This is a genomic window from Nocardioides marinquilinus (assembly GCF_039543705.1).
GTDB classification, from domain to species: Bacteria; Actinomycetota; Actinomycetes; order Propionibacteriales; family Nocardioidaceae; genus Nocardioides; species Nocardioides marinquilinus.
Genome location: NZ_BAABKG010000004.1, coordinates 278,797 through 394,139, shown reverse-complemented (window position 1 = coordinate 394,139; position 115,343 = coordinate 278,797). Strand labels below are relative to the sequence as shown.

The following is a 115,343-nucleotide window of genomic DNA, read 5'->3' as shown; positions in this document are numbered from 1 at the left end:
GCAGAACGGGCACTGCCCCTCGGAGTCGTCCTCGGGCTTGTTCTCGCCGCGGATGTAGGCCATGCGGTGCGGCGTCCACAGGCGCTCGAGGCCGTCGCCGTCGCCCACGCCGTCCTGGTGCAGCGTCTCGTCGTCCATCAGGCGCCCGTCACTCCGCCGCCGGGAGCAGCTCGACGATGGGGCGGTCGGGGTCGAGGTGCAGGCCGATCCGGCGGGCGTGCCCGTCGAGCAGGCTCCACACCGAGTGGGCGAGCAGCTCGCTGACCCGGTCGGCGTCGGGACGACGCGGCTCGAGCGAGACCCAGCGGCGCACGGCGCCGAAGACCGCTCCGACGAGGCCGTGCGCGAGCGGGTCGACCAGCGCCCGCTCGTCGTCGTCGAGGTCGGCACCGAGCACCACGATGACCGTCTGCAGCAGCTCGGCGAGCGCGGCGGCGATCTGGTCGGCGCCCTGCTCGGCCGGTCCGCTGACCTCGTGGACGGCGAAGGCGTGCAGCGCGCGGTGCTCGACGACCCAGTCGACGTAGGTCGAGACGATGCGGCGGATGATCTCGTTGACGGTGCCGTCGAGGTTGACCGCCGGCAGCAGCGTGGCGGTGAGCCCGTCGAGCACGTGGGCGCGGATGGCGCGGTCGAGGTCGGCGCGGTCGTCGAAGTGGCGGTAGACCGCGGTGCGGTTGAGGCCGGCCTGCTCGGCGATCTGCTGGACGTGGAACTCCTCGCCCGGCGGGCCCGCCTCGATGACGGCGGTGGCGGCGTCGAGGATGCGCAGCCGGCGCTCGGCGTTGTGCTGGGTCCAGCGCGACTGACGCCCGTCCTGCCTCTGCGCCACGTCGCCCCCTCGGCTCCCCGGATGTCAGCGCCGTGCGAGCAGGCGCCTCACGGCAGGGTAGCCGCGCCGCGGCCGCGGGGGCGCGGCGGCACGGGCCAGGCGGCGCTGCTCGTCGGGGTCGACGACCTTCGCCCGGGGCCGGCCGCGGGCCTGGCCGCGGCGCCGCTCCTCGCCGTCGAGAGCGCGCCAGCCGGCCAGCCCGACGGCGCCCGGCGGCAGGTCGGCCGGCTCGGTCGGGTCGGGCAGGCCGTCGTCCAGGTCGTCGAGCAGGCTTTCGACGGTCTGCTGAGCGCAGGCCTTGTTGGTGCCGATGAACCCGCTCGGGCCGCGCTTGGCCCAGCCGGCGACGTACAGCCCCGGCCGCACCCGGCCGCCGTCGTTGGTGACGGTGCCGGTGACGGGGTCGTGGGGCAGCCCGGGCACGGGCCGACCGTGGTAGCCGATGGCGCGGACGACGAGCCCGGCCTCGATCGTCTCGCGGACGCCGTCGCGCTCGACCTCGACGCCGCTCACCGTCGTGTCACCGACGATGCGGACGGGCGTGGTGCGGAACCGCAGCACGATCGTGCGGGCGCCGGGGCTCGGTGGCCGGTGGGCGAGGGTGGCGACGTAGGCGGGGAGTCCGTCGGGCAGCGGGTCGCCGCCGGTGTCGAGGCGCACGGTGAGGCGGCCGGCGTCCACGAGCGCGGTGAGTCCGACCAGCTCGGGCAGGGTGAACGCGGCGTCGGCCGGCCCGCGTCGGCCGAGGACGACGACCTCGCGCACCCGGCTGCGGGCGAGCGCCGCCCACGGCAGCGCGGCGACGTCGGTGCGCTCGAGGTCGGCGGGGTCGAGGGCGAGCATGCGGGCGACGTCGAGGGCGACGTTGCCGTTGCCGACCACCACGGCCCGCTCGTGGTGCAGCGGCACGGGGAGCCCCTGCCGCTCGGGGTGGCCGTTGTACCAGGCGACGAGGTCGGTGGCGGCGAGCGAGCCGGGCAGGTCCTCCCCCTCGACGCCGAGCCGCCGGTCGGCGCTCGCTCCCCCGGCGTGGACGACGGCGTGGTAGCGGCGCGCGAGGTCGGCGTGGGTGACGTCGCGGCCGACGTCGACGCCGAGCGCGTAGCGGAAGCCCGGCTGCTCCTCGATGGCGCGGAACAGCGTCTCGACGCGCTTGGTGTGCGGGTGGTCGGGCGCCACGCCGTGCCGCACGAGCCCGTACGGCGTCAGCAGCCGGTCGTAGACGTCGACGCTCATGCCGGGGTGGCGCAGCAGCTCGTCGGCGGCGTAGAGCCCGGCCGGCCCGGCCCCGACGACGGCGACCCGCACCGGCCCGGGCCGCGTGAGTCGGCGCTGCGGGGCGACCGGGGCGAGCGGCGTCCGGTCGTGGTGAGGGAAGCAGTCGTAGTAGTCGGCGTTCAGTGCGACGAACGGGCGCTCGTCGGGCGTCAGCGTGGCGGCCGGCTTGATGGCGTCGACCGGGCACGCCGTCGCGCAGGCGCCGCACCCCACGCAGGCACGCGGGTCGACGTACAGCATCTCGGCGGTCGCGAACCCCTCCTCGCCCGGCGCGGGGTGGATGCAGTTGACCGGGCACGCGACCACGCACGAGGCGTCGGCGCAGCACGACTGCGTGACGACGTAGGCCATGCGACGTCCCCGCCGGCTAGGCGGCCGCGCGCTCCGAGGCCGACGCCGGGGCCGGCTCGCCCCGGAACCGCGAGGGCCGCCCACCGATGCCGAGCACCCGCCACACGTGCCGCGAGACCGGGCCGACGATGCCGGTGCGCTCGGCGAGCATGCGGACGTCGCCGAACAGGTCGCGCAGGAAGCGCTGCGACTCGGGGGTGTCCCAGTAGAGGTCCTTGACCACCGAGCGCGGCAGGCCCATGTCGCGCTGCGCCTGCTTGCTGGGCACGAGGATCTCGTCGCACAGCCAGCGCATCACGACCGGCACGATCACCGAGAGCAGTGCTCGCTCGCCGCGGCTCAGGCGCGGCGCCTGGTGTTCGAGGTACTGGTGGGCGAAGCCGATGTGGCGCGCCTCCTCGGCGACATGGATCTGCATGATGCGTCGCAGCAGCGGGTGCTGCGGGCGGTCGGGGTCGTCACCGCCGCGCAGGATCGTCTTCTGCACGTGGTCGATCGGCTCCTCGCCGGCCAGCACGCCGTAGAAGAAGCCGTACGGCGCCACCCGCGCCGCGAGCGGCAGCACCGGGCTGAGCATGCGGAACAGCCGCGAGCCGCCCGGGACGTCGAGCCCGGTGCGGTTCACGAACTCCTGGAACATCTGCGTGTGGTGGGTCTCCTCGGTCGCCTCGTGGGTGGCGTAGCGGAACTCCGGCGACCCGTTGGGCAGCCCCATCGCGTAGTTCATCAGCCCCGCAATCAGCACCTGCTCGAACTGCAGGCCGACCTTGGTGACGTTGGTCTGCCGGTAGAGGCCGACGCGGATCTGCTCCCGCTTCGGCAGCCCGCGGTACCAGGGATGACGGCCGAGCACGTCGGCCTCGGGCAGGATCCACCGCTCGTCGTCCGGGTCGACGGCGTAGGCCGGGTCGTCCCAGTCGATGTCGAGGAAGGCGTCGAAGTGCTGCTCCACCGAGGCCTCGCTGAGCGTGCGCAGTCGGTCCTCGTAGCTCAGGTCCGTCGTCGTCATGCCACGACGTTAGTGCGACACCACGTCTGAGGTAAAGGGTGTCTGTGACGTTACGTCTCAGTAACTTCGCGAATGCCACGAGTACCCGGCCCCACGGACCCTGAGCTTGTCGAAGGGACGCCGCACGCGAGGCCTCGCCGCTCCTCGGCCATCGTGGGATGACGATGGTCGAGGTGCGAGGCCGGCCACGGCCGAGCCTCGAGACCCGGTGGGCATCACGCGTACCCGGCCACACGGACCCTGAGCTTGTCGAAGGGACGCCGCACGCGAGGCCTCGTCGCTCCTCGGCCATCGTGGGATGACGATGGTCGAGGTGCGAGGCCGGCCACGGCCGAGCCTCGAGACCTCCGAGCTCTCAGGCCAACCGCGGCGGGAAGCCGCCCGTCGCGATCGGACCCCACCGGGTCGGCGTGATGCGCAGCAGCGACTTGCCCTGGTCGCGCATCGCCTGCCGGTATTCGTCCCAGTCGGGGTGCTCGCCGGCGACGGCGCGGAAGTAGTCGACCAGCGGCTCGACCGAGTCGGGCGGGTCGATGACCTCGCACGTGCCGTCGACCTGCACCCACGCGTCGTCCCAGTCGTCGCTGAGCACGAGCAGGCTGACCCGCTCGTCGCGGCGCGCGTTGTTGGTCTTCGCGCGCTCGGGGTAGGTCGAGATGACGAACCGGCCCTCGTCGTCCACTCCCCCGGTGACCGGGCTGACCTGCGGGCTGCCGTCCCTGCGGTGCGTGATGAGCACGTAGTGGTGGCGCTCGCGGGCGAAGGCGAGGACGTCCTGGAGGTCGACCGTGTCGGCGGTGGCGATCTTGCGCGGCATGGGTCGAGCCCACCACGGCCCCGAGGCCGGGCGGCTCACCCAGAACGCGGCTGGACCGGCGTCCTCAGACCTGCTCGCGCGAGGCCACCGCGGCGGCCACCCGCTCGATGGCCTCGTCGACCGGGACGCCGTTGTCCTGGCGGCCGTCGCGGTAGCGGAAGGAGACCGCGCCCGCCTCGACGTCCTGGTCGCCGACGATCACCATGAACGGCACCTTCTGCAGCTGCGCGTTGCGGATCTTCTTCTGCATGCGGTCGTCGGAGTCGTCGACGTCGACGCGGAGCCCGGCCGCCTTCATCTGCTTGGCGACGGCGTAGAGGTGGTCGAGGTGGCGCTCGGCCACCGGGATGCCCTGCACCTGCACCGGCGCCAGCCACGGCGGGAACGCGCCGGCGTAGTGCTCGACCAGGACGCCGATGAAGCGCTCGATCGAGCCGAACTTGGCCGAGTGGATCATCACCGGCTCCTGGCGCGAGCCGTCGTCGGCGACGTACTCGAGGCCGAACCGCTCGGCCGAGGGCTGGTTGAAGTCGTACTGGATGGTCGACATCTGCCAGGTGCGGCCGATCGCGTCGCGTGCCTGCACGGAGATCTTCGGGCCGTAGTACGCCGCCCCGCCCGGGTCGGGCACCAGCTCGAGGCCCGAGTCGACGGCGACCTGCTCGAGCACGCCGGTGGCCATCGCCCAGTCGTCGTCGGAGCCGATGAACTTGTCGGGCTTGGAGTCGTCGCGGGTCGACAGCTCGAGGTAGAAGTCGTCGAGCCCGAAGTCGCGGAACAGGCCCAGGCAGAAGTCGAGGAGGTGCTTGATCTCGGCGGGCGCCTGCTCGGGGGTGACGTAGGAGTGCGAGTCGTCCTGGGCGAAGCCACGCACCCGGGTCAGCCCGTGCACCACGCCGGACTTCTCGTGGCGGTAGACCGACCCGAACTCGAACAGCCGCAGCGGCAGCTCGCGGTAGGAGCGCTGCCGGCTGCGGAAGATCAGGTTGTGCATCGGACAGTTCATCGCCTTGAGGCGGTAGTCCATGCCGTCGACGTCGAGCGCGGGGAACATGCCCTCGCCGTAGTAGGGCAGGTGCCCGGAGGTGTGGAAGAGCCCCTCCTTGGCGATGTGGGGGGTGCCGACGTACTCGAAGCCCTCCTCGATGTGGCGCTGGCGGACGTAGTCCTCCATCACCCTCTTGATGACGCCGCCCCGCGGGTGGAAGACGGGCAGGCCGGAGCCGATCTCGTCGGGGAAGGAGTAGAGGTCGAGGTCGCGGCCGAGCTTGCGGTGGTCGCGCCGCTCGGCCTCCTCGATGCGGTGCAGGTGCTCCTCGAGCGCCTCCTTGGTCTCCCAGGCGGTGCCGTAGATGCGCTGCAGCTGCTTGTTCTTCTCGTCGCCGCGCCAGTAGGCCGCGGCGGTGCGCATCAGCTTGAAGGCCGGGATGCGCTTGGTGGTGGGCAGGTGCGGGCCGCGGCACAGGTCGCTCCACGCCACCTCGCCGTCGCGGCGGATGTTGTCGTAGATGGTCAGCTCGGCGTCGGCCGAACTACCGACCTCGACCGAGGCGCCCTCGGCGGCGTCCGCGCTGTTGCCGGAGCCCTTCAGGCCGATCAGCTCGAGCTTGTAGGGCTCGTCCTTGAGCTCGTCGATCGCCTCGGCGTCGGTGGTGACGCGGCGGCTGAAGCGCTGACCCTCCTTGATGATCTTGCGCATCCGGGTCTCGATCTTCGCGAGGTCGTCGGGCACGAACGGGGTCTCGACGTCGAAGTCGTAGTAGAAGCCGTTCTCGACCGGCGGGCCGATGCCGAGGCGCGCGTCGGGGAAGAGGTCCTGCACCGCCTGCGCCATCACGTGGGCGGCCGAGTGCCGCAGGATGTCGCGCCCGTCGGCGCTGTCGATGGCCACCGACTCGACCTCGTCGCCGTCGGCCACCTCGTGGGCGAGGTCGCGCAGGACGCCACCCACGCGCGCCGCGATCACCTCGGTGTCGTCGGCGAACAGCTCCCACGCCTTGGTGCCGGTCGTGATCGTCCGCTCCTCACGCTGACCTGCGTGGCTGCGGACGACCTTGATCTCGGACACGATGGACCCTTCGGCTGGTGGATCGGACCGGCCGATCGTATCGACCGCCCCCGACGCCCGGCGCCCCCATTGCCGCCCGCCCACCGGCGCGGATTGAAACGTAACCAGTCGCCGGGGGCGTCGTTGGGACGGGTGCGAGCACGCGCCGTGCTGTGGGGGCACGCGCGCGGCACGGCCCGACCCCGGTCGCGACCGTGCTCTCCCTCGTACGGCGGCCCGCCCGCGTCTGCTCTCCTTGACGCGCGGCGGGCCGTTGTCACGCCTGCGGACTCAGGCGGACTCACGGGTCGCCCCGGCCGCTAAACCCCTAAGACCGGCGAGCCGCTGCCAGCACGCGGCTTCCGACCGCGATGCGGAGATCGCTCGGCGCCTGTCGGAATTGGCCGGCTCGCAGGCGGGGGCACCCGTAGTCCGAGTGCGGCTACATGGAGGAGGGTTTCGTTGTGCAGCTTGCCTGCCCAACGAAGGTCACGAAGGTTTTTGCCTCACAAACGGCTGTGCAGGAATGCGGGGTTGCTCTGGGCGTCGTCGTCGCGGCAGCCTCGGCCAGGCGCCATCGCTGATCGGGCAGGTCGGTGACCTCGATGAAGTACCGATCGCCGCCGCGCGTGTGGCGTCAGACGTGCTTCACGATCCCGACACGACACGACAGCACCTAGCTTTGAGAATCCGGGGAGCCAGTTCGAGCTGTATTACGATCTCCAATTCCGGGGTGTCGCTGGCCTGCAGGCTAGGCCCGAAACGGTGCCTGACACGCGGAAATGTCCTCTAACGCCTTCAGCGTCAGGCGCCGCTCTTCGTTGCGGTTCGCACTCAGCGCACCCTACGGCGCGATGCGGATCGAGCCGAGCTCAGCCTTGGCTCGGCTCCGCTCTCTCGCGAGTGTCGCGGCACGCCCCTAGCATGGTCCGGGGGCGACACGAGGGAGCGGGATGCCTGACCACGACTACACGATGACGATCAGCCTCAATGTGCTGAACCATCTCGGGCTCAACCTGTACAGCAATGTGCCAGCCGTCCTGAGCGAGGTTGTCGCGAACAGCTACGACGCGGATGCCGAGCGAGTTGAAATCACCGTTGACCCCGGCGCGGGAACGGTCACGATCATCGACGACGGCCATGGCATGACCCGCACCGAGGTCAACGATAGGTTCCTGAACGTCGGCTACGAACGTCGCGTGGACGGTGCTGCGATCACACCAAAGCACCAACGTGCGGTCATGGGACGTAAGGGCATCGGAAAGCTGTCCCTCTTTTCGATCGCCAACACAGTCGAGGTGTACACGGCGCGCGACGGCGAGCTCAGCGCGCTTGCAATGTCCGTTCCGAAGATCCGAGAGGTCTTGGACGCTCAGAAGAAGGGCACGAGCAAGGAGCCCTATCACCCCACCCCGCTAGCCACAGATTCGATCGACTTCGAGCAAGGCACGAAGATCGTCCTGCGCGATCTCAAGAAAGGCATCGCTAACGCAGCCGCGGCGCTGCGGACCAGACTCGCTCGCCGATTTCGATTCTTGGCTCGGACAAGAAGTTCCAGCTCTTCATAGGGGGCAAGGAGGTCACCGTCGAAGACCGCAACTACTTCGGGAAGCTTCAGTACGTGTGGGTGTACGACGATGCTGCTGGCGCTACCCGCGTGACGGACCGGTGCACGAAGGCTGAGTTCACCGAGGTCCGAGGGATCCAGACACCGACCACTGACGATGACGTCGGGCCCGATGGCGAGCCACTGAGCATCACGATATCTGGGTGGATCGGCACTGCCCGAACTGCGGGCGCGCTCAAGGACAGCGATACGCGAGACAATCTCAACAAGCTCAGCTTGATTGTTCGGGGCAAGGTCGCGCACGAGGACCTCCTTGAGGAGTTCAACGAGAACGGAATCTATGCCTCGTACCTCATCGGCGAGATCCGCGCCGACGATCTCGATGTCGATGATTTGGATGACATCGCCACCAGCAGCCGTCAACACATCGTCGAAGACGACCCCCGATTCGTCCTCCTCAAGACCTGGCTTCGAGCCGAGATCACCCGAATTGGCAACCAGTGGACAGACCTTCGCAACAAGGAAGGCACGAGCGCCGCACTCGACAACCCTCTGATCAAGGAGTGGTTCTCCACCCTCAGCGGCGACACTAGGAAGAAGGCTGTCTCCCTCTTCGGCAAGATCAACCAGTTGACCATCGACAAGGAGCCGGAGCGACGTGCGCTCTTCGCCCAGGCCGTAGTCGGGTTCGAGACACTGCGATACCGCGACAACCTAGACGCGCTTGAGGCGCTAAAACCTGGCGACATTGCGGCTGCGACCTCCCTCTTCCGTGACGTGACGGACATCCAGGCAGCGCTCTATCACCAAATCGTCCAGCAGCGAATCGAGGTCATCGAGAAGCTGTTGGCGCATTTCGACGACAACGCGTTGGAGAAAGTCCTTCAAGACCATCTCTTCGAGAACCTGTGGCTTCTCGATCCTGGTTGGGAGCGCGCAACCGATCGCAAAAAGGAGGAACGCATCGCGTCCTCCTTTGCCGACATTGATGCGACGCTCAAGCAGGAGGAGCGCGATGCCCGCATGGACATTCGCTACAAGCGCACCGGCGGGATGAACGTGATCGTCGAGCTCAAACGACGAAGCGTTCAGGTCGCCGACTACCAGATCATGGAGCAGGTCCAGAAGTACAAGGACGTTGTACAGAGGCACCTCGACTCAATCGGAAGCCCGGAGGCGCTCGAAGTTGTCGTCGTAGTCGGGCGGGAGCTCAAGGGTTGGGACACCTCTCAGAACAAGACTCAATCGATCCAATCACTAGCTCAAAAGAGCATCCGCGTCGTCCAGTACGACAAGCTTCTCGCGGACGCGCAAGCTGGCTACCGCGAGTATCTGGATGCCCAGCATGATCTTGGTCGAATCCAGCGACTCCTCATGGAGCTCGCAGACGAGGTCGACACTGACAACGATGTGGGGACGGATGGACCGGCCGCCTAATGCATGAATCCCCTCCCCCGATGGGCCGCCTCTGCCATCCTGGGGCTTGTGGCTGACCTGGCTGAGGAGTTGTGCAAGCGGGAAGCCCTCATGCATGCGCTAGCCACGGAGTTCGCTCAAAGCGCTGTGTTGACCAGCAAATGGCTCGGACGCGTGGACTTCGGCTTTGGTCCCGAGCGCGTCAAGGACGTGGGCAAAGGAATCTGGAACCCGTCGTCGTACGCCGGCACGCTCACGATCGTGAGCGATCCCGACAGCGAGTACGACGACGGCGACCACGGCGATTCGCTCTACAGATACTCATACGAGAAGCGGCCGCCCGGGCAGGATCCGCGTGGGGGGTCGAATATCAAGCTCCGCGAGGCCATGCGACTTGGACTCCCGATCGTCATGCTCCGCAAGATCGCCGACGGTCGGTTCGTCCCCGTGATGCCGGTCTACGTCGTGAAGGAGGAGCCTGAGCATCGGCGGTTCGTGCTGGCGCTCGACGAGAGCCTTCGGTTCCTCCCGGATCCGGCTCATCTCACCGAGGACCAGCGCCGATATGTGGAGCGCGTCGTCCGTCAGCGCATGCACCAGCCGGAGTTCCGATCTCGCGTTCTCGGCGCATACCAGCTTAAGTGCGCTGTCTGCGACCTCAAGAAGACGCCGCTCCTCGATGCCGCGCACATCTCGGCGGACATCGCAACGGATGGACTGCCAGTCGTCAGCAACGGACTGGCACTCTGCAAGATCCACCATGCCGCGTACGACGAGTACATCCTGGGAATTTCACCCGACTACGTTGTGCATATCAAGGACGACGTGCTCACCGAGGTCGACGGTCCGATGTTTGAAGTACGGCCTGCAGCAGATGGATCGCCGACCACTCTGGGTTCCCCGGCGGGCAGCTCAGCAGCCGGACAAGGATCGCCTCGCCCAGCGCTTTGAGGCTTTCAGGAGCGCTGGGTGAGCGGTTGGCTTCTTCGTGCTGTAACAGCCTCGATCACTCGTTCGGCAACGTCCGCTGGCGGCTCGTGTTCCCAAGCTCTGAGAATCAGCCAGCCGTTCGCCTTGAGCCGCTCATCCGTATCGCGGTCGCGCTCACGATTGCGCCGAACCTTCTCAGCCCAGAACGTCTCGTTCGATCGGGAGACGGTGTGATGTTCGGGGCAGCCATGCCAGAAACACCCATCGACGAAAACAGCGATCCTCTGCCGCGGAAAGACCAGGTCGGCTCGACGGTTGAGGGAGCCGAGCGGCTTGTGGTCGACCCGGTAGCGGAGACCAGCGGCATGGACGAGGCGTCGGACGGCAATCTCGGGCTTGGTGTCGCGCCTCCGGTTGCCTTGCATCGAGCGACGTACGCCGGGCGTCGACGCCCAGCTGCCTGTCACCGCAGGCCGCCCTTCAGTCGACTTGTTCGGGCGCTGGAGCGCGGGACATCCCGAATCATGTCGTCAGGCGCACGAGCATCCAGAGGCCGTCCGCCAACTGCATCTCGAAGCGATCCCACTCTCGGTCTGCCTTCAATCTCGGACAATCTGTTGATGGCGTAATACGGCTGCCCGTCGCGGGCGAGCGCCTCGCTGTCGGGGGGCGAGTGAGCACGGAACCTGCCCATCGGCGCGTTATTCATCCTGCGACCAGTTCGACGTGGGCCTTGAGCGCAGCGCGGAAGTCGCCGCGGACTCGCAGCGTGCTTGCCTGCAGCCGCGTGAAGAAGCCGTTCGACGCTTCATACGACAACGGTACGCCGCCATGCTGATCAAGAAGGGCACCCAACGACGGGCCTCGGGAGACAGCGATGGGGCGCTCGCTCAGTGCCCACGCTTCACGAGAGCCGTCGATCGAAGCGGCTGCAGTGGGCCATCTCCCACCGGCGACGAGACGACGCCGGCTGACCTCGGCCGGTTCGCGAGGCGTGACGAGACAGGTGCCAATCCACTGCGCGACGGGGACTGAGACGGCGTTTCCGACCATCTTCCATCGAGCACCGTCCTTCGCACCGACGTTCGTCCATCCGGCGTGGAAGCCCTGGAGGCGTTCACCCGAGCGAATGCTCGGACGTGCAATTGCTTGACCTACCTCTTCCCCGACCCGCCACACAGCAGGGGGCGAGGCAATCCCGAGCTTCGACCCCCCCTTCAACGTCGGCGTGACGCCATCGCCCCAGCCGAGCCCCCGGTTGCCCTCGGTCCAGTAGAAGCCATAGGCCGAGTGACTGGCGCGTTGGCGCGGCGAACCGACCTCGTCGGCGAACAGCACACCCCTGGGGTCTTCAGATCTCGAAGCGATAAGGAAGACACGGCGCCGGCGTTGTCGAAGGCCGAAGTTCTGTGAGTCGACGGTTCGGTACGCCCAGTTCCACCCCCGCTTCTCGAACCAGTCGGCGATGAACGTCATCGCCGACCCGCCCGAGAGGTTCAACATGTTCGGGACGTTCTCAAGCACCACCCAGGTCGGCGAAGCACCTTCGATGAGCCGGAATGCCTCTCGCACGAGACCAGACTCGGACCCGTCGATCCCGGCGGTTCGGCCAACCTGGCTCAGGTCGGTGCAGGGAAAGCCAGCGGCGACGACGTCGACCTTCGGAATCGATCGAAGCTCGCAGATGTCGCCGACAACCTCGGTGTCGAAACGCTTCTTCAGGACAGCCGAGGCCGGCTCCCAGTACTCGCACAGCAAATCGGTAACGATGCCGGCACGCTGCAGGCCGAGTTCGAAGCCGCCGATGCCGGCGAAAAGACCCACTGAACGCATGCTCAAACCCCCTCGACACCAGCGTCGTCAGTAGTCAACGAGCGCGCCGTGGTCATACAGCGTCTCCATCTGCCGGACAAGGCTCTCAGCGACCTCCACGTCGTGGCTGAGCAGTCCGCATTCAAGGTTGAGTTTGGCTGCGGCGTTGGAGAAGTTGGCGCTGGTCACGAGCGCGGCGATGCGGTCTACCACGACGAGCTTCGCATGCTGAAGAGGAATATACTTCCCCACCGACTCGGGCGCGTACGCCCATACCCTCGCCCCGGCAAGCGACTTGGGAACCACTCCGCCGTTCTTCTCCTGCATACCGCGGTCGACGATGACGGTGACGGTGATCCCGCGATCGATGGCGTGCGCCAACGCCTGGACGTAGTCCGATCCGGCGCCGGCCGAATAGGTCGCCGCGTACACGGTCGCGGTCGCTCTGTTGATCAGTTCAGCGACGGCGAGCGTAGTTCGACCACCCAGTCCCGGCAAGGTCGGGGCGGTCCACACAGGCTCAGGGCCCGGTCTCCGGGGAACGGAGGCGATCCCGTCGAGGACAGCGGCGGCTAGTGCGGCACCCCCGGCCTCCTCGACCAGGGCCACGAGCAGCGACTTGACCTCGCCTCGGTTGACCTCGAAGGCACGTTGAGCCGCGAGGTGCGGGAGGCCTTGCTGGCGGAGGGCGGCTGCGATGGCTCCAGCCTCGGCGGGCGCCAGCAACTCGCCCAACCGGGCGACGGGCGACATGGATCAGGCTCCGAGGATCGGCCGCAGCAGCGCGGGTGTCGCGATGTCTAGATCGACCAGGAGGTCGAGGAGCATGCGCCGGTCGAGGAACCGGTTCGTCCGCTCGCAGCTGGTCTCACTGACGAACAGACAGAAGTGGCATGCCGCGCCGTGTAGGAAGTCCTCCTTGCCTCGGGGGCGGCGGTGGGAGCAGACCGGGTCACTGGAGCATCGCGCTCCCCGCCGGACGGCATCGTGAACGAGGGGTTCAAGCCGCTCCGGCCTCGACAAGTCGACCAGTCCGCCCAGGGTTCCTTCACTGTCGGACGCGGTTGTTGTGATGAGCAGCCCCGCCGCAGGTGGCCGCTCGCCGTCCTCGCGCCATGCATAGATGCGCTCGGTGAGACTGGCCGAGCCGTAGCCACTCGACATAGCCGCCTCGCGGATGAGCAGGTGGGACAGAGTGTGGAGGGCCCAGTACCGCGGCGCGGGGAATCGGCTGTCAGGATCGATGCTGTCTGCCGTCTTGCTGGTCCGTCGCTTGAAGTTGAGCTCGTGGGCACGCCGGTAGGTCTCCCAGACGTCGCGCTCGAGGATGCTCGCCTCCCAGGCGGCGACTGCCTCCTCGTGGAATTGCAGGAAGAACCCCTCCCCACGGTCCTCGGTGGCTGGGACCCATGTCGGTCGGCCGTCGCGGCTCAGGGGCGCGACGCGGCTCTTGCTGTCGTCGATGCGGTCGAGTGCGTCGATGCGAGTGAAGCCGAGGAACGCATTGACCTTCTTGAGCTTCTCGACCGCAACGACCTCCCGCACGATCGGCTTCAGGGTCGCAGGGGTATTCCGGCGGACGGCGCGGAAGTCCGCTGCACCCGAGTGCTTCGTGTACTTCTCCTCATCGGTGAGTACCAGCCATTCGGGAATCAAGATGTCGGTCGGGTCAGTGCTCGCCGCGGCCGTCGGAGGCGGGGCACCAGCGCCCTTGAGCGCCTGAATCGCTTCCCACAGGACGTCGTCGGTGGCGTTCCCGAACAGGTCGCTCTGCGTGACGCTGCCAGCCCATCCGCGAAATCCAGCGAGCGCGTCCCTCCCGGTTGCCGCGGCGAGGACCTCGGGCGGCAGCGATTGGAGAACTGGGAGCAGATCGGCCACGGTGGCCACCTCCTCGCGAGGAAGCGCGAGAAGACCGACCGTGGAGGCGAACCACTGGTTGGCCGCACCAAGCATCATCAGCTTGCCCGGCTGGTCGCACTGGTAGAACGCGTCGAGATGTGGATGCCGGCCGCGACACCGAGGCAACTTGTCGGCTGCCTTCGGCCCAGTGGCCTCCAGCATGCCGCGCCGCGCATCGCAAGACAGACAGATGATCTGAACATCCGGGCCGAGGTTGCTCTTCCACTCCCGCATCCGGAGTTGCGGGACCTTGGCGTTCGGGCAGGAGCCACCACGGTGGACCCAGGCGGCGTACGGGAACTCGTCGAGGTGCCCGTTGATGCAAGCGATCAGGTAGCGCGCGGGCACTGCGGCCTGATCACGTCCCTTCCTTGTCTTCGACTTGCCTGTGCCGGGGCTCCAGCCCTTGCAGTCCTTATGGACGAACGTCGCCTGGTCGGGTCGGTACCTGAGAACGTTCTTGAACTCGAAGATCGGGTGGCTCACCGGAGCGAGCAGGTTGCACCCGGTGCAGCGAAGCCACTGCGGGAAGATGCGCGCCGGGATCCCGAGGTCGATCGTCTCGACACCGAACCCGCCCGGCGCTTCGGGCGCCCAGGGCGCCTTGCGCAGCTGGGTGACCTGGTCGCCGAGGTATGCCTGGACCAGATCGAGGAGTCGAGGCTCGACGATGACGTCCGCGCCGCCGGCTCGGCGGTCGTAATAGCGCTGCCAGGCGTCCAGGCCATGTGGCATCACGGACAGGTGGGGCAGATCGACAGTGGCTCCGACGCCCGAGGTGTAGAGCAGCGCCGACGGCCGGACGGAACCGACCTTGCTGCGGTTCTTGGTGACATTGGCCTCGATGTCGGCGATGGGATCAAATTCGGCGAGACCGATCGTCACGGGCGCGAGACCCTGATCGGCGGCGCCGGCGTCAAGAGATGTCTCGCTCATGCGTCATCTCCCGTCGGGAAGTCCCAGTCTGGAGCTGTGGCCGGCGCTTTGAACGCGAGATTGGCTGGGGCGGGGCTGACCAGGAGGTTGAACTCCGGCTGCACCTCGCGCATGGAGTTGGCTACGACGAACACGTGATCGGCCGGTGTCGGCAAGGTCGTCTCGGGGCTGATCAGAAGCGGCCACTCGACATGGCCCTTCCGCGGACGCTCGTAGACGAGCGCGCCGCCGTACTCCTTGGCCTTGTCGTACCACCGGTCAACGCGTTGGAGCAGCTTCTGGCGCATCCGCTCAAGCGTCTGGGAATCAGGTGCCGCGGGGGCTGCGCGTGCGATCAACCTGTCGATGAGCTTCTGGGCTGCGGGAAGCTTGCTGAGGACCTCACCGGCACCATCCGCCGGCGACAGTGACGCGGGCAGTCCTTCGTCCGCAACCCGTATCGCGCTGACCAGCATGCCCATCAATCCGCGCTCCATGGCGGTGTCTGAGAACGGCGTGACGCTCAAGGCTTCGACCTGGGCGTAGAACGTCTCGTGGTAGTGCCGGAACGACTCGAAGTGGGACATGTCGCGAGGGCGCGACCAGTTCGCCAACGACACCACGAGGCCAGGTTTGCAGGCATCGCGGCCGACGCGAGAGGACGCCTGGATGTATTCGGCAGTGTTCTTCGGTTGGCCCACGACCAGCATCAGGCCAAGCCGTGGAACGTCGACCCCGACCTGGAGCATCGACGTCGCGAGTACGACGTCGTAGGGGCGCGGCAGGGACTTCGGTGGTGCCTGCTTGGCCTCGATCGCCACTTGGTATGCCTTTCCGTAGGCCGCCTTCCCCCGGGTGGTCCAGCGCTCGCCGAAGGGCACCGCGAGTTGGTCGAGCGTCCTGGCGATCTCCTCCGCCGAGATCCGGGCAGTGAGCTCACCGATCGACAGCCGGGTCCAGTCGGTTGTACGGCGGGGGAACGGCTCGGTGTTGCCGGCGACGCGGGTCGTCACATCGTCGTCGAGGTAGCGCCGCATGCCTGCCAGCTCACGGGTCGCGGAGAAGTAGCCGACCGTCGTCATGTACGGATCCGCGGCGTCGCCGTGTTCATCGAGAAGCTTCTGGCCAGCGAGGAGAAGCACCTCGGACATACGGATCTCGGCCAGCGTCAGACGGATGCCGTGGGCACAGACACCGAGATACTTGCGCCCCGGATCCTCCTCCGACACCTCCTTCTCCTTGGAGAAGAACGTGTCGCGCACGTCGAGCACCTGGGGCGGGAACACCGCTACCCCACGTCCATAGAGCGCGGTGACCTGGTTGAGGGCGTTCCGCACTGTCGCCGTGGATGCAACCACAAGGGCGCGGACAGTCGTACCGCCTTGCTCGTAGGAGGAGAGCACGTCCACGGCGTTCTCGAAGACGCCGACAGCCGTCCCGAGCGCACCCGTGATCAAGTGCAGCTCGTCCTGGATGATCAGGTCCGGCGGCCGCAGGCGGCCGACCTTCGCGACGTTGGCTCGGGGGTAGGTCTTGCCGCCCTCGCTCTTCTGGTTGTGGGACTTGCCGGTGCAGCTTCCTCGTGAGTCGGGGTGCCGGTACCCGTGGCGGGGGCAACGTTCAGAGACGTAGCCGAAGAGGCTGGCTGCTTCACCCTCACGGGCGAGGCGGGCGAACTTGTCGACGGTCGCGAGGAGGAACGTGGGCGGGTTGCGGTAGAGCTCGTCGTCGACGGTCGTGATCGGCAGTGGCCCGGCGTCACCGTCGAGCGAGAACGGGCAGTGACCCTTGCGGTCACCACAGCGAACCTCGATCCGCTCGGTGGCTCCGACGGTGTGCAGGTCGCGCTTCGGGTCGATCTTGGAGCCGCACCATGGACAGCGCTGAAGTTGGAGCACCGTCAGCCCGTGCGTCTTGCCGGTGTCTTGTCGAGCGTTCTCGACCTGCTGCTTCGCGTCGGTGTAGCGCTTGGGGCTGACCGCTGAGCCCACCCACAGGCCGATGCTGAACGGGCGCTCGCCCCAAGTGGTGGGATCGGCCTGACGCATCAGCTCCGCTGCGCAGACGAGCGCGGCGGCGCGTTGGAACTGTTGGGAGGTGAGAAGCCGGAGCGTGTAGCGCATGAGGACCGCGACGCCGTCGCCACCGTCCAGTGGTCCGTCGTCGGTCTCGATGACGCCCTGGAGGCGGCGGATCGCGAAGGTGAAGGCCGCCAGCCCGAGGTATGCCTCGGTCTTGCCGCCACCAGTGGGGAAGAACAGCAGCTCGACGTTGGCGGCAGGACCGCTGCGGAAGCCGTCGGTCGGATCGCTGAGCGCTGGCGTTTGGAGCAGGATGAACGCGAGCTGGAACGGCCGCCACGACGCTGCGGCGTCGCCAGCCTTCTCCACTTCGGCGACGGCGTCCTCGATCGACAAGGTCGCTCGCTCCGAGCGCTTGGCGGCGACCTGGGAACGCATTCGCTGGTCTCGCATCGTGCGATTCATGAAGCGGAACGCCTCGAGCGCTTGGGAGTTCGTCTTGAGGAGCTTGAGGCCGGACTCGAGCCGGGTGACGACCAGCCGCGCTTCGGCGATCGCCTCATCAGCGATCTCGGTCAGGTGGCTGGGCAAATGCTCAGCGAGCGCAGACTGTTTGTCGAGCCATTCACGGTAGCCGTCGACGAGCGGGATGAACGCGTCATCTACGCCTGCCGGATCAAGATCCATGAGCACCCGCATAGCCGTCTCGGCCTTCCCAGCACTGCCCGCAACGGTCTGCGGAACGTCTGCTGTCGGCAGCCACGTCGTCTCGACAGAGGTGGCACGCCGCAGGGACTCACCGTCGGCATCGAATCCTTCGCTCCAGGTCACCGATGTGGTGCGGCCGATGGCGAACTCAAGGCGATGCCGGTACTGCAGGTCGAGGCGCTGACGCTCCGGGTCGAGCTCGTCGTAGCCGTCGGCAAGGACGTCGCGGGTCGGCAGGAACACCGCTTCGCCGCTGTTGGCTTCGACCCTCAACTTGGTCTGGAGGAGCCAGTCTCCCGGCGGCGCGTCCATCGCCGTGACCCGGTCGTTTGAAAGCGCTAGTTCGACGATCGTGCGATCCACGCGTGGGTAGAGCTCGACGCGCACCGTGACGTCTGAATCCAAGGTGATCGGCGGGAGGACGACGTGCTCCGCGTGGTCGCGTACATCGATCTCAACGGTGCGCTCGAAGGGGATCCGTCGGGAGAACTGGATCTTGCGACCATCCTCGTTCTCCTGACGGAACGACTCATACCGCCCCCACGAGGCAGTCACACTGAGGACTCCGCATTCGCGCGGAACCTGGAATCGGAGCCCCATCGATGATGGGTGCGTCAGCGCGCCCTTCGCGCCCTCATCTCGGTCCTCGTCCTCTTCGGCCGGGTCCTCATCCGTCGGCACCGGGACGCCCGACTGGCCGTTGGTGATGGGATCGAGATCGCTGACAGCGAGTCCGGTCTCGGCAGGATCTGCGCCCTCGTCGCCAACGACCCGGACCTCAAGCGTGGGGTCAACTGTGACCGGCGCCAACGCGCCAACCATGTACGCCGCCCGTGGCGTCCCCTTGATCTCCTCCTCCGAGCCATTGCGTGGACCAAGAAGTTCCTGCTCGATCAGCGCCACGAGGTCGGCGCGGACGGGGGTTGATGCGCTGACGGTCATGCGAAGAGTGTGTCCTGTTCCCGCGAGGGTCCCTGGTCAGGGACCTCCTGTCCCTCTTCACGTGCGCGCTCGTGATTCAACTCAAGCAGACGGTCGAGGATCTCGACGCGAGCCGCCGGTGAAACCGTCCACCGCTCCATCTCGCGGTAGGTATGGAAGCCATGGTCGAGCTCGACATCCTCCCAGCCGTACGCCTGCATGACCGCCTCATCGAGCTCGACGTGGAGGGTTCGCATACGCGCGATTTCGTGCTCGGCGACGTGCGGATCGTTGATCAGGTTGTAGATGGCCGTCAGTCCAACGCCACGACGCAACAACGCCTTGGCTCGCAGTTCATGCAACGACGACCCAACGACGGAAAGGCTATCTATGTCTGCCGGAAAGGCAAAGGTTTCAAGGACGTCCGACGGCGTGTACCGAATGGTCGCACCGAGAGTTGAGGAGTAGGTCATTACCCACACCTGGTGAACTGAAGAGCTTAGAAGCGCGAAAACGCCGCGGGAGGAGGTTGGAAACACAACACATGAATCGGCGATTACCTGTCGCGACGACACAATCGTCGGCAAGAAGATCTTACTGACGCGAGGCATGACAACTGCCTCATCGACATGAGCGAGCTCGCGATAAAGAGCGGGCCGCTTGTCTGCGTACTGCCAGTAGCGGTCCGGGAGCGGACGCCGCAAGACAAAGGAGCCGTCTGGCTTAGTCCGCTGTCGCTCCGGCCTAACCGCCTTCTCGATAATATCGAAGACGCCGAACTGGCGCGCCTTTTCGACGGGCCAATCGTGAAAGTTGATGACCCAGCGCGAAGCGGAGGAGTCCGGACGCGTCACCAGATCGTCAGCACCAAGGTACGGCTGCACGACGACCGCATCGCCAGCCCCTGTCGACAGCGCCTTCGCTGCGTCTTCAGCGCTCAGAATGAATCCCTTTCCCAAAACGTACGACCCGACAAACGCACGCCCGGCGCTACTTGCCAGCGCAAGAGGATCTCCCGATACTCTGCGCGCCGGTTCGAGAAGGCTAGAGATCGCTGGCACGACTTCGCCATCAAGCCAGCGCCCGACGGAACCACCTATTGGGCCGTTGAACATCCAAAGGCCGGCATAAATCAAGGTGGCCGATGATGAGGGCCACGGCGCACTCCTAATCGCACGCGCGAGCGTGAAACCATTTCGAAGCAACACGTCAAGGCCAGCTTCGCGGGTGTCGCCCTGGGCCACCGTATTCGTGCAGATGAGCCCGACTGCCGCCCGGTCCCGTAGAAGAACGGCAGCTCGCCGTAGAAAGTGAGAGACCAAGTCGGCTCCGCCAGGCGCACCCGGGCTGGTGGCGGTCGTTAGCCAGTCACGCAGATTCGCGCCAAGCGCTCCGCCCAGCTTCTTCCCGCCGAGAAATGGAGGATTGCCAACTACAGCATCAAAGCCGCCGTGTTCGACGATGACATCCGGGGCCTCAATGACCCAGTGGATCGGCTCCCACCGCTCGTAATCAGTCTCGACGGTCGGTCTCAGCCCCACCTGAAGCCGCTCCAACAGTTTCGTCGCGTTGCCGTCACTCCCAGCAGCCGGAAACGCCTCTTGCAACTGCCATGACAGCGTCTTGAACGCATCGTCAAGCTGCCGGCCGGGCTTCCCTCCCAGCGGGAGGCCAGCAGCGATGATGCCGTCAGCAATCAGCCGCAGCTCAGCCGTCACCCCATGGAGCTGCGCCAAGAGTCGCGACTTGGCTCGCGAGGACCGCATCGGGTCGCGCTCCTCGACTGGGCTCGCCAGTTCGTGCCGGAGCTGAGTCGCCGAGGCGATCCGGGCATCGATGTCCACCAGGAGCTGCTGTTGCATGCGTGATGGCTTGGGATACAAGTGGAGGTATCGGAGTTGCTCAAGCGAGGTCAGCCCGAGTAATGAGTTCCCGCAGAAGACCTTGTCGTCCACGAACGAGAACGGCTTGGTCTTGTCCATCGAGACCAACCAGAGCGACAGCTTGCACATCTCGACCGCCATCGGGTTGATGTCAGCGCCGTAGAGACAGCGGGCAATCACCTCTCTCATCGCGCGGCGGCGGAGTTCCTCGGCGTCACCCGAAGCAGGCTCATCCAGCATGCCTTCAGCGATCCAGGCCTCGACGAGACGTTCTGAGAGATATCGGCCTGCCGCTACGAGGAACGCGCCGGACCCGGCTGCGATGTCGGCGACTTTGAGGTCGAGGATGGCCGCGGCGGACTTGAGCCGCCACTCCTTCTCGTCGTTGGTCTGCAGCGGTCCCGGCTCGTAGACGAGAGGCTGAAGGGCGTGGAGGACGACCTCCTCGGCCAGTGACCGAGGCGTGTAGTGGGCGCCTGCGTTCTTGCGCGAGGGCGTCTCGACCACAACGAGGCCGCCGACGGGGAACACCAGCGGGATGTTGCGCAGGTCGCGGCGGATCAGATTGCCCCAGCTCACCAAGGTGTCCAGCAGTTCGGTGCCTCCGTCGGCCACTGGCGTCAGTAGCCGCACGAGCTCACCGCGCTCCTCGCCGTTCGGCTCCTTCTCGACGAGCTTGGCCAATGCTGCGGCGGTCTTGCCGGTTGCGGCTGGCTGGTGCTCCTTGACCCAGACGGTCAGCGCGGTAGTGAACTTCTTGGAGTCGCCACCGTGCTCGTCGTAGAGGTCGTTGATGGTGCGGAGCGGAATCTCCGGCTCTGCACCGTCCTTGCCGACGAGTCCGAGGATGATGTCGTCGGTCACCTCGGCACAGGAGTAGCCGAGGAGGCCCTCGTAGATGTAGCCGATCTGCTCGACGTCGATCTCGCGGAAGGAGATCCGGCGTCGTTCACCCTTGGCGACGACGGTCTGGACCGACTCGAGCACGTGAAGCATGACGCGGTCGGAGACCTTAAGGCGGAGTCCGCGGGCGTCAGTGGCGTGGAGCCATGGAAAGCGGTCCGGGTCCAGGAGCGATCCGCCGTAGGCAGGCATGCGCATCTCGTCGTAGTTGACTCCCCCGTGCAGCGCTTTGCTGACGGCAAGGAGTCGGTGCCACGCATCGAACGTCTCGTCGAGGTGCTCCTCTCCCCCTGCTGCCTGGGCGCGGAGGCCGTCGAGAAGGTCTCTGATGGCGTACGAGTCCCAATAGAGCTGCTCGGTCGGGAGCATGTCGCGTTCCTCGGCGAAGAGCAGGAACACGATCCGCATCATCACCGTGACGGCGGCTTGATAGATGTCGTCGGGCTTCTCGGTGAGCGGATCGGGGTCACCGGCCTTAGCCGCCTCCAGCCGAGCCTCGGAGAAAGCCTGGACCAGCAGTTCTACGGAGCGGCGGACCTGGGTTCCCAGAGCCTCGGTGATCTCCTCCGCCTCGAGCTCGCTCCGCTTGAAGAGTCGGGTCAGACGCTGTTCGGCGTCGGAGGCGCGGAAGCGACGCTGGTCGATCAAGGTGAAGAAGGCGTCGCGCAGCAGGGGCTCCTCGGCCCACGTCAGCGCGTTCACCATGCCCGAACCCGTCGGCTTGCCTTCCTTCGCCCAGACCAACGCCCACCACTGGCCATCGGTGACGATGCCGACCTCGACCGCTGCCTTGCGCAGCAACATCGCGAGACGGTCGATGTCGTTGGCCGCCCATCCGTCGAGGCCGGCGTCGCGCAGCCCGGACGTCGGCTCGCAGATCAGGAGTAGCGCCACGGGGTTGCCGTCCCTGCCCTGGAGCGCGCCAGTCGCTGTCACCGTGATCTGTTCGCCCGGCGATCGAACCGTCACATCCGAGTCGGTGCGCAAGCCGTCCCACTCGGCGATGTCGTCGAGGACCACGTCGATCCAGGCCCGGCGTACCGCGTCATAGGTGCTCTTCGACTCGGGAGTCTTGGGTTGCTCGACGTACCGGTCGAAGGCTCGCTGCCACTGGGCGTAGGCCTGCTTGAACGTGACCAAGCGGTCGTCGGTGTCGCCAAGGCGATCCACCCCGTTCGGCCACATGTCCTTGAGCACGGGATAGGCGAGGAACGGCCCGTCGACGTCGACCTGGGCGAGCCAGTCACTGTGGACATCGGAGCTCTTGCTCGTGCGCTTCCTCATCGAATCGCCAATCCGTTCACCAAGTCGCGCGGTGCGAGGGCGAAGATCACTGCTGCGGGGAACTCCCAGGGACGGACGTCGTCGTAGCGGGCCTCGACGCCAGCGAGCTCGCGCTCCCGCTCCTCGTCCAGCGCGTCGATGCGGCGCCGGATCTCTCGAAGGTCGCGTTCACTCTGGCGACGCTCGTCGTCGAAGAGGCCGAGCTGGGGGTCGCCTTCGAGCGCTTCCGCCTCCCGGAGCGCGTCACGCAGGGTCTGCTCGAACCTGTCGAAGATCTCGTCCACTCGGGACCGATCTGCTTCCTTGCGTTCGGCGAGGTGGCCTTCGACCTCCCTCCGGCGCCGCTGGGCGCGGTCCTCGACCGCGTGTTGGACACGGGCACGGAGTCCATGGTCTCCAGCGGTGTTCCAGGCGGCCGCGATCTGCGCCGCGATCTGCGCCGGAACAGTCTCGAGATCTGCGTAGTCGAGTGCCGACTCCAAGAGCTCCTCCGCACGCTGTTCGCCCACCGCTTGCCGGCGGGCGAGCCGGGTACCTGCTAGGAACACCTCCTCATGGAGACGCAGGCCGGCGCGACCGACCAGAACGAGTCGAGTCACCGCGACGGCGTACGACTCCTCAAGCCCAGGGACGACCGTGGCGCTAACCCGCTCCAAAGAGCGGTCACCGCCCCACAGCGCTGAGCGGAGCCTTCGAGTTGCACGCTGGAGAAGCGGCGATCCGAGGTGCATGTAGACGACGTTCGGATCCTGGGTCAGCGCCTTGGGATCGAACGCGATCGGCCGTGGCTTGTTCTGATCGAGCCGTGTGTAAAGGCCCCGCGTGACCTGCTCCCAGGAGTTGTCGAGGTTCGGCAGCTGGAACACGGGCACGTCGGTGTCTTCGGAACCGACCAATTCGAGAGGTGGGAGGTGGTTGAGCTCAAACGCAGTCTCGACAACGCGCTGCAGGTTCTCAGGACGAAGGTGGAGCCGCTCACGACTGTCGGCGAGGTTCTGCTCCAGGCGGGCCAACTCGGCGTTGAGCACCTTCTCGCCGCTCATCATGCCGGCGATCGGGTCCTTCTCCGCCTTCGCGCGGCGGCTCTTGATCACGTCGCTGCCGAACTGGCGCTGCAGATCGGGGGCGATGATCTCGTTCGCCGAGCCCAGGTCTCGCATGATCTGGTCGATCTTGAGCGCGACTCGCGCGAGCAGATCCACGTCCTTGCTGAGGGCCGTGTCCCCTCCGATGACCGGCGCGAAGTGGCGAATGTCAGGGGCTTCGGTCTGCCCATACCGGTCTACGCGGCCGATCCGCTGCTCGAGGCGGTTCGGGTTGAACGGAATGTCGAAGTTGATGAGTCGGTGGCAGTGGTTCTGGAGGTCGATCCCCTCTCCTGCCGCGTCGGTCGCCAGCAGGATCCGGACGGGGGTCTTGGCCGGGCTCTCGTTGAATCGAGCGCGGATGAGTTCACGGGTCTCAGCATCTGTGCTGCCTTCGATGATCTCGATGCGCTCGTCTTCGAAGCCCTGTTGGCGGAGGATGTCACGGATCCAGCGGAGAGTGTCGACGTACTCCGTGAAGACCACCAGGCGCTCGTTGTTCCAGTCGCCATGCGAACGAAGGGTGCCCTCGATGTAGGAGAGCAATGCTTCGAGCCGGGAGTCGGGTCGGCCTTCGAAGCGGTGACCCCAGTCGCTGAGCCAGTCGAGGTCCTCGACGTCGGCGTCCGTGAGCGGCGGCAACGAGCTCCTTGCTTCGCGGAGGGCCTCTAGCTCAGGCTGGTCGGTCTTACCCTCCTCAAGCTCGTCCGCGTCCGGGCCAAAGATCTCGTCGTAATCGAGGTCGAAGTCGACGTCCAGCCCTCTGGTCCGGGTGTCGCGGTAGACGTCGACGGTCCGGGCGAACGCCACCGGTGACGAGAAGAAGCGCTTCTTCAACAGCAGCGTCGCCATGTCGCGGGCCGACCTGCTCCCGCCGCCTTCCGCGACCGCCTTGTCGCGCCGCTGGGTGAAGGCGAGCAGTCGGTCATAGGCCGTCGACTCATCGGCGGTCGGGGTGTAGGGCAGCTGGCTGACCTTGCGGTCGACGAAGCCCTTCGCCTCCTTAAGGTCTCGTTTGAGGCGGCGGACTGCGACCTCTTCAAGGGCAGCCGGGTCGATCTTGTTGCCACGGACGAAGCGCTGCGGATCGATCATCTCAAGCAGCGCCGTGAAGGACTCCGTGTAACCGTTGTGCGGCGTAGCGCTGAGGAAGAGGCGGTGTTCGGAGCGCTCGGCGATCTCGCGAATGGCCCGGGTGCGCTGCGAGTCGACCGCATAGCCACGACGCTCTTGTCCCACCTTGTCAGTGCGCACGGGACTGCTCGGGGCAACGTGGTGTGCCTCGTCGACGACGAGGATGTCGAAGGCGAATCGGTGGATGCTGCCGGCGAACGCGTCGCGCAGCTGGCGCTGGGCACGCTGTCCCGGCAGCCAGGCCATCGAGACGATGATCCGTGGGAAGAGAGTGAACGGGTTCGCGTGTACTCCGTGGGATCGGCGTACATCCTTCATCGTGTCCGAGTTGACGACGGTGAAGTCGAGGCCGAACTTCTCCTGCATCTCGTCCTGCCATTTGAAGACCAGACCTGCCGGGCAGATCACGATCACTGTGCGTGCCCGGTGACGCAGGAGGAGCTCCTGAGTCACCAGGCCCGCCTCGATGGTCTTGCCCAGACCGACGTCGTCGGCCAGCAAGAGATTCGCACGAGGGCTGGCCAGGGCTCGCTTGAGCGGCGTGAGCTGGTACGGCTCGACGTTGGCGCCGCTGCGGAAAGGGGCTTGGACGGTGCCGTCGTCAGCGCTGGTGATCGCACCCCAGCGCAAGGCGTCGACGAAGGCTGCGAGTCGGTTCGGGTCGTCGAACTTGTCGGGGTCGATAACCTCGGGGAGCCCACGATGCGCTAGCGCACTCCTTCCTTGCTCGAGTTCCCATACGACTCGCAACTCGTGCCCGAGGCGGTCCTCCTGCACGGACTGGAGGGTGACAGCGTGCTGAAGCTGCGTGGCGGCGTCGTCAGCGGTGCTCCTACCGAGGCCCTGCTGCTGCACGTCGACAACCGCCCAGTTGGCTCCGCGCACGGTCACGATCTGTCCGACCTCGGGCACGGCGGCGGCGCGCGGAACCACAACTTCTGTCACATCCGTAGACCTTAGTGACGACCCCCGACGGATATGGCCGTTTGGGCGAGACGCGCACGCCGACAGGACACAATGTTGGTGGCGCCCGTCGACGCGCGCAGGGAGATTCATCGTCTGGCTGATTGCCCGGCGTCGGCGAAACATCGACCGTACGCTCGCGGGCTGAAGACCGTCGTCCTCGATGCCAACGAGCTGTCGCGAGACTTTATGTGCAGAGGTCTGAAGTACCAGCTCCTGGAGCACATGTTCCACGCGACTTGGTTGACCGTTTACGTGCCCGCTGTTGTTCTCGAGGAACTGGTTGCAAACCACCAGCGGGCCGTCGAGCGGAGTGACGGCGAGATCACTCAGATCGCCAAGGTGAGGCGACGTCTCGGTCTAACCCCCATTGCAACGGTGGCGGACCAGTTCGACTACCGGGCATACATAACCGAGCGCTGGGATGAGCGGCTCGCCTTCAACGTCCTCCCGTGGCCAACGGTCCCCCATGAAGAACTTGTGGAGCGGGCCGTGATGCATCTGCCGCCTTTCAACTCGAAGGGCAGCGGATAGCGGGACGCGCTCATCTGGTCGGACGTACTGGCGCTCGCCGCGGAGGGACTCGACATCGCGTTCGTATCATCCGACAGAGTGTTCGGCGATGCAGGAGGCAAACTTGCTGACGTCCTCCAGGAGGACGTGAACCGAGTCGGTGGCAGGGTCGAGTTGATTCGCGACTTTGGAGCGTGGCTCCTTGAGCAGCTTCCGTGGGAGGCTGAGAGCTTGCCCGCGGCCGTCAAGATCAGTCGGGATGCCGAGTTCTACGACTTCTACCTGAAGTCCGACTTCCAGTCGGAACTTGTCCCAGAACTGGCCGACCTCGGTTTCGACACGGCTCCCTATTCGGTAACCATCGAAGACGTGGAGTGGAACGGCCACTTCGGTCCGTGAGCGAGGCAGCTGTCCCGCCCGACCTGACCTTGGTCGAGTACGACATCGGCCAGTCGGTGCGTTTCACAGCGGTGTTCGACCGTGAGGTCGGGGGAGAAGACGACTGGGAGGGGTCGCGTCTCGAAGTCGGCGGCGGATGGCAAGTGACCGGTTCCATCCCAATGGTTGTCCGGTCGGCCGTTCTCTTCGGCGGAGAGTTCGGACTCAGCATCGACGAGGTGGCATGGCGACGAGCTGATGGCCGCGGCCCAGGCCGTGAAATCTATCGACCCGAGCTTGACTCTGCGCAGTTGGCTCTAGACCTCGCGTGATGACGTTCTTTCAGGTCCATTGCAGAGCTCCGAGAGACGGCGGTTAGATGCGCACATGGCGGATGAAGACCTTCGACGGGCGTAGAACACTAGGCCACGGTGTGCATGAGTCGCCGCCGCGGGTACGCGTACTGCGAGCAGAACAATCATGGCACCGCCTTGCGCTGACGGGTCACCTTCGTGACAACCGAAGACGGGCCTACCGCCAACCAACTGCGCAGACGGGTGGGCAATACTGGTTTCGAACCAGTGATCTCTACGGTGTGAATCCCCGAGTGAGTGTCGCCACACCTTCGCGCCGGCGGGCTCACGCTACGACGTGCACCCGCTGGGTGCGGCGGTACGAGCAGACTGGCGGCTCGCATGCGCAACCCGAACCCCACGTCGGACCTCAAAACGCCCGCTACTTGCGCTTGAGCGCAACCAAGAGTGGCTCCAGTTGCAGGAGGCCGCTGAGGACATCGTTGACAGTCCGCTGCGAGATGCCCGGATCAGGTGGCGTCTGCACCCGCTTCGCTGACGTGTGAGCAACCAAGCCGCGTAGAGCTCCGAACGTGTCCATGTCACCCAGCCAAACAGGATCAAGGTCTCCGTCGCTCACGCCGATGGGCAAGAGCAGCCTGAGGAGGTTCTTCTGCCTGATGCCGTGGTTGTCCCGTGTGACGTAGTCACCATGTTTCTTGATGACATTCTTCACGGTTGCGTCGAGTGTGTCGTTGGGGCTTTGCTTTGCGAGCGACGCCGGCGGCGCGAGTTGCTTGTCGTTGTACATCATCAGCGTCGTCACACACCGACTGAGGCGCTGGTGGTCGATCCACCGGTCCCGAGCCGCTGTCAGGACCCCGGCGACCATGTCTTCGACGTAGTTTTCGATCTCAGCGTGAACGAGCAGCACGAATCCTCGAACGTAGTCGTATTCCTCAGCCGAGTATCGGGCCTTCGGCGACGGGAGGAACCGTGCAGCCAGTTGGCTCGTACGGCGATCGAGATGGTTGTACCTAGCTGTAGGCAATCCGACCGTCCACGCCTCGACTTGGAATAGGAACCGCCGGAGCGGAGCCAAGTAGGAGTGAGAGGCTCGCTCCCCAGATTGAGAGCCGATCGTAGATCGAATCCGTGCTCTTGGTCGTTGTGGTCACAGATTCACGGAACTCCAGGTTCTCACAAGCGGCCTTGAACGCCTCGATCACCTCGGCGGACTTGTCCAGCATCCCGGCACGAATGTCGGCGTCGCAGGCATAGAACATCAGCGCATCAAAAACTGCCCGGTTGAACGGTCGCTCGTACTGGTTGAGGTTCCACCTTCGGAAGGCATCCCTTCCGAAGATGGAAGTGACGGCCCGGACGCCCTCAAGGCATTGCTGGGCCTCAGCCTCGACCCGGGATGGATCCTTCGCCATCTCCACATTCAACGACTTACACGTGAAATCGAAGAGGTCCTTCAGATTGCCTGTGTACTCTGGCAGGAAGCGCGTGAACGCGAAGAACCGAACGAGTAGTTCAACGTCCCGCATACGAAAGTCTGGGCGACCGTCCCGACGCATGAGCGAGGCGAAGTCGGTGTTCTCGGCGGTGTAGTCATTCACGAACGCCACGAACTTGCCCGGATGCAGCGCCTGCCTGAGTTCTTGAGGGCTCAGCGGGACGTTGGCAGTGTTCAGCCGCAGGAACACCAGGTAGAGGAACTCCTCGCGCTTCCAGTTCCGTACCACCATCGTCCGGATGGTTTGGGTGTCGAGCGCAAGACGTTCTGCCTCCGGCAGCGCTTCGTACGAAAAGCGGTTGAGGTCTTTTCGAAGGTCAAGCCCACTGAGTTTGAAGTCGCCGCGTGCGAACTGCTCGATGCTGAGAAGGCGCTGTTTCCCGTCCAGCACCAAGAACTCTCCGCGGCGTCCCTTTCGCTCCGCGAGGACTACCTGCGGAACGGGTAGTCCGACGATCAGCGACTCAATGAACCGGCTCTTCTTTCGGCGATCCCAGGCATCTCGGCGCTGGAAGATGGGATCAAGCTCCAGGTTTCCGCGCAGGATCTGACTGAGCAGAGTCTCCGTCGTCCAGTCGGTAGATACCACCATGGCGTCGAAGGTCTCTTCGCCCGAGAGATCTCCAAGATCGTCCTCGGTCTCCGCGAAGAGCTCATCCTCCTCGTTCGACTCTCGGACGTCCTCGTCGGGTTGTTTAGTCATCTCGTCCTTTGCCGTCACCACTACTTCGATCTGGATGGCCTCCACAGTAGCCATCTGCGTCTCGCTCGCGATAGGAGTGGAAGAGGCCGAGGGCCGCAAACCAAGGCAACACGAGCGCGGCCACCGCAGGCTGCTGGTGGTCACTAGAACCTCCTCTTGAAGCCGTGCCGGCGCTTGATGGCCTCCAGGGCTTCCACCGCGCGCCGACCCGCGTCTTCCATGGCCTTGGTGTATCGACGAGTTGTCGCGAACCGTATGTGACCCACTAGCTCCATTACCGCCGGCAGATCCGCGCCCCCGGCCAAGAGCCAGCTGATGTGGCTCGCCCTGAGCGCGTGGAACTTCAGGTACGGGAGGCCTGCACGCTCAATGCCGCGGCGCCACACTTGCTCGCGGAAGTAAGTCCGTGAGATCGGCAGGCCTCCCGGCCATGCTGCCTTACGGAGGACCGTCCAGCGGTCAGGCAATACCTGGTTCGGCTGCTTGCCGAACGTCGGTCGCTCCACTTGGCACATGCCTCCGGCCTTGTTGGGCATCGACAAGAGCAGGTCGTCGGCAGTCAAACCTCGCGTGGCAATCACATGAGATACACATGCGCGCGCGTCGTCACTGAGCGAGACCATCTTGAGGTTCGCCCGCGGCCCCTCCTTGGGATAGTCCTTGAAGAGGTACGGCGTGCCGTTAGCGGTTTGCGAGATTGGGAGTTCCAGAAGGACCCTATTCACCGTGGCCACCTGGTAGTTCAGCGAAAGGTCCGAGACCTTAAGGCCGGTCAGATCGCCCCACCTCAAACCGGTCTCGACGTCCAGACGAACAACGGGCAGCTACCACGGGTCGAGCGCATCAAGAAGGGGGCCCACCTCTTCCAGGCTGTAGATCTTGACCGGCTTCGTCACCCGGCGCGGGATCTCAACTCCATGGCACGGGTTCACCTTGATCAAACCGTCGCGGAGGGCACTTGCGGCCCCGCGAGGCTGCGAGGATCGTTTGGAGGTCATGAAGCGCCCCTCAATTGTCGTGGCCGACAGCCCGTCGGCACGCATCCGCGCCACCCAGCCCTGAACGTGTGAGGTGCGAATCTGCCGCAGCTCCAGCCGACCAAAGCGCGCCCGGATGCCGCGCTTGGGAGCGTTCCAGTGAGCTCTGTAGGTGTTGCGAGTCGTAAGTTCTCCGCCTCGATTCGCGAGCCAGAAGCCCTCGAAGCACTCAGCGACCGTCATGCGTCCAGGCAGTGGGTCAAACCAGGATCCCTCTCGGACCTTGGCCTCTTCGTCACGCGCCGCGATCAGCGCGCCACGCTTCGTTGGGCAAGTCGCCGTCTTGCGACGCTGGACGCTGCCGTCCTCGGCCGTGACGTAGTAGGTGCCGCGGTAGCCGCGGCCGTCCTTCTTAGAACCAGCCATTGGGACTGTCCTCTTCTGTGTGAAGCAGGACAGAGGCATCGGTTTCCGCTCGTGCACAGATTGCGCGAACGGGGTCCCCAATGGACCCCAAATAGCCCCCACGGCCTTGAATGGCCGGGAGTTGGTCGAGCGGATACTGCCTCTGACCTGCGGTTTTGTGTGGGCGATACTGGGTTCGAACCAGTGACCTCTTCGGTGTGAACGAAGCGCGCTACCACTGCGCCAATCGCCCGTGCGGTCGCTGACTGTAGCCCATCTGCGGGGGCCTCTGAGAAATCCGCGGCGGCAGTGCAACCGAACCACTCCCGAGGGCGTCCTAGGAGGTAGGGGGCTGCTGTCCCCACGGCTCTCGGACAGGGGTTCCAGACATGACGCAACCGCCGCGTGCTCCCGCGGTCAGCGCCGACATCGCGCTCCACTGCGACGACCAGCAGGGTCGACCGATGGCGTTCATCGCCACGTTCTCCTACGACCCGCACGACCCGTTCGCCGTCGTCGTCACCTTCCACGTGCCGGCGGGCGACATCCCGTGGACGATCGCCCGCTCGCTGCTCACGCAGGGGCTGGCCGAGCCGTGCGGGGAGGGTGACGTCCGGTTGCGGCCGGCGGTCGACGAGGACGGGCGGGCCGTCGTCCGCATGGACTTCCACTCCCCCGAGGGGCGGCTGCGGGCCGGCGTCCGCACCGGCGAGCTGCTCTCGTTCCTGCGGCGCACGTGGCTGGCCGTCGCGCCGGGTGAGGAGTCGATCGACCTCGACTCCCTCGTCGCCGCGCTGCGCTAGCTGCCGGCTACTGCCCGAGCAGCTCGGGCTCCCGCGCGCGCCAGGTGGCAGCCGCGGCCCGGGTCACCTCGCCGACCGCGAGCTCGCGGTCGCCCCACCGCGTCACCGGCTGGACGTCACGGGTGGTGGAGACCAGGAAGACCTCGTCGGCCTGCTCGGCCACCTCGATCGGCTCGTCGACCTCGCGCCCGCCGTGCCAGTCGAGCAGCAGGGCGCGGGTGACGCCGGCGAGGCAGCCGCTGGCGAGCGTGGGGGTGCGCAGCTCGCCGTCGACGACGTAGAAGACGTTGGTGCCGGTGCCCTCGCAGAGGTGGCCGGCCAGGTTGGCGAAGACCGCCTCCCCCGCGCCCTGCCGCTGCGCCTCGGCGAGCGCGACGACGTTCTCGGCGTACGACGTCGTCTTCAACCCCGCGAGCGCACCGTGCTCGTTGCGCCGCCACGGCACGGTCACCACGGCGGCGGTCTCGGGCTGTGCGCCCATCGGGGCGGCGACCACGACGACGGTCGGCGGGTGGTCGCCCCGCCCGGAGCCCAGCGGTGCCGGCCCGCCGGTGACGGTGATGCGGATGCGGCCGAGCGGGAGGTCCTGACCCGCGAGGACGGCGTCCACCCCGGCCCGGACGACGGCGTCGTCCACGACCGGCAGGCCCAGGCCGGCGGCCGAGCGGGCGAGCCGCTCGAGGTGCAGCGTGAGCGCGAACGGCTGTCCGTCGACGACCTTGATCGCCTCGAAGACGCCGTCGCCGACGGTGAGGCCGTGGTCGACGACGGACACCGCCGGGCCGGTCGGGTCGTCGAGCAGTGTTCCGTCGATCCAGGCGCGCATGCGCGACACGATGGCACGCGAGGCACCGCTGCGGCGCGCCGAGGCATACCCGGTTTGGCGGCCCCGAGGGCATCGGTTAGTGTTCACACGCGCACCAAGCAGAACGGCCCCGGCCGCTCACGCAACCGTGCCGCAGGCGGACATAGCTCAGTTGGTAGAGCGCAACCTTGCCAAGGTTGAGGTCGCGAGTTCGAGTCTCGTTGTCCGCTCGGAGAGGTCAGTGTCCCGGCCTCCAGCCTGGAACCATGGTGGGTTGGCCGAGAGGCGAGGCAACGGACTGCAAATCCGTCTACACGGGTTCAAATCCCGTACCCACCTCCACGCACAGCTCCACAGCACCACCCCGGGCGATTGGCGCAGCGGTAGCGCGCTTCCTTGACACGGAAGAGGTCACTGGTTCAAACCCAGTATCGCCCACCAGTCACCGAGGCCCCCGATCTGCAGCCGCAGGCCGGGGGCCTTCGTCGTCCCCGCCCCCGGTGCGGTGCCCAGCACGATTCCGGACGCCGCGCAGGCGGTTGGCGACAGACCCGTCCCCAGGGGTGAACGGGCGGCGAAACGCGACCTGGTCCCCCGGCTCGCGACCTACGGTCCGCGGCGTGAACAAGATCCCCGCCGCGATCGCGGCCGCCGTCCTGACCCTGTCCACCACCGCCGTCGCCGTGGCCGTCGCCTCCCCCAGCGAGGCGGGCGGGCTCGGCTACTCCAACTGCGACGCGCTGCACCGCGACTACAAGCACGGCGTCGCCAAGAGCAGGGCAGCCGCGGCCAAGCAGGTGCGCGACGGCTACGGCCGCCCGGCCTTCGGCAAGCGCGCCAAGCGTGTCTACGCCGTCAACCACCGCAGCCTGGACCGCGACGGCGACGGGACCGCCTGCGAGGCCTGAGCCTCGGCACGACGACGCCCCCGCCGTCCGCGAGCGCGGTCGACGGGGGCGTCGGCGTGCCTGTCGGGTCAGCCGTGCACCCGGTCGGGCTGGTCGGGGACGACGCCGCCGCGCCGGCGGACCGGGCCGAAGCTGCCGTCCCGCTGCTCGGCGCCCTCGGTGGAGCACGGGTAGCGCCCGTCGAGCTTCGGCAGCGGGTCGATGAACATCGGGGTCACCAGCCACTTGCCGTCGGCGCCGTAGCGGCCGCGGAAGAACGCCCGGCACATGATCTCGTTGCTGTTGCGGTTGAGCACGATGTGCGCGCGGGTGGCGTCACGCACCATGACCACGTCGGTCGAGGCGTCGCCGCCGGCGATCACCGGCCGCAGCCGCTTCGGGGCGAGGCGCAGCGCAGCCTTGCCCTGGATGCCGAGGATCTCCTGGTTCACCCAGCAGCGCTTGCCCTGCACGTACGGCATGATCCGCTGGTTGCCGTCGCGGTAGCCGCCGCAGCCGAGCAGGTCCGGCGTCACGCGGCCGTTGCGCAGCACGGTGCGGATGCCGATGGTGTGGCGCGCGGGGACGCCGGCGCCGGGCGACCACACCTTGGCCCACAGGTCGGGCGAGGCGCTGACGACCCACGGCGTGATGCCGGCAGCCTTCAGCGTGCGGATCAGGTCGCGCTGCGGCTGGTAGTAGCGCACCCACCGGATCTGGCGCGTGCTGCCCACCCGCCACGTCGCGCCCTTCGGCGACGACAGCGCGACGCGCCGGGCGTCGCGTGCGATGCGCTTGACCTGCTTCGGCGTGCGACCGGCCATCAGCTGCGCCATCCAGATGTAGCCGGCGTTGAGGTGGCGGTGGTCGTAGCGGCCCGCGAAGCCGGGCTTGCCGTCGGTCGTGGTCTGCTCCAGGCGCATCGAGAGGATCTCGTCGGCGCACCGGATCGCCTGGGGCGTGCGGCGTCCGGTGGGCAGCCGCTCCCCCGCCGGCGCGAGCGGACCGCAGGCCCGGCGCAGCGCCTTCGCGGCGGCCGGGGTGAGCCAGCGGTTGGTCGTCGTCCAGTCCTTGCGGCGGGGCTGCAGCACGAGGCCCTGGCGGATCAGCCAGAACGTCGTCTGGTCGCTGATGTCGTTCTTGATCATCGTGTTGTCCCAGTCGAAGACCGCGACCGGGTTGCCCTTCACCGGGCCCGAGCAGCGGCCGACGTCGTCGATGACGCGCTGCAGCCGCTCGCCGACGTCGCCGTACCACCGGTCGGCGAGCTCGAGCTGCGGACAGGCCCGGGCCGGCTCGGCCGCCGCCGGTGGCGGGGCCGCCGGCGGGGACGCCGCTCGCGACGCCGCGAGCGGCGCGAGCAGGGTGACGGCGAGTGCCGCGACGGTGGCGGCGCTCAGCGTGCGGAGCAACGGACGACGACGTCGGATCTGGTGCACCCGTCGCACGCTACGACCCCGCGACACCCGCAGGAACCCCCCGCGGGCGCCGGCTCGCCCAGGCAGAGACGAGGGAGCCGGGGTGCAGCGAGGCGGTCAGCCGGCGCGGCAGCGGCGCCGCGGCGAGGACGGCGCGACGCTCGGCCTGGGCGGCGTCCCAGAAGGCCTGCTGGGCGTGGTCGGCGGTCGGGTCCGGCGCGAACACCGCGACGTCGGCGGCGCGCGCGAGCTCCAGGCCGGTGCCGAGCCGACGGGCCTGGGCGAGCCGACCGAGGTGCTCGGGCACGGGCCGGCCGCTGTCGCGGGCGGCGTCCACGACCTCCTGCCACGCGTGCACGTAGACCATCGGCCAGCCCGCGCGGCGGCGCCGGCGACGTCGCATCAGCTTGACCAGCGGCACCAGCACCACGCCGAGCAGCAGGACGCCGGCGAGCGCGAGCCCCGTGGTGCGGAGCGCGCTGCCGAGCCCGGGCTCGTCGGCCGCGTCGGGGGTGGCGGCCGGGTCGGGCAGCCGCGGGTCGCGTTGGTCGCGCAGCCAGTCGTCGGGCGGCGTCGCCGGCGGGTCCTCCTGCGCCGGCTGCTCCGGTCCGATCGAGCGCGAGCCGAGGTAGCTCGGCTGCCGGATGATCCGCCAGGTGCCGTCGTCGACCTGCACCTCGACCCACGACTCGACATCGGTCTCGGCGACGCGGCCGCGACGGTCGGGGTAGGCACCGACGACCAGGCGCGCCGGGACGTCGAGCCGTGAGGCGGCCAGCGCGACCAGGGCGGTGTACTGGTGCGGCGTGCCCACGACCCGACGCGCCCCCAGGAAGTCGCGACCGAGGTCGTCGGTGGTCTGGGGCGAGGCGCCGTCGAGGCGCACCAGCCCGTTGGTGCGCAAGTAGCGCATGAACGTGACCAGGCGCTGCATCGGGTCGGTGCGCAGCCGCTCGAACGGGCGCAGGTAGCGGTCGAGCGCGCGACCGGCCGGCTGCCGCTGGTCGCCGTCGATCTCGGCCGCGCGGGTCGAGGGGCTCCATCGGGTCTCGGGCAGCACCGCGGTCAGCGTGTAGCGGTCGCGCGGGTCGACGCCGTCGACGACGAGGGCCGTGCCGGTCGACTGGTTGTAGCGCACCTGATCGATCAGGGTGCGCCCGCCGGTGTAGTCGAGCTCGAGGCTCGTCAGCTCGCCCACGGTGGGCAGCCAGTCACTGCGGTAGCCCGGCCGGATCCGCACCTCGACCGTGACCTCGTCGCCGTCGGTGAGCGGCGTGATGCTGCCACCGACGCGCTGGAAGGTGCCTTCGGCGGCGTCGCCAGGCGAGCGCTCGGCGGCGACCCACGCCGTGCCGTCGTACTGGTCGAGGGCCGCGAAGCGCACCGGCGTGCCACGTGGGACGCCGGTCGCCCGCAGCAGCTCGCGGCGTCCGGCACCGTGCAGCGACCAGGGGTCGGAGACGTCGGCGGTGTCGACGCGCTCGGCGGCCCGCCCTCGCAGCACGACGCGGTCGGTCGCGTCGGCCACCGGCAGGACGCTGGTGACGACCGTGGACACGACCCCGATCGTCAGCGCCGCCACCACCAGCTGCGCGAACGGCGAGCGGTCGCCCGGCCGGCGCGCGACGACCCGCTCCTGGCGCACCGCGGCCCACCACAGGCACAGCACCGCGACGACCCCGGCCCGCAGCAGGAGCGAGCCCGGCGCCGAGCTGCCCACGAAGATGGCCGCCGCGAGCCCCACCAGCACCGGGACGGCCGGCACGAACGGACGCCGCGTGCCCAGGGCGAGCCAGGCCGCCGTCCCGCCGGCGAGGTAGCCGATCGCGAACGGCACCAGCATCACGGTGCCGTCGGCCACCACCGGCGGCAGCGTGCTGACGAGGTCGAGCGGCGCCGTCGGCGTCTCGCCGAGCACCCGACCCGTCGTCGAGGTCGACGGCACGACGTAGTCGCCGGGGTCCTTCAGCGCGACGAGCGCCCCGACGGGGGCGTAGAGCAGGATCATCGCCACCGCGTAGAACCAGCCGCCGTGCTCGACCCGGGCGAGCCACGCCGCCAGCACCACCGCGAGGACGACGGGCGCGAGCCCCACCACCAGGTAGCCGCGTGAGGCGAAGGTGACGTCGAGGACGCTCAAGACGACGCCTGTGGTCACCAGCACCATCACGGCGTCGAGCAGCGCCCCGCGCGCGGTGGTCATCGGCGTCCCATCGCGAGCAGTCCGGGCAGCTGGGCGAGGCCCGCGGCGACCACCTCGCGCTCGGCGCGGACCTCGCTCGACCGGGCCGCCGCGGAGGGATCGGCCACGACGCTCATGCGCGAGACGTCGCGGTGGAAGGACGACGCGGCGCCACGCAGCTCGGACGGCGCCCGCCCGGACCCGGTCACCTGCACCACCAGCCCGGTCGCCGCGACCGCGGTGGCCGCCGCGGCCGCGACCGCGCGGTAGTCACCGGCCTGGCGGGTGAACGCGCAGGTGCGGTCGAGGACGGCGTCGGCCACCCGCCCGGTCACCACCTCGTCGCCACAGCGCAGGTAGACCTCGAGGTCGTCACGGGTGGCGCGCAGCGCCAGCGAGGCCGCGATGGAGACGGCCAGCTCGAACTCGGCGCTGCCGCGGTAGGACGCCGGCTCGTGGTCGACCAGCACGGTCACGTGCCCGCGTCGCGTGGTGTGGTACTGACGCACCTGCAGCCGCGACGTCTTCGCCGACGACCGCCAGTGCACGTGGCGCAGGTCGTCGCCGGGGGCGTACTCGCGCAGGGCGTGGAAGGCGAGATCGCTCATGGACAGCTGCTCGCTGGCGCTGCCCTCGAGGTCGTTGCTGAGGCCGGTGGCGAACCCCGGCACGTCGCGCGTGCGCGGTCGCACCAGCACGGTCTGCCCGGTCGAGACCTCGACGCCGCGACGCGTGAGCCTGACCGGGTCGGCCCGCACGTAGCGGACCGGGCCGGCGCGGTAGACGCCCCGCGGCCTGGCGGGCAGCTCGACGGCGCGGGTCAGGGTCGCGAAGGGTGCCAGGAAGGGCACCGCGACCACCGCGGACGTCGCACCGTAGGGCACCTCGAAGCGTGCCCCGAGCAGCGGCAGCGCGCCCGCGTGCACCTCGAGCTCGGCCGTCGGGACGCCGCCGCCGTCCTGCACGCGCCGGGGGCCCACCTGCAGCTCGGCCCGCGGCTGGCCCGGCAGGCACACCCACACGACGCCGAGCACGACGAGCGTGACGGCCACGGTGCCGAAGACCACGAACTCCTGCCAGGCGAGCCACAGCCCGAGGGAGAGCACGAGAGCGCCGCACGGCAGCACGGCCCGACCCAGCGGGGTCAGCACACCGACCGCGGCCCGGCCTCCGATCCGTCGACGCTCGCCGCCGACGGCGGGACCGACGTCGTCAGGCACGACGGCGCGGCGCCGCCACCCGCCCGAGCAGCGAGTCGACCACCTCGGTCACCGATGCGCCACCGAAGAGCGCCTCGGGCTGCAGCAGCAGCCGGTGGCAGAGCACCTCGTGCGCCACGGTCTCGACGTCCTCGGGCACGACGTGCCCGCGGCCCTCGGCGAGCGCCCAGGTGCGGGCGGACCGCACCCAGGCAAGGCAGCCGCGCGAGGAGATGCCGAGCCGGACGTCGTCGGCCTCGCGGGAGGCCTCGGCCACCATGCGCACGTAGGTGACGATGGCGCGGTCGACGTGCACCAGGTCGGCCAGGGACCGCATGCGCAGCACGTCGGCGGTGCCGGCCACCGGGGTGAGGCCGGCCGCCCGGTCGCGGATGCGCGATGCCAGCAGCAGCTCTTCGGTGGCCTCGGGCCCGGGGTGGCCGACGCTGGTGCGCATCAGGAACCGGTCGAGCTGGGCCTCGGGCAGCTGGTAGGTGCCGGCCTGCTCGATCGGGTTCTGGGTTGCGATCACGACGAACGGCTCGCCCAGGTCGTGGGTCTCACCGTCGACGGTGACGTGCCCCTCCTCCATCGCCTCCAGGAGCGCGGCCTGGGTCTTGGGCGAGGCACGGTTGATCTCGTCGGCCAGCAGCACGCTGTGGAAGACCGGTCCGGGGTGGAACCGGAACTCGCCGCGCCCCTGGTCGTAGACCGTCACCCCGGTGACGTCGGACGGGAGCAGGTCGGGCGTGAACTGGATGCGGGCGAAGCTGCAGTCGAGCGACTTCGCCATCGACCGGGCGAGCATCGTCTTGCCGGTGCCGGGCAGGTCCTCGAGCAGCAGGTGACCGCCGGTCACCAGGCACGACAGCGACATCCGGACGACGTGGCGCTTGCCGAGCAACGCCTGCTCGACGTTCGCGACGACCCGCTCGAAGGTGGAGGCGAACCACGCGACGTCGTCGGCTCCGAGGGCGTCCGGCGTCATGGGAACGGCGGCGGTGCTGATGTCGTCGGGCCTCGTCCTAGACCGAGACGCCGGTGCGCTCGTCGTCCTCGCTGGGCTGCTGCTCCTCGCGGCGGGCGAGCAGCGAGAGCGCGACGCCGACGAGCAGCAGCGGGATGCCGACCACGTAGCCGATGATCGGCACCGTCTTGCGCACGAGGTTGAGCTTGGAGACGTTCGACTTCGCCTCGTCGACCGACTCGGTGACCTCCTCATCCGTGAACGCGATGTCGACGGAGATGAAGGGGTTGCCGTCGGAGTCGACCCGCTCCTGCTGGTCGGTCTGGTTGACGATCGAGCCGGTGAGCGGCTCGATCCAGATCTCCTTGCGGTCGGTGTAGGTGCCGTCGATGTCCTCGGTGAGCTGGACCGGCGCGTCGTCGACGGCGACGGTGTAGACGTAGACGTCGAGCCCCTGGAGGGTCTCGGTGCGGTCGTAGTCGGCCTGCACGGCCTGGCCCATCACGCTGTCCCAGTACTGGTAGGACTTCTTCTCGGCCTCGAACGGCCACTTGTTGATGAGGCCGGTCTTCTGCTCGGCCCCGGCCGGTGCGACGTCGGGGTCGTTGACGGCCTCGCCCGTGGTGCGGTCGCTGGCAAAGGCGTCGCTCCCCGCGGTGATGAGCCGGTCGTCGGGGTCGTTCGCCTCGACGCAGCCGTCGACCTCGCCGACGTCCTTGACCAGGCAGGAGAACGTCTCCCACACCACGACGTCGTCGGTCGACTTCGCCGAGTCGACCCGGGTGTAGCTGTAGGCCTTGACGGGGGTCTCCTCGCCGCCGACCACCGCCGTGCCGGCGAGCCTGGTGGTGCTGTCGGTGTCCAACGGCACCTTCAGCAGGGCGGACGACGCCCACACCTGGGCGAGAACCGCCGTCACCAGCAGAAACATGCCGACCACCAACGCGGCCAGGCTCAGCTTCGATCGCACGAGCGCCCCTCCCAAGGATCCCTCAAGTCCGACGCACCCTAGCAACGTCGGAGCCGGTTCGTGGTCGCCGTCACACACGATCACCAAGGCGCGTCGTGGGCGCACCTCGGGCGAGGCCCGGCGGCGGCCGACGGGTCGCCACTACAGTCGCCGCCATGGCTGCGGAGACCAGGGGCGAGGACGCCGACCCGCGCGCCCGTGTCGACGCTGCGACGACGGGCGACGGCGACCGGCCCGGGACCCGCAGCCGGCTGACGGGGCTCGACGGCCTCCGGGGCGTCGCGATCCTGCTCGTGGTGGTCTCGCACGGCTGGCTGCTGTGGCCGACCGAGACCATCGACGGCAACGACGGCCTGCGCATCCTGTTCCGCAACGGCAACTTCGCCGTCACGGTCTTCCTCTTCGCCGCCGGGTTCCTCACCTACCGCTCGCTGGCGGCCCACGGCCTGGCGCGGGCGCGCATCGGCCGGACGACGGTCAGGCGGGTGCTGCGGGTCGCCCCGATCACGCTCGTCGTGCTGCCCGCCGTCCTGCTCGTCGGCGCCTTCGACGGCGACGACACCTTCAGCAGCCGCACCAACGCCGAATCGGTGTGGCACGTGGTGACCTACACCTGGAACTGGTTCCTGCAGGACGACCTCGCCGCGGCCCGGTGGGACCTCGGGCACCTCTGGTACCTCTCGGTCGACATGCAGGCGTTCCTGTTCTGCGCCGTCGTCATCTACCTGCTGCGGCGTCGTCCGGGCTGGCTCGCCGTCACCCTGACCGGGCTGCTGCTGCTCTTCACCTGGTGGCGCGTGCACGTCTCGGGCATCGAGCCCGAGCTGCTCGTGCTGCTGCGCACGACGGCGCGCATCGATGCCTTCGTCGCCGGCGTCCTCACCGCGCTCGTCGTCGCCCACCTGGCCCGCACCGAGCTGCGCCCCCGCAGCCTGACGATCGTCGCGACGACTGCCCTCGCGGCGGCGCCGCTCCTCGCCTGGTACTGCTCGCACGACCAGCGCTTCCTGCACTGGGGCGTCACCCTGTTCGAGATCGACCTCGCGCTGCTGGTCGGCGCGCTCGCGCTGGGGGCCCGCAGCCCGCGGGTCCTGACCGCTGCCCCCCTGGTCTTCCTGGGTCGCAACTCGCTGCCGATCTACGTGTGGCACTACCCCGTCTTCGCCGCCGTCGCGCGCAACGTGCCGGAGTGGGGGTGGGTGCCCCGGGCCCTGCTCGGCTTCGCGCTCACCGCGGTGGCGTGCGCCGCCAGCCACTACCTCGTCGAGCGGCGCGTCGGCCGGATGCTCGACCACCCCCGGTGGCGGCGGGAGGAGTCACCCGCTGCCGGCGACACCGGCGACACCGGCGACGCGCGCGCGACTCAGCCGGCGCAGATCTCGAAGTAGTCCCCGGAGTCGAAGCCGACCTCGAGCGTGACCACCTGCGCGGTGGTGGCGATCGAGAGCGTGTCGCCGGGGTCGACGTCCCAGGTCTGCGGGTCGCCGCGCACGCCGAGGTCGTCGCGCACCAGCGTGGTGGTCACGGTGCCGGCCCGGCTGGTCACGGTGATCGCCGCGCCCTGGTAGCTGGTGACCCGCAACGACGGCGTCCCGGACGTCGCGAGGTAGCGGCCGCAGCCGGGGCCCTGCTCGAGCGGGGTCGTGAAGGACAGCGACTCCAGGCGGGACGGCAGCATGGACGCCGGGTCGAGCGGCGGCTCAATGTCGGGGTCCTCGGCGAGCGGCTCGTCGCTGACCCGGACGAAGAAGCGCGACTCGGCCGCGATGCGGTCGGCCTGGTCGACCTCGTAGGCCGGGATCTCGGACTGCGCCTCCGGCTCGGTGAGGCGGGCGAGGTCGAAGCCGCTGAAGTACTCGCCGCGGGTGGCGTCATTGATGGGGACCTCGCCGGTGGAGACCGCCGCGAGGGTGCCACGCAGCAGGGTCTGGCCGAGGTCGCCGGCGTCGCCGACGAGCCGAGCGGTCGTGCGCTGGTCGACGGCGGCATTGACCAGCACGCCGAGCGCGAGCGCGGCCGCGCCGACCGCCAGGATGCGCCGGGAGGCGTCCGGCACGCGCGGGGAGACGGCGTCGATCACCACCTGCACGGCCAGGGCGGCGGCCGGCACGAGCAGCACCAGCACGACGTAGCGGTAGCGGCTCGTCAGCACCTGCGCGTCACCGAACGGCACCTGCGCCACCGAGCTGAGGACGGCGTGCACCGCGGCCGCGAGCAGCCCCGCCAGCCCGAGGGCGGCCAACCGGGGGGCTCGGGCGGCGCCGACCAGCGCACCCACCACGGCACCCACGAGCAGCGTCGCCCCCAGGTTCGGCGCCAGGACGACGTCGCCGAAGGGCTGCGCGAGCAGGGTGGCGGCCGCCTCGGGCACCTCCAGCCACTCCGCGCCGCGGATGTAGAGCCGGTCGCCGCCGCGCCCGGCGAGGAGGTACCAGGTCACGAAGCTCACGGCGGGCAGCGCGACGGTGGCGAGCATCGTCCGCCAGCCCCGCGCCAGGGCGAAGCAGCCCACCCACACCGCGGCCACCACGCCTCCGATGGAGAGCATCACCGCGACCAGCAGCACGAGGTTGCCGACCAGGACGCTCCTGGCGGAGAAGTCACCGCCGATCAGCACGTGCAGGGTGACGAGGCCCAGGGCGAGCGCCGCGGTGAGCGCCACGGGCGCCTCGACGAGGAAGGCCTCCGAGCCCGAGCCGTAGGTGAGCACCAGCAGCGCCGCCACCAGGGCGGTCCAGCGGTTCAGGCCGAGCCGCACCAGGATGGCGTAGAGCAGCACCACGACCGCGAGGTGCACCAGCACCGTCAGCGCGAGGTAGGGCAGGTAGGTGCGCAGCCCGAAGAGCTCGAACATCACGCGGTAGACCGCGATCAGCACGGGCTGCCAGTGGCCGGCGTGCGGCTCGTTGAGGCCCTCCGTGCCGCCGGGCAGTCCGCCGCGCTCGGTGAAGTAGTGGATGACGTCGCCGCTGAACCAGCCGCGGCTGCCGACCACCAGCGCGATGACGCCCTGGACCAGGACGCCGACGCCGAGCACGACCTCGGGCCACGCCGGACGGCGCCGCCACGACGACCGGAACCGGTCGACCGCAGGCCAGGTGCGGGCGGTCACCGCCTCTTTCCGCGGAGCCGGGCCAGGCGGGTCAGGGCCCGCTGGGCGACGTCCGTGTCACCGACCCGCCGGCGCAGCCGGTCGTAGCCGGCCACCAGCCAGCGGTCGGCGGTGATCGCGGCGCGCTTGAAGCCCTTCTCGTCGGGCCGGGCGCGGTAGTTCGTCGCACGACGCACCGGTGCGTCCTCGCGGGTGAAGTAGTACATCGCCAGCGACCGGCGGGCCTGGTCGGGCGGGCAGGTCAGGCCCTCGGGATGGCCGTGGAAGCTGTCGACCGTCGTGGTGAAGATCAGCATGCGGTTGCCGCGGGGCGTCACCGTGGCCTGGCAGGCCTGCATGTCCTTGTCCCACAGCTGCAGCTGGCCACCCCACTCCTCCGGCCACTCCTCGTTCAGGTACAGCAGGATGTTGACCCGCCGCGCCCAGTCCTGGTGGGTGTGGTGGGTGGTGAAGTCGGCGTGGATGTTGAGGTGGCCGTCGCGCAGCGTCTGGTGCAGGCCGCCGCCGTCCATGGTGAAGTCGGCGATCAGGTCGTCGATGCCGGTGAGGCGCTGCAGGAAGTCGACGAACTCCGGCGTGCAGAACGCCTCGGCCAGCGAGCGGATGCTCGGCGCCCAGGTATCGGGCTGGGTGTTGGCGTACTTGGTCTCGTTGACGTGCAGGTAGCCGCGCCAGAACTCGTCGCGGATCGCCGGGAAGTCACGCACCGCGGCGGCGAAGGCCTCGGAGGTCAGCACGTCGTCGAGGACGATGTGCGGGAAGGGCTCTGCGCTGCGGTAGCTCGCGGCCTTGCCGTCGAGATCGTCGAGCAGCGAAGCCATGTCGACCAGCTCCAGCACCTGCGTCATGGCGCGCATCATGCCACCCGACGACGGCGCGTCCGGGCGCCTGCCCCGATTGCCCCCGGGCGGGTCGGTGGACCGGGTTATGCTCCCCCGGATCTGGAGGCCGTGGCCGACCGCGAGGGCGGCGCGGCCTCAGGCATGCCAGGGAGGGAGCACCTGATGACCGCGCCGACGCACGCCCGTGGGTCGCTGACCGACCAACCCCGTGTGGGGGTCCTGGTCGTGGCCTACAACGCGTCGGCGACGCTGGCCCGCACGCTCGCCCGCATCCCCGCGGGGTTCGCCGAGACCGTCGACCACGTGCTCGTCTGCGACGACGCCAGCGCCGACGACACCTACGCCGTGGGCATGCGCTTCCGCGACACCTCGCCCTTCCCGGTCACCGTGGTGCGCCACGAGCGCAACCTGGGCTACGGCGGCAACCAGAAGGCCGGCTACCGCTGGGCGCTCGAGCACGGCCTGGACGCCGTCGTGCTGCTCCACGGCGACGGCCAGTACGCCCCTGAGCACATCGAGGACCTCGTCGCTCCGCTGCTCCGCGGCGAGGCGGACGCGGTCTTCGGGTCGCGGATGATGCACCGCGGCGCCGCCCGTGCCGGCGGCATGCCGATGTACAAGCTGGTCGGCAACCGCATCCTCACCCGGTTCCAGAACGCGCTGACCGGCCAGCAGCTCACCGAGTGGCACTCCGGCTACCGCGCCTACCGCACCGATGCCCTCGCCGACCTCGACCTCGAGTCGTACTCGAACGGGTTCGACTTCGACACCGAGATCATCCTGGGGCTGATCCGCGCCGACAAGCGGATCCTCGAGGTGCCGATCCCCACCTACTACGGCGACGAGATCTGTTACGTCGACGGCCTGCGCTACGCCCGCGACGTCTCCCTGGACGTCGCGAAGCACTGGGCCAACGAGCGCGGCTTCGGGGGCGGCGTCGCGTCGTCCGAGAGCGACCTGTACGAGTTCAAGGCGACCGGGTCGCACGGCGTCCTGCTCGACTGGCTGCGTGGCCGCGAGCCGCTGCGTGTGCTCGACGCGGGCTGCTTCGACGGTCGCTTCGCCGACCTGGTGCGCCGCCTGGGCCACCACGTCACCGGCCTGGACCGCATGAAGCACGACGGCGTGGCCGACCGGGTCGACACCTTCGTCGAGGCCGACCTGAACCAGCCGCTGCCCGCCTCGCTCGAGCGTGAGTACGACGTGATCGTCGCCGGCGACATCCTCGAGCACGTGATGGAGCCGCAAGAGCTGCTGAGCGGCCTGGTCGCGCGGCTCGCGCCCGGCGGCGAGGTGCTGGTCTCGGTGCCGAACTTCGGCCACTGGTACCCGCGGGGCCGGATCGCGGTCGGCAAGTTCGACTACGACCAGCGCGGTCCACTCGACCGCGGCCACATCCGCTTCTTCACCCGCACCACCATCGAGCGGCTCTTCGACGACTGCGGGTTGCGCATCGTCGAGTCGACCGTGGTGGGCACCCCCTTCGACTCGCTGCTCGGCGGGGCCGAGAACGGCCGCGACGGCAGCCCCGCCGCGCAACGGCTCGGCAAGGTGGACGACGCGCTGGTGCGCTGGTGGCCGCGGATGTTCGGCTACCAGTTCCTCTACCGACTGGTCACCACGTGACACCACCCCACCATCGGCGCCGGGTGATCATCAGCACCGCCGCCGGGCTGGGGACCGGTGGTCTCGCCTTCGCCGTCATCCTGCTCGGCTTCGGCCGCGACCTCGGCCGGACCGCGCTCGCCTCGGGCTTCTACTCCGGCGTCTACGACCTGCAGGGCCGCGCCCTCCTGGACGGCAGCATCGCGGTGCCCGACGGCAGCATGGGCATCGAGGGCTTCGTCCGCGGCGACCAGACCTTCATGTACTTCCCGCCGTTCCCGGCGGTGCTGCGGCTGCCGGTGCTGATGACGACGAACGAGTTCGACGGCCGGCTCACGCTGGTCTCGATGGCGATCGCCTACGTCGTCTTCGCGGTGATGCTGACCAAGCTCGCCTGGCTGGCCCTCGCCCGGGTCACCGAGAGCGACGAGGTGACCCGTACCGGCGCCACCCTGGTCGGGATCTTCCTCGCCGCGGCCTCGGGCGGCACGTTCCTGACCTACGACGCGGCGCTGCCGTGGGTCTACCACGAGGTCTACCTGTGGGCGGTCGCCTCCGCCGTCGGCGCGCTGTACTGGCTCACCCGCGTCGTCATCGAGCCCAGCTGGTACGCCGCCCGCTGGCTCGGCTTCTTCGCCCTCGTCGCGGTCGGCACCCGCGCCACGGAGGGCTGGGCCCTGTGCCTCACCGTGATCGGCGTCGCCCTCTGGATGCGGTTCCGACCGAGCACCGCAGGCCACCGGACGGCGTGGTGGGGCGTGCTCACCGCGGGCGCCGTCCCGCTCGCCGCCTCGATCGCGCTCAACGTCTACAAGTTCGGGCACCCGCTGCTGTTCCCGCTGCAGGACCAGGTCTGGACCCAGCTGAACGACCACCGCCAGGCCGCGCTCGACGCCAACGGCGGCGGCCTCACCGGACCACAGTTCTTCACGACCTCGTTCATGGCCTACCTGCGGCCGGACGGCATCCGGTTCGTCGACTACTTCCCGTTCATCACCCTCCCGGCCGAGCCGGCCCAGGCCTACAACGGCGCTTTCGTCGACCAGGCCTACCGCACCGGCAGCGCGACGGCGTTCATGCCGCTGCTGATGCTGCTCACGATCGTGACCGTGCTGGTGCTCCTCGGCCGGTGGGCCCCCGTGGGCGCGCGGGCCTTCCGCGCCCCGATGCTCGCCGGCATCCTCATCACCGGCGGCGTCATGGGTTACGGCTACTACGCCACCCGGTACACCACGGAGTTCGTGCCCGCGCTCGTGCTCGGCGGCGCGGTCGGCACGGCCCTCGTCGTCCGACTGGTCGGCCGGTGGCGGCCCGGGCGGGTGCCCGCCGTCGCCCTCGCCGCGGTGCTGACGGTCTTCGCCGTGCTCGCCCAGCTCGCCATCGGCACCGCCTCGCTCGCCACCGCCGCGCGAGGGACGACGCTCCGCGACTACCTGGCCTGGCAGCAGCGCGTCTCGCCTGACGCCCAGGCCGACCTGGTCGGCACCGTCACCGGCCTCCCCGAGGGCGGTCGCACCGACGACCTCGCCATCCGCGGTGACTGCGACGCGTGGTACCTCAACACCGGTGACGCCTACGAGCCGTGGCTGACCGTGCAGTCGCGCGACGTGGCCGTGCGGGTCAGGGCTGACGGCACCCTCCGCGCCGGACGGATGCTGTTGTTCGAGGTGCCGCAGACCCAGCAGCGGGTGCTGCTCGAGGTCGACGACGACGAGCAGCTCCGCGTGGTGCTGCGCGACCCCGACGGCGAGGCGGGCGGCGCCTGGGTCTCCCTGCCGCCGGAGGGCTACCTGCAGGTGACGCTGCGCAACCTGACCGAGCTCGGCGCCTGGCAGGTCACCGGCAGCGCGGGCGGCTTCGTCGGCTACGTCAGCTCGACCTACATCGACGACGACTGGATCAGCCACCCCACCGACCTCGTCGACGGCACCTCGGACGACGCCGCCGAGCGGCTCGGCGTCCGTCTCGAGGACGTCGCGACGCTCGACCTCCCGCTGTGCCGCAGCCTGCTCGAGCGTTCCGGCGTCGCGGCCGGCGGCTGACGTGCGGATCGCCTTCCTCACCTGGCGCGACACGACGCACCCCGACGGCGGCGGATCGGAGGTCTACGTCGAGTCGGTGGCCGCCGAGCTGGCGCGGCGCGGGCACCGGGTCGACGTCGTGTGCGCCCGCCACGGAACGGCGCCACGGCGCGAGCAGCGCGACGGCATGACGATCCACCGCACCGGCGGCCGGCTCACCGTCTACCCACGCGCCCTGGGCTGGCTCCTGCGACGCCGCCGCTCCGTCGACGTCGTGGTCGACGTCGTCAACGGCCTGCCCTTCGCCGCTCCCCTGGTGCGCCGACGCGGCGTGGTGGCGCTGGTGCACCACCTGCACGAGCAGCAGTGGCACATCATCTACCCCGGACTCGGTGGCCGGGCGGGCTGGTTCGTCGAGAGCCGGGTGACGCCGCGGCTGTACCGGCAGTGCCGGTTCGTGGCCGTCTCGGCCGCCACCGCCCGCGACCTGGTGTCGCTCGGCGTCGCAGGAGCGAGCATCGCGGTCGCCCGCAACGGCCTCGTCGTCACGCCCGATGCCCGCCCCGCCGTCACGAGTCCTGCGGCGCCCTCGGCGGCACCGCGGCTGTGCGTGCTGGCCCGCCTCGTGCCGCACAAGCGCATCGACATGGCCCTCGAGGTGCTCGCCCGCCTCGCCGACGAGCGGCCCGACCTCGGGCTCGACCTGGTCGGTGAGGGCTGGTGGCGCGAGCCGCTCGAGGACGCCGCCGCCCGGCTCGGCGTCGCCGGTCGCGTCACCTTCCACGGTCACGTCGACGCGGCGGAGCGTGACCGGCTGCTGGCGCAGGCGTGGCTGACGCTCGTCCCCTCGGTGAAGGAGGGGTGGTGCCTGGCCATCACCGAGGCCGGCGCCCAGGGCACCCCGAGCATCGCCTTCGACGACGCCGGCGGCGTCACGGAGTCCATCGACGACGGCGTGACCGGCCTCCTCGTGCCCGGGCCGTCGGGCGTCGACGGCCTCACGGCGGCGACACGTCGGCTGCTCGACGACGGCCGGCTGCGGGACCGGATGGGCGAGGCGGCGCGCGTCAAGGCTCACGGACTCACGTGGGGCGCGACGACCGACGTCGTCGAGGGCGTGCTGAACGAGGCGGCGTCAGAGCGCAGCCGGGGCTAGTTGCCGTACTGCTCGATGCTGCTCTGCGAGACCGGGTTGGTGTCGGGGGCCTTGGTCTGCGACCAGATCAGACCGAACATCACCACGACGGCGAGCACAGCGCCGACGAGCGGTGCCAGCAGCACCGTCACGCTCTTCACCACAACGACCTCCTCGATTCGAGCCCGACCCTACACCGGACGACGCCCGGCCGAGACCCGTCGGGCCCTCGCGTCTGACGCACCTGCGGTGCGGCGCCGCCGGGCCACCGCGAGGCAGCCGAGGGCGATGACGCCGAACCCGAGGTGCGCACCGACGACGGCCGCCCGGCGCGCCCCTCCGACCGGCGGCACCGGTCTCGGGTCGGGCACCGCGTAGACCGCCACGTGCGGCCCCTCGAAGATCAGGGACAGCCCGGCGACGTCGACCTCGTCGGCACCGGGCGCGTCGCGGTAGACCACCACGCGACCGACTCCGAGCCCACCGAGCCGCTCGGGGCCAGCGCCGCCCGACAGCGCCGCGTCGACGCGCGAGGCGACGGCGCTCTCGCCCTCGACCGCCGTCGAGCCCACCACGAGGTCGTCGTCGGTCACGACCCGGGCGCTGCTCCACCGCGTCATCGGGTCGGAGGCCGTGAGCCCGTTGCCCCAGCCGACCGAGCGGTAGGAGCGCCACGGCAGCGTCACGACGAGCTCGTCGTCCGGCGTCCCGTCGACCACGGTGACGGCCTCGCGCAGGTCGGCGGGCACGACGACCGGTTCGACCGTCGGCCAGGTGACCGTCGTGGCGTCGGGCAGCAGCACGACCGGCGCCGCCAGCAACGGCAGCAGGGCCGCCCGCCTGACGTCGGCGTCGCGGTCCGCGAGCCAGGCCTCCACGCGGGCCACGGCGCCGCCCAGCGCCACGGCCACGAGCAGGACGGCGGGCGCGAGCAGCTTCTGCCCGTCGCGCAGCAGCCCGGCACCGGGCACCGTCTCGACGGCCCACCGCAGCACCTCCTGCCCGGGACCGACCGCGCTCAGCAGCGCGAGGGCCGCGCCGGCCGCGGCCACGACCGTCGGTCGCACCAGGTCGCGCGACCAGGCGCGGTGCAGCCGCGGCCAGCCCACCGCCACGACCATCACGACGATCACCGCGGCTGCCACGGCCACCCACGTGGTGCGGGTGGCGGGCTCGGCGGCGGCGTCCCAGATGCCGCCGAGGCCGAGCAGCGCCACCACCGGCCCGCTCGCGGCCTCGGTATCGGGCGCGAAGGCGGCCACACCGGCGGGGTCGGAGACACCGGCGCCGCTCAGCAGGGCCGCCACGACCCACGGCGCCTGCAGCAGCACGCCGACCAGGCCGACCACCGTCGCCGGGCGGGAGCGGCGCGCGCCGCAGGCGAGGAGGGTGGCGAGGGCCAGCAGCCCCCCGGTCGGCGTCAACGAGGCGAGCGCCGTCCAGGCCAGGGCCGCCGCCCCGTCACGCGCGGCACCGTCACGACGGTGCCGGGTGGCCGCCACGGCGATCCACGGCAGGCAGCCGTAGGCGAGCAGCAGGGCCCACTGCCCCAGCGCGAGCCGCTCGACGACGAAGGGGTTCCACACCGCCATCGCGCTCGCGGCCAGGCGCGGGGCCGTGCCCCAACCGGCGAGGACGCGGAGCACGCCCCAGCCCGCCAGGGCGACGGAGAGAGGCAGCACGAGCCGCGCCAGCACCTCGCCGTCGACGAGCAGGGTCAGCAGGCTCACCACGGCGTCGAGCGGCACGGCGCGCGGCGAGCCGTCGGTCAGGCCCAACACCGCGTCGCTGAACGGCTGCCGCGGCACGAAGACGAGGTCCCGGGCCAGCGGGATCCCACCCGAGACCAACAGTGGAGCGAGCAGGACGACGGCCAGCAGCAACGGCCACGCCGCCCAGGCCGCCCAGGCCGACCGCGCCGCCGCCCGGCCCCAGGCGCTGCGCTCAGCCACGGCGCACACCCTATGCTGGCCGCCCGCGACCTGGACCGAGATGACAAGCATTCCGACCCCCTTCGACGCCGTGTGGCCGACGGTCGACGCCATTCCAGGCTGGCTGACGCACGAGCAGGCGGGCGTGCTGCACGACGCGGCCCTGGCGGCCGGCCCCGGTGCGCGGGTGGTCGAGATCGGCAGCCACCTCGGGCGTTCCACCGTCACCCTGGCCACCGCATTGCCCGAGGGCGCCGTGCTCACCGCCGTCGACCCGTTCGGCCCCGACTGGCGGTACGGGCTCGAGGACACCGAGGCGCGGTGTCGCGAGCACCTCGCCTCCGCCGGGGTCGCCCACCGGGTCGACCTGCGGGTCGCCACCGGGCGTGAGGTGCTGGCCGGCTGGCACGAGCCCGTCGCGGTCGTCTACGTCGACGGCAAGCACGACTACCTCTCCGTCGTCGCCGACCTGCGGTGGGAGCGGCACCTGGTGCCGCTCGGTCGGCTGCTGGTGCACGACGCCTACTCCTCGCTCGGCGTGACCCTCGGCCTGCTGCGCGTGCTGCTGACCACCTCGAGGCTGCGCTACGTCGGCCGGACGGGCTCGCTGGCCGTCCTCGAGCACGCCCGCCCCACCCTGCGCGATCGCGCGCGCGCCGTCGTGCCTCTGCCGTGGTTCCTGCGCAACCTGGTGGTCAAGGTGCTGCTGCGTCTCCGCTTGGCGGCCCTGGCCCGGCGCCTGGGCCACGACGGTCCCGACGACCCGTTCTGAGGGCCGCGGCGCGCGGGCCGGCGGGTGCGGTCCCTCCGCCGGCGGCCCTCGAGCCCCGTGCCACACTCCCCTGCGTGCCAGACCAGAACCCCGCCACGCCCACCGGGCGGGCGGGGGCTCCGGCGTCCCGGGTGCGCGACGATCCGCGCGGCGGGGCGGCGATCGCGGTGGCGATCGGCGTCATGAACATCGCCACCTACGGCTTCCAGATCGTGGCGGCGCGGGCGCTCGGACCCCAGCAGTACGGCGCGCTGGCCGCCGTGATGAACCTGCTGCTGGTCATCAGCGTGGCCTCGCTCGCGCTGCAGGCCACCGCCGCGCGGCGCATCGCTGCCGCGCCGGGCGACGTGGCCGCCGTCGAGGACGGCGTCCGCCGGGTCACGTGGCGCGCCGCCCTCGGCCTGGGGGCGGTGCTGGTGCTCGCCGCGCCGCTCGTCAACGAGCTGCTGCGGCTCGAGAGCGTCGGCACGGCCGTGCTGGTCGGCCTGATCGCGGTGCCGCTGACCGTCATGGGCGGGCTGGCCGGCACGCTGCAGGGCGAGCGGCGGTGGACGTCGCTGGCGCTGCTCTACGTCGCGGCCGGCGTCCCGCGGCTTGCGGTCGGCTCGGCCCTCATCCTCTGGCGACCCGAGGAGCTGACCGCGGTGGTCGGCGTCCTCGTCGGCGCGCTGGCCCCGGTCGCCGTCGGCGTCTACGCGCTGCGTCACCGCCTCGGTGGCGACCACGCCCCGAGCGACACCGACCACGGCACCCGGTCGTTGGTGCGCGAGTCGCTGCGCAACAGCCAGGCGCTGCTGGCGTTCTTCGCCGTCACCAACATCGACGTGATCATCGCCCGCAACCTGCTCGACGACCACGACTCCGGGCTCTACGCGGGCGGGCTGATCCTCACCAAGGCAGTGCTGTTCCTCCCGCAGTTCGTCGTGGTGCTCGCGTTCCCGTCGATGTCGACCGGCGCTGACCGCCAGCGCGCCCTGCGGCTCAGCCTGGTGCTGGTCGCCGCGCTGGGGGCGGTCGGCGTGCTGGCGGCCTACCTGCTCAGTGACGTCGCGCTGATCTTCGTCGGCGGCGACGACTACGCCGAGGTGCGTGGTGAGCTGTGGCTCTTCGCCATCCTCGGCACGCTGCTCTCGATGATCCAGCTGCTGGTCTACGCCCTGCTGGCCAGAGAGGGCGGTCGCGCGGTGCTGCTGCTGTGGCTGGCGCTCGCGGCGCTGCCGGTGTTGGCGGCCACCCTGGTCGGCTCGGTGGAGGGACTGCTGACCGTGGTGCTCGCCGTCAACGCGGTGCTCTTCGTGGCGCTGCTCGGCGTCGTGCTGCTGCGGGGCGGCCACGCGGCCCACGCGGCCGCCGACGACGACTGAGACGACTGAGGCGCGCCGGCCCGGCGGGGCACCCGGCTCGACGTCGCCCGGTGGCGCCCGGCGGCAGGACGCCGCGACCACGCCAGGCACGGTCGCTCGACCAGCACCCACGTGGCCGCGCCCAGCGCGACGCTGACGGCCAGCACCACCGCCACCCAGGCCAGGACGCCGGCGAGACCGGTGCGCCACGGGGCGTGCGGCACCAGCAGCACGATGACGGGCACGTGCCACAGGTAGACGCCGTACGACCAGCGGCCGATGGCGGTGAGCCACCGGGCGGTGAGCACGCGGTCGACCGGCCCGCCCGCAGGACCGAGCACCGCGGCGACCAGCAGCACCACCGCGATCAGCAGCGCGCAGGCGAAGACGAGCTGTCGCTGCAGCGGGTCGGCCTGGCCGAACCGGTCGGGCCCGGCGAGCGACGACGTGCTCAGCGTCGCCGCGACCACGAGCACGAGCGCCACCGGCCACGGCCGCACCAGCAGCGCCCGGACGCCGGCCAGCCGCACCAGCCCGTCCCGCTCTGCGTCGGCGAGGTGGGCGAGCAGGGCACCCGCCCCGAAGCAGACCGCGAACGCGGGCAGCCACTGCGCCTCGACGGCGCGCGGCGAGGCGTCGGAGGACACCAGGTGCCAGCGCCACGCCACCGAGACCACGACCGAGGAGGCCAGGACGGCGGCGACCAGCCACACCGCCCGCCGCGGCTCGTGGCCCCGGGCGGCGAGGGCCAGGCCGATCCCGAGCACCGGCAGCACGACGTACCAGGCGAGCTCGACCGCGAGGGTCCAGGTCTGCTGGTAGCCGACCGGGGCACCGTCGGGGTGCAGCCCGGTGGTGAGCGTCAGCGCGCGCAGCCACGACCCGCCGTCCGCGGGCCGCGCCGGCGGGTGCAGGACGACGAGCACGGCCAGCACGACGAGGTAGGCCGGCCACAGCCGCAGCACCCGCCGCCGGGCGAAGACGCGCACGGACGGCCGGACGGCCCGACCGATCGCCCACCGCGTCCAGGGGCGGGCGAGCAGGTAGCCCGACAGCACGAACATCAGCATCGTGCCGAGCAGGTGGACGCCCAGACCAGGCCGGTCGGTGCGACCCACGGCGTGGATGAGCACGACGCTCAGCGCGGCGACGCCCCGCAGCCCGTCGACGGCGGCCACCCGGCCGCGTTGCTGACCCGGGACGGCCGCATGGGCGCGCCACGTCGTCCCCCCGGCGTCCACGAGGAGGATGCAACCAGGTATCGGGCGGGTGGTGGGGCCGAACCGCCCAGACGGGTCGGCGTCACGCGCGCCGCTCGCTCGACGACCATCGACGACGGCGCGACGACGGCGCACGCTCGCAAGCCCGACCCCACGTGTGCGCCCCGACCACAGCAGCTCCCGACCCCGCGGCGCACGGAGCGCAGGTGCGGCCCACCGGCGGCAGCCCGTGACGATGACACGAGGGGGTGACACTCAACGAGCACCCGATCACCACGCCACGGCGCCGGGAGCCTGGCCGTTGACCTCCCGGCGTCTCGACACGCGGGTCGCGACCCCACGGTTCCTGAGCCTGTCGAGGGGCGGTCGCGCCGCTCGCTCGACGACCATCGACGACGGCGGGGGCGGCGAGGGCGACTTGGGCGAGGCCTCCCGACCACACGTGGGCGCCCCGACCACGGCAGCACTCGGCCACACGGCGCACGGAGCGGAGGGCCGGCCCGGGTGCTGGACCCCTCGCCAGCCCAGACCGGCGGCAGCCCTCGACGATGAAGCGAGGGGGCGGCACCGGCCGGCCCGGAGCGACCAGAGGACTAGTGGGCGGCGGCGTGCCAGGAGTGGCCGGTGCCGACGGAGACGTCGAGGGGGACGAGCAGGTCGGCGGCGGCGCCCATCTGCTCGCGCACCAGCGCCTCGAGGGTCTCCGACTCCCCCGGCGCGACCTCGAAGACGAGCTCGTCGTGCACCTGGAGCAGCATGGTGGAGGCGAGGCCCTGCTCGTCGATCGCGCGCTGCGTGTGCAGCATCGCCACCTTGATCAGGTCGGCGGCCGAGCCCTGGATGGGGGCGTTGAGCGCCATGCGCTCGGCCATCTCGCGGCGCTGCCGGTTGTCGGAGTTGAGGTCGGGCAGGTAGCGGCGGCGACCCATGATGGTCTCGGTGTAGTCGTCGCGACGGGCCTGCGCCACCACGCCCTGCAGGTAGTCGCGGATGCCGCCGAAGGTCTCGAAGTACTCCTCCATCAGCCCGCGCGCCTCGCTCGGGTCGATGCCGAGCTGCTGGCCGAGGCCGAAGGCCGACAGCCCGTAGGCCAGGCCGTAGTTCATCGCCTTGATCTTGGCCCGCATCTCGACGGTGACCTCGTCGGCGGGCACGTCGAAGACCCGCGAGGCGGTGATGGAGTGGAAGTCGCGGCCCGACTTGAACGCCTCGATGAGCAGCTCGTCGGTGGACAGGTGCGCCATGATGCGCATCTCGATCTGGCTGTAGTCGGCCGTCATCAGGCTCTCGCCGGCCGGCCCCACCACGAACGCCTCGCGGATGCGGCGTCCCTCCTCGGTGCGGATCGGGATGTTCTGCAGGTTGGGCTCGGTGCTCGACAGGCGCCCGGTGGCCGCGATGGTCTGGTTGAACGTGGTGTGGATGCGACCGTCGGGCGCGACGGTCTTGAGCAGGCCCTCGATGGTCTGGCGCAGGCGGATGACGTCGCGGTGGCGCAGCAGGTGCGCCAGGAACGGGTGGTCGGTCTTGGCGTAGAGCCCGGCCAGCGCGTCGGCGTCGGTGGTGTAGCCGGTCTTGGTGCGCTTGGTCTTCGGCATCTGCAGCTCGTCGAACAGCACGGTCTGCAGCTGCTTGGGCGAGCCGAGGTTGATCTCCTTGCCGATGGCGGCGTAGGCGGCCTCGGCCGCGGCGCGCACCTCGGTGTCGAACTCGGCCTGCAGCCGCTCGAGGTGCTCGACGTCGACGGCGATGCCGGTCTGCTCCATGCGGGCCAGCAGGTGCACCAGCGGCAGCTCGACGGCGGCCAGCAGCGCCGCGCCGCCGCGCTCGTCGAGCTGCTCGTCGAGCGCCTCGGCGAGGTCGAGGACGGCGCGCGCGTGCAGCATGGCCGGGCTCGCGACGTCGGTGCCCTCGTCGAACAGCAGACCCTGCTCGCTCTCGGCCTGCTCCTGCTTCAGCTCGCGCTTGAGGTAGCGCACGGTGAGGTCGGCGAGGTCGTAGGAGCGCTGGTCGGGCCGCGCCAGGTAGGCCGCCAGCGCGGTGTCGCTGACGACGCCGGCCAGCCGCCAGCCGTGGGCCGCCAGGGCCAGCTCGGGGCCCTTGGCGTCGTGGAAGACCTTCGGCTTGGCCGGGTCGGCCAGCCACGCGGCGAGCGCCGCGTCGTCGTCGGGGGTGAGCGTGGCGACGTCGACGTAGGCCGAGCGGCCGGTGGCGGTGGCCAGCCCGATGCCGTCCACGCTGCCGGTGCCGCTGCCCCAGCTGCCGCGCACGTGCAGGCCGGTGCGCTCCTCGCCCAGCTCGGCGACCCACGCGGCGACCGTGCCCGGCTCGAGGGTCTGCCCGACCAGCTCGAAGCCGCTCTCGTCGAGCTCTTCGACCGAGTCGACCTCCTCGAAGAGCCGGTTGCGCAGCACCCGGAACTCCAGCCCGTCGAAGAGGGTGTGCACCTCCTGCCGGTCCCACGCCTGGCGGGCGAGGTCGGCCGGGCCGACCTCGAGGTCGAGGTCACGCACCAGCGCGTTGAGCCGGCGGTTGCGGATGACGTCGCCGAGGTGCTCGCGCAGCGCCTCGCCCTTCTTTCCGCCGATCTGGTCGGCGTGGGCGATGACGTTGTCGAGGCCGTCGAACTGGTTGAGCCACCGCGCCGCGAACCCCTGGCCCACGCCGGGGACGCCGGGCAGGTTGTCGGAGGTCTCGCCGACGATGGCGGCCAGCTCGGGGTAGCGGTCGGGCGGGACGCCGTAGCGCTCCTCGACCTTCTCGGGCGTCATGCGCCACATCTCGGAGACCCCGCGCGAGGGGTAGAGCAGCGTGGAGCGATCGGTGACCAGCTGCAGCGCGTCGCGGTCGCCGGAGAGGATCAGCACCTCCATGCCCTGGTCGAGGGCCTGGGTGGTGAGCGTGGCGATGATGTCATCGGCCTCGTAGCCGGGCTTCTTCAGGAACGGCACCCGCAGCGCGTCGAGCACCTCCTCGATCAGCGGCAGCTGGCTGCTGAACTCGTCGGGGCTCTTGTTGCGCTTGGCCTTGTACTCGGCGTACTCGTCCATGCGGAAGGTCTGGCGCGAGACGTCGAAGGCGACCGCGAGGTGCGTCGGCTTCTCGTCGCGCATCATGTTGATGAGCATCGAGGTGAAGCCGAAGACGGCGTTGGTGTGCTGGCCCGTGGTGGTGGAGAAGTTCTCGACCGGGAGCGCGAAGAACGCGCGGTAGGCCAGGGAGTGCCCGTCGACCAGCAGCAGGCGGGGCGGGCTGGCGGCGTCGGTGACGGACTGGCTCACGCCCGACAACCTAGCCGCCGCCACCGACAGCCCGACGCGCGGTGAGAATGGGTCGGTGAGCGAGAACCAGAGTGACGACCAGGTGGCCCCGGGCGGCCTGCCGATGGGCCCGTTGAACGAGAAGCTCGGCATCGAGATCCTCGAGGCGTCCCCCGACCGGCTGGTCGCGACCATGCCGGTCGAGGGCAACCAGCAGCCCTTCGGCCTGCTGCACGGCGGCGCGTCGGTCGTGCTGGCCGAGAGCCTCGGCTCGGTCGGCTCGGCGATGCACGCGCGCGGCCTCGGCAAGATCGCGGTCGGCGTCGACATCAACGCCACCCACCACCGCTCCGCGACGTCCGGCCTGGTCACCGGCGTCGCCACCCCGCTGCACCTCGGCCGCTCGATGGCCTCGTGGGAGATCGTCATCAGCGACGACGCCGGACGCCGCGTCTGCACCTCACGCATCACCTGCGCCCTCATCGAGCCCAAGCAGTAGCAGCCTCCCGGACGTCGACGTCGTCCGTGCGCGGTCTCGAGGCTCGGCCGTGGCCGGCCTCGCACCTCGACCATCGTCAGGGGCGACACCACAGCGGCCGAGGGCATCCACGCTGGTCGAGGTGCGAGGAGCCCCGGCGACGAGCCTCGAGACCACCGGCCCCGCAGGGCTGTGGCCGACCTACTCCGAGACGACGGGGCGGGCGCGGCGGGCGGAGCGGCGGGCGGCCAGCACCCGGGTGAGCTGACGGCCGCCACCGGCGCTGGCCGGACGGGTGGCCGTCAGCCGCGCGCGGACGGCGACCACGGGCGCGACGCGCAGCGTGCCGAGGGGCCCGAGGGCCAGGCGGGCCATGAAGCGGTTGCCGTCGCGCGAGCCGGGCGAGGTGGAGGAGACGGCAGTGGCCAGGTGCGGGACGCCGGCCTCCTCGGCGAACGCGACCGCGCAGTCCATGAGGGTGCGACCGATGCCGCGGCGCCGGAACGGCGTGGCCACGCACGGCGAGACGACCTGCACCGCGAGGTCGAGGTTGAGCGGGGTGACGGTGGCGATGCGCAGCAGCACCGCGCCGGCCGGCTCGCCGTCGTACTCGGCGACCACCAGCCGCTGCTCCGGCGAGACGTGGGCGGTCTTGACCAGCTGCTCGACGTCGGCCAGCAGGTCGGGCCGCTCGGCCCGACGCAGGCCGTCGGCCCACAGGTCGACCAGGAACTCCGCGTCGGTGGGCTCGGCCTCGCGGAGGCTGACCAACGATCGACTCACGAGGGACTCACCCTCCTCATCCCGGCTCCACGACCGGCCGCCCGGTCACGACCCGCCACACTACGCTCAGCCCGCTGGCTTGTCCGACGTACCCAGGTAAAGGAAGCACCGCGTGATCCCTGGCACCGGAACGGCGGTCAACGTCGTCGCCGTCCTCGCCGGCGCGGTGGTCGGCCGGTTGCTCGGCAACCGCCTCCCGACCCGCACGCGCGACCTGGTCACCGACGGCCTCGGCCTCGTGACGCTGCTGATCGCGGCGACGTCGGCCGTCGCCGTCCTCGACCCCGTGCTGGCCCGCGAGGTGGGCGACAGCGCGCCGATGCTGATCGTGCTCGGCGCGGTGCTGATCGGCGGCATCACGGGCTCGCTGCTGGGGCTGGAGTCGCGGGTGACGGCGCTCGGCGGTTGGCTGCAGCGACGCCTGGCCGGCGAGGCGGGCTCGGCCGAGCGGCAGCGCTTCGTGGAGGGGTTCGTGGTCGCGTCGCTGATCTTCTGCACCGGGCCGCTGACGATCCTCGGCTCGTTGAACGACGGCATCGGCAACGGTGCCGAGCAGCTGTACCTGAAGTCGACGCTCGACCTGTTCGCCGCGATCGCGTTCGCAGCGTCGTTCGGGTGGGGCGTGGCGGCCAGCGCGATCACGGTGGTCGTGGTGCAGGGGTCGCTGACGCTCGTGGGCGTGGGGCTGGGCGACGTGCTGCCCGACGCCCACCTGGCCGCCATCACCGCCACCGGTGGCCTGCTGCTGGTCGGGGTGGCGCTGCGCCTGCTGCGCATCCGCGAGATCCCCGTGGCCGACCTGCTGCCCGCGCTGCTCGTGGCCCCGCTGCTGGTCACCCTGGTCGCCGCGTTGCGCTGAGCGGACGTCGTCCGCGGGCGTCGGGCGGCGTTACGGCCGGGTAACGGTTGCCGGGCCGCGATGAAGATGTGCCGCGGTTCCGCGACGGACCGGGGGCGGACGCCGTACTGTGCCGTGCGCGGGTGACGTCGAGCCGGTCCGAGGATCGTGGGGTTGCGGTCCGGCTCCCACGGCTCCCGCTGTGGATATGATCCGCCGGACCTGCAGCCGGCGGGTCCGCCTCGTACTTCTGACGACAGACGCCCGGACCGCCCACAGGAGCCGCCTTGCCCATCCACCTGCCTGCGCCCGCGGCCCGGTCGTCACGACCGTCGCGACCCGCGCGGCCGCGACGACGCGGCGTGGCCTCGATCCTCGCCATGCTCGCCGGCCTCATCGGCGTCCTCGCCTTCGTCGGCCCCGCCGCGGCCCCGGCCTCGGCGGCCTGCGACGGCACCGCCATCGACAAGACCATGTCCGGTCGCCTGGTCAACAGCGCCGACGACGGCGCCCCCGTCGCCGGCGTGGCCATCACCGTCACCAACTGCGACGGCGAGACCTTCCCCGGCGAGACCTCGGACGACGGCAGCTTCACCATCGAGTTCAGCGCCGGCATCGGCCCGGTGCAGGTCGACCTCGACCCCGAGACGCTGCCCGAGGGCGTGACGATGCGCAGCGGCGAGCCGACGACGCAGACGCTGACCGGCTCGCTGACCGAGCTCAACGTCACCTTCCTCATCGGCCCCGACAACCGCGACGTCGAGACGAAGGCCGACCGGATCCCCGGCCTGATCTACAGCGGTCTGCTGTTCGGCCTGATCCTCGCGATGGCCGCGCTCGGCCTGTCGATGGTCTTCGGCACGACGGGCCTGACGAACTTCTCCCACGGCGAGCTCGTCACCTTCGGCGCCGTGATGGCGTTCTTCTTCAGCTCGACCCTCGCGCTGCCGTTCCTGCTGGCGGTGCCGCTGACCCTCCTGGTCGCCTTCGGGTTCGGCTGGCTGCAGGACACCGCGCTCTGGCGGCCGCTGCGCAAGCGCGGCACGGGCCTGATCGCGATGATGATCGTGAGCATCGGCCTGCAGTTCCTGCTGCGCAACGTGCTGGCCTACTCGACCGGCTCGCGCACCTCGAACTACGACGAGTACGTCACCGCCGAGGGCAAGGACTTCAACGGCTGGTTCACCTACACCAACCGCGACATCGTCATCATCATCTGCTGCGTCGTGGTGCTGCTGAGCGTGATCCTCACGCTCTCCTACACCCGCCTGGGCCGCGCGACCCGCGCGGTGGCCGACAACCCGGCGCTGGCGGCGTCCACCGGCATCAACGTCGACCGGGTGATCTCGCTGGTCTGGATCGTCGGCACCGGCCTGGCCGCCCTCTCGGGGGTCTTCCTCGGCTTCACGCTGGGCGTGACCTACCAGATCGGCCAGCTGACGCTGCTGCTGCTCTTCGCGGCCTGCTGCGTCGGTGGCCTCGGCTCGGTGTGGGGCGCCCTGATCGGCAGCCTGATCATCGGCGTGCTGATCGACCTCTCCACGCTGGTCATCCCGGCCGACCTGAAGAACGCGGGTGCGCTGGTGCTGCTGGTCGTCATCCTGCTCGTGCGACCCCAAGGCCTGCTCGGCCGCCGGGAACGGATCGGCTGAGGCGGAGGAACCCATGGACATCATCACCACACCCCTCCACGACGCGTTCGCGCCGCTGGCCCTCAGCTACGTGCTGGCCGCGATCGGTCTGAACATCCACTACGGCTACACCGGCCTGCTGAACTTCGGCCAGGCCGCGTTCGCCGCCGCCGGCGCCTACGCGATGGCGGTCACCATCGTCTCGTTCGACGTGCCGTTCGTGCCGGCGATCCTGCTCGGCATCGCCGCGGCGGTCGTGCTCAGCCTCATCATGGGCATCCCGACGCTGCGACTACGCGCCGACTACCTCGCGATCGTCACCATCGCGGTCGCCGAGATCCTGCGGCTGATCTTCACCACGTCGTTCAAGAAGTACTTCAAGGCCCGCGACGGCGTCAGCGGCTTCACCGACACCTTCCGCAGCTGGAACCCGTTCCCGGAGGACCAGGGCCGGGTGCTCACCTACAGCCGTGACGACCTGTGGGTCATGATCGTCGGCTGGTTCGTCGTGGCCCTGATCTGCGTGCTCGTCTGGGCCCTGATGCGCAGCCCGTGGGGCCGCGTGCTCAAGAGCATCCGCGAGGACGAGGACGCCGTCCGCTCGCTCGGCAAGAACGTCTACTCCTACAAGATGCAGGCGCTGATCCTCGGTGGCGTCATCGGTGCCATCGGCGGCTTCGTCGGCGCCCTCGGCGTCGCCTCGGTTCAGCCCGACACCTTCAACACCGACTTCACCTTCATCGCCTTCACGATGCTGATCCTCGGTGGCGCCGCGCGGGTGCTCTCGCCGGTCGTCGGCGCCGTGCTGTTCTGGGGCCTGCTGTCGCTGCTCGGCCAGCTGGTCAGCCGGGTGCCCGACTTGGGCGTGCCTGCTGCACTGTTCAACACCGACCGCGTCGGCAACGTGCGCTTCGCCGCCGTCGGCCTGGTGCTCATGCTCCTGATGATCTACCGCCCGCAGGGGCTCTTCGGCGACCGGAAGGAGCTGCAGATCGATGCCCGCTGACGCCAGCGACGACCAGTCCGACAAGCCCGACCTGACCAAGGACGAGGGCGGACGCCACGCCGCGGGCTCGACCGCGACGGCCACGACGTCCGAGCGCAAGGGCCTGACCAAGGCCGAGGCGGCGGCCGCGCTGGCCGACGTCCCGCGCGAGCCCGGCGCGCCCAAGCCCGACCCGATCGTGGTGGCCGACGGCATCGTGCGGCAGTTCGGCGGCCTCAAGGCCGTCGACGTCGCCCACCTCGAGGTGCAGCGCGGTGTCATCACCGCGCTCATCGGCCCCAACGGCGCCGGCAAGACCACGTTCTTCAACGTGCTCACCGGCTTCGACCGCGCCGACTCCGGCGACCGCAGCTTCAACGGCCGCTCGCTCAAGCGCATCTCGGCCTCGCGGGTCGCGCGCCTCGGCATGGTGCGCACCTTCCAGCTCACGAAGGTGCTCTCGAAGCTGACCGTGCTCGAGAACATGCGCCTCGGCGCCACCGGGCAGCTGGGTGAGAAGTTCTGGGCCGGACCGCTCCGCTTCCTGTGGGCCGGTCAGGAGCAGGCCAACACCGACCGCGCCCGCGACCTGCTGCAGCGCTTCAAGCTCGACGCCAAGGAGAACGACTTCGCCGGCTCGCTCTCCGGCGGCCAGCGCAAGCTGCTCGAGATGGCGCGTGCGCTCATGGTCGAGCCCGAGCTGGTCATGCTCGACGAGCCGATGGCGGGCGTGAACCCGGCGCTGAAGCAGTCGCTGCTCGGCCACGTGAAGTCGCTGCGCGAGGACGGCATGAGCGTGCTGTTCGTCGAGCACGACATGGACATGGTGCGCGACATCTCCGACTGGGTCGTGGTGATGGCGCAGGGCCAGGTGATCGCCGAGGGTCCGCCCGACTCGATCATGGCCGACCAGCGCGTCATCGACGCCTACCTCGGCGCGCACCACGACGTCGACATCACCGAGCTCGACGCCGACGAGGTCGCCGCCGCGGCCGAGGCCGAGATCGCCGCCGAGAAGGAGGCCTGAGATGACCGACCTCAGCAAGGAGCCCGACGCCGTCGACCGGGCGATGAGCAGCGCGCAGAGCGACGCCGACGCCCGCGCCGCCGAGGCTCGCACGGTGCACCTCGGGGCCGCCGAGGGCGCCGTCCTGCGCGCCGACAACCTGATCGCCGGCTACCTGCCAGGCGTGAACATCCTCAACGGCGCCGACCTGTACTGCAAGGAGGGCGAGCTCGTCGGCATCATCGGCCCCAACGGCGCCGGCAAGTCGACGCTGCTCAAGGCGCTGTTCGGCCTGGTGAAGATCCACACCGGCAGCGTCACGCTGCGCGGTGACGAGATCACCAACCTGCGCGCCGACGCCCTCGTGGCCCGCGGCATCGGCTTCGTTCCGCAGAACAACAACGTCTTCCCGAGCCTGACCATCGCCGAGAACCTCCAGATGGGCTGCTTCCAGGCGCCGAAGAAGTACAACGAGCGGTTCGAGTTCGTCGCCTCGATCTTCCCGGCCCTCGCGGCCCGGCGCGGCCAGCGCGCCGGCTCGCTGTCGGGCGGCGAGCGGCAGATGGTGGCCATGGGCCGCGCGCTGATGATGGATCCGTCGGTGCTGCTGCTCGACGAGCCGTCCGCCGGCCTCTCCCCCGCCATGCAGGACGAGGTGTTCGTGCAGACCCGCGAGATCAACAAGGCCGGCGTCAGCGTCGTCATGGTCGAGCAGAACGCCGCCCGCTGCCTGCAGATCTGCGACCGCGGCTACGTCCTCGACCAGGGCCGCAACGCCTACACCGCCACCGGCCGCCAGCTCGCCAACGACCCCCGCGTCATCGAGCTCTACCTCGGCACGCTGGCCCAGAAGGGCGCCTGAGCCTCCCGGCCTCACGGCACGTCGACGACGCCCGACCGCCTGCTGGCGGTCCGGCGTCGTTGCGTCGGGAGGGGCTCATCGCCGACCCGGACGGTGGTCGAGGTGCGAGGAGCCCTGGCGACGAGCCTCGAGACCACTGGCCCTCCGTGCCCAGGTCCCGCCACGGACCCTGAGCTTGGTCGTTGGGCCCTGCCGGTCAACGGCCAGGGCACGTGGGACGACCAGCCCCTGTGCTCTTTGGCGCCTCCGCTGCCTTGATGCGCAGCGCCGCCGCCCCCGCGTTCCGGGGCCTCGGGCCGTGTGCACGGGCTGGCCCTGCTCGGCTGCGGTCGGTCTCGCTGGCGCTCGGTCCGGATCCTGCGGGGTGGCGGGTCCGTGTGGTCCGGTCCGGTGCCCTTCGACAAGCTCAGGGTCCGTATGGGGACTTGGGTGCCAAGCCCCACGGTGCCCTTCGACAAGCTCAGGGTCCGTGTGGGGACCTGGGTGCGAGGTGCCGCGGTGCCCTTCGACAAGCTCAGGGTCCGTGTGGGGACCTGGGTGCGAGGTGCCGCGGTGCCCTTCGACAAGCTCAGGGTCCGTGTGGGGACCTGGGTGCGAGGTGCCGCGGTGCCCTTCGACAAGCTCAGGGTCCGTATGGGGACTTGGGTGCCAAGCCCCACGGTGCCCTTCGACAAGCTCAGGGTCCGTGTGGGGACCTGGGTGCGAGGTGCCGCGGTGCCCTTCGACAAGCTCAGGGACCGTGCGGAGACCTGGGTGCGACGTGCCGTGGAGACGGCACAGGGCCCCGCGTGCTCGGCACGCGGGGCCCTGTGTGAAGCGGTGGTGCGGGTTCAGCCCGTGATCAGTCGCCCTGACCCAGACCGGCCTGCGCGAGCGCGGGGACGATCTTCTTGGTCTCGTCGAAGGCGATCAGCACGATGGCGTCGGGGTCCTCGGCGGCGATGGCCTGGACCTCGGCGTTGTAGTTGGCCGCCTCGGGCGAGTAGAGCTGGTAGGAGACGACGTTGCCGCCGGCCTCCTCGTAGAACTTGCGGACGTTCTCGGCCAGCGCCTCACCGTAGGAGTCCTGGCGGGCCAGGATCGCGATGTTCTGCTTGCCGTCACCGATCACCGTCGAGGCCATGACCTGGCCCTGCAGCACGTCGGACGGGGCGGTACGGAAGTACAGGCCCTGGTCGGCGTAGGTGTCGAAGGCGGTGGAGGTGTTGGCGGGCGAGATCTGGACGACGCCGGCCTTGGTGATCTTGTCGATCACCGAGAGCGACACCGACGACGACGCGGCACCGAGGACGATGTCGGCGCCACCGTTGAGCAGCTTGTCGGTCTCGGACGGCGCGATGTTCGGCGTGCCGTCACCGGAGTCGGCCTTGACCTGGCGCGCGTCCTTGCCGAGCACGCCACCGTTCTCGTTGATCTCCTGGATCGCGACGTCGACGCCCGCGAACTCCGGGGGGCCGAGGAAGGCGAGGTCACCGCTGGAGGGCAGCAGGGTGCCGACGACGAACTCGCCGTCGCCCTGGGCGGTGCCCTTGATCTCCTGGTTCGGCTGCACGCTGTCGACGTCGGGGATCTGACCGGTGACGAAGTCGAGCGGCGAGTAGTTGTTGTCGTTGCCGTACTCGAAGATGCCGATGGTCGCGGCCGACGGGCTGCCGGTCGAGTTCAGGTCGATCGGGCCGGAGACGCCGTCGTAGTCGATGTCGGTGCCGTCGGCGAGCAGGTCGGCGCAGGTCTTGAAGTCGGTGCACTTCTCGCCCTCGGCCGTGACGGCCTGCAGGTTCGCACCGATGCTCTTGCCCGAGTCGTCGTCGGCGGCGATCGCGGCCAGGGCCGAGATGATCGTGGCGTCGTAGGACTCGGGGCCGTAGGTGAAGTCCTTCAGCTTGGGGTTCGCCTCGAGCATGCGCTGACGGAAGTCGTCACCCAGCTCGGCGCCCGGGTAGGTCGCCTTGACGCCCTCGAGGGTGCCGGGGTCGAAGTCCTCGCTGTAGTTGGCCGTGTTGCCGTCGACGAAGTACAGCTGCATCCCGGAGGACGCCTCGGCCGGCTCGGAGCTGTCGCCACCCTCGGTCGGCTCCGAGGTGGTGTCAGAGGTGTCGGAGCTGGCGCTCTCGGTCGACTGGTCGGCGCCGTCGCTGGTGTTGTCGTCGCCGTCGTCGCCACCGCAGGCGGCGAGGACGAGGGCACTGACGACGGCCACGACGCCGAGTCGTGCCGACTTGTTCAGGGGAATCATGGGGCCTCCGCGTCGTTCGTTGGGCGTCGGCTGCTACCGACGCGCAGGGTCAACCTAGTGCGTCCACTGATTCAAGGGGATGAACGGCACCGCCGTTGCGATTTCGTGACCTTTTCTTGTGGTCACGCCCGGGTTTCGGCCCTGGACCTCACTCCTCCGGGCGAGCGACGCCGTGCGTCACCACGCCCTCGGCGACCTCGCGCATCGAGCGACGCAGGTCCATCGCGGTCTTCTGGATCCACCGGAACGCCTCGGGCTCGGTGAGGCCCATGCGCTCCTGCAGCACTCCCTTGGCCCGGTCGAGCGCCTTGCGGGTCTCGAGTCGCTCGGTGAGGTCGGCGACCTCGGTCTCGAGCGCGGCGACCTCGGCGTAGCGGCTGACCGCCATCTCGATGGCCGGCACCAGGTCGGACTGCGTGAACGGCTTGACGAGGTAGGCCATGGCGCCGGCGTCGCGGGCCCGCTCGACCAGCTCGCGCTGGGAGAAGGCGGTCAGCATGACCACGGGGGCGATGCGGCGCGAGGCGATCGACTCGGCGGCGGCGATGCCGTCGAGCACGGGCATCTTCACGTCGAGGATGACGAGGTCGGGCCGCAGCTGCTCGGCGAGCTCGACGGCCCGGGCGCCGTCACCGGCCTGGCCGACGACGTCGTAGCCCTCCTCGCCGAGCATCTCGACGAGGTCCATGCGGATGAGCGTCTCGTCCTCGGCGACCACGACCGTGCGGCGCGCGGTGGACGGCGCGGAGGGGGTGCCGGTGGCGGCGGGATCGCTCACCCTCGCAGGCTAGCGGGACGCCGCACGACTCACGCGAGGTGCTCGGCGGCGGTGGACGCCGCGACGTCGGCCTCGGCCGTGGCCCGCTGGCCCGCTCCGGCTCCGATGCCGGGGCGGTCGGCGAGGTCGGCGAGGTAGAGGGCGACCTCGGCGTGCTCGACGCGACGCCGGCTCGCCTCGGTGGCCGCCGCGCGCGCGTTGGCGACGGCGCCCTCGTGGCTGGCGGCCGCGAGCCGGCCCAGCCACGCCGTGATCCCGATCAGCACGAGCCAAACACTACTCGTCTACTCGACTTTGGCAAGTCGGCAGGTGCTCTAAGGTCGGGTTGCCGTGGCCCCGGTAGCCCAATTGGCAGAGGCAGTGGATTCAAAACCCACCCAGTGTCGGTTCGAGTCCGACCCGGGGCACGCGTGCGAGGCCTAGCATCGACGGGTGCGCCTCTCGCTCGCCGCCGTCGCGCTGCTGCTGGTCGCGTCGGCCTGCTCGGGTGACGACTCCCCCGACCGCCCCGACGACACCGCTCCCCCGGACGTCGCCACGTCGTCCGCGCTCACGGGCACCCGCGAGCGCGCCCGGTGCATCGTCAGCGACCCCGAGGGCGAGCTCATCGTCGTGCCCGGCACCCTCGACCCCGATCAGCCGCTGCGGCTCGGCGACGCCGAGCTGATCGACGCGGTCAACCTCGAGGTCGTCGAGTCCTCGGTGGTGGCGTTCTCGGGCCGCGCCGGGCTGCAGGGCATCGTGCAGGACTACCCGCCGCTGCCGAACGCGGGCCTCGCCGACTCCCTGGCCGACTGGAGCGAGCGACGTCCGCTGGCGGGACACCAGGTCGCCGCCGACGCGCCGCAGCAGGCCGTGCTCGTGGCGCTGCGGCTGGTCGACGCCACTCGACCGGGCCACCTCGACGGCGTCCGGCTGACCTACGCCGACGACGCCGCGCCGACCGAGATGGTGCAGCCGGTGCTGGTCGAGCCGCACGACGCGCTGTGCACGATCGCGGAGGTCGACGGCACCCTGGCGTGGGTGCCGGCGTCCTGACCGCGAGCCGGTGAGCCCGGTCGCGCTCAGCCCTGCGTTCGGTAGGCCGGCGCGACCTCGTTGATGGCGTCGCCCATGCGGTGGATGCGCAGCGCGTTGGTGGAGCCCGGGATGCCCGGCGGGCTGCCGGCGACGATGACCACGAGGTCGCCCTCGCTGACGCGGCCGATGTCGAGCAGCTGCTCGTCGACCTGGCGCACCATCTCGTCGGTGTGCTCGACGCCGACGGTGCGGAAGGTCTCGACGCCCCAGGTGAGCGCGAGCTGGGAGCGCACGCGGTCCTCGGGGGTGAAGGCGAGCACCGGGATGGCGCTGCGCAGCCGCGAGAGGCGCTTGGCGGAGTCGCCGCTCTGCGTGAACGCCACGACGTACTTGGCGTCGATGCGCGCCGCGACCTCCTCGGCGGCCTTGGCGATGACGCCGCCGCGGGTGTGCGGGTCCCACTGGATGGAGGTGAACTGACCCAGCTCGGACTGCTCGAGGGCGTGGGTCTCGGTGGACTCCACGATGCGCGCCATCGTCTCGACGACGCCGATCGGGTGCTCGCCGACCGAGGTCTCGCCCGAGAGCATCACGGCGTCGGCACCGTCGAGGACGGCGTTCGCGACGTCGCTGGCCTCGGCGCGGGTGGGCGCGGGGCTGGTGATCATCGACTCGAGCATCTGGGTGGCCACGATGACCGGCTTGGCGTTGCGACGCGCCTTCTCGACGATCATCTTCTGCAGGAACGGGACGTCCTCGAGCGGGCACTCCACGCCGAGGTCGCCGCGGGCGACCATGAACCCGTCGAAGGCCTCGATGATCTCGTCGAGGTTGTCGATGGCCTGCGGCTTCTCGATCTTCGCGATCACGGGGAGCATGTGGCCCTCCTCGCGCATGATCGTGCGGACGTCCTCGACGTCCTTGGCGTCGCGCACGAAGCTGAGGGCGACGAAGTCGACGCACAGGCCGAGGGCGAAGCGGAGGTCCTCGGCGTCCTTCTCGGACAGCGCCGGCACCGAGACGGCCACGCCGGGCAGGTTGATGCCCTTGTGGTTGCTGACCGGGCCCGCGGTGATGACCTCGGTGACGATGTCGGTGCCGCCGGCGCCCTCGCTGCTGACCACGCGCAGCCGCACCTTGCCGTCGTCGATGAGGATCGGGTCGCCCTCGGTGACGTCACCCGGCAGCCCCTGGTAGGTGGTGCTGCCGATCTCGGCGTTGCCCGCGACGTCGCGGGTGGTGATGGTCCAGCGCTGGCCCTTGGTGAGCACGACCGGGCCGTCGGCGAAGGTGCCGAGGCGGATCTTCGGCCCCTGCAGGTCGGCGAAGATGCCGACCCCGATGCCGGTGGCGTCGGCGGCCGCCCGCACCCGCCGGTAGGTCTCGGCGTGGTCGGCGTGGCTGCCGTGGCTCATGTTGAGCCGGGCCACGTTCATCCCCGCCTCGACCAGCTCGCGGATCTTCTCCTCCGAGCTGACGGCCGGACCCATGGTGCACACGATCTTTGCTCTCCGCACCCTCGGAGCCTAGCGCGCATTGGATCGATCAAAGACGCGAGCCCGGCGACGAGCCGGCCCGGGGCCCGGAGGCCCCGGGCTCTCTCAGACCACCAGCGGACGCGCGGTGGGCGGGATCGGCGCCGGGAGCGCCGTCGAGCCGGTGAGGTACTCGTCGACGGCGGCCGCGGCGGCACGTCCCTCGGCGATGGCCCACACGATGAGCGACTGGCCGCGACCGCAGTCGCCGGCGGAGAAGACGCCGGGCACCGAGGTCTGGTAGCCGAGGTCGCGGGCCACGTTGCCGCGCTCGTCGAGGTCGACGCCGAGCTGGCCCAGCAGGCCCTGCTGCACCGCGGCGTCGTCGCCCTCGGCGGCCGGCGCGCGCTCGGGCCCGAGGAAGCCCATCGCGAGCAGCACCAGCTGCGCCGGGATCTCGCGCTCGCTGCCCTCGACCGGCGTCGGGCGACCGTTCTCGAAGACCACCTCGACCAGCTTCAGCGCGCGGACCGCGCCGTCGTCGTCGCCGAGGAACTCCTGCGTCGAGACGGCGTAGACCCGGTCGCCGGCCTCCTCGTGCGCCGAGGAGACCCGGAAGGTCATCGGATAGGTCGGCCACGGCTGGCCGGACGGGCGGGTGCCCGGCGGCTCGGGCATGATCTCCAGCTGCGTGATCGAGGCCGCGCCCTGCCGGGTGGAGGTGCCGAGGCAGTCGGCGCCGGTGTCGCCGCCGCCGATGATGACGACGTGCTTGCCCTCGGCGCTGATCTGCTCCGAGCCGTCGGCCGTGGGGGCCTCGCCGAGCGCGGCGCGGTTGGCCTGCGGCAGGAACTCCATCGCCTGGTGGATGCCGCGCAGCTCGCGGCCGGGCACCGAGAGGTCGCGCGCGTCGGTGGCCCCGACGGCGAGGACGACGGCGTCGTAGCGCTCGCGCAGGCTCGCACCGGTCAGGTCGGAGCCGGGCGCGCCGACGTCCACGCCGGCGCGGAAGACGGTGCCCTCGCGCTTCATCTGGGCCAGCCGCTTGTCGAGGTGCTGCTTCTCCATCTTGAACTCGGGGATGCCGTAGCGCAGCAGGCCGCCGATCTTGTCGGCCCGCTCGTAGACCGCGACCGTGTGGCCGGCGCGGGTCAGCTGCTGGGCGCAGGCCAGGCCGGCCGGACCGGAGCCGATGACGGCGACGGTGCGGCCCGAGAGCCACTCGGGCGCCTGGGGGCGCACCAGCCCGAGGTCCCACGCCTTGTCGATGATCGTGACCTCGACGTTCTTGATGGTCACGGGGTCCTGGTTGATGCCGAGCACGCACGCCGTCTCGCACGGCGCCGGGCAGAGGCGGCCGGTGAACTCCGGGAAGTTGTTCGTGGCGTGCAGCCGCTCGATCGCCTCCTCCCAGTCGTCGCGCCAGACCAGGTCGTTCCACTCCGGCACCAGGTTGCCGAGCGGGCACCCCTGGTGGCAGAACGGGATGCCGCAGTCCATGCAGCGTCCGGCCTGCTCGGTGATGATCGGCAGCAGCGCCCGCCCGGCCGAGCCCGGGTAGACCTCGTTCCAGTCCTGCACCCGCTCCTCGACCGGACGCCGCTCGGCGACGGCTCGCGTGGTCTTCAGGAAGCCTCGTGGGTCAGCCATGGCTCCGTCGCCCCTTCCTGGGAGAGCTGAAAGTCTCGTGGCCACGATCTGGGCAGGTCGACCGCTCACCCATGAAGTGCCTCCATCATCGCGTGGGCGGTCTGATTCTCGTCGAGCCCGTCGGCCTCGGCCCTCGCCTTGGCCTCGAGCACGATGCGGTAGTCGCGCGGCATCACCTCGGTGAACCGCGTGAGGGCGGCCGGCCAGTCGGCCAGCAGCCCGGCGGCCACCTCGGAGCCGGTCTCCTCGTGGTGCTCGCGCACCAGCTGCTCCAGCTCGGCGGCCGCGTCGTCGTCGACGGGGCCGAGCTCGACCAGCTCGCGGTTGACCCGGTGCTCCTTGAGGTCGAGCACCCAGGCCACGCCGCCCGACATCCCGGCCGCGAAGTTGCGCCCGGTCTTGCCGAGGACGACGACCCGCCCGCCGGTCATGTACTCGCAGCCGTGGTCGCCCACGCCCTCGGTGACCAGCCAGGCGCCGGAGTTGCGCACCGCGAACCGCTCGCCGACGCCGCCGCGCAGGAAGACCCGGCCCGAGGTGGCGCCGTAGGCGATGGTGTTGCCGGCGATGATGTGCTCGTCGCTGGCGAACGTCGCCGCCCGGTCGGGGCGCACCACGACGCGGCCGCCCGAGAGGCCCTTGGCGACGTAGTCGTTGGCGTCGCCCTCGAGCCGCAGCGTGACGCCGCGGGGCAGGAACGCGCCGAACGACTGGCCGGCCGAGCCGGTGAGCGTGAGGTCGATCGTGCCCTCGGGCAGGCCCTCGGCGCCGTAGCGCTTGGTGACCTCGTGCCCGAGGATCGTGCCGACCGTGCGGTTGACGTTGCGCACCGCCAGCTGGGCCCGCACCGGCTCGCCCCGCTCGAGGGCCGGCTCGGCCAGCGGCACCAGCTCGGTGACGTCGAGCGAGCGCTCGAGGCCGTGGTCCTGGCCGCGGGTCGCGCGGCGGGCCTGCTCGGGGAAGTGCGTCGAGTCGACCTCGTGCAGCACCGGGCTCAGGTCGAGGCCCGACGCCTTCCAGTGCTGGACGGCGTCCGCGACGTCGAGCGTGCTCACCTGGCCGATCGCCTCGTCGAGGGTGCGGAAGCCGAGCTCGGCGAGGATCTCGCGCACCTCCTCGGCGATGTACTCGAAGAAGGTGACCACGAACTCGGCCTTGCCCGTGTAGCGCTCGCGCAGCACCGGGTTCTGCGTGGCCACGCCCACCGGGCAGGTGTCGAGGTGGCAGACCCGCATCAGGATGCAGCCGCTCACGACCAGCGGCGCGGTGGCGAAGCCGTACTCCTCGGCGCCGAGCAGGGCCGCGATGACGACGTCTCGGCCGGTCTTGAGCTGTCCGTCGGTCTGGACGACGATGCGGTCGCGCAGGCCGTTGACCAGCAGCGTCTGCTGGGTCTCGGCCAGGCCGAGCTCCCACGGGCCGCCGGCGTGCTTCAGCGAGGTGAGCGGCGAGGCGCCGGTGCCGCCGTCGTGCCCGGAGATCAGGACGACGTCGGCGTGCGCCTTGGAGACGCCCGCCGCCACCGTGCCGACGCCGACCTCGCTGACCAGCTTCACGTGCACCCGCGCCCGCGGGTTGGCGTTCTTCAGGTCGTGGATGAGCTGGGCGAGGTCCTCGATGGAGTAGATGTCGTGGTGCGGCGGCGGGCTGATCAGCCCCACGCCCGGCGTGGAGTGCCGGGTCTTGGCCACCCACGGGTAGACCTTGTTGCCGGGCAGCTGGCCGCCCTCGCCGGGCTTGGCGCCCTGCGCCATCTTGATCTGGATGTCGTCGGCGTGGGTGAGGTACTCCGAGGTCACGCCGAAGCGGCCCGAGGCCACCTGCTTGACCGCGCTGCGGCGCACGGGGTCGTGCAGCCGGTCGGAGTCCTCGCCGCCCTCGCCGGTGTTGGACTTGCCGCCCAACCGGTTCATGGCGACCGCGAGGGTCTCGTGGGCCTCCTGGCTGATCGAGCCGTACGACATCGCGCCGGTGGAGAACCGCTTGACGATCGCCGAGACCGGCTCGACCTCCTCGATCGGCACCGGCTCGCGGCCGGTGACGTGGGCGCCCTTGAAGCGGAACAGCCCCCGCAGCGTCATCAGCTCGGCCGACTGCTCGTCGACGGCCTGCGTGTACTGCTTGAAGACGTCGTAGCGCTGCGTGCGGGTGGAGTGCTGCAGCCGGAAGACGGTCTCGGGGTTGAACAGGTGCGGCTCGCCGTCGCGGCGCCACTGGTACTCGCCGCCGACCTCGAGCTCGCGGTGCGCCGGCAGCACGCCGCCGCGCGGGTAGGCCGTGGCGTGGCGGCGCGAGACCTCCTCGGCGATGACGTCGAGGCCGATGCCGCCGAGCTTGGACGTCGTGGCGGTGAAGTAGCGGTCGATGACGTCCTGGGAGAGGCCGACGCACTCGAAGATCTGCGCGCCGGTGTAGGAGGCGACGGTGGAGACGCCCATCTTCGACATCACCTTGAGCACGCCCTTGCCGAGCGCCTTGACGAGGTTGGCGACGGCCTGCTCGGGCTCGTTGGAGACGAAGTAGCCCTGGCGGGCGAGGTCCTCGACCGACTCCATGGCCAGATAGGGGTTGACCGCGGCGGCGCCGTAGCCGACGAGCAGCGCGACGTGGTGCACCTCGCGGACGTCGCCGGCCTCGACCAGCAGCCCGACCTGCGTGCGCGTCTTCTCGCGCACCAGGTGGTGGTGCACGGCGCCGGTGAGCAGCAGCGACGGGATCGGCGCCTGGTCGGCGTCGGAGTGGCGGTCGGAGAGCACGATGATGCGCGCCCCGGCCGCGATGGCCTCGCTGACCTCGGCGCAGATCGCCTCGATGCGCTCGGCCATCGCCGCGCCGCCGCCGGCGACGTCGTACAGGCCGCGGGCGACGTGGGTGATGAAGCCCGGCATGTCGCCGTCGCGGTTGATGTGACGGATCTTGGCGAGGTCGTCGTTGGAGATGACCGGGAACGGCAGCACCACCTGGCGGCACGACGCCGCGTGCGGCTCAAGCAGGTTCGACTCGGGGCCGATGGTGCCCGACAGCGAGGTGACGAGCTCTTCGCGGATGGCGTCGAGCGGCGGGTTGGTGACCTGCGCGAACAGCTGGCTGAAGTAGTCGAACAGCAGCCGGGGCCGCTTCGAGAGCGCCGCGATCGGGGTGTCGGTGCCCATGGAGCCGAGCGCCTCGCCCCCGGTGTTCGCCATCGGCGTCAGCAGCACCCGCAGCTCTTCTTGGCTGTAGCCGAAGATCTGCTGGCGCCGGGTCACCGAGGCGTGGGTGTGGACGACGTGCTCACGCGCCGGCACGTCGGCCAGGTGGATCAGACCGGCGTGCAGCCACTCGCCGTAGGGGTGCTCGGCGGCCAGCTCGGCCTTGATCTCGTCGTCCTCGACGACGCGGTGCTCGTCGGTGTCGACCAGGAACATCCGGCCCGGCTGCAGCCGGCCCTTGCGCACGATGCTCGCCGGGTCGAGGTCGAGGACGCCGACCTCGGAGGCCAGCACGACCAGGCCGTCGTCGGTGATCCAGTAGCGGGAGGGCCGCAGACCGTTGCGGTCGAGCACGGCGCCGATCTGCGAGCCGTCGGTGAAGACCACGCAGGCGGGCCCGTCCCAGGGCTCCATCATCGCGGAGTGGAAGCGGTAGAAGTCGCGGCGGGCGGCGTCCATCTCGCCGTGGTTCTCCCACGCCTCGGGGATCATCATCAGCACCGCGTGGGGCAGGCTGCGGCCGCCGAGGTGCAGCAGCTCGAGCACCTCGTCGAAGGACGCCGAGTCGGACGCGCCCGGGGTGCAGATCGGGAACAGCCGGTCGAGGTCGCCGGGGATGAGGTCGGAGTCGAGCAGCGCCTCACGGGCGCGCATCCAGTTGCGGTTGCCCATGACGGTATTGATCTCGCCGTTGTGGGCGATGAACCGGTAGGGGTGGGCCAGCGGCCAGCTCGGGAAGGTGTTGGTCGAGAACCGCGAGTGCACGACCGCGAGCGCCGAGGCGACGCGCTCGTCGCGCAGGTCGGGGTAGAAGGCGTCGAGCTGGTCGGTGGTGAGCATCCCCTTGTAGGCCAGGGTGCGCGACGACAGCGACGGGAAGTAGACCTCGGTCTCGTGCTCGGCGCGCTTGCGCAGGCAGAACGCGAGCCGCTCGAGGCCCAGGCCGGTCAGCCGCTGGCCCGACGAGGCCACGAACACCTGGCTGAAGGTCGGCATCACCGAGAGCGCCATGCTGCCCAGGGACGACGGGTCGGTCGGCACGTCGCGCCAGCCGAGGACGGTCAGGCCCTCCTCGGCCGCGAGCTCCTCGATGCGGGCCCGGGTCTTGGCGACGTCGTCGGGGTCACCGGGCAGGAACGCGGTGCCCACGGCGTACGCGGCCGGCGAGGGCAGCTCGAAGCCGGCCTCGGCGGTGACCTCGCGCAGGAACGCGTCGGGCACCTGCAGCAGGATGCCGGCGCCGTCGCCGGAGTTGACCTCGGCGCCGGCGGCGCCGCGGTGGTCGAGGTTGCGCAGGGCGGTGAGCGCCTTCACCACGATGTCGTGGGAGGGCTCTCCGGTGAGCGTCGCCACGAACGCGACGCCGCAGGCGTCGTGCTCGTGGGCCGGGTCGTAGAGCCCCTGCTTGGGCCAGTGCGTCGGGAACGCGTGCTGGTAGGGCACCTGAGTGTCCTCCCGTCGGCGGCACCGCTGGAGGACAGCGATGGCGAGGTGGTCGCAGGGACGACGTCGGCCCACGCGGCGGAGGCCTCAGATTAACAGCAGGTTTCCCGCTCCCGTGCGCGTTCCCCGCCTCGTGGACGCCGACCCGTCCCCTATAAGAGACGGGTCACCCGCGCGGACGACTCGACGCCGACCCGTCGGACATGTCTGACGGGTCAGCGCGCCTGGGGGTCGCTTGGGGGCTTGGTACGGGTCTTGGCGAGGGTGGGTGAGGACTCCTCGGACGTGGTGGCGTCCGGGTCGTCGTCCGGGTCGTCGTCCGGGTCGTCGTCCTCGGCCTCGGCGCCCGATGTCGCCTCGGTGCCGGTGGCGGCGGCGTCGTCCTCGTCGACCGGCTCGCGACCGGGGAGGTAGACCGACTCGGGCTGGCCGGGGTGGCGGCGTCCGACGATGACGAAGTAGGCCAGCGCGAGGGCGAACAGCACGATCGAGGTCCACACGTTGAAGCGCAGGCCGGCGACGTCGTCCAGCTGCACGGTGTCGATGCGGATGTACTCGGTCAGGGCGCGCCCGACGGTGTAGCCCATGACGTAGAGCGCGAAGACGCGGCCGAAGCCGAGCTTGAACCGGCGCTCGGCCCAGAGCAGCACGCCGAAGACCCCGAGGTTCCACACGAACTCGTAGAGGAACGTCGGGTGGAAGGTGGTGCCCTGCGGGAAGCTGAGCCCGTCGGGGTAGTGCTCGGGGTCGATCTCGAGGCCCCACGGCAGGTCGGTGGGCTTGCCGTAGAGCTCCTGGTTGAACCAGTTGCCCCATCGGCCGATCGCCTGGGCGACGATCACGCCGGGCGCGAGGGCGTCCATGACGGCGCTGATGCGCACGCCGCGGCGGCGCGACCAGAGGTAGACGCCGACCGCGCCGAGCGCGACCGCGCCCCACACGCCGAGGCCGCCGCGCCACACGTACAGCGCGGTGATCGGGTTCCTGCCCTCGCCGAAGTAGCGCTCGGAGTCGGTGGCCACGTGGTAGAGCCGGGCACCGACGAGGCCGAATGGCACGGCCCAGATCGCCAGGTCCTGGACGTCGCCGGGCCGGCCGCCGCGGGCGGTCCACCGCTTCTCACCGATCCAGATCGCGGCGATGATGCCGAGGATGATGCAGAGCGCGTAGCCGCGGATCGGCAGCGGTCCGAGCTGCCAGACGCCGTCGCTGGGGCTGGGGATCGAGAGCGGGACGGCCGTCAGGCGGTCCAGCAGCGCGGGCACGGGCAGCACGGGGGCTCAGTCCTCCAGCAGGGTGTGGATGTCGGCGGCGTACTGCGCCGGTGTGGTGTCGGCACCCCAGTAGACCGGTGCCTCGTCGGCGCTGTCGATGCCCATGACCTGGGTGGTGTGCCCGCCGGGGTCGCGGCGGTCGAGGCCGACGGCGAGCTGCTTGGCGACGTCGTTGATCGTCGTCCAGTCGCCGGTGAGGCCGACGAAGTCGGGGTCGAAGCGGTCGAGGTAGTCGCGCAGCAGCGGGGCGGTGTCGCGGTCGGGGTCGCTGGTGACCATGACGACCTGCACGTCGTCGCGGTCGGCGTCGTCGAGGCGCACCAGGGCCGAGGCCAGGTTGGTGAGCACCGCCGGGCAGATGTCGACGCAGTTGACGTAGCCGAAGAAGACCAGCGTGAGCCGGCGGTCGGTGTCGGCCGCGAGCGAGAACGGCTGGCCGTCGGTGTCGGTGAGCGGGGTCTCGGGCACCTGGTAGGGGTTGTCGAGCACCCGTCCGGCGAAGGGCTGGTCGTCGTCGCCACCACAGCCGGCCAGCGCCAGGCCGAGCGCGAGCACGAGCGCGGCCGCGCGGGCCGTCGTCCGGCGCAGGACGCTAGGGCGCACGCCGTACCCCCTCGGCCAGGTCGGCGGTGAGCGCCGAGAGGGCCCGCATGCCGCCGGCGCGGTCACCGGGGTGGTCGAGCAGGCATCGCACGAACGCCGAGCCGACGATGACGCCGTCGGCGTAGGCGGCGAGCTCGGCGGCCTGGTCGCCGCTGCTGACCCCGATGCCGACGCCGACGGGCAGGCCGTCCTGCGCGCTGTGCGCCTTGGTGCGCTCGACGAGCGGCGCGGCCAGGTCGCTGGTGGTGGTGCGGGCACCGGTGACGCCCATGACGGCGGCGGCGTAGACGAAGCCGCGGCAGGCGGCGGTGGTCATCTCGATGCGCTCGTCGGTCGACGACGGCGCCACCAGGAAGACCCGGTCGAGGTCGTGCTCGTCGGCCGCGGCGATCCACTCGGGCGCGAAGTCGGGGGTCAGGTCGGGCGTGATGAGCCCCGCTCCCCCGGCGTTGGCGAGGTCGGTGGCGAACCGCGAGACCCCGTAGCGCTCGACCGGGTTCCAGTAGGTCATCACGAGCGTCGGCACGCCGGTGGCGGCGACGGTCTCGACGGTGCGCAGCACGTCGGCGGTGCGGACGCCGCCGTCGAGCGCCTGCTGGGCCGCGGCCTGGATGGTGGGGCCGTCCATGACGGGGTCGCTGTAGGGCAGGCCGATCTCGAGGACGTCGCAGCCGGCGTCCACCATCGCCTGGAGCGCCTCGATGCCGCCGTCGACGCTGGGGAAGCCGGCGGGCAGGTAGCCCACCAGCGCGGCGCGGCCGTCGGCCCGGGCCTTCTCGAAGGCGGTGCCGACGCGGGTCGGGGCGCTCACGTGGCGTCGTCCGCGTCGGCGTCGCCCAGCCCGAACCACGACATCGCGGTCTCCATGTCCTTGTCGCCGCGGCCCGAGAGGTTGACCAGCACGAGCCCGTCGGGGCCGAGCTCGCGGGCGAGGTCGACGGCGCCGGCCACGGCGTGGGAGGACTCGATCGCGGCGATGATGCCCTCGGTGCGGGCGAGCAGCGCCATGGCGTCCATGGCCTGCCTGTCGGTGATCGGCACGTAGTCGGCGCGGCCCGACTTGGCCAGGTGGGCGTGCTGCGGCCCGACACCCGGGTAGTCCAGGCCCGCGGAGATCGAGTGCGACTCGACGGTCTGGCCGTCGTCGTCCTGCAACACGAAGGTGCGCGCGCCGTGCAGGACGCCGCTCTCGCCGGCGGTGATCGTGGCGGCGTGGCGACCGGTCTCGACGCCGTCGCCGCCGGGCTCGTAGCCGTGGATGGCGACGTCGGCGTCGTCGAGGAAGGCGGTGAACAGGCCGATGGCGTTCGAGCCGCCGCCGACGCAGGCCGCGACGGCGTCGGGCAGCCGGCCGGTGAGCTCGAGGCACTGGGCGCGCGCCTCGTCGCCGATGGCGCGGGTGAAGTCGCGCACCATGCTCGGGAACGGGTGCGGCCCGGCGGCGGTGCCGAACAGGTAGGCGGTGTGGTCGACGGTGGCCACCCAGTCGCGCAGCGCCTCGTTGATGGCGTCCTTCAGCGTGGCGCTGCCGGAGTCGACCGGCACGACGTTCGCGCCGAGCAGCTGCATCCGCGCCACGTTCAGGGCCTGCCGCCGGGTGTCGACCGAGCCCATGTAGACGGTGCAGTCGAGGCCGAAGTAGGCCGCGGCGGTGGCGCTGGCGACGCCGTGCTGGCCGGCGCCGGTCTCGGCGATGACCCGGTGCTTGCCCATGCGCCTGGTCAGCAGCGCCTGGCCCATCACGTTGCGGATCTTGTGCGCGCCGGTGTGGTTGAGGTCCTCGCGCTTGAGCAGGATGCGCGCGCCGCCGACCTGCTCGGTGAGCCGGGCGGCGTCGTACAGCTTGCTCGGGACGCCGGCGTAGTCGCGCGAGATGGCGTCGAACTCGGCCCGGAAGGTCGGGTCGGCCATGGCCTCGCGCCAGGCGTCGTCGAGCTCGTCGAGCGCTGCGACCAGCGCCTCGGGCATGAAGCGGCCGCCGAAGTCACCGAACCAGCCGTGGTCGTCGGCACCCCAGGGGCCCGGGTCGGGGCGGGTGGGTCGGGTCGTCGGCTGGGCGGTCATGGCATCACTCCTGTCATCCGGGCGACCGCTGCGCGCGGGTCGCCGTCCTTGACCAGGGCCTCGCCGACGAGCACCGCGCGGGCGCCCTCGGCGACGTAGCGCTTGACGTCGACCTCGTCGGTGACGCCCGACTCGGCCACGAGCACGCGGTCGGAGCCGAGCTGCGGCGCGAGGCGGCCGAAGGTGTCGGGGTCGACGGCCAGGGTCTTCAGGTTGCGCGCGTTCACGCCGAGCAGCTCGGCGCCCAGGGCGAGGGCACGCTCGGCCTCGGCCTCGTCGTGCACCTCGACGAGCACGGTCAGGCCGAGCTCGCGGGCCTCCTCGTGCAGCCGGTGCAGCGTGGCGTCGTCGAGCGCGGCCACGATGAGCAGCACCAGGTCGGCGCCGGCGGCGCGCGCCTCGACGAGCTGGTAGCCCTCGACCACGAAGTCCTTGCGCAGCAGCGGGACGTCGACGGCCGCGCGCACCGCGCGCAGGTCGGCCAGGCTGCCGCCGAAGCGGCGCTCCTCGGTGAGCACGCTGATGGCGGCGGCGCCGCCGGCCGCGTAGTCACGGGCCAGGGCGGCGGGATCGGGGATGCCGGCCAGGTCGCCCTTGCTGGGGCTGCGGCGCTTCACCTCGGCGATGACGCTGGACCCGGGGGCCCGCAGGTGGGGCATGGGGTCGCGCGGCGGCGCGACGTCGGCCAGCGCGGCGCGGACGTCGGCCAGCGGCGTCTGCGCCTGGCGCCGGGCGAGGTCGTCACGCACGCCGGCGACGATGTCGTCGAGCACGGTCACGTGCTCCATCCTCCCACGCGGGGGGTGGCGGGCCTCAGGCGGCGAGCCACCCGAGACCGGGGAGGTTGCGCAGCACGGTGAAGGCGGCGAGCGTCACCAGTGCGAGCGTCACGAGCGGGGTGGCGAGCGGGGCGAACGCCGCGGCGACGTGGTCGTCGTGGTCGGGCCCGCGCCAGGCGCCGAGCACCCAGGCGGCCAGCACGGCGACCACCACGGGCAGGGCAGCGACGAGGTAGAGATTGCTCGAGGCGGCGGCGAGCAGGTGGCCGTGCGCCAAGTCGTGGACGGCGCGCAGCCCGCCGCAGCCGGGGCAGTCGAACCCCAGCGCGGCGCTGGGGCACAGCCCCCACGAGCCGCGCACGTGCGGGTCGCGCAGTGCAACCGCGAGCGTGGCCGCACCCAGGCCGGCCACGGTGGCCAGCGGCAGGGCCGCGCGGCGCAACGGCCCGGCGCCGGCGCGTGCGACGGCGTCCGTGCGGGGCACCGCGTCGAGGCTCATGCTGCGCGTGGGCCGTCGGGTGTCGGTCGTCGGCTCAGTCGTGCGACTCGTGGTAGCCGAGCCGCGCCATGACCACGAAGATCACGCCGGCGAGCGCGTTGAGGCCGACACCGACCCAGAAGATCGGGTAGCTCACGGGCTCGAGCATGAGTCCGACTCCGCCCACGACGAACCCGATCAGCGCCACCGCGACCGCCGTCCAGGCGGCGGGGGTGTTGCCGTGGTTGTCTGCCATGCCGGGGACTCCTCGTCGCGATGGGGGCGGGGCGTGGCCCGATCCTATCGAGCCCGGCCGTCGCCGTCGTCGCGCGGGGCAGGCGGTGCGTCGACGGTCGGGTCGTGGCCCTCGTCGAGGGCCTTCCACAGCTCGAGGTTGCTGGCGTCCTCCCCCACCGTCGGCGACGCGCCCGCCTCGGCCGGCGCGTCGTAGCGGCGTCCCATCTCGGGCCAGCCGCGCACGTCGCGGACGGCGACCACCGCGGTCGCGAGGCCCACCGCGCCGGCCAGCAGGCCGAGGTAGGCCCACCCCGTGTGGCTGGTCGCGACGCCGGTCGTGGGCAGGTCGCGCGTGACGGCGTCGGGCGCCACCACCCAGGCGGCGATGCCGAAGCCGAGCACCCCGAGCGCGGCCACGACGGCCAGCCAGGCCACGCCGAACCGCACCCGGCCGCGGGTCACGAGCAGCACACCCCAGGCCGCGAGCAGCACGAGGGCGGTGGCGGTGACCGGCGGCGCGCTGGCGTCTCGGGCGGTGGCCACGGCGGTGGCGATGGCCGCGTCGGCGGCGCCGTCGCCGCCCGGCTCGATGCTCACCCAAGCGCGGGCGCCGGCCAGGGCGGCCGCGCCGGCGGCGGCCAGGCCCACCAGCACGACGACGCCGAACCGGCGGCGGGCCGGCCGCTCGGCGCCCGGGGTCGGGTCGGTGGTCGCGTCGGTCCCCTCGTCAGGCACCGAGAAGCCCCTCGTCGAAGCAGGTGCGCGCGCCGGTGTGGCACGCCGCGCCGACCTGGTCGACGGTGACCAGCAGGGTGTCGCCGTCGCAGTCGAGCCGCACCTGCTTGACGTGCTGGGCGTGGCCGGAGGTCTCGCCCTTGACCCAGTACTCCTGACGGGAGCGGCTCCAGTAGGTGGCACGGCCGGTGGTGAGGGTGCGGTGCAGCGCCTCGTCGTCCATCCACCCGACCATCAGCACCTCGCCGGTGTCGTGCTGCTGCACCACCGCGGTGACGAGGCCGGCGGCGTCGCGCTTGAGGCGGGCCGCGATGTCGGGCGCGAGAGAGCTCACGCCCCCAGTATCCGTGGCCCACGGGCGGCGTCACGACTCCGTAACCGATGGTTGACCTCGGCACACGTTTCCGCCCGTGAGTGAACCGGGCAGACGTCCGGTGCGTTGGTCGTGACGAGAGCCCCCACCCCGTGGTGGGCGGCCCCACGACATCGATCGAGTCGAGGAAGGCAGACATGACCGGACAGATCGACATCACGAGCATCCCGCGGATGCAGGGCCTCATCGAGGCGATGCAGACGCCCGCCGCCGAGGGCGGCGAGCTGATGGAGTACGCGACGACCTGGGTGACGCAGAAGGACGGCTTCGAGCCGAGCCCCGTCTGCGCCCTGCGTCCCTTCGCCCGGGCGATGGAGGCGATGGAGTCGGCGTTCGACGACGCCTTCTCCACCTACCAGCAGCGGTGGACCGGTCTCACCGAGGGCGTCGCGCAGTCGCTCATCGACTTCGAGGTCACCGAGGGCAAGGTCACCGACGGCTTCGACAAGCTGCTGCACCGGCGCACGCGCGTCTACGTCGACGGGAAGCTGGCCTACGAATGAGCGCGCTGCAACTGCAGGAGCTCGGCCCCTTCCTCCGCGAGCCGGAGGTCGGCACGGCGAGCCTGAAGCACAACGAGTCCTTCGAGGAGTTCAGCGAGATCTACACCGGCGTCGTCAGCCGAATCAACCGCTTCCTCGACCTGCTGCCCATCGACCTCGGCCCCATTCCCGAGGACCTCTACGACACGCTCGTCGTCCCGCTGGCCGGCGACTACGGCAAGATCAAGCAGAACGGCGACGCCTGCGACGTCCTGCGCACCGGGATGCACGCCTGGGCCGGCAACGTCGGCGACCTGCGCGCCGAGGCCGGCGCCGTCTGGGAGGGCCAGGCCGCCGAGGCGTTCATGAACCAGGCCGACGTCTACGCGCTGGTCATGGACGGCCTCGGTGCGATCATGCGGCTGGGCACCCTGCTCTTCAACGGCATCGGGACGATGTCGGAGAAGCTCGGCATCGTCGTCGAGAACATCATCGTCAAGGGCGCGAAGCTGATCGTGAAGGTCGCCAAGAAGGTGGCCGAGAAGGTCGCCGGCTGGTTCGGCTGGCTCAGCCTCGCCAAGGACGTCCTCACGCGGGGCCTGGAGTACTTCCGCGACCTGTGGGAGGACATCCAGACCGCGCTGAACCTCTTCGACCAGACGAAGGCGCTCAAGGAGCACGTCGAGGAGTGGGCGCAGGCCGAGCGCGACCGGCTCAAGGCGTTCGACAAGCTGCCGGACGTGATGGAGAAGCTGCCCCACGTCAGCGGGCACGACCTCCTCACCGGCACTGTCGACCCCTCGCTCAGGACCGACCTCGCGGACCTCAAGGACGCGCTCACCGGCAAGCGCGCCCAGGACGCGCTCGAGAAGATCCGCAAGGACCTCGACGACCTGTCCGAGACCACCGGCGACGAGGCCCCCGACCTCTCCGACGACCCCGTCACCGAGGGCCAGGAGGCCGACGACGCCGACGCGCCCACCGAGTCCGGCGGCGGTCAGAGCCGGCCGAGGGCGTCGTGAGCCCCGACCCGGCTCCCGGCGAGCTGCCCGAGGAGCGTCGGCTGCTCGAGACGATCGACAGCCTCACCGAGCTGCTGGCCCAGCTCGACGACGAGGACGACGACGAGCCCGACGAGGCCACGCAGGCGGTCCTCCGGTCGCTGTGCGAGCAGGACGGCGCCCCGCTCGAGTGGCGCTCGATCGGCGGCCGCGTCGAGCGGGGCACCCTCACCTGGGAGCAGGTGTGGCGCGAACCGCGGGCGGAGGGGCCGGCCGGCGTCGCCCTGGTGACCCGGGCGGCCACCGTCGTCGCCCGCGACGCGCTCGCCTCGATCGCGCCCTACGAGGAGCAGCTGCAGGAGCAGGCCGACGAGCGCGAGCGCCGTCGGCTGCGCGGCGACCCTGACGGCCGGCCGCGCTGAGCCGGCGACCGTGCGCGCGGACGCGGGTCAGGCGCCGGCGGACTGACCCTGCTGCGCCTCCCAGCTGGCGTGCAGGCCGGCGTAGACGCTGCCCTCCTGACGCACCAGCTCGGCGTGCGGGCCGCGCTGCACGACCCGTCCCCGGTCGACCACCACGACCTCGTCGGCGGCCTCGGCGGTCGACAGGCGGTGCGCGATGGTGACGCTGGTGCGGCCTGACATCAGCCGCTCCAGGGCCCGGGCGATGCGCATCTCGAGCTGCGGGTCGACGGCGCTGGTGGCCTCGTCGAGCACCAGCAGGTCGGGGTCGGCCAGGTGGGCGCGCAGCAGCGCGACCAGCTGCCGCTCGCCGGCCGAGAGCGACTCGCCGCGCTGACCGACCTGCGTGTCGAGGCCGGCCGGCAGCCCGGCCAGCCAGTCGCCGAGACCGAGCTCGGTGGCGCTGGCGGTGATGTCGGCCTCGGTGGCGTCGAGTCGGCCGTAGCGCACGTTGGCCGCGATGGTGTCGTCGAACAGGAAGCCCTCCTGCGGCACCAGCACGACGCTCGAGCGCAGCGAGGTCTCGCCGATGTCGCGCACGTCGATGCCGTCGAGCAGCACCCGGCCGCGGCTGGGGTCCATGAGCCGGGTGAGCAGCTTGGCCACCGTGGACTTGCCCGAGCCGGTCTCGCCGACGACGGCCACGCGGCGTCCGGCGTCGATGGCGAGGTCGATCTCGCGCAGCACGAGGGGGCCGCCCGGGTAGGCGAAGTCGACGTCGTCGAAGCGGACGTCGATGGGCCCGCGCGGCAGCGTGTGGCCGTCGACACCGGGGTCGACGAGGTCGGCGGGGGTGTCGAGGATGCCGATGACGCGGCGCCAGCCGGCGATCGCATTCTGGGCGTCGGTGAGGATCTGCGTGCCCATCTGCACCGGGCCGACGAACAAGGTGACCAGGAACGCGAACGCCAGCACCTCACCGGCGGTGATCTCGCCGGCGAAGCCGAGCAGCACGCCCACCACGAGCACCCCGGCGTTCGCCAGGCCGGCCGAGAGGCCGCCGAGGGAGAACGAGACGGCGGTGTAGCCCTGCGCGCGGGTGCTGGCCCGCTGGTAGATGCCGACGGCCTCGTCGATGCGCTCCTGCGTGCGGTCCTGCACGGCGTAGGCGCGGACGACGGCGGCACCGACGACGGGCTCGGAGATGGCCGACAGCATCGCTCCGACCTGACGGCGCACCAGGCCGTAGGCGGCCGAGAGCTTGCGCTGGAAGAACCGCAGCGAGGCGAACAGGGGTGCGAACGTCAGCCACACCACCACGGCCAGCTGCCAGGAGTAGAAGACCATCACGATGGTCGCGATGAGCACCTGCCCGATGCTCACCACGAACAGCAGGCCGCCGAAGACGAGGAACTGGCTGACCTGGTCGACGTCGCTGGTGACGCGCGAGACCAGGGCGCCGCGCCGCTCGGTGTTCTGGGTGAGCAGGGGCAGGTCGTGCACGTGGCGGAAGGCCTTGGTGCGCAGCGTGGCCAGACCGCGCTCGGCGGTGCGGAACAGCCGGCTCGTCATGCCGTAGGAGGCGAGGCTGGCGATGAGGATGCCGACCCCGGCGGCCACGCCCATCAGCACGGTGTAGGACACGTCGGGACCGTTCGGTCCGTTGAGCCCGCGGTCGAGGGTCTGCTGCACCGCGACCGGGACGATGACCTGGCCCACCGAGGCGACGACGGCGAGCGCCAGCGTGACGCCGATGCCCTCCTTGAGCTCGGGCGAGTGGTGGACGCCGCGGCGGATGGTCTCGATGGCACCGATCTCGTCGCCGGTCGTCATCGCGGTGCCGGACGCCGAGGCCTGGCGCTCGGTCTGCACGGCGGTCACGGGGTCACCACCTCGGGGTCGGCGGAGTCGGCGGGGTCGTCCGGATCGTCGGAGCCCGCGGCGGGCGGGACGTCGTCCGGGTGGTCGGTGGCCTCGTAGGCGTTGACCAGGCGGGCGTAGTCGGGCGAGCGCCGCAGCAGGTCGGCGTGGGTGCCGCGGTCGGCGATGCGGCCGTCGTCGAGGAAGAGCACCTCGTCGGCCAGGCCGATGGTGGCCTTGCGGTAGGCGACCACGACCAGCGTGCTGTCGTTGCCGCCGGAGCGGAGGGCGCCGAGGATGCGGGCCTCGACCTCGGGGTCGACGGCCGAGGTGGCGTCGTCGAGCACCAGCAGGCGCGGACGACGCACGAGCGCCCGGGCCAGCGAGATGCGCTGGCGCTGGCCGCCCGACAGGGACGTGCCGCGCTCGCCGAGCCGGGTGGACAGGCCCTCGGGCAGCGCCGCGACGAAGCCGTCGGCCTGGGCGGTGCGGAGCGCGGCCCAGACCTCGTCGTCGCTCACCTCGGCGCCGAGGGTGACGTTGCCGCGCACGGTGTCGTCGAAGAGGAACGGCGTCTGCGGGACGACGGCCATGGTGCGGGCCAGCTCGCCGCGGGCCAGCTCGCGCACGTCGATGCCGTCGACCAGCACGGCGCCGCGGTCGACGTCGACCAGCCGCGAGAGCAGGTTGGTCAGCGTGCTCTTGCCCGACGCGGTGGCCCCGACGAGCGCGACCGTGCGGCCCGGCTCGACGGCGAACGAGAGCTCGTCGAGCAGCCGCTGGCCGGGGACGTGGCCGAAGGCGAGGTCGCGCACCTCGAGGCGGGCCGCGCCGTCGTCCGCGCTCGGCGCGACCCGGCGCTCGCCGTAGGGCATCTCGCCGGTGGTCTGCAGCACCGCGTCGACGCGGCGGAAGCCGACCACGCTGCGTGGGAACTCGCCGAGCAGCCAGCCGATGGAACGGATCGGGAAGGAGACGATGGTGAGCAGGTAGGCGACCGTGACGACGTCGCCGGGGTCGGTGTCGCCGTTCAGCACCCGCGAGACGCCGACCGAGAGCACGACGAGGACGCCGAGGTTGGGCAGCGCGGCGAGCGCGGGGTCGAAGGCGGCGCGGATGCGGCCGAGGCGCACGTTGACGTCGCGCAGCTCGCGGGCCTTGCGCCCGAAGCGCTCGGTCTCCTGCGGCTCGCGGCCGAGCGTCTTGACGACCATCGCGCCGTCGAAGGACTCGTGCGCGATCTCGCTGACCTCGGCGCGCAGCTCTTGCGCGCGGGTGGCGAGGGCCTGGGAGTAGTGCTGGTAGACGAGGTTGGTGACGACCACGGCCGGGAAGACGAGCAGCCCGACCATCGCCATCACGACGTCGGCGAGGAACATCTGGACGACGGCGATCACCATCATCGCCACGGTGCCGACGGCCATCGGCAGCGGCGCGATCGGGCCCCAGGCGGCCTCGACGTCGGCGTTGGCGTTGCTGAGCAGCTGGCCGGTGGGGTGGCGCTGGTGCCATTCGAGCGGCAGCGCGAGGTAGCGGCGCGTGACGGCGCGGCGGTAGTGCGCCTGCATGCGGTACTGCATGACGCCGGCGCCGAGTCGGCGGGCGACGATGCCGACCGCGCGCAGGATCGCCACGCCGACGAACAGCGCGACCACCGCCACGAGCAGGCCGGTGCCGATCTCGCCGTCGCGGAAGGCCGGCAGGACGACGTGGTCGGTCGACCACCCGAGGACCCACGCGTCGGCGACGGTGAGCGCACCGAACAGCAGGCTGCCGAGCGTGGAGAGGGTGAAGATCCACGGCTCGCGCTTGATCGCGACCCAGAGGACGCTGAACCCCGCCCGCGTCGAGCCGCGGCCCAGCCGGGCCGCCTCCTCGTCGGGGTCGAGGGTCTCGACGGGCGGGCCCTGCGCGGCCCCGGTGCTCGCCGTGCTCGCCGTGCTCGTCGTGCTCGCGTCGGTCGCCTGGCTCACGTGCCTCCTCGTCGTGGTGCGGTGGTGCGTCGTCTCGTGGTGCCGCGAGACCCAACCGGCCCGCTCGGGGAGCGTATTCCGGCCCGCCGACATCGACCTGATCCCGGACGGCCCCCGCACGGGTGACTACTCCACGACCTCGAGCGCGGTCGAGGTCAAGCGGCGGGAGGGGTCACGGGGTCGAGCGCGCGTCCTGAACCGAGCGATCGCTCGGTTCGCGCACCCGACCGGCCCGCGCGGCGTCCTGAACCGAGCGATCGCTCGGTTGGTGCACCCGACCGCGACTCAGGTGTCGCGGCGGGCGACGTGCTGCACGATGCGGACGCCGAAGTGGTGCTCGGCGCTCGTGCGGCCGTGCATCACCACGAAGAACCCGTCGCCGTCGCGGTAGACGTCGCGGCCGAGCGGGAGGGCAGGCGACGACGGGACGAACGACGTCGCGACCTCGAGGGCGGCGTCGAGGGCGGCGTCGCGGCCGGCGTGCAGCTCGGGCTGGATGCGCACGGTCGTCGGCTTGTTCAGCGCGCCGACGACCTCCTCGACCAGCACCTGCCAGTGGTCGTGGGTCACGGCCCGAGCCTCACAACCGGTGCCTCACGAGACGGTGACCTGCGCGCCGGCGCCGTCGACGGCGTCCATGCCCTCGGCGATGCGCATGGCCTCCTCGATGAGGGTCTCGACGATCTGGCTCTCGGGGACGGTCTTGATGACCTCGCCCTTGACGAAGATCTGGCCCTTGCCGTTGCCGGAGGCGACGCCGAGGTCGGCCTCGCGGGCCTCGCCGGGGCCGTTGACGACGCAGCCCATGACGGCGACGCGCAGCGGCACCTCGAGCCCGTCGAGGCCGGCGGTGACCTCGTCGGCCAGCTTGTAGACGTCGACCTGGGCGCGCCCGCACGAGGGGCAGGAGACGATCTCGAGCCGGCGGGGCTTGAGGTTGAGCGACTCCAGGATCTGGATGCCGACCTTGACCTCCTCGACCGGCGGGGCCGAGAGCGAGACCCGGATGGTGTCGCCGATGCCCTGGCTCAGCAGCGCGCCGAACGCGGTCGCGGACTTGATGGTGCCCTGGAACGCCGGGCCGGCCTCGGTCACGCCGAGGTGCAGCGGCCAGTCGCCGGCCTCGGCCAGCAGCTCGTAGGCGCGCACCATCACCACGGGGTCGTTGTGCTTGACCGAGATCTTGAAGTCGCGGAAGCCGTGCTCCTCGAACAGGCTCGCCTCCCACACCGCCGACTCGACGAGTGCCTCGGGCGTGGCCTTGCCGTGCTTCTCGAGCAGCCGCTTGTCGAGCGAGCCGGCGTTGACGCCGATGCGGATCGAGGTGCCGTGGTCGGAGGCCGCCTGCGCGATCTCCTTGACCTGGTCGTCGAACTTGCGGATGTTGCCGGGGTTGACCCGCACCGCCGCGCAGCCTGCCTCGATGGCCGCGAAGACGTACTTCGGCTGGAAGTGGATGTCGGCGATCACCGGGATCTGCGACTTCGTCGCGATCGCGGGGAGCGCGTCGGCGTCGTCCTGGCTCGGGCAGGCGACGCGCACGATGTCGCAGCCGGACGCCGTCAGCTCGGCGATCTGCTGCAGCGTCGCGTTGACGTCGGAGGTGAGCGTGGTGGTCATCGACTGCACCGAGATGGGCGAGTCGCTGCCGACCCCCACCTTGCCCACCTTGATCTGACGGGTGGGACGGCGCGGCGCCAGCACCGGCGGCGGGGCGGCGGGCATGCCGAGGTCGATCGAGGTCACGTCGTCCAGGTTACGGCGCGGGTGTCCACCCCGAGGTCGCGGTCAGCCGGTGAGGCTCAGGGGGACGACGAGGTCGCCGACGATGAGCACCAGGCCCATGACGAGCATGACGCCGGCGACGACGTAGGCGATGGGCAGCAGCTTGGCGGCGTCGACGTAGCCGGGGTCGGGACGACGGCGCAGGCGGGCGATGCCGCGGCGGACCGCCTCCCACAGCGCGCTGGCGATGTGGCCGCCGTCCAGCGGCAGCAGCGGGAGGAAGTTGAACAGGCCGATGAACAGGTTGAACCCGGCGATGAGCACCAGCAGGAAGGTGGCCTTGCCGGCCAGGTCGATGTCGTCGGACGACGTCGTCTCGCCCGCGAACCGGCTGCCGCCGACGATGCTGACCGGGCTGTCGGCCTTGCGCTCCTCGACGCCGACGATGGCCTCGCCGACCTCGTAGACCTTCACCGGCAGCTGGCCGAGCGCCTTGACCGTGTCGACGGTCATGGTGCCCATGCGCTCGAGGGTGAACAGCGGGCCGCCGGTGGTGACGGTCTCGCGGCTGGTGGGGGTGACGCCGAGGAAGCCGACCTCGACGAGCTTCTCGTCGGTCTCGGAGATCGGCCGCGGCTCGACGACGGTGGTGACCGTGGTCTGCTGCAGCTCGCCGTCGCGCTCGTAGCCGACGACGGCCTCGGCGGCGCCGTTGTCGCGGATCAGCTCGCGCAGCTGGTCCCAGTCGGTGACCGGGGTGCCGCCGAAGGAGACGATGCGGTCGCCCGGCTCGAGCCCGGCGAGCTTGGCGGGCGAGGGCGGGTCGGCGTCCGTGCCGGTGCGGCAGGGACGCGCCTCGTCGGCGTAGGCGATGACGCAGTCGGAGACCTCGTCGATGACCGGCGGGCCGGCCTCGACCTCACGACCGCGCTCGCCGTAGGTGCCGAAGACCAGCCAGAACAGGAAGAAGGCGATGACGATGTTGACGGTCGGGCCGCCCGCCATCACCACGACCTTCTTCCACCACGTCATCTTGTAGAAGAGGCGGTCGGTGTCCTCGGGGCCGACGAGCTCCCACTCGGCCGCGCGGGCGTCGCTGATGAGCTGGGTGAACAGGCCGGTGTTCGACTTGCGCACCCGCTGCACCGGGGTGCCGTGCTCGTCGTAGGTGACCTCGTCGGCCAGCGCCGCGGCCTCCGGCGGCAGCATCCCGACGATCTTGACGTAGCCGCCGAGCGGGACGGCCTTGACGCCGTACTCGGTCTCGCCGACCTGCTTGCTCCACACCGTGGGGCCGAAGCCGATGAAGTACTGCGTGACCTTCCCGCCGAACTTCTTGGCCGGGATCATGTGGCCGAGCTCGTGCAGGCCGATCGAGACCAGGATCGCGACGACGAAGATCAGCACGCCCAGGGCGTAGAGGAGTGCGGTCACGCGGGTTCCGTTCGGGTGGGGGTCAGCCGGTGATCAGCTGACGGGTGTGGGCGCGGGCCCAGGCGTCGGCGGCGAGGACGTCGTCGACGGTGAGCGCCGCATCCGAGGGTACGTCGTGCGCCCGCAGCGTGTCGGCCACCGCGGGCACGATGTCGACGAACGCGAGCCGGCCGTCGTGGAACGCGGCGACGCACTCCTCGTTGGCGGCGTTGTAGACCGCGGGGGCGGTGCCGCCGCGGGCGCCGGCCTCGCGGGCCAGCAGGACGGCGGGGAAGGCGTCGTCGTCCAGCGGCTCGAAGCGCCAGTCGGCGGCGCGGGTCCAGTCGATGGGGGTCTCGGCGTCGGGCACCCGGTCGGGCCAGCCCATCCCGAGCGCGATCGGCACCAGCATCGTCGGCAGGCCGAGCTGGGCGACGACCGCGCCGTCGCAGAACTCGACCATGGAGTGGATCAGCTGCTGGGGGTGCACGACGACGTCGATGCGCTCGAGCGGGACGTCGAAGAGCAGGTGCGCCTCGATGACCTCCAGCCCCTTGTTGACCAGGGTGGCGGAGTTGGTGGTGATGACCGTGCCCATGGCGAAGTTGGGGTGGGCGAGCGCCTCGGCGGGGGTGACGCCGGCCAGCTGCTCGCGGGTGCGGCCGCGGAACGGTCCGCCGCTGGCGGTGAGCACCAGCCGCCGCACCTCGCCGCGCTCGCCGGCCCGCAGGCTCTGTGCGATGGCGCTGTGCTCGCTGTCGACCGGCACGATCTGGCCGGGCCGCGCCCGGTCGCGCACCAGCGGGCCGCCGACGATCAGCGACTCCTTGTTGGCCAGCGCGAGGGTGCGGCCGGCGTCGAGGGCGGCGAGGGTCGGGCGCAGCCCGACGGCACCGGTGACGGCGTTGAGGACGACGTCGCACGGCCGCGCGGCCGCCTCGACCGACGCGTCCTCCCCCAGCCCGGAGAAGGCCGGCTCGAACTCGGCGACCTGCCGCTCGAAGAGCTCGCGGTTCGAGCCCCCGGCGGTCAGCCCGACCACCCGGAACCGGTCCGGATGGCGCCGCACCAGCTCGAGCGCCTGCGTCCCGACCGACCCGGTCGACCCGAGGACGACGACGTCGCGGCGGGCGGGCGTCGGGGCGTCGGTCACGGCCCGAGTCTGCCGTAGCGGGTGCGTGCTCGACGTCCGACCCGCACGCCGCCGTGTTTGGTTGCGCCTCCGCTCGTACCTCGCTTCGGCGCGTGTTCGCGGCGCCATCGGCGACCGTGTGCCCTCCTGCGCGCGCAAGGGCTCGCTCCTTCGTCGCTGCGCCCTTGCGTGCTCGTCGGTTACACGGTCGCGCGCCGCGAACGGGGTTCTTCGCTGCCTTGATGCCCAGCACCGCCCACCAGCCCCATCTGGGACGTCCTGCCCTTACGGGGACTGGCGCTGCTCCGCTGCGGTCGGGCTCGCTCGCGCTCGGTCCGGAGCCCGCCACTGACGCGACGGCGCATGCGTTGGTCTGCCCGGCGGGGTCATGGGTTGCGTTCGCGGCGCGCGATCGTCGTGGAGGAGGAGCACGGGAGGCGCAGCGAGGAACGAGCGGAGCCTCCCGCGCGCACGGGGGAACGACGATCGCCGACGGCGCCGCGAACACGCGCCGAAGCGACGAAGGAGCGGAGGCGCCAAACAACACAGGCGGTCGGTCACCCCATCACGCCGCGCCCCGTGGTCCCGTCAGGGCCCTTCGACAAGCTCAGGGTCCGTGTTGTCCCGACCCCGCGGACGCTCCGCTGCGAAGACGTCCCCGTGGTCCCGTCAGGGCCCTTCGACAAGCTCAGGGTCCGTGTGCCCACGTTCGCGTGGACCTTGCGGGGTCTCGCGGGCGCTCCCCCGACCCCGGACACGCGACGTCGCTCTCGACAACCACACCCCGACGTGTGCTAGAACTCCACCTACTTGCTCGACTTAAACCAGTACGGGTGCGGTGCAGGACAGCAAGAACATGGGGAACACAGCTTCACCGGCGCTCTCGGTCGCGGCGATCGAGGTGCCCTCGCTCGGCAACCGGTGCCACCTCGTCCACGACGGGGAGGTCGGTCTGGTCGTCGACCCGCCGCGCGACCTCGGGGCCGTCGAGCGCGCGGCCGAGGCCGCGGAGGTCGAGATCGTCGCGGTGGCCGACACGCACGTGCACAACGACTACGTCTCGGGCGGGCCGCGGCTCGCGCGACGCCACGGCGCCGACCACCTGCTCTCCGCCGAGGAGGCGGTCGCGTTCGAGCGCGTCGGCGTGCGCGGCGGCGACCGGCTGGCCTACGGCGCGCTGGAGGTCGAGGTGCTCGACACCCCCGGCCACACCGCGCACCACCAGTCGTTCGTGGCCCGAGCCGGCGACACCTCGGTGCTGCTCAGCGGCGGCAGCCTGCTGCACGGCACGGTCGGGCGCACCGACCTGCTCGACCCCGACAGCCCCGCCCTCGCCCGTCGGCTGGCGCGCGCCCAGTGGGACAGCGCCCGCGCCCAGGGCCGCCTGCGGCCCGACACGCTGCTGCTGCCGACCCACGGCTTCGGCAGCTTCTGCGCCGGCGCCGCCGTCGACAGGGGTGAGCACGAGGGCCCGGTGACCGTCGGTGACCAGCACGCGGTCAACCCGGCGCTGCGCCTCGACCGCGAACCGTTCGCCGCCGAGCTGGTCGCGGGCTTCGGCCCGATCCCGGGTCACTACGAGCACATGGACCCGCTCAACCGGCGCGGGGCCGGCCTCGCACCCGTCCGGCCGGCCCGGCCGGTCGACGGGGCCACGCTCGTGGACGCCGTCGCCGCCGGCGCCTGGGTCGTCGACCTGCGCAGCCGCCGCGACTTCGCGCTCGGCCACCTGCCGGGCTCGGTGAGCGTCGAGTACTCACCTCAGCTGGCCACCTACGTCGGCTGGCTCGTGCCGTGGCCGGGGCGCGACGTCGTCCTGGTCGCCGACGCCGAGGCGGCCGACCGGCTCGCCGACGCCGTCCGCGACCTCGCCGGCATCGGCATCGAGGGGGTCCGCACCCACGTGCTCGCCCCCGCGCGACCGCTCACCGGCCGCTACCGCCGCGCCGGGTGGGCCGACTACCTCGACGCCGACGCCGGGGCCGACCGGATGGTGCTGGTCGACGTCCGCCAGCGGGAGGAGTGGCGCGGCGGCCACCTGCCCGGCGCCGTGCACCTGCCCGTGCAGGACGTCGGGCACCGCGGGCGCGACCTGCCGCCCGGCGAGCTGTGGGTGCACTGCCGCTCCGGCTACCGCGCCGGCATCGCGGCGAGCGTGCTGCACCGCGCCGGTCGCGACGTCGTCCACGTCGACGACGCGTGGGAGCGCGTCGCCGAGCTCGGCCTGGCCACCGTGCCCGCCGCCGCCTGACCCCCGGACCCTCACCCCTCCCTGTCCCGCCCCTCCCCCCGGGGCCCCGTCACGACCCGAAGGAGGTCCGACTCCCCCCGACCTGGCACCACCACACACATCTGCGCGGCGCATGGGGCGCCGCCACTCGGGAAGGCATGACATGCGCAACCTCATCTCGCTTGCTCCTCGCGGGGCGCGGGGACGACGTCGGCTCACGCTCGGCGCCGCCACCCTCGCCCTCGTGACCGGGACGGTCGTCGCGACCCAGACCGGGGCGCTCGCCTCGCTCAGCGACGACGCCGACGGCCCCGTCGGCACCAGCGACTCCGCGGGCCGGCTCCTCGTCGACCTGCAGGACCAGCTGGCCGACCTCCTCGGCGACGACATCGTCGAGCAGACCACCTCGATCCTCGCCGGCGACGGCAAGGAGTACTGGCTGAAGAACCACCTCGACGCCTCGGCCCTGCCGACCGACGTCCTGCAGGACCTCGGCCTCGGCGAGGTCGTCCCGCAGCTGCCCATCGGCGGCGGCGACAGCGGCGGCGGCGTGCCCGACGACGGGCTGCGGCGCGAGTACCTCGTGGTGTGGGCCGGCGACAACAACATCCTCGACAAGTCGGGCGCCGAGCTCACGACCCTGCCCAAGACCATCTCGCCCGACCTGATCGGCACCAAGGACCTCATCGGGCCCGACTTCTTCGCCGTCGTCGACGCCACGAAGGGGTCCGACACCTACGGCCAGGTGGTCAACACCGCCACCGTCGGGCCGCTCGTGGAGAACGAGCCGCACCACATGCAGTACATCTGGCACAAGGGCGACAACATCTTCGCCGGCGGCCTGTTCACCGACGTCACCTACGTCGTCGACACCAGCGAGCTGCCCAAGCTGACGCTGAAGAACGTCAACCTGCCGACCGACACGCTCTGCGGCTCGGTGCCCGACGCCTACTGGGTGACCGAGGACCACAAGGCCTACGGGACCTACATGGGCGGGCCCGACGTCCCCGGGCCGTGCGTCTACAGCGACGGCTCCGTGCGGCTCGGCAACGGCTTCGGCGGCTCCCCCGGCGAGCTGGTGCGGCTCGACGAGAACGGCCGCACCCTCTACGAGGCCCCGGCGACGCCGGAGACGGCCGAGACCGAGATGCGCTGCGACAACATCCCGCAGCTGCAGCTGCCCACGTGCGCCAACCCGCACGGCGTCCAGGCCCGCGAGGACCTCGACGTCCTGGTCACCAGCGACTACAACGAGCCGCGCAACATCATCCTCAACCCGGTGGCCGCGCCGTCGTCCTACCTGCGACGTCCGACCGTGCGCACGTGGGACATCAGCAACCCCGACGAGCCGCGGCTGAAGGCGGTCTCGTTCCTGCCCGACGGCCCGCGCGTCGGCAAGGTGGCCCACCACGAGGAGCCGCGGGCGGCGATGGAGACCACCGTCACCAACCTGCCCGCCAACAAGGGCGCGTTCGCCAGCACGATGCAGGGCGGGGCGATCTACTACACGCCCGACATCACCGCCGAGCAGCCCGAGTGGCGCGAGGTCTTCGACCTGACGACCTCCAACAAGCTGGTCGACCCGACCAGCAGCTTCTACGGGGGCGGGTCGAACGCCGGCTGGACCCAGACCAGCCTCGACGACAAGTACCTCTACGTCGCGGTGGTCGGTCGGCAGCCCAACGGTGAGGACAAGGGCTCGCCGCAGTACATCCTCAAGCTCGACATCCAAGAGCTCGTCGCCTCGGGCACCTCGCCGCAGTGCACCATCGACGACGAGGCCGAGATCACCGCGGGCGGCCAGGAGGCCGACTGCCCCACGGTGCACGACACGCTGAAGGCGCCGGGCGGCCCGCACTGGGGCGCGTTCGACAACCTCGAGCTCGGAGACGACGGGTACTACCACGAGACCACCGACGTGAACCGGATCGCGTACTCGAACTACTTCGTCGCGCGCACCGGGCTCAACGGCGACCACCGCGTGTGCATGGTCGACGTGGCCGACGACGAGACGCTGAGCCTCGACACGGACTTCCGCCAGCCGGGCGCCGTGGAGGACTGCATCGACTTCGACCGCGCCAGCTGGCCGCACGGCGACTGGGGCCCGGCCAAGCCCCACTCGATGATCTTCGTCACCGCCGACGACGACATCAGGTGACCTCCGTGCCGTCCGACGCGAACGAGCCCGAGGTCGACCGCACCTCGGACACGACCCGGGGGCGGGGCCGCGACCAGCGGACCCGCCTCCGGGCGCGCGCCCGTCTCGTGGCGGCGGCCGCCGTCGGCGCCGGCCTCGTGGCCGGCGCCGGCTGGGCGGCCACCGCCGGGGACGACGACGGCGCGACCGCCCGACCGGCCGACGCCCTCGAGCTGGACGCCGAGGGCCGCAGCGGCAGCCAGCAGGTGCTCGGCGAGACCCGCGAGCCCGGCGTCCCGAGCGTGCAGCGGATGCGCCACGACGACGTCGACTTCACCGTCACGGTGGCGCCGTCGCGGCCGGGACCGAACCTGGTGCGCATCGACGCCACCGGCGCCGGCCACCGCCGTCACCTCACCGGAGCCGACGCCCGACCGGTCCTCGTGGGGACGACGGAGTCGACCGAGCTGGTGCGCGCCGTCCCCCGGCCGGGCGCCTCGGGCCTGTGGGCCGTGGTCGACCTGCCCGAGAAGTACGGCACCGTGCTGGTCACGCACGGGCCACGCCACCGCGTGCCCTTCGGCGTCGACACCGGCTTCGAGGCGCAGTCGGACGACGAGGTCGCGGCCTGGACCGGTGACGACGGTGCCGAGTGCGTCACCGCCGCCACCGCGGCCATGCTCGCGGGCGGCGACGTGCCCGACGCCTGTCCCGCCCAGGCCCTGGCCCCCGGCGACGCCGTGGCGCTGCGCCGGACCGTGGCCGTGCTCGGCGAGCGCGGCGTGGCCGAGGTGGCACTCCGGTCCGACGCCTCGCCGCGTGGCCGCGCGGCGTCCGCGGTGGTGCGCCGGGCCGCCGACCGGGCCGGCCTCGAGGTCGTCGACCCCGACGCCGTCCCCGGACGACGCAACGCCCTGCTGGTGGTGAGCGGCTGGACCGACGCCGCCCGCTCGCTGGCCGCCGTGATCGCGCGGCCGCTGCCCGAGCAGCCGATCCGGGACGACGGCACCTGGCTGGCGCCGTGGCTGCTCTCCCCCGCGGTGGTCGACTCGACCGCCGGGGCCGTCGTGCCGCTCGACTTCGACATCCGCGACCCCGCCGCCCAGGAGTACAGCCAGACGCTGGCCCGCTACCTCCCGGGCCAGACGCCGACCGGCTCGGGGTACGCCGCCTGGCGTGCCGCCCGGGGCGGGACGCCGTCCCCGCCACGGCTCTTCGCGGCCTCGCGGGCGGCGTTCATGCCGACGATGCCCGGCCACGGAGCGCACGGCTCGGAGGTCGCCTGGTTCCCGGGCGGCACGGTCACGCCGGTCGGCTCGCTGTGAGCACCACCCACCCCTCCCTCCCTCCCTCACCACCCAGAAAGGACCGTCCGATGTCACTGATCGACCGCACCCGGGAGACCCGGGTCGCGCCGCTGCCCGAGGAGGCGCCGCCGCCGCAGGCGGGCGTCGTCCTCGTCGGCGTCGCGGCGGCCGTGGCGCTCGGCGCCTACGTCTACTCCGCCAAGGGCCAGGTGCCCGGCCTGCTGTTCACGATCGGGCTCGCGCTGGGCTTCGTGCTCTTCCACTCCCGCTTCGGCTTCACCTCCGCGTGGCGGCAGCTCGTCGCCGTGGGCCAGGGCAAGGCGCTGCGCGCCCACATGCTGATGCTCGGTGCCGCCTGCATCCTGTTCGCGCCGCTGCTGGCCAACCAGGTCTCGCTGAACGACGTCCCGGTCAACCAGACGCTCGCCCCGATCGGCATCTCGCTCGTGGTCGGGGCGATCATGTTCGGCGTCGGCATGCAGCTCGGCGGCTCGTGCGCCTCCGGCACGCTGTTCGCCGTCGGGTCGGGCCAGACCGCCATCCTGCTGACGCTGGGCGGCTTCGTCGGCGGCGCCACCCTCGGCGCCTACCACCTGCCGTGGTGGAACGAGCGGCCCGCCCACGACCCCGTCTCGCTCACGCAGTGGGGCGGCTACCCCGGCGCCCTGGCCATCTCGCTGACCGTGATGGCGGGGATCGTCGCGCTCACCTACGTGGTGGGCCGCCGTCGCCACGCCCCGCCGGTCGAGGAGCCGCCGGTGGCCCGGGGCCCCGCCCGCGTGCTGCGCGGCTCGTGGCCGCTGTGGGTGGGCGCGCTGCTGCTCGCCGGCCTGAACGCCGCCACGCTGTTCGTCTCCGGCGGCGCCTGGGGCGTCACCTTCGCCTTCGCCCTGTGGGGCTCGAAGATCCTCGACGCGTTCGGCGTCGACGTCCTGTCGTGGGGCTTCTGGCAGGCGCCGGAGAACCTGGCCAAGTACGACGCCGGCATCTTCGTGGAGAAGACCTCGGTGATGGACCTCGGCATCATCGTCGGCGCCCTCATCGCCTCCGCGCTCGCCGGGTCATGGCTCGCGCACAAGCGCATCCCCGGCCGGCTGGCTCTCGGTGCCGTGATCGGCGGCCTGCTCATGGGCTACGGCGCCCGCCTGGCCGCCGGCTGCAACATCGGCGCCTACTTCGGCGGGATCGCCTCGTTCTCGCTGCACGGCTGGCTGTGGGGCGTCCTGGCCATCGTCGGGACGTTCATCGGCCTCAAGCTGCGCCCGCTCTTCGGCCTCCGCAACCCGAAGCCGACCGACTCGGTCTGCTAGGACCCGGCACCCCACGGTCGTCACGACCCCCGACCGCGGCCGCGGTCGGGGTCGGGGGTCGTGCCGTACACGGAACCCCTCACCCGTCCGGCGCAGGATCCGGACCGAGCGCCAGCGAGACCGGCCGCAGCGACGCAGGGCCCCGGGACGACGGCTCGATGTCTCGGACGCCGAGCACGGCGGGTCTGGGCACGAAGGGCCGGTCACCCCCGTTCGCGGCGCGCGACCTGGTGAGTGACGAGCATGGCGGGCGCAGCGAGGAACGAGCGGAGGCGCCATCCAACACAGGCGGCTGGTCATCCCACCGGCCGCGGCTATTGACCGACCGTGCCCAACGACCAAGCTCAGGGTCCGTGGATGGACCTGGGTAGCGAGGGCCGGCGGTCTCGAGGCTCGTCGCCAGGGCTCCTCGCACCTCGACCATCGTCAGGGCGGACCGACCACAGACCCGTTCGCGGCGCGCGACCTGGTGAGTGACGAGCATGGCGGGCGCAGCGAGGGACGAGCGAGCCCTCCGCGCGCAGGAACGAACCGGGGTGCATGAAAGCGCCGCGAACACGCGCCGAAGCGACGAAGGAGCGGAGGCGCAATCAAGCACAGCCGGCTGGTCATCCCACCTCGCATGGCCGTTGACCGTCAGAGCCCTTCGACAAGCTCAGGGTCCGTGTGTGGACCTGGGCGCGGAGGGCCGGCGGTCTCGAGGCTCGTCGCCAGGGCTCCTCGCACCTCGACCATCGTCAGGGCGGACCGACCACAGACCCGTTCGCGGCGCGCGACCGTGTAACCGACGAGCACGCAAGGGCGCAGCGAGGTACGAGCGAGCCCTTGCGCGCGCAGGAGGGCACACGGTCGCCGATGGCGCCGCGAACACGCGCCGAAGCGAGGAACGAGCGGAGGCGCCAAACAACACAGGGGCTGGTCGTCCGGCCCGCCGCGGGCGTTGACCGTCAGGGCCCTTCGACAAGCTCAGGGTCCGTCTGGTCCCGACCCCGTGGACGGTGTGCTGACCGTCAGAGCCCTTCGACAAGCCCAGGGTCCGTAGTGGGACCTGGGCGTGGAGGGCCAGGGGTCTCGAGGCTCGTCGCCAGGGCTCCTCGCACCTCGACCACCGTCGGAAGCGGCTCCACGATGGTCGAGGTGCGAGGCCGGCCGCGGCCGAGGCTCGAGACCCCGTCAGCGGAAGCCGTTGGCCTTCGTCGTGGCGGGCGGGCGGGGGGCCTCGAGCCAGGCGTCGAAGAAGGCGCCGAGGCGCTCACCGCTGACGCGGGCGGCGTGGGCGCGGAAGTCGCCGACGGTGGCGTTGCCGTAGCGGTGGGTGCGCGACCAGCTGCGCATGATGCGCCAGAAGTCCTTCACGCCGACGCGGTTGCGCAGGGCGAGCAGCGCCATGCCGCCGCGGGTGTAGACCGAGTCGCTGAAGATGCGGTGCTTGCCGGGGTCGGTGAGGTCGACGCGCCAGAAGCCGGAGTCGATGCCGTCGGAGCCGTCGTCGCGGTAGCCGCGGTAGACCTCGCGCAGCGAGGTCTTGGCGTAGGCGAACTCCATGAAGGTGGCGAAGCCCTCGTTGAGCCAGATGTCGCGCCAGCCCTGCACCGAGACCGAGTCACCGAACCACTGGTGGGCCAGCTCGTGGACGACGATCGAGAGCCCGCCGCCCAGGCCCGGGTAGGTGGGCCGGGTCTGGTTCTCGAGGGCGAAGCCCACGGGCAGGCTGGTGCCCAGGCCGCCGGTCGACTCGAACGGGTAGGGGCCGAGGCGCTTGCTCAGCCACTGCGTGACCTCGTCGCTCTGCAGCAGGGTGCGCATGGTGGAGCGGCGGGCGGAGTCGGGCAGCCCCTTCGAGACCGCGACGTACCAGGGCAGCCCGGCGCGGGTGCCCCGGCGGACGTCGAAGCGACCGAGCGCGAAGAAGGCGAGGTAGCTGGCCATCGGGTCGGTGGCGCGCCAGTGGCTGGTGGCCCGGCGTCCGTCGACCGTGCGCCGCACCGGCAGGCCGTTCGAGACGACCTGGTAGGCGGCGGGTCCGGTGACGCGGACGTCGTAGGTGGCCTTGTCGCGGGGGTGGTCGTTGGCGGGGAACCACCACGGCGCCATGTGCGGCTCGTTCATGGTGACGACCTCGTCGTCGTCGGCCAGCCAGTTGCGCTCGCCGGCGTAGCCGACGGGGCCCGGCTTGCCGGCGTAGCGGACGACGACGTCGACGACCTCGCCGCGCCGCAGCGGCGTCGCGGGGGTGATCTGCAGCTCGTGCTGCTTCGGCTTGCTGAACCGGGCGGGCACGCCGTCCACGGTGACCGCGGAGACGGGCAGCAGCAGGTCGAGGTTGAATCGCGACAGGGCGTTGCGGGCGCGCAGGCGCACCGTCGCCCGCCCGGAGAGCCGGGCGGCGTCGAAGTCGTAGGCGACGTCGATGCCGTAGTGGCGCACGTCGATGCCGCCGTTGCCGTCGAGCGGCCAGTAGCGGTCGCCGATGCCGGGCTTGCCGGCGGCGGGGGCGGCCGCGGCGGGGGCGGCGGACCGGTCGCGGTCGGGGCTGCCGACGGCCGAGCCGGGCACGAGGGCGGCGACGGTGGCGACGGCGGCGGTGAGCGCGATCCCCGGCGTCAGCCGGGCCGAGAACGAGGGCATGGTCGCAACCTAAACCCGTGCCGCTCGGTCTGCTATAACTGGAGTGATCTTGTCGACTTTCGAGGGAGGTCGTCCATGAGCGTGCCCACCGCCCGTCGCGTCACCGCCGAGCAGGTCGCGGACGCCGTGCTGGCCGGCGCCTGGGTCGTCGACCTGCGCAGCGGCCGTGACTTCGCCGCCGGTCACGTACCCGGCTCGGTCAGCGTCGGCTTCACCGGGGTCGCGCCCGCCGAGGGCCTCTCGGCCGCCGCGGGCTGGCTGGTGCCGTGGTGCGACGACATCGTCCTGCTCACCGACGCCCCCGTCGTCCTCGAGCCGGCCCTGCGCGAGCTCGCCCGGCTCGGCCTCGACGACGTCGCCACCCACGTCGTCGGCGACGAACCCGGCCCCTCGCGGCTCACCGCCCGCTACCGGGTGGCCGACTGGGCCGAGTACCGCGAGGCCTGCCACCGCGGGACGACGCCGGTGGTCGTCGACGTGCGCGACGACGACGAGTGGCGCGCGGGTCACCTGCCCGGCGCGCTGCACCTCGCGGTCCCCGACCTCGAGCGGGTCGCGGCCTCGCTGCCACGGGGTGAGCTGTGGGTGCACGCCGCCACCGGGCACCGGGCCGGGCTCGCCGCCAGCCTGCTGCACCGGGCCGGGCGCGACGTCGTCCACGTCGACGACGCCTGGGAGCGGGTCGGCGCGCTGCGCATCCTCACCACGCCGCACGCCGCGTGAGCGCCGGGCCGGTCTGGTACGCCGCCTACGGCTCGAACCTCTCGCTCGCCCGGCTCACCTGCTACCTGGCCGGCGGACGGCCGCCCGGCGCCGCCCGCACCTACCCCGGCGCGCGGGACCCGTCGCCGCCGTCGGACGTGCGACCGGTCGAGCTGGCCGGCACCGTCCACTTCGCGTGGGACTCCCCCGCCTGGGGCGGCGGCATCGCCTTCTACGACCCGCGCCGGCCGGGCCCCTCGGCCGGTCGTGCCTACCGTCTCACGCGCGGCCAGCTCGCCGACGTCCTGGCGCAGGAGATGCACCGCGATCCCGGTGCCGACCTCGACCCGACCGACCTCACCGGCCTGCTGGCCACCGGCACCGCCACCCTCGGGCCCGGTCGCTACGAGACCCTGCACGTCGTCGGCGACCTCGACGGCGAGCCCGTCGTCACCTTCACCGCACCCGAGGGCGCCGTCCCGCCCCGGGCGCCGACGGCGCCCTACCTCGTCGTGATGGGGCGCGGGCTGCTCGAGTGCGGGTGGACGACGCAGCGCGCCGCGGCCTACCTCGCGGCGCGGCCGGGCGCGGGGCCTGCGTGGACGCCGGACGCCGTCGCGGCCCTGCTGGCCTGAAACCGGTTGCGGGGCCGGGCGGGCCGTTCCATGCTGGGCCAGCGACGCCGGAGCGCCCGGTGCCCGTCGAGAGGAGCGTGACATGTCCATGACTGTCCTCGGCCTGTCCGCCGACCACCTCCGCACAGAGACGAGCACCACCACCCATGCACCTCCAGGACCCGTTTCCTCCTGAGTTCCGCACCGCCGCACCACCCCAGCCCGACGACCTCCACGACGTCGACGACCGCTTCGTCACCGACTGGACGACGTACGACGACGTCGACGAGACCTCGCAGCGCTGGTCGACCTGGCTCAGCGTCGACCCGCTGTGCCGCGGCCCCGAGCCCCGCCCCGACTGGCTGGTGACCTCGCAGGGCGCCGTCGACACCGACCTCGGCATCCTCAAGACCGGCAAGGAGGCCGACGTCTTCCTGCTCGAGCGGGCCGACCCGCTCGACCCCGAGGGCGGCGTCGTGATGGCCGCAAAGCGCTACCGCTCCCCCGAGCACCGCACCTTCCACCGCTCGGCGTCCTACACCGAGGGCCGCTCGATGAAGCGCTCGCGCGACCAGCGGGCCGTCAAGCGCAAGTCGACCTTCGGCCGAGAGGTCGCCGCCGGCGAGTGGGCGGTCTCGGAGTGGGCCGCGCTCAAGCGGTTCTGGGAGCTCGGCCTGCCCGTGCCCTACCCGGTGCAGATCGACGGCACCGAGATCCTCATGGAGTGGATCACCGTCGACGGCGAGACCGCGCCCCGGCTGGCCCAGACCCGACCGGACCCCGACCTGCTGGCCTCGTACTTCGACCAGCTGCGCGAGGCGCTCGCCACGATGGTGCAGGCGGGCGTCGTCCACGGTGACCTGTCGGCCTACAACATCCTCGCCGCGGGCGACCGGCTGGTGATCATCGACCTCCCGCAGATCGTCGACCTCGTCGGCAACGCCGCCGGCATGGACTTCCTGATGCGCGACTGCGCCAACGTGTGCGCGTGGTTCCGCGGCAAGGGCCTGGCCACCGCCGACGAGCACGAGCTGTTCGGCGACCTGATGGCCCACGCCTTCTGACACGCCCGAGCCTGCGAGGGCGTGTCGACGGTGGTCGAGCGAACCGGCGTGTCGAGGCCTCGTGAGGTCAACGGCCGCTCGACCACGGCGTTAGGTTCGCGACCGTGAAGCGCACCCACGGCCGCGTCGTCCACGTCGAGTCCGAGGCCGACCTCGAGCGCCGGCTGGCGTCGGGGTCGCGGCGGCTGGGCAGCTGGCGGGTGGCGGGGCTCGACCTGCGCGGCCGCGGCGCCGACTTGCTCGGCCGCGACGTCACCGGGGCGGCGTTCCTCGGCTGCCGCTTCGACGACGGGGACGACGACGCGCTGGTCGAGGCCGGTGCGCTGGTGCTGCCGCAGGTGGGCGAGTCGCCGCTCGACGTCTACCGCGGCCGGCTCTACACCGCCGACGAGCTCTACGACGCCGATCGCTACCGCGACACCCTCGACGCGCGCGCGTACGCCTGGGCGCAGGAGCCGCCCGACCGCGAGGACGCGCTGGCGATCGCGCTGCACGACCACGCGATCGACGAGGCGATCACCGCCTGGACGCCGCACCACCGCGTCGCCGGCGTCATGGGCGGTCACGGGCTGCGGCGCGACGAGCCCGGCTACGCCGACGCCGCGCGGCTCGGCCGTGGGCTGGCCGCCGCGGGGCTCACCGTCGCCACCGGTGGCGGGCCGGGCGCGATGGAGGCGGCCAACCTCGGCGCCCGGCTGCCCGACGACGCCCTCGAGGCGGCGCTCGCGACGGTGGCCGCCGTCCCGTCGTTCCGGCCGTCGGTCGACGCGTGGGTGCGCACCGCGCGCGAGGCGATGGACGGCGTCCCGGTGGCGGCCGAGACGCTCGGCGTGCCGACGTGGCACTACGGCCACGAGCCGCCCAACCTGTTCGCCACGGCCATCGCGAAGTACCTGCGCAACGCCACCCGCGAGGCCGTGCTGGTCGAGATCTGCGACGCCGGCATCGTCTTCCTGCCCGGCGCGGCCGGCACCGTGCAGGAGGTCTTCCAGGACGGCTGCGAGAACTACTACGCCGACTCGATGTCGCTGGCGCCGATGGTGCTGCTCGGGGAGCGGTTCTGGACCGAGACGCTGCCGGTGCACCCGCTGCTGACCTCCCTGGCCCGCGACCGCCCCATGGCCGACCACGTGCACCTCGTCGACACCGTCGAGGAGGCCGTCGCCGTGCTCGCCGCCGCCCGGCCGGCCGACGCCACGGGGCGGTAGTCGGCGACCGCGTTCCCGACCCAAGGCGGTGAGGCCGACGGCGGTCGTGCCTCAGAGGGGCAGGCGGTAGGTGGTCTCGCGGCCGAACGCCTCGAACCCGGCGCGGCGCAGGATCGGGCCGGACGTCGCCACCCGCCCCTTCGTCAGCCCCAGCGTCGCGCCGTGCTCGACCGCGTGGGCCAGCCGGTGCCGCAGCAGGGCCCGGTAGACCCCGCGCCCGCGGGCCTGCTCGCGCACCGCGCCGCCGTAGAGGCGCGCGTCGGTGCCGGCCACCTCGAGGCCGGACGAGCCGACCGGCTCGCCGTCGAGCAGCGCGAGCACGAACCCGCCGCGCCCGTGGGTGGCCTGCTCGGCACCGCGGCGCGCCATCTGCGCGATGCGCTCGTCGTCGGCGCGCGGGCTGTCGAAGACCTCGACGGCGACGTCGTTGTGGGCCCGGGCGTCGTCGGGCGTGACGACCCACCGGCAGGTCACCGCCGCGTCGAGCGGACCCAGGTCGGGCACGCCGTCGCTCAGGTCGACGGCGAGGACGTCGGTCTCCTCGGCGAGCTCGCCGCCGCGCGCCTCGAAGAGCGCGGCGACGCCGTCCGGGGCGTCGATGCCGACCGTCGCCTCGACCGCGTCGACCCCGTCGGCGAGCCGTCGGGCCTCCGCGAGCGCCTCGTCGAGCGCGGCGCCGGGGTCACCGGCCGGCCGGAAGACCGGCATCGCCAGCGGCGTGTAGGCCCACGCCGGGTAGCGCACCAGGGTCCAGTCGTCGGTCTCGACCAGCGTGGCACCCTCGGGCACCCACAGCCACCGCGCGCACGCCTCGGCCACCCGGGCCCGCGTCGGCGCGGCCATCAGGCCTCGCTGGCGGCCAGCTGCCCGCAGGCCCCGTCGATCTCGCGGCCGCGGGTGTCGCGCACGGTGGTGGGCACGCCCTTGGCCTCGAGCCGGCGCACGAACTCGCGCTCGTCGGCGGGGTCGGACGCCGTCCACTTCGAGCCGGGCGTGGGGTTGAGCGGGATCAGGTTGACGTGCACCCAGCCGCGACCGCGCTCCTGCAGGACGTCGGCCAGCAGGTCGGCGCGCCAGGCCTGGTCGTTGATGCCGCGCATCATGGCGTACTCGATCGAGACCCGGCGTCCGGTGGCGGCGAAGTAGGCGTGGGCGGCGTCGACGGTCTCGCCCACCGACCAGCGGGTGTTGACCGGCACCAGCTCGTTGCGCAGCTCGTCGTCGGGCGCGTGCAGGCTCAGCGCGAGCGTGACCGGCACGCCCTCGTCGGCCAGCTGTCGCATGCGGGGCACCAGGCCGACGGTCGAGACGGTGACGCCGCGCGCCGACATCCCGAGGCCGTCGGGCGCGGGGTCGGTCAGGCGGCGGACGGCGGCCACGACCGCCTTGTAGTTGGCCAGCGGCTCGCCCATGCCCATAAAGACCACGTTCGAGACCCGGCCGGGGCCGCCAGGCACCTCGTCGCGCGCGAGGGCACGGGCGCCGGCGACGACCTGCTCGACGATCTCGGCGGTCGACATGTTGCGCTGCAGGCCGCCCTGGCCGGTGGCGCAGAACGGGCAGGCCATGCCGCAGCCGGCCTGGCTCGAGACGCACATCGTGACCCGGCCCGGGTAGCGCATCAGCACCGACTCGACCAGCGCGCCGTCGAAGAGCCGCCACAGCGTCTTGCGGGTGGTGCCGCCGTCGGCCTCGGCGGTGCGCAGCGGCGTCATCAGCGACGGCAGCAGCGCGCCGACCAGCTCGTCGCGCGAGGACGCCGGCAGGTCGGTCATGAGCGCGGGGTCGTCGACCAGCCGGGCGAAGTAGTGCGCCGAGACCTGCCTGGCCCGGAAGCCGGGCAGGCCCTGCTCCTCGAGCAGCGCCTTGCGCTCGGCGGGGTCGAGGTCGGCGAGGTGGCGCGGGGGCTTGGCGCGGCCACGGGGCTCGCGCATCACCAGCGGCAGGGGGGTGGGGTTCTCGGGCATCGCGTCTCCCAGTGTCCCACCGCGGCGGGCGGCGGGACGAAAGCACGGACCCCGGGCCCGCCGGGCCCGGGGTCCGTGGCTCGTGGACGGGCTCGCGCCCGTCGTCGGCTCAGCTCAGCGGGACGACGTCGGCCGCACCCAGCCGGGCGGCGTCCGCGGTCTCGTCGTCGGGCATCTGCTGGCTCTCGACCTCGGCCTCGACCCGCTTGCGGTAGTGCTCGATCTCGACCTCGCGCTGCTCGTCGCTCCAGCCGAGCACCGGCGCCACCAGCGCGGCGACGTCCTCGACGACGCCCACGCCCCGGTCGAAGGTCTCGATCGAGATGCGGGTGCGCCGGGTGAGGAAGTCGTCGAGGTGACGACCGCCCTCGTGGCTGGCGGCGTAGACGATCTCGGCGCGCAGGTAGTCGTCGGCCCCCTCGAGCGGCCGGCCCAGGTCGGGGTCGGCGTCGACGAGGTCGAGCACCTCGTGGATCAGCGAGCCGTAGCGGTTGAGCAGGTGCTCGATGCGCACCTCGTGCAGCCCGTGGCGCCGGGCGAGCACACCGCGGCTGTTCCACAGCGCCTGGTAGCCCTCGGCCCCGAGCAGCGGCACGTTCTCGGTGGTCGACTCCGGCACGTTCTCGTGCAGCCCGAACACGGCCTCGTCGACGGCGTCCTTCGCCATGACGCGGTAGGTCGTGTACTTGCCGCCCGCCACGACCACCAGGCCGGGCGCCGGGTGGCTGACGGCGTGCTCGCGCGAGAGCTTCGAGGTGGCCTCGGACTCCCCCTCGAGCAGCGGCCGCAGCCCGGCGTAGACGCCCTCGACGTCGTCGCGGGTCAGCGGCGTCTCGAGCACCGAGTTGATGTGCTCGAGCAGGTAGTCGATGTCGGCCTGGCTGGCCGCCGGGTGCGCCTTGTCGAGCGTCCAGTCGGTGTCGGTGGTGCCGATGATCCAGTGCCGGCCCCACGGGATGACGAACAGCACCGACTTCTCGGTGCGCAGGATCATCCCGGTCTGCGAGCGGATGCGGTCCTTGGGCACCACGAGGTGGATGCCCTTGGAGGCGCGCACGTGGAACGGGCCCTGCTGGCCGCCGAGGCTCTGGGTCTCGTCGGTCCAGACGCCGGTGGCGTTGACGACCTGGCGGGCGCGCACGTTGATCGTCTCGCCCGACTCGAGGTCGTGCACCACCGCGCCGGTGACCCGCTCGCCCTCGCGCAGCAGCTCGACGACGCGGGCCCGCGAGGCGACCTCCGCCCCGTAGGCCGCGGCCGTGCGGGCCAGGAACATCGTGTGGCGGGCGTCGTCGACCTGGGCGTCGTAGTACTGCAGCGCACCGACGAGCGCGTCCTTGCGCAGCGACGGGACGAGCTTGCGCGCGCCCTTGCGGGTCAGGTGACGGTGGAGCGGGACGCCGGTGGGCCCGGCGGCCCGCGCCATCACGTCGTAGAGCGCCACGCCCGAGCCGGCGTAGAGCCGCTCCCAGCCGCGGTGCTTGAGCGGGTAGAGGAACGGCACCGGGTGCACCAGGTGCGGGGCCAGCTTGAGCAGCATCAGCCCGCGCTCCTTGAGCGCCTCGGCCACCAGCGCGAAGTCGAGCATCTCCAGGTAGCGCAGGCCACCGTGCATCAGCTTGCTCGACCGGCTGGAGGTGCCCGAGGCGAAGTCACGCGCCTCGACCAGCCCGACCCGCAGGCCGCGGGTGGCGGCGTCGAGGGCGGCTCCGGTGCCCACGACGCCGCCCCCGACGACCAGGACGTCGAGCTGTTCGTCCCCCATGCGCCGCAGCGCCTCGGTTCGCTGCTCGGGTGACAGCGCGACAGACCTCATGTGCTTCTCCTCGGCCCCGGGGGGCTGCTAGTTCACGTCGACCCAGTCGAGCGTCCGCTCGACGGCCTTCTTCCACTGGGTGTAACCGGTCTCGCGCTGCTCGTCATCCCACTCGGGGGTCCACCGCTTCGACTCGTTCCAGTTCTCGCGCAGCTCGTCGGTGTTGCTCCAGAACCCGACGGCCAGGCCGGCCGCGTAGGCCGCGCCGAGCGCCGTCGTCTCGGCCACGACCGGACGGCTGACCGGGACGCCGAGCACGTCGGCCTGGATCTGCATGCACAGCTCGTTCGCGGTCACGCCGCCGTCGACCTTGAGCACCTCGAGCTTGACCCCGGAGTCCTTCTCCATGGCCTCGGCGACGTCACGACTCTGGTAGCAGATGGCTTCCAGCGTGGCACGGGCCAGGTGAGCGTTGGTGTTGTAGCGCGACAGGCCGACGATGGCGCCGCGGGCGTCGGAGCGCCAGTAGGGCGCGAACAGGCCCGAGAACGCCGGCACGAAGAACACGCCGCCGTTGTCCTCGACCTGCTTGGCCAGCGACTCCGACTGGCTGGCGCCGCTGATGATGCCCAGCTGGTCGCGCAGCCACTGCACGGCCGAGCCGGTGACCGCGATCGAGCCCTCGAGGGCGTAGACGCAGTCCTGGTCGCCGAACTTGTAGCAGGGCGTGGTCAGCAGGCCGGCCTTCGAGCGGACGATCTCGGTGCCGGTGTTCAGCAGCATGAAGTTGCCGGTGCCGTAGGTGTTCTTCGCCTCGCCCGGGTCGAAGCAGGCCTGGCCGACGGTGGCCGCCTGCTGGTCGCCGAGGATGCCCGAGAGCGGCACCTCGGCGCCGAGCGGGCCGTTGGCCAGCGTGGTGCCGTACTGCTCCGAGCACGAGCGGATCTCGGGCAGCATCTGCCGCGGGATGCCGAAGATCTCGAGCAGCTCGTCGTCCCAGTCGAGGGTCTCGAGGTTCATCAGCATGGTGCGGCTGGCATTGGTGACGTCGGTGATGTGGATGCCGCCGTCCTTGCCGCCGGTCAGGTGCCACATCAGCCACGAGTCGGTGTTGCCGAAGACGGCGTCGCCCTTCTCGGCGGCCTCGCGGACGCCGTCCACGTTCTCGAAGATCCACTTGATCTTGCCGCCGGAGAAGTACGGCGCCGGCGGCAGACCGGCCTTGTGGCGGATGGTGTCGCCGTGGCCGTCGCGCTCGAGCGCAGTGGCGATGCGGTCGGTGCGGGTGTCCTGCCACACGATCGCGTTGTAGTAGGGCTTGCCGGTGTTCTTGTCCCAGATCACCGTGGTCTCGCGCTGGTTGGTGATGCCCAGCGCGGCCAGGTCGGAGCCCTGCAGGCCGGCGCTGCGCAGCGCGCTCTGGATGACCGACGAGGTGCGCTCCCAGATCTCGGTGGGGTCGTGCTCGACCCAGCCGGCCTTGGGGAGGATCTGCTCGTGCTCGAGCTGGTGCTTGCCCACCTCGTTGCCGCCGTGGTCGAAGATCATGAAGCGGGTGCTCGTGGTGCCCTGGTCGATCGCGCCGACGTAGTCAGCCATGGTGTCTCCTTCGCGTCACTGTGCTCGGGGTTGGTGCGTGTGGTGCGGGGTGCGGGACGGTGTGCTGGTCAGACGGGGTCGGACTGGACCCCCTTCTCACCGGTGACCGCGGGGTCCTCGGGGTCCTCGTCGGGCAGGTGGATCTCGACGAGGTACTTGAAGGCCGCGCCGCCGATGAGTCCGCCGATGACGGGCGCGATGATCGGCACCCAGAAGTAGATGTCCCCGCTGCCGGCCGCCTCGAATACCTGGTTGCCGTAGCCGGTGATCCAGGCCGCCAGGCGGGGGCCGAGGTCACGGGCGGGGTTGATGGCGTAGCCGGCGTTGGCGCCCCACGCCATGCCGATCGCGACGACGATGAAGCCGACGAACAGCGGCGTCAGGTTGGCCAGGGGCGGGGCGTTGGTGGCCGTGGTGAGCGCGAAGACCAGGAACACCAGGATGGCGGTGCCGACGATCTGGTCGCCGAAGGCGTTGAGGATCGAGATCTGGTTGCCGTCGGCGCCGACGCCGGGCGAGGTGAAGAAGATGCCCATCGAGGCCTTGCCGGTCTCGGGGTCGAAGGCCTTGATCATGTCCCAGTAGGTGAACCGGACGATGAGGGCGGCCACGAACGCGCCGGCCAGCTGCGCGGCGGAGTAGGGCAGCACCTTCGACCACGAGAAGCCGCGGAAGGTGGCCAGGGCGATGGTGACAGCGGGGTTGAGGTGGGCTCCGGTGATCTTGCCGGCGGTGTAGATGCCGAGCACGACGCCGAAGCCCCAGGCCCAGCTGATCGAGTCGGCGTCGCCGCGGGCGGCCGCCACGACCGAGGCGACGACGCCGCAGCCGAACAGGATGAGGATCATGGTTCCGGCGAACTCGGCGCTCAGCTCGCCGGCCAGTGTGTTGCGCTTGTTCTTCACAAGGGTCTCCTCGAACGGTCGTGATGTGCGTCACGCACGGTGCCACCGTGACTGTCGTCACGACCAGCCCAGGCGTTTCGCATCGCCGAACGGTCGTTCAGGGATGCCGAACGCTAGGCTCACCTCTGTGGCGGGAACCGTGCAGTCTGTCGAGCGGGCGGCGGCCGTCATCACCTACCTCGGCGCCACGCCCGAGCCGGTCGCCCTCGCCGACATCGCCCGGGTGCTCGGCCTGGCCAAGCCCACGGTGCACGGCATCGTGCGCACGCTCGTCGGCGTCGGCTTCGTCGAGCAGGACCCCGAGTCGGGCCGCTACGCGCTCGGCGCCGAGCTGGTGCACCTCGGCGACGGCCTCGACCCGCACCTGCTGCGCTCGCGCGCGGTCAACTGGGCCGACGGCCTGGCCGCACACACCGGCCTCGAGGTGCAGCTCGGCATGCTGGCCGGCCAGGAGGTCGAGCTGCTGCACCACGTCTTCCGCCCCGACGGCTCGGCCCAGCGGCTGCGCGTCGGCGAGCGGCAGCCGCTGCACGCGACGTCGTTGGGCGTCATCCTGCTGGCCTTCGCGCCCGCGGCCGGGCGGCTGCGCGACCTCGAGCTGGTGCCCTACACGAGCACGACGCCGACGCGGCGGCTCGAGCTGACCCGGGCGGTGCAGCAGGCGTCGCGGCGGGGCTGGACGCTCGCCGACGGCACGTTCCGCAGCGGCACGGCGGCGCTCGCCGCGCCCGTCCGGCACCACGCGGGCGTCGGGGTGGGCGCGCTGGCCCTGGTCGGACGACGCGAGCGCGTCGTCGGTCCGGGCGGCGAGCCGCTGGCGGGCCTGGTCGACCAGCTGGTCGCCGCGGCCGACGCCGTCGGCCACACGCTGCGGGACCGGCTGTGAGCGCCGCCGTGAGGGCCGCGTGAGCCGCCGCCACGGACGCTTCGTCGCCGCCATCGACCAAGGCACCACCTCGACGCGCTGCCTGGTCTTCGACCACGGCGGCCGCATGGTCGCCGTCGACCAGCACGAGCACCGCCAGCACTACCCGCAGCCGGGGTGGGCCGAGCACGACGCCGCCGAGATCTGGCGCAACACGCTGCGGGTGCTGCCCGGGGCGCTCGACAGCGCCGGGCTGCAGCCCTCCGACCTGGCCGCCGTCGGCATCGCCAACCAGCGCGAGACCACCGTGGTGTGGGAGCGCGCCACCGGCCGCCCGGTCGCCCCCGCCATCACCTGGCAGGACACCCGCAGCGCCGCGCTGATCGAGGAGCTCAACCGCGGGCCGACCGCGCAGCTGTTCCACGAGGTGTGCGGCCTGACGCCGGCCGGCTACTTCGCCGCCCCGCGGCTGCGGTGGCTGCTCGACCACGTGCCGGGCCTGCAGCGCCGCGCCCGCACCGGCGAGATCGCGTTCGGCACCATCGAGAGCTGGCTGATCTGGAACCTCACCGGCGGGCCGGACGGCGGCGTCCACGTCACCGACGTCACCAACGCCAGCCGCACCCTGCTGATGGACATCCGCACCCTCGACTGGGACCAGCGGCTGCTCGACGCGCTCGACATCCCACGCGAGTTGCTTCCCGAGGTGCGGCCCAACGCGCAGGTGTACGGCGAGTGCGTGGTCGGGCTGCCGGGCGTGCCGATCGGTGGGGCGTTCGGCGACCAGCAGGCCGCCCTGTTCGGGCAGACCTGCTTCGCCGCCGGCGAGGCCAAGTGCACCTACGGCACCGGCGCGTTCCTGCTCATGAACACCGGCGACCAGGTGCCGACGTCGAGCCACGGGCTCATCTCGACCGTGGCGTTCGCGCTCGAGGGACAGCCGCCGGTCTACGCCAGCGAGGGGTCGATCGCGGTCGCCGGCGCGCTGGTGCAGTGGTTCCGCGACGCGCTGGAGATGATCCGCTCCGCACCCGAGATCGAGACGCTCGCACGGCGCGTCGACGACAACGGCGGCTGCTACATCGTCCCCGCCTTCGCGGGTCTCTTCGCACCCCGGTGGCAGCCCGACGCCCGCGGCGTCGTGGTGGGGCTGACGTCGTACGTCACCCGCTCGCACCTGGCGCGCGCCGTCCTCGAGGCCACCGCGTGGCAGACCGCCGAGGTGGTCGAGGCGATGAGCGCCGACACCGGCATCGCGTTCACCGGGCTCAAGGTCGACGGCGGCATGACCGCCAACCACCTGCTCATGCAGATCGTGGCCGACGTGCTCGCCGTGCCGGTGGAGCGGCCGCTGGTGGCCGAGTCGGTCTCGCTCGGGGCGGCCTACGCGGCCGGCCTCGCCGTCGGTTACTGGCCCGACCTCGAGGGCCTGCGCGACAACTGGCACCAGGCCGCCGTGTGGCAGCCGGCGATGAGCGAGGCGGTCAGGCGGCGCGAGCGCGACTCGTGGGACCACGCCGTCCAGCGCACCCTGCACTGGGTGCGTGAGGACGCCGACCGGCGACCCTGAGGGTCAGGCCCGGTCAGCCGTCGGTCTGCAGCAGCACGTAGAAGGCGAGCGCACCGACGAGCAGCACCACGGCCGGGGTGATGACGACGCCGAACAGCATGTAGCGGGCGAACCGGCGCGTGCGCGGGTTGACGACCAGCGCGAGGTTGATCGCCAGCAGCACGCCCAGGGCGAGCGCGAAGACCCACAGGTGCGCGCTGACGTCGTACTCGAAGACGGCCTCGAGCAGCCACCAGAACGCCCCGAGCACGACGATCACGAGCAGGAGGCCGGTGAAGAACCCGGCCAACGGCGTGAACACCGGGTGGTCGCGGTGCCAGAACCGCGGCGCGTCGCCGGCCGGCTCGATGTCGGCCGGCTTGTCGGCCGGCTGTGGTTCGGCGGGCGTCGCGCCGGTGTCGGCGCGCACGCCCTCGTCGGTACTCATCACCGGTGATCGTAGGCGTTGCCCCCACGATCGGACGGCGGCTCGACCACGATGACGTCGGGCATCGCGAGCCGCGACCACCGGTCGAGGTCCGGCGGGTCGCCGGTCAGCGCCGCGGCGGCCGCCGTCCAGGCGGTGCCGTGACCCACGAGCACCAGGTCGTGCCCGGCGTGCTCGGCGAGCAGCGCCCGGACGGCGCCCACCACCCGCTCGCGGCACGCGGCGAGCGGCTCCCAGCCCGGCACGGCCGCGGCGTCCGGCTCGGCGAACGCCCGGCGGACGGCACCGTCGAAGTCCTCGACCCACGCGGAGCCGCGCTCGTGCTCGCGCAGCGCCTCGACCACGCCCACCTCGCCGTCGGTGAGCAGCTGCGCGGTCTGCTGCGCCTTGGGCTCCGGCGAGCTGCACCACACCGCCCCCGCCGGCAACCGGTCCCGCAGCGCCCACACCTGGTCGAACCCCGCCGGGTCGAGCTCCCACGCCGCCGCCGGCGTCCCGGGCTCCACGAGCGGCCGGCCGTGCCGGACGAGGTGCAACGTCACGGCCCCAGTGTCCGGCACGCCGCTGCCTCGTCTGGACGGAGACGGGATCAGGTCGGCCACCGACCCGTTCGCGGCAGGCGCCGCGAACACGCACCGGAGCGAGGAACGAGCGGAGGCGCAATCAAGCACAGCCGGCTGGTCGTCCCAGGTGCCGTGCACGTTGACCGACAGGGCCCAACGACCAAGCTCAGGGTCCGTGTGGGGACGTTCGCATTGACGTTGCGAGGTCTCGAGGCTCGTCGCCAGGGCTCCTCACACCTCGACCATCGTGAGCTGCCCAACGAGCGAGCTCGGGGTCCGTGGTCGGGTTGGGCTGCTGGCCCCCGTCAGGCGAAGACGAGGTAGTGGAGGAGCAGCCAGATGGGGGCGATGGTGGCGAGGATGGAGTCGAGGCGGTCCATGAGGCCGCCGTGGCCGGGGACGACCTGGCTCATGTCCTTGATGCCGAGGTCGCGCTTGATGACCGACTCGCACAGGTCGCCGAGGGTGGCCATGACGACGGCGATGAGGCCGAGGCACAGCCCGACCCACCAGTCGCCGTCCAGGAGGAAGACGACGAGCGCCC

General features: G+C 71.2%; 93 protein-coding genes, 5 tRNA genes and 1 pseudogene (2 of these 99 only partly in view). 38 read left to right on the top strand and 61 right to left on the bottom strand.

Going from position 1 to position 115,343, the window contains the following annotated elements; translation table 11 throughout:
* From ABEA04_RS17245 to thrS, 6 genes are all read right to left on the bottom strand, one after another.
* Nucleotides 1–138 carry the beginning of an HIT family protein gene (locus tag ABEA04_RS17245; protein ID WP_345461416.1) on the bottom strand. The gene continues 408 nt to the left of window position 1, outside the view, so the window shows 138 of its 546 coding nt (coding positions 1–138); its start codon is at nucleotides 136–138; the stop codon falls past the left edge of the window.
* Nucleotides 139–148: 10 nt separating this feature from the next.
* Nucleotides 149–832: a TetR/AcrR family transcriptional regulator gene (locus ABEA04_RS17240; protein ID WP_345461414.1), complete on the bottom strand. Its 684-nt coding sequence runs from the start codon at nucleotides 830–832 to the stop codon at nucleotides 149–151.
* A gap of 24 nt (nucleotides 833–856) precedes the next feature.
* Nucleotides 857–2,461: an FAD-dependent oxidoreductase gene (locus tag ABEA04_RS17235; protein ID WP_345461411.1), complete on the bottom strand. Its 1,605-nt coding sequence runs from the start codon at nucleotides 2,459–2,461 to the stop codon at nucleotides 857–859.
* 16 nt (nucleotides 2,462–2,477) lie between these two features.
* Complete coding sequence (locus tag ABEA04_RS17230) at nucleotides 2,478–3,470, bottom strand: AurF N-oxygenase family protein (RefSeq protein ID WP_345461408.1); 993 nt, start codon at nucleotides 3,468–3,470, stop codon at nucleotides 2,478–2,480.
* Between the two features lie 355 nt (nucleotides 3,471–3,825).
* Complete coding sequence (locus ABEA04_RS17225) at nucleotides 3,826–4,287, bottom strand: PPOX class F420-dependent oxidoreductase (protein ID WP_345461405.1); 462 nt, start codon at nucleotides 4,285–4,287, stop codon at nucleotides 3,826–3,828.
* Between the two features lie 64 nt (nucleotides 4,288–4,351).
* Nucleotides 4,352–6,355 carry a threonine--tRNA ligase gene (gene thrS / locus ABEA04_RS17220; RefSeq protein ID WP_345461402.1) on the bottom strand — a complete coding sequence of 668 codons (2,004 nt, stop codon included), beginning with the start codon at nucleotides 6,353–6,355 and terminating at the stop codon, nucleotides 4,352–4,354.
* A 932-nt stretch (nucleotides 6,356–7,287) separates the two neighbouring features.
* Between thrS and ABEA04_RS17215 the strand changes: the two genes are divergently transcribed.
* From ABEA04_RS17215 to ABEA04_RS17205, 3 genes are read left to right on the top strand one after another with little or no spacing between them, the layout of a single operon-like run.
* On the top strand, nucleotides 7,288–7,902 hold the full coding sequence (locus ABEA04_RS17215; protein WP_345461399.1) for an ATP-binding protein: 615 nt from the start codon (nucleotides 7,288–7,290) through the stop codon (nucleotides 7,900–7,902).
* A gap of 59 nt (nucleotides 7,903–7,961) precedes the next feature.
* A complete protein-coding gene (locus ABEA04_RS17210; RefSeq protein ID WP_345461396.1) occupies nucleotides 7,962–9,338 on the top strand; it encodes a PDDEXK family nuclease in 1,377 nt (458 codons plus the stop codon).
* A 48-nt stretch (nucleotides 9,339–9,386) separates the two neighbouring features.
* A complete protein-coding gene (locus tag ABEA04_RS17205) occupies nucleotides 9,387–10,268 on the top strand; it encodes an HNH endonuclease (RefSeq protein ID WP_345461393.1) in 882 nt (293 codons plus the stop codon).
* A 5-nt stretch (nucleotides 10,269–10,273) separates the two neighbouring features.
* Here the strand turns inward: ABEA04_RS17205 and ABEA04_RS17200 are convergent, their stop codons facing one another.
* The 7 genes from ABEA04_RS17200 to drmD all read right to left on the bottom strand — a co-directional run bounded on the left by ABEA04_RS17200 (nucleotide 10,274) and on the right by drmD (nucleotide 25,760).
* Entirely contained in the window at nucleotides 10,274–10,714 is a 441-nt protein-coding gene (locus ABEA04_RS17200; RefSeq protein WP_345461390.1) for a very short patch repair endonuclease, read from the bottom strand.
* Nucleotides 10,715–10,952: 238 nt separating this feature from the next.
* Nucleotides 10,953–12,071 carry a DNA cytosine methyltransferase gene (locus tag ABEA04_RS17195; protein WP_345461387.1) on the bottom strand — a complete coding sequence of 373 codons (1,119 nt, stop codon included), beginning with the start codon at nucleotides 12,069–12,071 and terminating at the stop codon, nucleotides 10,953–10,955.
* Nucleotides 12,072–12,107: 36 nt separating this feature from the next.
* A complete protein-coding gene (gene drmC / locus ABEA04_RS17190; RefSeq protein WP_345461384.1) occupies nucleotides 12,108–12,812 on the bottom strand; it encodes a DISARM system phospholipase D-like protein DrmC in 705 nt (234 codons plus the stop codon).
* Nucleotides 12,813–12,815: 3 nt separating this feature from the next.
* Nucleotides 12,816–14,897 carry a DrmB family protein gene (drmB, locus tag ABEA04_RS17185; RefSeq protein ID WP_345461381.1) on the bottom strand — a complete coding sequence of 694 codons (2,082 nt, stop codon included), beginning with the start codon at nucleotides 14,895–14,897 and terminating at the stop codon, nucleotides 12,816–12,818.
* On the bottom strand, nucleotides 14,894–18,547 hold the full coding sequence (drmA, locus tag ABEA04_RS17180; protein ID WP_345461378.1) for a DISARM system helicase DrmA: 3,654 nt from the start codon (nucleotides 18,545–18,547) through the stop codon (nucleotides 14,894–14,896). The genes drmB and drmA overlap by 4 nt, the downstream gene beginning before the upstream one ends.
* The gene (locus ABEA04_RS17175; RefSeq protein WP_345461376.1) at nucleotides 18,544–22,596 is read right to left on the bottom strand and encodes an Eco57I restriction-modification methylase domain-containing protein; all 4,053 of its coding nucleotides are present in this window, start codon (nucleotides 22,594–22,596) and stop codon (nucleotides 18,544–18,546) included. Before ABEA04_RS17175 ends, drmA begins: the two co-directional genes overlap by 4 nt.
* Nucleotides 22,593–25,760 (bottom strand): DISARM system SNF2-like helicase DrmD, encoded by a 3,168-nt coding sequence (gene drmD, locus ABEA04_RS17170; protein WP_345461374.1) that lies wholly within the window; start codon nucleotides 25,758–25,760, stop codon nucleotides 22,593–22,595. The genes ABEA04_RS17175 and drmD overlap by 4 nt, the downstream gene beginning before the upstream one ends.
* Before the next feature lie 78 nt (nucleotides 25,761–25,838).
* On the opposite strand from drmD, the gene ABEA04_RS17165 reads away from it, so the two are divergent.
* The 3 genes from ABEA04_RS17165 (at nucleotide 25,839) to ABEA04_RS17155 (ending at nucleotide 27,001) form a co-directional block, all read left to right on the top strand.
* The gene (locus tag ABEA04_RS17165) at nucleotides 25,839–26,312 is read left to right on the top strand and encodes a hypothetical protein (protein WP_345461372.1); all 474 of its coding nucleotides are present in this window, start codon (nucleotides 25,839–25,841) and stop codon (nucleotides 26,310–26,312) included.
* A 78-nt stretch (nucleotides 26,313–26,390) separates the two neighbouring features.
* Nucleotides 26,391–26,690, top strand: a complete 300-nt coding sequence (locus ABEA04_RS17160) for a hypothetical protein (protein WP_345461370.1) — start codon at nucleotides 26,391–26,393, stop codon at nucleotides 26,688–26,690.
* Nucleotides 26,687–27,001: a hypothetical protein gene (locus tag ABEA04_RS17155; RefSeq protein WP_345461368.1), complete on the top strand. Its 315-nt coding sequence runs from the start codon at nucleotides 26,687–26,689 to the stop codon at nucleotides 26,999–27,001. Before ABEA04_RS17160 ends, ABEA04_RS17155 begins: the two co-directional genes overlap by 4 nt.
* Nucleotides 27,002–27,404: 403 nt before the next feature.
* Here the strand turns inward: ABEA04_RS17155 and ABEA04_RS17150 are convergent, their stop codons facing one another.
* The 5 genes from ABEA04_RS17150 to ABEA04_RS17130 form a co-directional block, all read right to left on the bottom strand.
* Nucleotides 27,405–28,013, bottom strand: coding sequence for a HEPN domain-containing protein (locus ABEA04_RS17150; protein ID WP_345461365.1), 609 nt, complete (start codon nucleotides 28,011–28,013; stop codon nucleotides 27,405–27,407).
* A complete protein-coding gene (locus ABEA04_RS17145) occupies nucleotides 28,000–29,232 on the bottom strand; it encodes a DUF262 domain-containing protein (protein ID WP_345461362.1) in 1,233 nt (410 codons plus the stop codon). The genes ABEA04_RS17150 and ABEA04_RS17145 overlap by 14 nt, the downstream gene beginning before the upstream one ends.
* Nucleotides 29,233–29,330: 98 nt before the next feature.
* Nucleotides 29,331–29,996, bottom strand: a complete 666-nt coding sequence (locus ABEA04_RS17140; RefSeq protein WP_345461792.1) for a tyrosine-type recombinase/integrase — start codon at nucleotides 29,994–29,996, stop codon at nucleotides 29,331–29,333.
* Nucleotides 29,997–30,011: 15 nt separating this feature from the next.
* The gene (locus ABEA04_RS17135) at nucleotides 30,012–30,590 is read right to left on the bottom strand and encodes a hypothetical protein (RefSeq protein WP_345461359.1); all 579 of its coding nucleotides are present in this window, start codon (nucleotides 30,588–30,590) and stop codon (nucleotides 30,012–30,014) included.
* A gap of 160 nt (nucleotides 30,591–30,750) precedes the next feature.
* A tRNA-Val gene (locus tag ABEA04_RS17130) sits at nucleotides 30,751–30,822 on the bottom strand.
* A 136-nt stretch (nucleotides 30,823–30,958) separates the two neighbouring features.
* Between ABEA04_RS17130 and ABEA04_RS17125 the strand changes: the two genes are divergently transcribed.
* The gene (locus tag ABEA04_RS17125) at nucleotides 30,959–31,372 is read left to right on the top strand and encodes an SsgA family sporulation/cell division regulator (protein WP_345461356.1); all 414 of its coding nucleotides are present in this window, start codon (nucleotides 30,959–30,961) and stop codon (nucleotides 31,370–31,372) included.
* 7 nt (nucleotides 31,373–31,379) lie between these two features.
* Here the strand turns inward: ABEA04_RS17125 and ABEA04_RS17120 are convergent, their stop codons facing one another.
* Nucleotides 31,380–32,198 carry an aminotransferase class IV gene (locus ABEA04_RS17120; protein WP_345461353.1) on the bottom strand — a complete coding sequence of 273 codons (819 nt, stop codon included), beginning with the start codon at nucleotides 32,196–32,198 and terminating at the stop codon, nucleotides 31,380–31,382.
* A gap of 136 nt (nucleotides 32,199–32,334) precedes the next feature.
* On the opposite strand from ABEA04_RS17120, the gene ABEA04_RS17115 reads away from it, so the two are divergent.
* The 4 genes from ABEA04_RS17115 to ABEA04_RS17100 all read left to right on the top strand — a co-directional run bounded on the left by ABEA04_RS17115 (nucleotide 32,335) and on the right by ABEA04_RS17100 (nucleotide 33,085).
* Nucleotides 32,335–32,407 (top strand) — tRNA-Gly (locus tag ABEA04_RS17115).
* Nucleotides 32,408–32,445: 38 nt separating this feature from the next.
* Nucleotides 32,446–32,519, top strand: a tRNA-Cys gene (locus ABEA04_RS17110).
* A gap of 24 nt (nucleotides 32,520–32,543) precedes the next feature.
* A tRNA-Val gene (locus ABEA04_RS17105) sits at nucleotides 32,544–32,618 on the top strand.
* Nucleotides 32,619–32,797: 179 nt separating this feature from the next.
* Complete coding sequence (locus ABEA04_RS17100; protein WP_345461350.1) at nucleotides 32,798–33,085, top strand: excalibur calcium-binding domain-containing protein; 288 nt, start codon at nucleotides 32,798–32,800, stop codon at nucleotides 33,083–33,085.
* Between the two features lie 68 nt (nucleotides 33,086–33,153).
* Here the strand turns inward: ABEA04_RS17100 and ABEA04_RS17095 are convergent, their stop codons facing one another.
* From ABEA04_RS17095 to pgfA, 5 genes are all read right to left on the bottom strand, one after another.
* Nucleotides 33,154–34,503, bottom strand: coding sequence for an HAD family hydrolase (locus tag ABEA04_RS17095; RefSeq protein WP_345461347.1), 1,350 nt, complete (start codon nucleotides 34,501–34,503; stop codon nucleotides 33,154–33,156).
* Between the two features lie 10 nt (nucleotides 34,504–34,513).
* Nucleotides 34,514–36,685, bottom strand: coding sequence for a transglutaminaseTgpA domain-containing protein (locus ABEA04_RS17090; RefSeq protein ID WP_345461344.1), 2,172 nt, complete (start codon nucleotides 36,683–36,685; stop codon nucleotides 34,514–34,516).
* Complete coding sequence (locus ABEA04_RS17085) at nucleotides 36,682–37,815, bottom strand: DUF58 domain-containing protein (RefSeq protein WP_345461341.1); 1,134 nt, start codon at nucleotides 37,813–37,815, stop codon at nucleotides 36,682–36,684. The genes ABEA04_RS17090 and ABEA04_RS17085 overlap by 4 nt, the downstream gene beginning before the upstream one ends.
* A 61-nt stretch (nucleotides 37,816–37,876) precedes the next feature.
* On the bottom strand, nucleotides 37,877–38,851 hold the full coding sequence (locus tag ABEA04_RS17080; protein ID WP_345461338.1) for an AAA family ATPase: 975 nt from the start codon (nucleotides 38,849–38,851) through the stop codon (nucleotides 37,877–37,879).
* 37 nt (nucleotides 38,852–38,888) lie between these two features.
* Nucleotides 38,889–39,800, bottom strand: coding sequence for a cell envelope lipid trafficking protein PgfA (pgfA, locus tag ABEA04_RS17075; protein ID WP_345461335.1), 912 nt, complete (start codon nucleotides 39,798–39,800; stop codon nucleotides 38,889–38,891).
* 155 nt (nucleotides 39,801–39,955) lie between these two features.
* Here pgfA and ABEA04_RS17070 point away from each other — a divergent pair, with 155 nt between their 5' ends.
* The gene (locus ABEA04_RS17070) at nucleotides 39,956–41,188 is read left to right on the top strand and encodes an acyltransferase family protein (protein ID WP_345461332.1); all 1,233 of its coding nucleotides are present in this window, start codon (nucleotides 39,956–39,958) and stop codon (nucleotides 41,186–41,188) included.
* Here ABEA04_RS17070 and ABEA04_RS17065 read toward each other — a convergent pair.
* Nucleotides 41,164–42,912, bottom strand: coding sequence for a hypothetical protein (locus ABEA04_RS17065; protein ID WP_345461329.1), 1,749 nt, complete (start codon nucleotides 42,910–42,912; stop codon nucleotides 41,164–41,166). The genes ABEA04_RS17070 and ABEA04_RS17065 overlap by 25 nt on opposite strands.
* Complete coding sequence (locus tag ABEA04_RS17060; RefSeq protein WP_345461326.1) at nucleotides 42,909–43,760, bottom strand: 2OG-Fe(II) oxygenase; 852 nt, start codon at nucleotides 43,758–43,760, stop codon at nucleotides 42,909–42,911. Before ABEA04_RS17060 ends, ABEA04_RS17065 begins: the two co-directional genes overlap by 4 nt.
* A gap of 156 nt (nucleotides 43,761–43,916) precedes the next feature.
* On the opposite strand from ABEA04_RS17060, the gene ABEA04_RS17055 reads away from it, so the two are divergent.
* From ABEA04_RS17055 to ABEA04_RS17045, 3 genes are read left to right on the top strand one after another with little or no spacing between them, the layout of a single operon-like run.
* On the top strand, nucleotides 43,917–45,380 hold the full coding sequence (locus ABEA04_RS17055) for a glycosyltransferase (protein WP_345461324.1): 1,464 nt from the start codon (nucleotides 43,917–43,919) through the stop codon (nucleotides 45,378–45,380).
* 23 nt (nucleotides 45,381–45,403) lie between these two features.
* Nucleotides 45,404–47,401, top strand: coding sequence for a hypothetical protein (locus ABEA04_RS17050; protein WP_345461321.1), 1,998 nt, complete (start codon nucleotides 45,404–45,406; stop codon nucleotides 47,399–47,401).
* Nucleotide 47,402: 1 nt separating this feature from the next.
* Complete coding sequence (locus ABEA04_RS17045; RefSeq protein WP_345461318.1) at nucleotides 47,403–48,536, top strand: glycosyltransferase family 4 protein; 1,134 nt, start codon at nucleotides 47,403–47,405, stop codon at nucleotides 48,534–48,536.
* Here the strand turns inward: ABEA04_RS17045 and ABEA04_RS17040 are convergent.
* Nucleotides 48,533–48,676 carry a hypothetical protein gene (locus ABEA04_RS17040; RefSeq protein WP_345461315.1) on the bottom strand — a complete coding sequence of 48 codons (144 nt, stop codon included), beginning with the start codon at nucleotides 48,674–48,676 and terminating at the stop codon, nucleotides 48,533–48,535. The two genes, ABEA04_RS17045 and ABEA04_RS17040, sit on opposite strands and share 4 nt — an antisense overlap.
* A gap of 30 nt (nucleotides 48,677–48,706) precedes the next feature.
* Entirely contained in the window at nucleotides 48,707–50,467 is a 1,761-nt protein-coding gene (locus tag ABEA04_RS17035) for an MmpA family trehalose lipid delivery protein (RefSeq protein WP_345461311.1), read from the bottom strand.
* A gap of 40 nt (nucleotides 50,468–50,507) precedes the next feature.
* Between ABEA04_RS17035 and ABEA04_RS17030 the strand changes: the two genes are divergently transcribed.
* Together ABEA04_RS17030 and ABEA04_RS17025 are read left to right on the top strand one after the other, a co-directional pair.
* Nucleotides 50,508–51,218, top strand: a complete 711-nt coding sequence (locus tag ABEA04_RS17030) for an O-methyltransferase (protein ID WP_345461308.1) — start codon at nucleotides 50,508–50,510, stop codon at nucleotides 51,216–51,218.
* A 74-nt stretch (nucleotides 51,219–51,292) separates the two neighbouring features.
* Entirely contained in the window at nucleotides 51,293–52,582 is a 1,290-nt protein-coding gene (locus ABEA04_RS17025; protein WP_425577045.1) for a lipopolysaccharide biosynthesis protein, read from the top strand.
* Between the two features lie 134 nt (nucleotides 52,583–52,716).
* Here ABEA04_RS17025 and ABEA04_RS17020 read toward each other — a convergent pair.
* Both ABEA04_RS17020 and polA read right to left on the bottom strand, forming a co-directional pair.
* Nucleotides 52,717–53,739 (bottom strand): annotated as a pseudogene (locus ABEA04_RS17020) (acyltransferase family protein); the annotation flags it as partial.
* A gap of 635 nt (nucleotides 53,740–54,374) precedes the next feature.
* Complete coding sequence (gene polA / locus ABEA04_RS17015) at nucleotides 54,375–57,062, bottom strand: DNA polymerase I (protein WP_345461302.1); 2,688 nt, start codon at nucleotides 57,060–57,062, stop codon at nucleotides 54,375–54,377.
* Between the two features lie 55 nt (nucleotides 57,063–57,117).
* On the opposite strand from polA, the gene ABEA04_RS17010 reads away from it, so the two are divergent.
* Complete coding sequence (locus tag ABEA04_RS17010) at nucleotides 57,118–57,540, top strand: hotdog fold thioesterase (RefSeq protein ID WP_345461299.1); 423 nt, start codon at nucleotides 57,118–57,120, stop codon at nucleotides 57,538–57,540.
* A gap of 180 nt (nucleotides 57,541–57,720) precedes the next feature.
* On the opposite strand, the gene ABEA04_RS17005 is transcribed toward ABEA04_RS17010, so the two are convergent.
* Entirely contained in the window at nucleotides 57,721–58,302 is a 582-nt protein-coding gene (locus tag ABEA04_RS17005) for a GNAT family N-acetyltransferase (protein WP_345461296.1), read from the bottom strand.
* A 112-nt stretch (nucleotides 58,303–58,414) separates the two neighbouring features.
* Here ABEA04_RS17005 and ABEA04_RS17000 point away from each other — a divergent pair, with 112 nt between their 5' ends.
* The 5 genes from ABEA04_RS17000 to ABEA04_RS16980 all read left to right on the top strand — a co-directional run bounded on the left by ABEA04_RS17000 (nucleotide 58,415) and on the right by ABEA04_RS16980 (nucleotide 63,624).
* Nucleotides 58,415–59,161, top strand: coding sequence for a DUF554 domain-containing protein (locus ABEA04_RS17000; protein WP_345461293.1), 747 nt, complete (start codon nucleotides 58,415–58,417; stop codon nucleotides 59,159–59,161).
* A 341-nt stretch (nucleotides 59,162–59,502) separates the two neighbouring features.
* Complete coding sequence (locus tag ABEA04_RS16995) at nucleotides 59,503–60,792, top strand: branched-chain amino acid ABC transporter permease (RefSeq protein ID WP_345461290.1); 1,290 nt, start codon at nucleotides 59,503–59,505, stop codon at nucleotides 60,790–60,792.
* Nucleotides 60,793–60,805: 13 nt separating this feature from the next.
* Entirely contained in the window at nucleotides 60,806–61,777 is a 972-nt protein-coding gene (locus tag ABEA04_RS16990; protein WP_345461287.1) for a branched-chain amino acid ABC transporter permease, read from the top strand.
* Nucleotides 61,767–62,783, top strand: a complete 1,017-nt coding sequence (locus ABEA04_RS16985; RefSeq protein ID WP_345461284.1) for an ABC transporter ATP-binding protein — start codon at nucleotides 61,767–61,769, stop codon at nucleotides 62,781–62,783. The genes ABEA04_RS16990 and ABEA04_RS16985 overlap by 11 nt, the downstream gene beginning before the upstream one ends.
* A 1-nt stretch (nucleotide 62,784) precedes the next feature.
* Complete coding sequence (locus ABEA04_RS16980; protein WP_345461281.1) at nucleotides 62,785–63,624, top strand: ABC transporter ATP-binding protein; 840 nt, start codon at nucleotides 62,785–62,787, stop codon at nucleotides 63,622–63,624.
* Nucleotides 63,625–64,465: 841 nt separating this feature from the next.
* Here ABEA04_RS16980 and ABEA04_RS16975 read toward each other — a convergent pair.
* The 3 genes from ABEA04_RS16975 to ABEA04_RS16965 all read right to left on the bottom strand — a co-directional run bounded on the left by ABEA04_RS16975 (nucleotide 64,466) and on the right by ABEA04_RS16965 (nucleotide 66,904).
* A complete protein-coding gene (locus tag ABEA04_RS16975) occupies nucleotides 64,466–65,860 on the bottom strand; it encodes an ABC transporter substrate-binding protein (protein ID WP_345461278.1) in 1,395 nt (464 codons plus the stop codon).
* 148 nt (nucleotides 65,861–66,008) lie between these two features.
* The gene (locus tag ABEA04_RS16970; RefSeq protein WP_425577051.1) at nucleotides 66,009–66,548 is read right to left on the bottom strand and encodes an ANTAR domain-containing response regulator; all 540 of its coding nucleotides are present in this window, start codon (nucleotides 66,546–66,548) and stop codon (nucleotides 66,009–66,011) included.
* Between the two features lie 119 nt (nucleotides 66,549–66,667).
* Nucleotides 66,668–66,904: a hypothetical protein gene (locus ABEA04_RS16965; RefSeq protein WP_345461272.1), complete on the bottom strand. Its 237-nt coding sequence runs from the start codon at nucleotides 66,902–66,904 to the stop codon at nucleotides 66,668–66,670.
* A 67-nt stretch (nucleotides 66,905–66,971) separates the two neighbouring features.
* Here ABEA04_RS16965 and ABEA04_RS16960 point away from each other — a divergent pair.
* Together ABEA04_RS16960 and ABEA04_RS16955 are read left to right on the top strand one after the other, a co-directional pair.
* A tRNA-Leu gene (locus tag ABEA04_RS16960) sits at nucleotides 66,972–67,045 on the top strand.
* A 25-nt stretch (nucleotides 67,046–67,070) separates the two neighbouring features.
* On the top strand, nucleotides 67,071–67,676 hold the full coding sequence (locus ABEA04_RS16955) for a hypothetical protein (RefSeq protein ID WP_345461269.1): 606 nt from the start codon (nucleotides 67,071–67,073) through the stop codon (nucleotides 67,674–67,676).
* Nucleotides 67,677–67,702: 26 nt separating this feature from the next.
* On the opposite strand, the gene pyk is transcribed toward ABEA04_RS16955, so the two are convergent.
* The 12 genes from pyk to hisI form a co-directional block, all read right to left on the bottom strand.
* Entirely contained in the window at nucleotides 67,703–69,175 is a 1,473-nt protein-coding gene (gene pyk / locus ABEA04_RS16950; RefSeq protein ID WP_345461266.1) for a pyruvate kinase, read from the bottom strand.
* An 84-nt stretch (nucleotides 69,176–69,259) separates the two neighbouring features.
* A complete protein-coding gene (locus tag ABEA04_RS16945; RefSeq protein WP_345461263.1) occupies nucleotides 69,260–70,783 on the bottom strand; it encodes a glutamate synthase subunit beta in 1,524 nt (507 codons plus the stop codon).
* Nucleotides 70,784–70,848: 65 nt separating this feature from the next.
* Nucleotides 70,849–75,417, bottom strand: coding sequence for a glutamate synthase large subunit (gene gltB / locus ABEA04_RS16940; RefSeq protein WP_345461260.1), 4,569 nt, complete (start codon nucleotides 75,415–75,417; stop codon nucleotides 70,849–70,851).
* A gap of 215 nt (nucleotides 75,418–75,632) precedes the next feature.
* Nucleotides 75,633–76,691, bottom strand: a complete 1,059-nt coding sequence (gene lgt, locus ABEA04_RS16935) for a prolipoprotein diacylglyceryl transferase (protein WP_345461257.1) — start codon at nucleotides 76,689–76,691, stop codon at nucleotides 75,633–75,635.
* Nucleotides 76,692–76,697: 6 nt separating this feature from the next.
* Nucleotides 76,698–77,294: an SCO family protein gene (locus ABEA04_RS16930; RefSeq protein ID WP_345461254.1), complete on the bottom strand. Its 597-nt coding sequence runs from the start codon at nucleotides 77,292–77,294 to the stop codon at nucleotides 76,698–76,700.
* The gene (gene trpA / locus ABEA04_RS16925) at nucleotides 77,284–78,105 is read right to left on the bottom strand and encodes a tryptophan synthase subunit alpha (protein ID WP_345461251.1); all 822 of its coding nucleotides are present in this window, start codon (nucleotides 78,103–78,105) and stop codon (nucleotides 77,284–77,286) included. The genes ABEA04_RS16930 and trpA overlap by 11 nt, the downstream gene beginning before the upstream one ends.
* Nucleotides 78,102–79,358 carry a tryptophan synthase subunit beta gene (trpB, locus tag ABEA04_RS16920; protein WP_345461248.1) on the bottom strand — a complete coding sequence of 419 codons (1,257 nt, stop codon included), beginning with the start codon at nucleotides 79,356–79,358 and terminating at the stop codon, nucleotides 78,102–78,104. Before trpB ends, trpA begins: the two co-directional genes overlap by 4 nt.
* Nucleotides 79,355–80,137 carry an indole-3-glycerol phosphate synthase TrpC gene (trpC, locus tag ABEA04_RS16915; protein WP_345461245.1) on the bottom strand — a complete coding sequence of 261 codons (783 nt, stop codon included), beginning with the start codon at nucleotides 80,135–80,137 and terminating at the stop codon, nucleotides 79,355–79,357. The genes trpB and trpC overlap by 4 nt, the downstream gene beginning before the upstream one ends.
* 34 nt (nucleotides 80,138–80,171) lie before the next feature.
* Nucleotides 80,172–80,621: a DUF2752 domain-containing protein gene (locus ABEA04_RS16910; RefSeq protein ID WP_345461242.1), complete on the bottom strand. Its 450-nt coding sequence runs from the start codon at nucleotides 80,619–80,621 to the stop codon at nucleotides 80,172–80,174.
* 49 nt (nucleotides 80,622–80,670) lie between these two features.
* The gene (locus ABEA04_RS16905) at nucleotides 80,671–80,871 is read right to left on the bottom strand and encodes an HGxxPAAW family protein (protein WP_345461239.1); all 201 of its coding nucleotides are present in this window, start codon (nucleotides 80,869–80,871) and stop codon (nucleotides 80,671–80,673) included.
* Nucleotides 80,872–80,915: 44 nt separating this feature from the next.
* Nucleotides 80,916–81,587 (bottom strand): Trp biosynthesis-associated membrane protein, encoded by a 672-nt coding sequence (locus ABEA04_RS16900; protein ID WP_345461236.1) that lies wholly within the window; start codon nucleotides 81,585–81,587, stop codon nucleotides 80,916–80,918.
* Entirely contained in the window at nucleotides 81,580–81,921 is a 342-nt protein-coding gene (gene hisI / locus ABEA04_RS16895; protein WP_345461233.1) for a phosphoribosyl-AMP cyclohydrolase, read from the bottom strand. The genes ABEA04_RS16900 and hisI overlap by 8 nt, the downstream gene beginning before the upstream one ends.
* A 176-nt stretch (nucleotides 81,922–82,097) precedes the next feature.
* Here hisI and ABEA04_RS16890 point away from each other — a divergent pair, with 176 nt between their 5' ends.
* From ABEA04_RS16890 to ABEA04_RS16880, 3 genes are read left to right on the top strand one after another with little or no spacing between them, the layout of a single operon-like run.
* Nucleotides 82,098–82,463 (top strand): hypothetical protein, encoded by a 366-nt coding sequence (locus ABEA04_RS16890; protein ID WP_345461230.1) that lies wholly within the window; start codon nucleotides 82,098–82,100, stop codon nucleotides 82,461–82,463.
* On the top strand, nucleotides 82,460–83,464 hold the full coding sequence (locus ABEA04_RS16885) for a hypothetical protein (RefSeq protein WP_345461227.1): 1,005 nt from the start codon (nucleotides 82,460–82,462) through the stop codon (nucleotides 83,462–83,464). The genes ABEA04_RS16890 and ABEA04_RS16885 overlap by 4 nt, the downstream gene beginning before the upstream one ends.
* Nucleotides 83,461–83,865, top strand: a complete 405-nt coding sequence (locus tag ABEA04_RS16880) for a hypothetical protein (RefSeq protein ID WP_345461224.1) — start codon at nucleotides 83,461–83,463, stop codon at nucleotides 83,863–83,865. The genes ABEA04_RS16885 and ABEA04_RS16880 overlap by 4 nt, the downstream gene beginning before the upstream one ends.
* 27 nt (nucleotides 83,866–83,892) lie before the next feature.
* On the opposite strand, the gene ABEA04_RS16875 is transcribed toward ABEA04_RS16880, so the two are convergent.
* The 6 genes from ABEA04_RS16875 to dxr all read right to left on the bottom strand — a co-directional run bounded on the left by ABEA04_RS16875 (nucleotide 83,893) and on the right by dxr (nucleotide 91,968).
* Nucleotides 83,893–85,725: an ABC transporter ATP-binding protein gene (locus ABEA04_RS16875; RefSeq protein WP_345461221.1), complete on the bottom strand. Its 1,833-nt coding sequence runs from the start codon at nucleotides 85,723–85,725 to the stop codon at nucleotides 83,893–83,895.
* On the bottom strand, nucleotides 85,722–87,677 hold the full coding sequence (locus tag ABEA04_RS16870) for an ABC transporter ATP-binding protein (RefSeq protein WP_345461219.1): 1,956 nt from the start codon (nucleotides 87,675–87,677) through the stop codon (nucleotides 85,722–85,724). Before ABEA04_RS16870 ends, ABEA04_RS16875 begins: the two co-directional genes overlap by 4 nt.
* A 285-nt stretch (nucleotides 87,678–87,962) precedes the next feature.
* The gene (locus ABEA04_RS16865; RefSeq protein ID WP_345461216.1) at nucleotides 87,963–88,247 is read right to left on the bottom strand and encodes a hypothetical protein; all 285 of its coding nucleotides are present in this window, start codon (nucleotides 88,245–88,247) and stop codon (nucleotides 87,963–87,965) included.
* Between the two features lie 24 nt (nucleotides 88,248–88,271).
* Entirely contained in the window at nucleotides 88,272–89,402 is a 1,131-nt protein-coding gene (ispG, locus tag ABEA04_RS16860; protein WP_345461789.1) for a flavodoxin-dependent (E)-4-hydroxy-3-methylbut-2-enyl-diphosphate synthase, read from the bottom strand.
* A 63-nt stretch (nucleotides 89,403–89,465) separates the two neighbouring features.
* Nucleotides 89,466–90,836: a M50 family metallopeptidase gene (locus ABEA04_RS16855; RefSeq protein ID WP_345461213.1), complete on the bottom strand. Its 1,371-nt coding sequence runs from the start codon at nucleotides 90,834–90,836 to the stop codon at nucleotides 89,466–89,468.
* 22 nt (nucleotides 90,837–90,858) lie between these two features.
* On the bottom strand, nucleotides 90,859–91,968 hold the full coding sequence (dxr, locus tag ABEA04_RS16850) for a 1-deoxy-D-xylulose-5-phosphate reductoisomerase (RefSeq protein WP_345461210.1): 1,110 nt from the start codon (nucleotides 91,966–91,968) through the stop codon (nucleotides 90,859–90,861).
* A gap of 835 nt (nucleotides 91,969–92,803) precedes the next feature.
* On the opposite strand from dxr, the gene ABEA04_RS16845 reads away from it, so the two are divergent.
* From ABEA04_RS16845 to ABEA04_RS16830, 4 genes are all read left to right on the top strand, one after another.
* Complete coding sequence (locus ABEA04_RS16845) at nucleotides 92,804–94,198, top strand: rhodanese-like domain-containing protein (protein WP_345461207.1); 1,395 nt, start codon at nucleotides 92,804–92,806, stop codon at nucleotides 94,196–94,198.
* A gap of 142 nt (nucleotides 94,199–94,340) precedes the next feature.
* Complete coding sequence (locus ABEA04_RS16840; protein ID WP_345461204.1) at nucleotides 94,341–96,335, top strand: hypothetical protein; 1,995 nt, start codon at nucleotides 94,341–94,343, stop codon at nucleotides 96,333–96,335.
* Between the two features lie 5 nt (nucleotides 96,336–96,340).
* Nucleotides 96,341–97,639, top strand: coding sequence for a hypothetical protein (locus ABEA04_RS16835; RefSeq protein WP_345461201.1), 1,299 nt, complete (start codon nucleotides 96,341–96,343; stop codon nucleotides 97,637–97,639).
* A 50-nt stretch (nucleotides 97,640–97,689) separates the two neighbouring features.
* On the top strand, nucleotides 97,690–98,931 hold the full coding sequence (locus tag ABEA04_RS16830) for a YeeE/YedE family protein (RefSeq protein ID WP_345461198.1): 1,242 nt from the start codon (nucleotides 97,690–97,692) through the stop codon (nucleotides 98,929–98,931).
* 1,173 nt (nucleotides 98,932–100,104) lie between these two features.
* Here ABEA04_RS16830 and ABEA04_RS16825 read toward each other — a convergent pair.
* Nucleotides 100,105–101,559, bottom strand: a complete 1,455-nt coding sequence (locus ABEA04_RS16825) for a M1 family metallopeptidase (protein WP_345461195.1) — start codon at nucleotides 101,557–101,559, stop codon at nucleotides 100,105–100,107.
* 75 nt (nucleotides 101,560–101,634) lie between these two features.
* Between ABEA04_RS16825 and ABEA04_RS16820 the strand changes: the two genes are divergently transcribed.
* The 4 genes from ABEA04_RS16820 (at nucleotide 101,635) to ABEA04_RS16805 (ending at nucleotide 105,147) form a co-directional block, all read left to right on the top strand.
* The gene (locus ABEA04_RS16820; RefSeq protein WP_345461192.1) at nucleotides 101,635–102,282 is read left to right on the top strand and encodes a rhodanese-like domain-containing protein; all 648 of its coding nucleotides are present in this window, start codon (nucleotides 101,635–101,637) and stop codon (nucleotides 102,280–102,282) included.
* A complete protein-coding gene (locus ABEA04_RS16815; RefSeq protein ID WP_345461189.1) occupies nucleotides 102,279–102,896 on the top strand; it encodes a histone deacetylase in 618 nt (205 codons plus the stop codon). The genes ABEA04_RS16820 and ABEA04_RS16815 overlap by 4 nt, the downstream gene beginning before the upstream one ends.
* A 146-nt stretch (nucleotides 102,897–103,042) precedes the next feature.
* On the top strand, nucleotides 103,043–103,939 hold the full coding sequence (locus tag ABEA04_RS16810; protein WP_345461186.1) for a serine protein kinase RIO: 897 nt from the start codon (nucleotides 103,043–103,045) through the stop codon (nucleotides 103,937–103,939).
* A 104-nt stretch (nucleotides 103,940–104,043) separates the two neighbouring features.
* Nucleotides 104,044–105,147, top strand: coding sequence for an LOG family protein (locus ABEA04_RS16805; protein ID WP_345461184.1), 1,104 nt, complete (start codon nucleotides 104,044–104,046; stop codon nucleotides 105,145–105,147).
* 51 nt (nucleotides 105,148–105,198) lie between these two features.
* On the opposite strand, the gene ABEA04_RS16800 is transcribed toward ABEA04_RS16805, so the two are convergent.
* The 5 genes from ABEA04_RS16800 to ABEA04_RS16780 all read right to left on the bottom strand — a co-directional run bounded on the left by ABEA04_RS16800 (nucleotide 105,199) and on the right by ABEA04_RS16780 (nucleotide 111,374).
* Nucleotides 105,199–105,990 carry a GNAT family N-acetyltransferase gene (locus ABEA04_RS16800; protein WP_345461181.1) on the bottom strand — a complete coding sequence of 264 codons (792 nt, stop codon included), beginning with the start codon at nucleotides 105,988–105,990 and terminating at the stop codon, nucleotides 105,199–105,201.
* Nucleotides 105,990–107,114, bottom strand: a complete 1,125-nt coding sequence (gene rlmN, locus ABEA04_RS16795; protein ID WP_345461178.1) for a dual-specificity RNA methyltransferase RlmN — start codon at nucleotides 107,112–107,114, stop codon at nucleotides 105,990–105,992. Before rlmN ends, ABEA04_RS16800 begins: the two co-directional genes overlap by 1 nt.
* 109 nt (nucleotides 107,115–107,223) lie before the next feature.
* Nucleotides 107,224–108,930, bottom strand: coding sequence for a glycerol-3-phosphate dehydrogenase/oxidase (locus ABEA04_RS16790; protein ID WP_345461176.1), 1,707 nt, complete (start codon nucleotides 108,928–108,930; stop codon nucleotides 107,224–107,226).
* 27 nt (nucleotides 108,931–108,957) lie between these two features.
* Complete coding sequence (gene glpK, locus ABEA04_RS16785) at nucleotides 108,958–110,469, bottom strand: glycerol kinase GlpK (protein ID WP_345461173.1); 1,512 nt, start codon at nucleotides 110,467–110,469, stop codon at nucleotides 108,958–108,960.
* 68 nt (nucleotides 110,470–110,537) lie between these two features.
* The gene (locus tag ABEA04_RS16780; RefSeq protein WP_345461170.1) at nucleotides 110,538–111,374 is read right to left on the bottom strand and encodes an MIP/aquaporin family protein; all 837 of its coding nucleotides are present in this window, start codon (nucleotides 111,372–111,374) and stop codon (nucleotides 110,538–110,540) included.
* A gap of 127 nt (nucleotides 111,375–111,501) precedes the next feature.
* Between ABEA04_RS16780 and ABEA04_RS16775 the strand changes: the two genes are divergently transcribed.
* Together ABEA04_RS16775 and glpK (ABEA04_RS16770) are read left to right on the top strand one after the other, a co-directional pair.
* Nucleotides 111,502–112,260 (top strand): IclR family transcriptional regulator, encoded by a 759-nt coding sequence (locus ABEA04_RS16775; protein ID WP_345461167.1) that lies wholly within the window; start codon nucleotides 111,502–111,504, stop codon nucleotides 112,258–112,260.
* A gap of 19 nt (nucleotides 112,261–112,279) precedes the next feature.
* Entirely contained in the window at nucleotides 112,280–113,809 is a 1,530-nt protein-coding gene (glpK, locus tag ABEA04_RS16770; RefSeq protein ID WP_345461164.1) for a glycerol kinase GlpK, read from the top strand.
* Between the two features lie 13 nt (nucleotides 113,810–113,822).
* Here the strand turns inward: glpK (ABEA04_RS16770) and ABEA04_RS16765 are convergent, their stop codons facing one another.
* The 3 genes from ABEA04_RS16765 to ABEA04_RS16755 all read right to left on the bottom strand — a co-directional run.
* Nucleotides 113,823–114,236, bottom strand: a complete 414-nt coding sequence (locus tag ABEA04_RS16765; protein WP_345461161.1) for a hypothetical protein — start codon at nucleotides 114,234–114,236, stop codon at nucleotides 113,823–113,825.
* Nucleotides 114,236–114,778 (bottom strand): histidine phosphatase family protein, encoded by a 543-nt coding sequence (locus tag ABEA04_RS16760; protein ID WP_345461158.1) that lies wholly within the window; start codon nucleotides 114,776–114,778, stop codon nucleotides 114,236–114,238. Before ABEA04_RS16760 ends, ABEA04_RS16765 begins: the two co-directional genes overlap by 1 nt.
* A 326-nt stretch (nucleotides 114,779–115,104) precedes the next feature.
* Nucleotides 115,105–115,343, bottom strand: the final stretch of a protein-coding gene (locus ABEA04_RS16755) for a phosphatidate cytidylyltransferase (protein ID WP_345461155.1). 646 nt of this gene lie beyond the right edge of the window; only the last 239 of its 885 coding nucleotides appear in the window; its start codon lies off the right edge, out of view — the gene reads right to left on this strand; it ends in the stop codon at nucleotides 115,105–115,107.

Bases quoted from the DNA above. Each gene is read 5' to 3' on its own strand.
- ABEA04_RS17070 (WP_345461332.1), top strand. From the start codon at position 39,956: ATGGCTGCGGAGACCAGGGGCGAGGACGCCGACCCGCGCGCCCGTGTC.
- ABEA04_RS16820 (WP_345461192.1), top strand. From the start codon at position 101,635: ATGAGCGTGCCCACCGCCCGTCGCGTCACCGCCGAGCAGGTCGCGGAC.
- ABEA04_RS16890 (WP_345461230.1), top strand. From the start codon at position 82,098: ATGACCGGACAGATCGACATCACGAGCATCCCGCGGATGCAGGGCCTC.
- ABEA04_RS17080 (WP_345461338.1), bottom strand. From the start codon at position 38,851: ATGACGCCGGACGCCCTCGGAGCCGACGACGTCGCGTGGTTCGCCTCC.
- ABEA04_RS16970 (WP_425577051.1), bottom strand. From the start codon at position 66,548: ATGGACCTCGTCGAGATGCTCGGCGAGGAGGGCTACGACGTCGTCGGC.
- ABEA04_RS17055 (WP_345461324.1), top strand. From the start codon at position 43,917: ATGACCGCGCCGACGCACGCCCGTGGGTCGCTGACCGACCAACCCCGT.
- ABEA04_RS16810 (WP_345461186.1), top strand. From the start codon at position 103,043: ATGCACCTCCAGGACCCGTTTCCTCCTGAGTTCCGCACCGCCGCACCA.
- ABEA04_RS16885 (WP_345461227.1), top strand. From the start codon at position 82,460: ATGAGCGCGCTGCAACTGCAGGAGCTCGGCCCCTTCCTCCGCGAGCCG.
- drmB (WP_345461381.1), bottom strand. From the start codon at position 14,897: ATGAGCGAGACATCTCTTGACGCCGGCGCCGCCGATCAGGGTCTCGCG.
- ABEA04_RS16765 (WP_345461161.1), bottom strand. From the start codon at position 114,236: ATGAGTACCGACGAGGGCGTGCGCGCCGACACCGGCGCGACGCCCGCC.
- ABEA04_RS17175 (WP_345461376.1), bottom strand. From the start codon at position 22,596: ATGAGGAAGCGCACGAGCAAGAGCTCCGATGTCCACAGTGACTGGCTC.
- ABEA04_RS16825 (WP_345461195.1), bottom strand. From the start codon at position 101,559: ATGCCCTCGTTCTCGGCCCGGCTGACGCCGGGGATCGCGCTCACCGCC.
- trpB (WP_345461248.1), bottom strand. From the start codon at position 79,358: ATGACCGCCCAGCCGACGACCCGACCCACCCGCCCCGACCCGGGCCCC.
- drmA (WP_345461378.1), bottom strand. From the start codon at position 18,547: ATGACCGTCAGCGCATCAACCCCCGTCCGCGCCGACCTCGTGGCGCTG.
- ABEA04_RS16840 (WP_345461204.1), top strand. From the start codon at position 94,341: ATGCGCAACCTCATCTCGCTTGCTCCTCGCGGGGCGCGGGGACGACGT.
- glpK (WP_345461173.1), bottom strand. From the start codon at position 110,469: ATGGCTGACTACGTCGGCGCGATCGACCAGGGCACCACGAGCACCCGC.
- ABEA04_RS16830 (WP_345461198.1), top strand. From the start codon at position 97,690: ATGTCACTGATCGACCGCACCCGGGAGACCCGGGTCGCGCCGCTGCCC.
- ABEA04_RS17120 (WP_345461353.1), bottom strand. From the start codon at position 32,198: ATGCGCGCCTGGATCGACGGAACACTGCTCGACGACCCGACCGGCCCG.
- ABEA04_RS17135 (WP_345461359.1), bottom strand. From the start codon at position 30,590: ATGGCTGGTTCTAAGAAGGACGGCCGCGGCTACCGCGGCACCTACTAC.
- ABEA04_RS17030 (WP_345461308.1), top strand. From the start codon at position 50,508: ATGACAAGCATTCCGACCCCCTTCGACGCCGTGTGGCCGACGGTCGAC.
- ABEA04_RS16945 (WP_345461263.1), bottom strand. From the start codon at position 70,783: ATGGCTGACCCACGAGGCTTCCTGAAGACCACGCGAGCCGTCGCCGAG.
- ABEA04_RS17090 (WP_345461344.1), bottom strand. From the start codon at position 36,685: ATGACCACCGCGCGCGGGGCGCTGCTCGACGCCGTGATGGTGCTGGTG.
- ABEA04_RS17230 (WP_345461408.1), bottom strand. From the start codon at position 3,470: ATGACGACGACGGACCTGAGCTACGAGGACCGACTGCGCACGCTCAGC.
- ABEA04_RS16975 (WP_345461278.1), bottom strand. From the start codon at position 65,860: ATGATTCCCCTGAACAAGTCGGCACGACTCGGCGTCGTGGCCGTCGTC.
- ABEA04_RS16800 (WP_345461181.1), bottom strand. From the start codon at position 105,990: ATGGCCGCGCCGACGCGGGCCCGGGTGGCCGAGGCGTGCGCGCGGTGG.
- drmC (WP_345461384.1), bottom strand. From the start codon at position 12,812: ATGTCGCCCGTCGCCCGGTTGGGCGAGTTGCTGGCGCCCGCCGAGGCT.
- ABEA04_RS16845 (WP_345461207.1), top strand. From the start codon at position 92,804: ATGGGGAACACAGCTTCACCGGCGCTCTCGGTCGCGGCGATCGAGGTG.
- ABEA04_RS16790 (WP_345461176.1), bottom strand. From the start codon at position 108,930: ATGAGGTCTGTCGCGCTGTCACCCGAGCAGCGAACCGAGGCGCTGCGG.
- ABEA04_RS16985 (WP_345461284.1), top strand. From the start codon at position 61,767: ATGCCCGCTGACGCCAGCGACGACCAGTCCGACAAGCCCGACCTGACC.
- rlmN (WP_345461178.1), bottom strand. From the start codon at position 107,114: ATGCCCGAGAACCCCACCCCCCTGCCGCTGGTGATGCGCGAGCCCCGT.
- ABEA04_RS17235 (WP_345461411.1), bottom strand. From the start codon at position 2,461: ATGGCCTACGTCGTCACGCAGTCGTGCTGCGCCGACGCCTCGTGCGTG.
- ABEA04_RS17060 (WP_345461326.1), bottom strand. From the start codon at position 43,760: ATGACGCAGGTGCTGGAGCTGGTCGACATGGCTTCGCTGCTCGACGAT.
- ispG (WP_345461789.1), bottom strand. From the start codon at position 89,402: ATGCCCGCCGCCCCGCCGCCGGTGCTGGCGCCGCGCCGTCCCACCCGT.
- ABEA04_RS17125 (WP_345461356.1), top strand. From the start codon at position 30,959: ATGACGCAACCGCCGCGTGCTCCCGCGGTCAGCGCCGACATCGCGCTC.
- ABEA04_RS16980 (WP_345461281.1), top strand. From the start codon at position 62,785: ATGACCGACCTCAGCAAGGAGCCCGACGCCGTCGACCGGGCGATGAGC.
- ABEA04_RS16990 (WP_345461287.1), top strand. From the start codon at position 60,806: ATGGACATCATCACCACACCCCTCCACGACGCGTTCGCGCCGCTGGCC.
- ABEA04_RS16905 (WP_345461239.1), bottom strand. From the start codon at position 80,871: ATGGCAGACAACCACGGCAACACCCCCGCCGCCTGGACGGCGGTCGCG.
- ABEA04_RS17225 (WP_345461405.1), bottom strand. From the start codon at position 4,287: ATGCCGCGCAAGATCGCCACCGCCGACACGGTCGACCTCCAGGACGTC.
- ABEA04_RS17215 (WP_345461399.1), top strand. From the start codon at position 7,288: ATGCCTGACCACGACTACACGATGACGATCAGCCTCAATGTGCTGAAC.